We start from the raw sequence: 115,343 nt of genomic DNA, 5'->3' as shown, positions 1-115,343 counted from the left end.
AAGGCTGCGAGGCCGGCCGCGGCAAGAAGCTTGGTGATACGCATGTCATTCCCCCTCTTGGGTATGGTTGAGCGGCCGGACCCCGGTCGGTGTCCGGCCTTGTGAAGCTAGAACCCGCCCGTGCCCGACGGGGTCGGCCCCTGGTCCGGCATGATACGGTTCTGGGAGTCCTGCGCAGCCTGGCGCGCATTCTCCTCGATCAGTTCCCATTCGCGCTCGGTGCGGCACACGCGCTCGGTGAAACGCGAGCCCGTCTCGCGGATGCGCTCGCAGCGCACGCGATCGCCGTCCTCATTAACGCCCGTCACAGTGCCCTCTTCGCGAGCCTGCTGGTAGGACGCGTTTTCGTTCTCCGTCGTCGCGCAGGCGGCAACGAGCAGACCCGCCACCAAAACCACAATACGCATAAGCATTTCCCCTCGAGCAAATGGCCGATCGGCACGATTGTGCAGTGCCGAAAAAAGCAACTCTAATCGCACGCAGAGGGTGCCGTCACCCGCAAAGGCAGACATGACGGGAATTTCACACTTCACGAAACCGTGAAGACTGATTCCGGCTTGCACGCGGCGGCCTGACGCGCCGCTAGCAATTGGGGTTGGGGTTTTCGGGGGTGGGGCCGCAATCACGCGGATAGCGGGCCTGCGAATCCTGCGCGGCGCGCCGGGCGTTCTCCTCGATCAGCTCCCATTCGTGCTCGGTGTGGCAGACGCGTTGGGTAAAGCGTGACCCGGTTTCGCGGATCCGCTCGCAGCGGACGCGTTCGCCATCCTCGTTGATCCCGGTGACGCGGCCCTCGTCCTGTGCCGCCTGGTAGGTGTTGTCCCCAGCGGTCGTTGCGCACGCCGATAGCGCAAACACCGCAATGATACCGAAACGTTTCATTTCCAGCCCTTTTTGTTCAGCCCCTGACAGACCGGTCCCGAGAGCAAGGCTATTGGCCGGGGCGCGATCGCGCCATAAGGGCTGGGTTCACATCCATGTGATGACCACGGAGAAAGCGCAGTCAGACAGGCTTGATCGGCGCAATTCGCTTCTATAGGTTCCGCCGACCCCCCGCGGAGAGGTGCCGGAGTGGTCGAACGGGGCGGTCTCGAAAACCGTTGAGCGCGCGAGCGTTCCGAGGGTTCGAATCCCTCCCTCTCCGCCATGTATTCCCGTCTCGATCTCGCATTCGCAAACCGGCGGCGAATACCCGCGCAATTCCGCGGGTTAGCGGGCGGCTCATCGATCGTAGACGGTCACTGGACCTCGATTTTCCGCCCCATTCCCGCTTCGTCTCTGTTCGGTGCATCGGCCGGTTCGCTTGGCCTGAAATTCCCTGCTGTCAGGGAAGTTTACAGGGAATTTCGAGGGTTTCTTGCACGAAGGTTGGTATATTACCACATAATTTCAATGGGTTAAATAAAAATTGTGAAAATCGGAGCAGGGAAATCTGGATCGAAAGCAGGGAATTTGGCTTGGGCGAGCAGGGAATTGCGATGTTTCTAATCGAAGCCGAACTTTTGTTCCTGTTCATCCCAGTCGAGCGGGATCCCGGCTTGGCGAATGCGCTCAAGGCTGAGTTCGGCTGGCTGGGTTCCAGCCAGCATCGCTTCCTGGATCCGGGGTGACAGGAAGGCGAGGTTGGAGCGGGTTCTCACGTAAGCTGCAGACGTGTTCTCGCGTTTCGCGATCGTGGAGGCTGACGTCCCGGTCTTTATCTCGCTGACCCAGGAATGGGCCTTCGCGAGCATGGTGACGAGGGTTCCATCCGGCTCGGGCTTGCGCTCGCCGGCAATGATCCGTGTCTCGACGCCGCGGCGTTTAAGCGCGATAGGTACCGAAAATTTCAGAACTGCTAGTGAGAGGTCGTCCGCATCGACGCCCAATCGGGTAGCGAGCGCGGTGCGATCGAGTTCTATGTCGATCCGAGCCCGTTGGATTTCGGCCCGGTCGACGAGCAGGCAGAGTTCGTCTTTCGACGCAGCCGTCAGCGTAGCTGCTTGCCGTGTGAGGCTATCCGCGGAATCACTCCCGGCATCGAGCAAAAGACGATGGCCTCGTGCGGCCACAAAGACATGGTCTGCTGCGGATTTTGCGATGATGCCTTCGATCCGGTTCGCCGGCAGACGCCACAATGAGCCACTTCTGTTTTTGGGGTCGGTAGCAGTGACGTAGTAGCGATGCGTTTTCGAGGACTTCGAGCGGGTTTGGGTCGGCGTCAGGCGGTTTCCGCTTTCGTCGAACAGGCGTCCCGCGAGTGGTGATCGAGCCCGTCCATTTGCCGTGGTCGGTGAGCGCGGTTTCCGTCCATTGGACATGAGCTTCTTCTGCACCCGGTCAAAGAGCACCCGGTCGATGATGGCGTGGTGCTGTCCGGGATATACTTGATCGCGGTGACGGATATCGCCAGCGTAGATCGGATTGGTCAGGATGAAGTGGACCTGGCCCCTGCGCAGCGGTGCCCCGCCATAGCGAACGCCGCTTTCGAATGTCCGGATCTTCGAGACGATGCCGGCTTTGTGTGCCGCAGCCTCGACTGTCGAAAGGCAGGGTGTCTTGTCATATCGTTCAAATAGGAAGCGCACTGACTGGGCTTCCTCCGCGTTGATGATCAGACGGCGCGATCCGGGTTGGCGGTCGAGGTCGTAGCCGAGCGGCAACATGCCCCCCATCCACATGCCCTTCTTCTTCGAGGCCGCGATCTTGTCGCGGATACGCTCGGCCGTGACCTCGCGTTCGAACTGGGCGAAGGACAGAAGGACGTTCAAAGTCAGCCGCCCCATCGACGAGGACGTGTTGAAGGCCTGCGTCACCGAGACGAAGGAACATCCCGCCGCGTCGAGTTTCTCGATCAGCTTCGAGAAGTCGGCGAGTGACCGGGTAAGACGGTCGATCTTGTAGACGACGACCATGCCCACCTGTCCGGCCTCGATATCGGCCATGAGCGCACTTAGCGCAGGCCGATCGAGATTGCCGCCTGAGAAGCCGCCATCGTCATACTGCTTGGATATGGGTCGCCAACCTTCGTGGTGCTGGCTCCGGATATAGGCTTCACAAGCCTCTCGCTGTGCATCGAGCGAGTTGAAGGCCTGGTTGAGACCTTCCTCGGTCGATTTACGGGTGTAGATCGCGCAGCGAATGCGCCGGGGATCCGTGCTCATGAGCGACCATCCGCGAGCCCGAAGAATCGTGGCCCAGACCAATGCGCTCCCGTGATGGCCTTGGCTATCGCCGATAGGGATCGATGCCGCGATCCCCGCCAGTAAAAGCCATCATCCTTGACCTCGACGACGTGGCGAACCCCGTTCCACTCGCGGACCAGTTTTCCGCCGCCTGCGAGACCCGGCGATGAAGCCCGCCCCTTCGACCGGGCAATCGCGTCGAGCTTCCTGGTCGTCGATGACGACAGCCCACCACTCGCTCGTGCCTGGAGCTCGAACGCGACCACACGACGCAGGAAGGGCGTGCTCGTCCGGCGCGGGAGGGGTCGGTCAAAGAGCTGGTGCCAATGCGCTACCAAGTCTTTGCGTGGGCACGCCGCGATGTCGGCAATCGAAGGGCGTGTCACGAGCTCGACCCGGCCGTCATCGCCATGGATGGCTCGGCCGTGATCCGATAGGTCGCAGCAAGCCCGACCCGGTTTGCGTGAAGGCGTTCGAAGCTAAAGCCGGCCTTTCGCAGGCGGCTCAGCTCAGCGCGGACGGAATGTTCTTTCCACTCGGTCAGACCGCAGATCTTTTCAACGCTGGCTCCGTGTTTGGACCGCAGCGCCTTGACCACGATATCGCGCTTGGAAGGCTTGGCATTTGACTTGGGCATGGATGTCTCCCGGATATCGGGGCCGGCCCAATGCCCGCCCCTACCGGGAGAAGCCCGCTTCGGCGGGCACCACACGACACATGCTCAGTAACGGCGCGAAGTCGAGCTCTTTAATTCGTTGAGCTGGTCGATCTCTTCCTGGGAGAGGCCGAGCTTTTGATAGAATTTCTGCCGGGCTTCCCAGATTTCTCGTTCCCACGCCTCGTTCTCGTCATCGATCTCCGGGCCGACGATCAGCAAGGTCCGCATAACATTGAGAAGTGCCGAGCGATCCCCGCTAAGCGCATCCTTGCAAAGCGCGAGATAGCTGGCCTCCAAGGTCTGGAGCGTCCGCTTGCGACCAGTTCTATCCCGGGTCCTGAGGGGTTCCGACAAAATGGTCGCGCACTGCTCAATCAGCGCTGTCGATTTTGGCTTCCGCCCGCGCGGATTTCCGCTCTGCCCCGGCTTGAACTGGGAGTGCTTTGGCGGCCGGCCATAGCCGACCTGGTCATGCGAAGCCATCTCTCTCGTCGTCCTCTATTAAGTGTTGGGGGTATTCCATGCCGAGCCTTTCCCAAAACGCGCGCCGCTTGGTGCGGTATCCGGAGTAAGCTTCAGCACTTTTCTGCTGGAACAGGGACGGCTGATCCTTCGTCGCGATCTTCAAAATCGCCGCGCATAGCTTGATCGCCTGCTGGTCCCCTTTTAGTGCGAGTTCGCGGAGCTTGTATGTGAGGGCTTCCAGCATCGAGACCTTTCGGTTCGATCCGGAGACCGGGACACGGTGGCTCAAGACCTTCATGATCACGCTCGACGGGTTGTCGATCGTCTTCGGCCCACCCTTCGGGTTGCCGGACTTGCCCTTCTTGAACCGCTTCGATTTCGGCGGCTTCATGTAGCCGGAGGTGTGAGGTTTGAGGTCCTTACTCATCGTCTGCCTCCTCGATCTCTGCTGACCGGTCGGCCGCGACCTCTTCGAACGATTGCCCGGTGGCCGCGAGTTCGGCGGAGAGGCCCAGCCGGTCACCCGCGCGCCGGATGATCACCTCGCAATAGGCAGGGTCGATTTCCACGAGCCGGGCGCGTCGACCAGTTCGCTCGGCCGCGATCAGCGTGCTTCCTGAACCGCCGAAGATGTCGAGCACGATCTCGCCGCGCCGACTGACGTCTTTGATCGCGTCGGCAATAAGCGCGACCGGTTTGACGGTCGGGTGAAGCGCAAGGTTTTTCTGGTTCGACCCGAAGCTGTTTACCCCGGGATAGGTCCAGACGTTCGTCCTATAACGCCCGCGGTCTCCAAGGCCGAAGGTGTTGGTATGGGCCGCCTTACCGACTTTGAAGACGAGGATCAGTTCGTGCTGGGACCGGTAGAAGCTTCCCATGCCGGCATTCGTCTTCACCCAGGCTATGAGATTTTTGAGCTCGGTGTAGACGTCCCGACCGGCGGCAATGATATCTTCAAGGTGTCGCCAGTCCATGCAGACGAAATGGATCGCCCCGTCGCGGCTCACTTTAGCGGCGGCTTGAAGAGCTTGTCTTAAAAAGTCTTGGAATTCGCCCGGCGTCATCTCGCCCGAGGCCATTGCAAACTCGCGGTGCTTGACGGCACCTGAGCCGCAGACATGGCCATCGATCCGGACGTTGTACGGCGGATCGGTAAAGACGAGGTCGGCGCGGTCGTCGCCGACCAGTGCGTTCAGGACGTCTGGGTCCCGCGCGTCGCCGCAAATCAGGCGGTGTGCGCCGATCTGCCATACGTCTCCTAGACGCGTGACATTGGCACCGCGATCCAGCTCCCGTACTTCGTCGTCTGGATCGGCGGCATCGACGGGATCGGTGAGTAGCGCATCAAGCTCGGCGGTCTCGAACCCTGTGATCTCGAGTTCAAAATCGAGATCGAGCTCAGCGAGCCCGCGAAGTTCAAGGCGGAGTAATTCGTCATCCCAGCCCGCGAGCTCCGCGAGCCGGTTGTCGGCGATCACCAGTGTCTTTCGCTCGGCATCACTGAGATGGGAAAGCGCGAGGGTCGGGACCTCGGTGAGCCCAACCTGCTTAGCGGCGGCCAGACGGCCATGACCTGCTATGATCGTGTTCCTGTCACCGACAAGGATCGGGTTCACGAACCCGAACTGTCGGATCGAGGCCGCGATCTGGTTGATCTGCTTGTCGGAATGCGTCCGGGCGTTTCCTACGTAAGGAAGGAGCGCCTCTACGGGCTGGTACTCGATTTTTAGCCGAACTGATCTCGGCAGGTCATGGGCTTTCGCCCGGCGGTTTTGTCGCGGCATCAATGCCTCCCTCGTTCGAGCGCCGACGGCCAAGGCCGAACAGCGCAACACACCCCGCCAAGACGGCGGGCTCGATGAGTGGGAATTGATGACAATTGATAACTGCGACCGGCCCGAATCGTGGACCCGTCACCCCGCTCGAACGCTACACGAAATGCTGGGCGCGTCAAATTCGACGCCGGGAATCGCGCCGTAATTTCAGCCGCTTCGTTTAAACGGTCTCAGCGCTCCTGCGCGACTGGTTTCGAAGACTGGTATTGCCAGATCGCATAGTCGAGCTTGAGCGGTGTCCAAGCCGCGTTCGCGACTGACAATTTACGAGCTGCCAACCGGACGAGCAGGGCGGCTTGGCGCGGGGTTGGTTCTGCTGCGAGACCCAGCGCATTGGCGACAAACCTTAGAACCATCCAGTCGGGCTTGATGAGGTCGTCGTTGCCGGCGAGCATCCTGAAATAATCGAACGCGATCCCGCTGCCCTGGCCGGGAAGCCCGAGGATGATCGCCTCTGCCAGTTCGATGCGCTCGTCGGTGATGTCGTCGAAATGATCGATGCCGCAGCGAACGAGGGCGTCGGCGAAAAGTCTCACCGCTTCGGCTTTCAAAATCCCCGACCTCGTGGACGTGCGCTGCCGATTACCAAAGAGCCTGTCGGCCGCTTCTTCAGGCTGAAGATCCAAATAAAGGTCGAGCAAGTCATTCAGGCCATGCGAGCCAGCCTGGCGGTTGTCCCGTGTCGTTGCGAGCCTCGGCCAGTGGTATCTCTCGCAGAAGCGGGCAACCGTTGCCTTGGTCGAGGTATAAGTCACACCAATCGAAAAAACCGCGTCGATGACGCAAATTGGTAGGGAGGCGTAGCGGTACTCGTCTGGAACGCCGGACGGTGCGAGGCCAACCGCCTCGGTGTGCTCAGCTAGTTTCGCGACGAGTTCGGGTTCGCCATGAGCGTTTACCGTTCCCGTGGAGCCGGCGTGAGGTTTCTTGATCACTATCCGCCCTTATATGTCGACGATAAGTGACGAGACGAACGCGTGAGGGGCGAGACAAGTCAACCGCGAATGTCACTGATCGCATGTAGACGGTTCGGCGACATAATTCGCCTCTGGGCGGCATGGAGATCCGTGACCGCCTGCGCTTCAACATGCGACGACTGCGCCAGCAAAAGGGCTGGTCGCAGGAAGAGTTCGCGCACCAAGCGGGGCTGCACCGGACCTACATCAGCGACCTCGAGCGCGGTGCCCGGAACCCCACGATTACAGTCGTCGACAAGCTCGCGGTGGCGCTCGGTGTGCCCGTCGGTGCCCTCCTGGACGATCAGGACTGAGGCGCGGGCCGAAATCTAATGATGTTGTGCGTTTTTGGATCTCACGCAGACGACGGTGCGCGCCGGTGGCCAGGGTTTTAGGGGTTGCCTCGCCAACGCGCCGGCTCGGGACTATGCGGCTTCGGTTCTGCAGCCGTGGCGCGCACTTCTGTCGCCAACACTTACTTGGACCGGAGTCGCTTAGGGCGCCGAATTTGACCCTGACTCTTTGAGCAAACCGTAACAACGTTCGACTTGTTCGCGTGTCCAGCCGTTCTCGATCGCCCTCTTACGGGTCGCTTCCATCGACCGTTCGGGGACTGCGTCTTGCAGGATCGGTTCATGCAAAGGCGCATCGCCGTTGGGGGTCGTGAATTCGTTCATGCGTTCCGAATGGACACTTGTCTTGTAGAAAGCAAGCGTAGTTCGCTAATTTTCGGTCCAACTTTGGGGAGCAGCGCAGTTTCGGCCTCCACGGTCCTGCTCACAATGAGTGCACCAGTCACCTGTCCCTTTTCGAGCACTTCATTCAGACGCCGGAGCGCACAGTTGACCGTTCCTTTGTGTTGCAGGGCGATCTTTGTGTGAAGCCCCTTAAGAATGGTGAGCACTTCGTGCCGCGGCGGGCGTCGGCGCAGCCGTTCGCCGCCGTCCAAATCAATTCTTTGGGCTTCCTCAACATCAGCCAGTTCGCTGAACCGCGCGTCGCGCAGTTCATCGATCAAGCCGTTTAGTTAGATCTCGACCTCTTCATTGTACATGCGGCCACCCCGTCATGCGCTTAGCGCGAGTATTTGGGGCAGCGGGGACGCGGACATGGCCAGCCGCAGCTTACTCCATCCCGACGGCGCTTTCGATTGCGGCGACCGCGGCGCGGCCGTGCTTCAGCGTCATTTCGATAAGGATCTTGAGATGCTCGGTGCCGGCACCTCTTGAACCGACGTAACCAGAGCGGATCAGCTCAATCAGCCCCGCTTCGCGTAGGTAATGACCGTCGAGATCGCTGTAATTCAGTGAATAACCGCCCTTCGGGCCTTTGAGCACTCCATTCCCCAGCAGATCGCTGAAATGCGCCTTGCTGAGAATAATGCTGCTCGCGGTGAGCGCAGCGTCACGTTTCACGAATTTGAAGAAGAACGCGCCTGGATCGAGGCGGTAGCCGCCTTTAGAATCGGCATCGGCGTCGAAGCGTTCCATCCGGTCGAGTTCGTCTCGAAATTGTTGGTCTATCCTTACCTGCCAGTCTGTTTCACCCCTATCGTCCTTACCGGCGCGCTCCATCATCTTGTACTGGACCATGGTGAGGGAATTGCGCCGTTCGTTCAGGTAGATCAGATCGACCCCGAACAACTTTTCCAGCGGGCGCTTGTTGGCAGTGATCACTTCCAAGCGCGTGCCGCGGCGGCTGAAGATGGCTCGGCCGGTGGCGTCGCTGTGGTCAAGAGTCCAGCCTTCGATAGATCGCGCGTCGTGTTCGATGACAGCGTCTTCATTCAGTCTATGCCCGGCGAGGTTGGTCTCCGTGTCGAAGATTTCGAGCGCGTCGGGCTGATGGTTCGCGTCCAGACCGAAAGCTCTCAGCGCAACCTTGATCGCACTCGATTGCAGGGCGCGGGCGTCCTCATAGGTCTTCGGCGTGCTCAGCGCCTTTGCGAGAGCACGGATCGTTTCCGCATTCGCCGGTTCCTCGGCGATTGCTGAAAAAACAGCCTGCGCGAGCTCCGGAGTGATGCGTGTAATTTTGCTGAGATCGGACCGTAATCTTTCCATCGGCGCTTTGAGTTGCGCCTTCGTGATGCGATCGAGGTAATGGCCCGTAGTCGAGCCGGCGAGCGGCGATAGGAGGTCGACGACGATACGGCTGTCGAATGTCGAAACAGCCTGTATGGACGAGATTCGACCGATTTTCAGCTCATCGTCGGCGAACTCGACGAGCGCCAATCCGTCACGCTTTGCATTGCCGAGGTGGCGATGCCTGTAGGCGCCGGAAAACCGACGGCCTTCGTCCTTGCCGGTTTTAAGCGCGAGATAGTCGACATCATCGAGCTTCATGAGCAGGAGACCCCGTCGTTTGACAAAGTCTGCGAGCAGGCGCCTTTGATCGTTGAAGCTGCTCAAGCGACCACCTTCGTTCCCCTGACCTCCGACATTGTCGGCCCGCGATTATGCCGTGTCTGAGTCAAATCTTCAGTTCGTTGATGTCGAGTCTTCAAACTCATCTTCAACGGCGGGTCTCAGTCGCGGAGCTGGAGGCTGCCAAGGGCTAAGAACCTGCGCAACTTCAGCGTAGAAATCGTCGACCACCAGCTGCTCGAGTGACTCGATAAACGTCTTTCGTCCGGAAAACCTGCGCCCGTCCGCCATCATCTTCATGACTGAAAAACTCACGGGCAATAGTGAGCGGTCTGAATGCGCATGTCTCAGCTCATCCTCTCGGGCTTCGGCAAGAGTTGAGGATGTCTGAGGCGCTCGCCCTGGCCAGTTTGCGAGGATCATCACGTCGTCGCCGTTTGCCTCTTTAAGTTGACGAAGCAGCCAATTTAGGCGCGATCGCTGCTGAGCCTTATCTTTCGGGGCTTCTAGCCTCATCGTAACCCTAATCGTTCGCGTACTCAGGTCGGCTTCAATCTCAATTGGAGCTGCAGCATCGGGTACCGAGATATGCGCCCTTAGACAGTTCTTCTCTGACAGTTCCTTCGCATCATCCTGGATCCGTTGACGGGGATCATTTCGATGTCGCGCTGATAGTTTCAAGTCAGCTTGGGCGCCGGTTTTTCGCGAAAGCAGAAGGCAAAGATCTCTGAGTTCGCTGTGCCAACCAGCGACCACCTCGAACGCCTCCGGCGAAGCTTTCGCAATTGATGTTCCCGCACGCAGCCGATCCAGTACGGCCGTCCATTCCGGTCCCATAGTGTCAAAGCGACGAAGCCCTGCGCTGGGATGGAGCAGGAATCGCTCCAATTCGCGGAGTAGGAACAGATGATCGTCGTCATCGACCTCCTCATTGATCGAGAGGAGATTGATTGTCGTGAGAAGCGAAAACCAAGAGAAATGAAGGAGTTCAACGTTTCTCGTTAGCCGGCGATCAACGGTGACGGGATGATGCTCGGGCAGCGAAGCAAAGTCATTCGACATCGTGATCAGGGCATCGACCCCGGTTTCCTTCGCGAGGCGGAGGTAGGCTTCCACCTGTTCCTGTTTTAGTGGTGCGTTGCCGATCTTTGCTTCAACGAACGCTGACCACTTGGAGCGGCCAGTGCTGACCACCAAAAGTCCATCGGGCCGAAGGGCCTCTCCTTTGCGCTTTGGGAACGTCACCTCGGTGTAAGCTTCGATCGTCGTCCGAGTGCCGTGGCGTCTTCCAATCGCGTTCAGAAGGCTCGCACCAAACTCAGGGACTCGCGCGAGAGTCGCCAGAACCATAGAGAGGGTGCGACCCTCTTTCGAACTCTCAGCGAGCACCGGAAACAATCGCGCTCGTTCGCCTCGCGCCTCGGTGCCAGGAATATCTTCCATTCGCCTTCCCCGTCTGACCCGAGAGAAATCTAACGGCCTTCAAGGCGTTCGGTCTACCAGAAGTCGAATCTCGGTGCGGACATTCGGCTCATTCACCCAACTATTAACGATGTATGGACAGCCTTATTCTTCAGTCTTGCACATGGTGTCTGGCTTAGGGGCAATTAGATTAATACACCCCGCCCAAACGAGATTTGCCCAGTCCGGTGAAGTTCTCCTAATACCAACTAGGTTCGGGAGTCAGGCTCTAAAAGAGCCCGGCGTCTGACCTCCGCGATGGCAGTTTCCAATTGCTCGCGCGTGCCCGCGGCGATCCGTTTCAGTCCAAGATCAGCGGCCATGGTCTCCACCGGGTCTCCAACTTTCGTTACCGCCTTCGCGGCGAGGCCCAGCATTTCGACATTCGGTATGTCACGCCAGCTTCGCTCGTGGCCGCCCGGCGCCAAGCCCCGGAATGCGATGATGTCTGCGGGCTCGGCGCCTTCCGGCCAGAAGAGGGTTTGGCCGTCGGTCTCCTTGGTATGCACTCTAGCGTTCTTTACCGAGTCCCAGAGTTGAGATTTGATCTGGCTACCCGTGCGCTGGAAGCCGTGCCGGCGAGCGACAATCTCACTCAGATGCTTGAAGGTGATCGGCCCCGCCTCATCGATGAGGGCCGCCGCGAAGCGACGCAAGGTCATTCGATAGCCTGGCTCGTAGAAGCGCGCCGGATCGGTGGGTATGTCTGCCGATGCTGTCTCGGCAGGCGGCAGTGTCATCAAGTCAGGCTGGCTCGACGCATCGCCAGCGGCAACGCGCGCAGTTTGCGGTTCCGTGATAGAATCGTCGCCGGATCCGGCAAAGTCTTCGTTAGCCTCCAAGTTGGTTTCAGGGGCGCTTTCTGGCTTGTGTGTTGTGAAGCTGTCTGAGTCGCTGACCGATGGTTCTTTCGCTCCAGCGGTCACTTCGCCCGTAGTAGGGCGGGCGTTCGCCTCGGCGTTCTCAGACATTGTTGCGGAATCTGCCGTCCGTTCGCTTTGAGCTTCGCGGTCGGCGTCCAGGATCGCATCAAGACGTTCGCAGACGGTCTCAAGCGTGCCCTCGGGATCGATGAAGAAATCCGTCGACCAGATTCGCACAAGCGACCAACCGAGGCTTTCTAGAATGGCCTGACGTACCCGGTCTCGGTCCCGCGCGGTCGGTGAGCTGTGATAGGTCGCACCGTCGCATTCGATCCCGGCGAGGAAAACGCCCGGACGGTCGGGGTGAACGACACCAAGATCGACGCGGAACTTCGACACTCCGATCTGGGTGCGGACATCCCAACCGCGCGAGCGCAAACGCTCGGCAACACGGCGCTCGAAATCGGAATCGTAATCGTCGAGCCCACCGATCGAGGCGACCACCTCTCCAAGCGCGGCCGGTCCCCGCTCAGCGAACTCGAGATAGTGACGGAGATCGCGCAATGCCCTGGCGGAGGTCCGGGTCAGATCGATCATCTCGGGGCTGAAGCTGGCGAAGATGACGACTTCGGTCGTGGCGCGCGTAATCGCGACATTGAGCCTTCGCTCACCGCCTTCCTTGTTCAGCGGACCGAAATTCATCGACATTGTTTTTGCGCCGGGCGTATCAGGTCCGTAGCCGATCGTGATGAGTATGACGTCACGGGCGTCCCCCTGTACCGTCTCAAGGTTCTTCACAAACACCGGTTCGCGCGCCATGTCGCCGAAGTGGGCTTCAAGTGAAGGATCCTTGCGGCGCTCGTCGTCGAGAAGATTTTCAATGAGGCGCTGCTGTTCGGCGTTCATGGCGACGACGCCGAGGGAGAGTTCCGAGAGCACTGGGTCACGCAGACGACGCACGATCTCGGCAACGACCGCCTTTGCTTCGGGCGGGTTCGTACGGGTCTTGCCCTTCATGTAAAGCCCGTCGACCTGCCTGAAACTGACAGCGGACTGCCGTGTCTCGCAGGAAGGATAGGTGACGAGATCGCCCTCGTAATACCGGTGGTTCGAGAAGGCGATCAGGCTTTCGTGCCGGCTGCGATAATGTCCCGTGAGGCGATGATGCTTGACGCTGGCAGCCAGCGCTTCGTCCAGAATGCTTTCCAGGTCCTCGGAGTCTCCGTCGGCGCCGTCCCCGTCGGCATCACCGCCATTGGCCGATTTGTTGAAGAAATTGGTCGGAGGCATCTGTTTGGGATCACCGACGACGATGGCATTGCGGCCCCGGGCAATGGCACCGATCGCGTCCGGAACGGTGATTTGGGAGGCTTCATCAAAGACCACCAGATCGAACATCTGGTCGCCTGCCGATAGAAACTGGGAGACCGAGAGCGGGCTCATCATGAGGCAAGGAGTAAGCTGGCTTACCGCATCTCCCATTTTCGAAATCAGTTCGCGTACGGCAATTCTCGGGCGCTGAAGCTGCATCTGATGGCGCAGAACGCCGTAGCCGGAGTCGCGTTTCACATCGTCCGGAGATGGGATCTCTCCGCTCAGGCGTGCACGGATATAGCCCGCGGCCATATCGGAAAGTTCCTGATCAAGCTTTCTGAACCGTGCGATCTTTCGTTCGTGGTCGGGAGCCGAAAAGCGTTTCAGAGGGTCACGCGCGTCAATGAAGCGCTCGGCAAGCCATAGATAGTAGGCCGTCCGCAACGCTTCCCGCGCTTCGGAATGCGCGATCACTCCGGTTTCGATCGCCTCGACAAGAACGCCGATCCGGTGCTCGCGTGCTTCGCGTTTCGCTCTGTTGAGCAGTGCCCAGCGCTGCAATTTAGGTTGAAGAGCTACAATGGCGCGGCACTGCTCGGCGAGTCCGGCCAGTGTGCGTTCTTCGTTGAAGTCACCGGACTCAGCTTTGGATACGAAAGCTCCGCTGGTCTCTGTAAACCTGTTCAGAGCCGCAAGCAGAGCTTCACCGCATCGACGCAACGGCGCGCCTTCGGCGAGTAACTCCCGGCCGTCTACCAGTCGCAGCCTCAGCGCTTGCCGGACCTCCGCAAGGCCCTCGGCGCTGGATGACAAGGCAAGTAGTGCTGCGTTCAACATTCGTCCTGCGGCGAGCTTGGCATGCGCGGCCTCGACGTCTTGATCCAGCCCCTTCCAATCAAAGCTGGAGGGCAGATCCGCGCCGACCTTACTGAGCTGAGCAAGATGCGCCTGCATTGCTTCGAGCGCGGGAAGGTCTATTGCGAGATCAGGTCGCTTTGAGAGCCCCGACTGTTTGGCCACGGCGCCTTTGAGCAACCAGGCTTGCAGTGGCCCGATCAACGGAGGGCTTGCTTTCGCCTTGGTCCATGCCGCCGCCCACTCAGCGACCGGCGCACCGCGCACAACATCGTCGGTATACGGGGTGCTGAGCTCGCTCTTTTTCAGCCGATAGGCTTTCAAAGCCTCGATCCCGCGCTCGGCAGCATCGAAATGCGTGCGAGCCTCCGGAGTCAGGGCGAACCCCAAGTCATAATCGCTAGCGGCGGCCAGAACACGCGCCAGCTCTGCCAACGCGCCCGCGCGCGCCAAGGTGGCATCAGCTGGGGCAAGGCCGAGCTCGTCTTCGAAATCGTGGAGAGCTGTTTCAAGCGCATCTGCACATTCGGCCAAGCGTCCCGCGCTAGAGCCGATCTCCCCTTGCCAGGCGAGCGACCAGTCGTCAGCGCCGATCAGCGACAGGACGTCCTGGTCTGCGGCTGAAACTGCCTCGAACGCACTTGATAGCCGGTCAGCGAGGTCGAGGAGTCCGGTCCATTGTTCCTTTGACCGAACCGGATCGTCGTCCAGATCGCCTTGCCAGTCGAGGCGCATGCGGTGGGAATCGCTCCAGGCGACCGCACGAGCGATCGCGGCACGAGGAGTGATGCCCGAGGGGCCCGGAGTGTGTAGCGCTCTCACAAGCCCGTTGAGATCGTCGCGCAGAGCTTTCACCTGCCGGGCATGTTCGGCCCATTCGCCAGCGGTGCGCGTCGTGCGGTTGGTCCATGCCTTTCCAAGCTGATCGATAACTTCACGCTTGTTGGCTTTGTTCGAGTGAAGCTCGAGGCAAAAATCCCCAAGGTCGGCATTTTTTAGGCGCTCATAGACGACTTCGAGAGCTGCCATCTTTTCCGAGACAAACAGTACCCGGCGCCCGAGCGCCAGATTATGGGCAATGATGTTGGCGATCGTCTGCGACTTACCCGTGCCCGGTGGGCCTTCCAGCACGAAATCGCCGCCTTGCGCCGAAGCGTAAACCGCGGCTATCTGCGAACTATCGGCGGGCAACGGCATGAACAGCTCGACCGGATCGATTTGGTCGTCCAGCTCATCGGTGCGCAGCACGCTCGCAGAGGCGTCATAGGGCTCTCTGGGATGTTCGATAAGGTGGTTGACCAGAGAGCTCTGCTTGAGCTGGTCGGTACGCTCGTCGAGATCCTTCCACATCAGGTACTTCGCGAAAGAGAAGGTGGAGAGCACCACTTCTTCAGTGACCTCAAAACCCGCCATGTCACGCACAGCCCGGCGCATCGCATTCCAGATGCGCGGTACGTCGACGCCGCTCTCGTCGGTCGGTAACTCGCCTTCGAGTTCGGGAATCCGTAGATCAAACTCCTGACGCAAGAGTTCCAGGAGCGTCATGTTGAAGACGGGTTCGTCCTCATGCGTTCGCAGCTTCACCCCCGACGCAACGCTGCGGCGTTCGAGTTTCACCGGTTTCAGAAGCAACGGTGCGCGATAGCTGCGCGTCTCGTCGGGAGACTGCTTCCAGCGGAGGAAGCCGAGCGCAAGATAGAGCGTGTTCGCACCGCCCTCCTGAATGTCGCTCTTGGCTTTTCGGTAGAGCTGAACGAGGCCGGCTTCGAGATCCTTCGCTTCGAGATCGGCGACGATCTCGTTCCGCTCCAGAGCATCTTCCGCGAATTTTCTGCGCAGATCATCGCCGGTGCGCGCGACATGCATCGCTTCGTCCCGACCTTCGCCGAGCGACATCCGTGGAATGACCTTGATTGTTTCATCGTCCGCGAGCTTGTCTTCAAGGCGGCCAGGATCCGGGCACTCGATCCGGATCGCGGTCCGGGACGGCGTCAGGTTCAAGAGCCGATTGCGTTTGGTCAGATCAAGTAGGCTGCGCTTCCACTGTTCAAGACGCGTTTGAGGCGTATCAGGTGGCGGCGCATCGTCGACTCCGAGATCGAAGACGGGAAGGTCGGGGGCAGTATCGAGGCCCACACTGATCTCGACCGGATCACTCGCACTGGCGTTTGTTGCGGCTGCCAGAGAAGCAAGCGGCGTGATCTGCTGAGCGCGGGCGCGTTTGATGTCGAGGGCATAGACGAACTCGTCCTCCACCGCTTCGGCGACCCTGCGCTTTCCTGCATCGATCGCCTGCTTGAACCGCGCAGGAGGTGCACCGGTCACCAGCGTGGTTTCGAAAAGAACAAGCTCGTCGAGATCCATTCGGCGGCGCAGATCTGCCGCCTCGTCCGAGGTCACGGCGAGCAGTGTCTGCGGCTGCAGAAAGACGCCGCACAGTGCATGGCCTTCGGTGAACGCAATGAGCGCATTGAGGCCTGCCTGCTCCAAAGCCGCCGCGAAGAGCACGGTGGTGTCGAGACAGGTGGCCAGTCCGCTGTCCCAAACATGGCTGGGCGTGCGGACCTTCTGGCCCTGGCGTTCGAAGCTTGCAGGCGGCTCGCAATAAGTCAGCTGTTTGGCCGCCACGGCCGACCAGATTGCCGAGGCGATCTCGTAAACCCTCGTACGCTTGCGCGACTGGTAACCATCGATTGCTGGGTTCTTGCCGGCCCTGCTCAGGACGTCACTAGCCCCCTTGATCACAGCTTCGATCGCGGGGTCGTTGGGCGCCACGAATGCGGCCAGCAACTCGGGCATCGTATTGGCACCGCCCCATTCGTTTCGGGCCAGCGCTTCCAAGGGAAACCGTTTCTCGTCGATCAGCGTGTCGCCATTCGTCAGCCGCAGAACGGCCTCGCCACGCAATCGCTCGGTCAACTCGGCGAGCTTGGCACCGGGCAGGGGGACCTGCCTGTCCTTGATGCGCAGGTCGCTGCCCGCACTCAGCCGGTCGATGGTCCAGCGTCGCGGCAAGACGATCTCCGGCTCAGTCATCAACTCCAGGATCAGGTCTTCAAGAGTTTCGTCCGTCGGATTCGCGATCACCAGATCGGCGATCAACGGTACGTCGTTTTGGTGCGTTGCAAATGTGATCTTTGGCGTGACGGAGGCCTGAATCTCAATCTTTTTCCGGACTTCCTGGTCGGTGTGAAGTTGATCTTCAGAATCCATGATCGAGCGCCAGCTTTGGTGATAATTTCCAAAACGCTATCTATAGATGCGGATTTTTACAATTGGCGCTGACGTGAACGCTCGGAGAACTTTCTCAGGTCCGTCACGGAACTGTTTTCTCGAGGGAGGGCGCTCGCCGTCAATCAACCCATGCGAAAGGCGCATAATTTCCACTATGTGATCCGTCGGATCGAGAACCGCGTCCTCCGCTTCCGCTCCTCTCCCAGCCCAGGGAAACATAGCGGAAAACTCCAGCTTCAAACGATCCCGTTTGCAGGGGTAGAGCAAGGGTGTGCGGCGGCGTGACGCGTTGGCGTCCAGATGTTGCTATGGTAGCGTTTGATGATGCTTGAGGAAACGTGAAGCCTTTGTCGATTTGCTGTTCCGCCAGAAGTCTGGTCATCTCGATGATCACGATGCTTGTCCTAGCCGTGGCCCCGGCGGGTATGTTCGCGGATACAGCTGCGGCGGCGCCTCGCGCGGCATCGATTGCGCGTGCCGTTGAACCCGATCCCTGTCACGATGAAATGCGCGGCGAGATGGAGTCCGCGAATACTGACCCGACTGCTTTGTGCGACGAGGCTGACGCGTGTTGCGACACTTGTCAGATGGCAGACTGCATCACCGCACCGGTGGCACCGGGTTTTTCCCTTCCTGCCGTGACATTCCTCACTTGGAACCGGAGCGACAGCGCGGCGCCTGACCGACCAGTTCACACGCGGCCATTTTCAATCTCTCTGACAATTCCAAAACGTCCTCCCCGGATCTGAAAGGTCTTCCGGTCCCGCGCCGGCATTCCTGATTCAGACTCCGAGGAGAGACCCAAATGCCATTTTCATTCCTGCTGGCGGCCGTTCTCGGCGCCAGCCTGACGCCTCCGGCCACCGATCCACTCGGTCTGGCCGAGGCGGTCCATATCGCTCAAAGCCAGGACGATCCGTCGTCTGCGCAGTTCGGCGCGATGGCCGAATCGCAGCGCCACCGCGGCGCAGCGGCCACCGTGTTTCCCGATCCGACCCTGGGCGCCGCGATCACCGGTCTGCCGCTCGCCACGCTCGACCCTGACGGCGAGCCGATGACGCAGCTGCGGCTGTCTGTCCGGCAAATGTTCCCGCGCGGGGATACGCTGCGACTCTCGAGTCAGGAAGCGCTCGCCCAGGCCGCGGCGGACGAGGCCCGGCAGGACCTTGCCGAACGCGAGATTGTCAGGGACGTGCGGCTGGCCTGGCTTGAGAGTCACTATTGGGACCGGGCCGAACACCTGACGAGACTGAGGATCGATACCGTTGCCGAACTGACCGGAGTGGCCCTGTCCGCCTATTCGGCTGGGCAGCAGAACGGCCATGACGTTATCCGTTCCGAACTCGAATCGCTGGTGCTGGAGAACCGGTTGCACGAAATTGCGCGTCATCGCGAAACCGCACTCGCCGAACTCGAACGCTATGTCGGACCGGGCGCAGCACGGCGCCCGATCGCGCCGCAGTCGCCACGCCTGCCTCACATCGCCGAGGTCGACCGGCTGGAATCCGGGCTAACTCGCCATCCCGCTGTGGCGATCGCCGATGCGGCGATCCGCCAGCGCGAAGTTCGTGTCGACCTGGCGCTGCAGGAATACCGGCCGGCGTGGGCAGTCGAAGCCGGGTATGGTCTGAGGGGAGGACGATCTGATGTCGCCTCGATCGGCGTCAGCGTCGAAATGCCCCTTTTCGAAAGGCGGCGGCAGGACGAGGGCGTTGCGGCGGCCCACGACGAGGTCGCCGCCGGTGAATTGGCGCGCCAGGCCTTGCTTCTGGACATGCGCCGCTCGCTCGTGATCGAGGTCTCGCGGCTGGATCGCCTCACCGAACAGGAAACGCACCAGCGCGATGCTGTTCTTCCTGCGGCCCGCGACACCCGCGAGGCGGTGCTGGTGGCCTACCAGAACGATGTGGCGGACTTCCCGGAGCTCGTTCGGGCCGAACTGGCCCTCCTTGATGCCGAGCTCGCGTTGCAGCGGCTTGAGACCGACCGGAACGCAGCCACAGCGCGGATCCTGTTTCTCGCGGGAGATGTGCAATGAAACTGTCTTACAGCCATTGGGCAATGATCGCCGTCGGTATCGTGCTGACCGGAGCGATAATCGCGTTCGGCATGCTGCGGACACCAAGCAGCGAGTCCTCCGGAGGCACTGCGTCCTCCGATCCGGAAATCCTCTACTGGGTCGCTCCCATGGACCCGACTTACCGGCGCGACGAACCTGGACTGTCGCCGATGGGGATGGAACTCGTCCCGGTCTATGCCGAGGACGAGGCGGCGACCGAAGCCGGGTTACGCATCGATCCGGCGGCGGCCAACAATATCGGCGTCCGGACCGCAAGGGTGCAGCGAACCGATTTCCGCGAAACCGTCCGTGCGGTGGGATATGTCACCGCCGTGGACGATCTTGCGTCCTCGGTCAGCGTGCGGGCCGAAGGCTGGATCGAGTCGCTGCCCGTCGCCGCGGCAGGCGACCGGGTCGAAGCGGGCGATGTGCTCTTTCATTTCTACTCGCCGCAGATCGCGACGGCGCAGGGCGAGTACCTCCAGGCGGTCCGCACGGGTCGTTCGGCATTGGCTTCCGCATCCCGGTCGCGCCTTGATGCGCTCGGCATGTCGCCCGGTCAGATCGATGCCCTCGCGGCTCGCGGACAGGCCGGAAACCGCCTTGCGATCCTGTCGCCGCGCTCTGGTGTTGTGACGGACATTAGCGTCCGTGAGGGCCAGTTCGTGCGTCCTGGCGATCCGGTCATGACCATCGCCGACCTGTCCGAGGTCTGGGTGCAGCTCAACGTCTTCGAACGACAAGCGGACATCGTGGAATCAGGACAGCGTGTGACCATCCGTGCGACCGGCCAGGGCAAGCGCGCAAGGGAAGGTGAGGTCGAGTACGTCTATCCCACCGTCGATCCGCAGACTCGCACCGTCCGGGTCCGGACCCGACTCGCCAATCCGCGAGGCGACTTGCGGCCGGGTGGGTTCGTCGAAGCGGAGATCGCGGTCCAGCCGCGCGCGGGCGTCCTGACCGTACCGCGCGAAGCCGTAATCGTGACCCCGGAGTCCGAGCGCGTCATTGTGGTGACCGATGACGACCGCTTCTTTCCCGCCGCCGTCGAAACGGGACGCGAGGCCCAGGGCCGGGTGGAAATCCTGTCCGGACTCGAGGAAGGCGAAATGATCGTTGTCTCTGGGCAATTCCTGCTGGATTCCGAAGCGAATCTCCGCGGCGCGATGCTGCGCATGATGCCGCCCGGACCGATCGACATGGAGCCGGCATCGAACGAGGACCGAACCGATGCGCCATCAGCGTCCCCCGCGATGGTGATGGGTGTCGGACGCGTCGAGAACGTCATGCCCGGACACGGCATGATCACCGTCAATCATGAGCCTATCGCGGCGCTGGCCTGGCCGGCGATGCGCATGTCATTCACGACGACCGGAGAGGTGCCGCTCGATGGAATCGCCGAAGGGGACCGCGTCGAATTCATGCTGACCCGCTCAGGCGAGGACTGGCTCATATCGGCAATCGAGCCCGCCGGCGAAACGACCGGGACCGAGGAGGGCGAGCAATGATTGCCGCCACCATTCGCTGGTCGATTCGCAATCGGCTCGTCATCCTCCTGATGTCCGCGCTGCTTGCTGCGGCGGGTCTTTGGTCGCTCCAGCGCACGCCGCTCGATGCGATCCCAGACCTGTCAGACGTGCAGGTCATCATCAAGACGACCTATCCCGGTCAGACCCCCCAGGTGGTCGAGGACCAGGTCACCTATCCGCTCTCGACAGCGATGCTGTCCGTCCCCGGAGCGGTAACCGTGCGGGGCTATTCTTTCTTCAACGACAGCTATGTCTACGTGATCTTCGAGGACGGTACCGATCTCTATTGGGCGCGGTCCCGGGTTCTCGAGTATCTCAGCCAGGTCGCACCCACCCTCCCGGAGGAGGCCGTGGCGGCGATCGGGCCCGACGCCACCGGGGTCGGCTGGATCTACCAATACGCCCTGGTCGACCGCACTGGCCAGCATGACCTCGCCCAGCTGCGTACGATCCAGGATTGGTTTCTCCGGTTCGAGCTCCAGACGATCGAGGGCGTATCCGAGGTGGCCACGATCGGCGGCATGGTGCGTCAATACCAGGTGGTTGCGGACCCGGACCGGTTGCGGGCGTTCGGTATTCCGCTCGCCGACGTGCGCCGCGCCATCGAGCACGGCAACCGCGAGAGCGGTGGACGCGTGCTGGAAATGGCCGAGGCGGAATACATGGTCCGCGCGTCCGGCTATCTCGCCGGTGAGGACGACCTGCGGAACATCCCGCTCCGCGTGACGGATGAAGGCGTGCCTATATTGTTGTCCGACGTGGCCGAAATCCGTACCGGACCGGAATTGCGGCGCGGCATTGGCGAACTCAACGGTGAAGGCGAAGCCGTCGGCGGCGTCGTGATCATGCGCTATGGCGAAAACGCGCTGGCCACGATCGAGCGTGTCGAGACGCGGCTGAACGAACTCGAGGCTTCACTTCCCGAGGGCGTCGAGATCGTCGTGACCTACAATCGAGCTGGGCTGATCGAGCGCGCCGTCGAGACTCTGCGCGAGAAACTGGTCGAGGAATTCCTGATCGTCGCGCTGGTCTGCGCCGTTTTCCTCTTCCACCTGCGATCGTCGCTCGTGGTGGTGTTCAGCCTGCCGCTCGGCATTCTCGTGGCCTTCATCGTGATGCACATTCAGGGGATCAACGCGAACATCATGTCGCTCGGCGGCATCGCGATCGCCATCGGCGCTATGGTCGATGCGGCGATCGTCATGATCGAGAACTTCCACAAGCATGTGGAAAGAACCCCGCTGACCCGGGAGAACCGGTGGCGGATCGTGGCCGAGGCCACGTCCGAAGTCGGGCCGGCGCTGTTCTTCTCGCTTCTGATCATCACCTTCAGCTTCGTGCCGATCTTCGCGCTAGAGGCCCAGGAAGGCAGGCTGTTCCATCCGCTGGCCTTCACCAAGACCTACGCGATGGCCGCCGCGGCGGGACTGTCCGTGACGCTGGTCCCGGTCCTGATGGGCTTCCTGATCCGGGGACGGATCACGCCCGAGCACGCCAATCCCGTGAACCGGATACTGATTGCCGCATACCGCCCCTTCATTGGCGTCGCGCTTCGTCACCCCGCGGCGGTCCTGCTGGTGTCGCTCGTGCTGATCGCCAGCATGGCCATTCCCCTGTTGCGGATTGGCAGCGAGTTCATGCCGGACCTCGACGAGGGTGACCTGCTCTATATGCCGAGCGCCTATCCCGGCATCTCGGCCAGCGAAGCGGCGGAAGTCCTGCAGCAGACCAATCGGCTGATCATGACGGTGCCCGAAGTGCTGACCGTCTATGGCAAGGCTGGCCGCGCCGACACGGCCACGGACCCCGCCCCGCTGACCATGATTGAGACCACGATCCAGTTGCGGCCGCGTGACGAGTGGCGTCCCGGCGTCACCATGGAGGACATCCGCAATGAACTGGACGCGCTGGTCGACGTTCCGAGCCTGACCAATGTCTGGATTATGCCGATCCGGAACCGGATCGACATGCTTGCCACCGGAATCAAGACTCCTGTGGGCATCAAGATCGCGGGCCCGGATCTCGACGTGATTGCCGAGATCGGCACCCGGATCGAGGACATCATCGAGGGCGTGCCCGGTACCGCTTCGGTCTATGCCGAGCGCGTCATGGGCGGCCGGTTCGTGGACATCGATGTGAATCGCGCGGAGGCCGCCCGTTTCGGCATGAATATCGACGATGTCCACGAGATCGTGAGGAGCGCGATCGGCGGCATGACCGTCACCCACACGCTGGAAGGGCGGGAGCGCTATCCGGTGAACCTGCGCTATCCGGCGGACTATCGGGGTTCATTGCAGGAATTGCGGGACCTGCCGGTGATCACGCCGACCGGGGCGGAAATACCGCTCGACCGGCTCGCCGACATCGCCGTATCCGACGGACCCGGCGTGATCCGCAGCGAGAACGCGCGCCTCAATGGCTGGGTCTACATCGACATCGCGGGCGTCGACATCGGCAGCTATGTCGACGACGCCCGCGCGGCGATCGAACGGGATCTGGACCTTCCACCGGGCTACTCGTTGCGCTGGTCCGGCCAATACGAATTCATGGAAAGAGCCCAGGCCCGGTTGACAATGATCGTGCCGCTGACGCTGGTTTTAATCGTCCTGCTGCTATTCCTCAATTTCCGACGGCTCATGCCGGTCATGCTTATCCTGGGTACGCTACCGCTCGCACTCACCGGCGGACTGTGGTTCCTCGACCTCCTCGGCTATCGCCTCTCGGTGGCGGTCGGCGTTGGATTCATCGCTCTTGCGGGCGTCGCGGTCGAAATCGGCGTCATCATGCTCGTCTATCTCGAGCAGGCGCTTACCCGCCGGAAGCGGCTTTGCGCGGAGGAGGGACGTGAGTTCACGCGCGAAGACTTGCGTGCGGCGGTTATTGAGGGTGCTTTGTTGCGCGTCCGTCCGGTTATTATGACGGTTTCCGTGGTGATCGCCGGCCTGTTGCCGATCATGTTCGGTGACGGCACGGGCTCAGAAGTCATGCGGCGGATCGCGGCGCCGATGATCGGCGGCATGACGAGCGCGACGCTTTTAACCTTGCTCGTCCTTCCGGCTGCCTATCTGCTCTGGCGGAATTGGGATCTTGCAAGGTCAGAACCCAGTGACAGGACCGCGCCGTGAATGTGAACAAGGTCGCCTCGCTCACCGGCCTGCCGGCCAAGACGATCCGCTACTACGAGGACATCGGCCTGGTGTCGCCGCAGCGGTCGGACAATGGCTATAGGGTGTTCGCGGAGCGCGATGTCCGGCGCCTGCAATTCGTCGGCCGGGCGCGCTCGCTCGGCTTCTCACTCGACGACTGCCGGCTGCTGCTCGGCCTGTGGGACGACCGCGAGCGCGCCAGCAGCGAGGTACGCGCGCTGGCGCGCCAGCATATCGTCGAGATCGACCGCAAGCTGGCCGAACTGCGCGACATGCGCCGGACGTTGAGTGAACTGGTGCAGTCCTGTCATGGCGATGATCGCCCGGACTGCCCGATTATCGAAACCCTGTCGGGTGCCGGGACGGGGGCTGAAGAATAGCGCTTGACCTTCCAGTAACTGGAAGCCTCAGACATGGACTCGAGCGGGGGTTTCCGCGCCGAACGAGGCCAGATAAATGAGCGATCACAATCACCATCACGATCATTCTGCTTGTCAAACGGGCGCAAAATCCCATCCCGTTACCGATCCGGTCTGCGGCATGACCGTCACGACTGGACCGGACACGCCGTCGGTCGAGCACGGCGGATCGGCGTATCATTTCTGTTCGGCCTCGTGCCGCGCCAAATTCGCGGCCGATCCGCAGCGCTATCTGAGCAAGCCCGCCGGAGACAAGGCGCCGGGCGCATGCTGTGGCGGTCACGGCGCGGCCAAGCCCGCCCCGGCGGGCGGAAAGTACGACGTCGTGCCGGGCGGCCATGCCGGTCCCGTCTACACCTGCCCGATGCACCCCGAGGTCCGCCAGCCCGGCCCTGGCGCCTGTCCGATCTGCGGCATGGCGCTCGAGCTCGAATCCGGTGTGCCGGGCGATGAAGGACCGAACCCCGAGCTCGCCGACTTCACACGGCGCTTCTGGGTCGGCGCGGCGCTCAGCCTGCCTGTCCTTGTTCTCGCCATGGGGCCGATGTTCGGCCTCGGCGTACGCGAGGCGATCGAGTACCGGAGCGCGGCCTGGCTCGAACTGCTGCTTGCGACCCCTGTCGTTCTGTGGAGCGGATGGCCCTTCCTGGAACGCGGCTGGCACTCCTTCCGAACCCTCAACCTCAACATGTTCAGCCTCATCGCCATGGGCGTGATGGCGGCCTGGTCGTTCAGCGTCGTGGCGGTTCTCTTCCCCGGCATCTTCCCCGAGGGCTTCCGTGGGCATGGCGGCGAGGTCGGCGTCTATTTCGAGGCCGCCGCCGTCATCGTGACGCTGGTTCTTCTGGGTCAGGTGATGGAGCTTCGGGCCCGCGAAGGCACCGGCAAGGCGATCCGTGCGCTGCTCGACCTCGCCCCCAAGCGGGCACGCCTCATCCACCCGGACGGGCGGGAGGAGGAAGTGCCGTTGGAAGACGTCGAGGTCGGCGACCGCCTCCGTGTGCGGCCGGGCGATAAGGTGCCGGTCGATGGCGTGGTCGTGGAAGGCCGGTCCTCGATCGACGAAAGCATGGTCACGGGCGAACCCGTGCCGGTCGAGAAGACGCAAGGCGAGCGCGTCACCGGCGCCACGATCAACGGCACGGGCAGCCTCGTCATCGAGGCGCAGCGCGTCGGGGCTGACACCGTCCTCTCGCGGATCGTCGAGATGGTCGCGCAGGCCCAGCGCAGCCGCGCCCCGATCCAGAAATACGCCGACCGCGTCTCCGGCCTTTTCGTGCCGGCGGTCATCGCCGTCGCGGTCATCGCCTTCGTCGTCTGGGCGATATGGGGCCCGGACCCCGCCCTGTCCTACGCGCTCATCTCCGCGGTCAGCGTGCTGATCATTGCCTGTCCGTGCGCGCTCGGTTTGGCGACGCCGATGTCGATCATGACCGCGACCGGACGCGGCGCACAGGCCGGCGTGCTGATCAAGAATGCCGAAGCGCTTGAGCGTTTCGAGAAGATCGACACTCTGATCGTCGACAAGACCGGTACGCTGACCGAAGGCAAGCCCCGCCTTGTAGCGGTCGAACCCGCGAACGGTTTTGAAGAAGAGACAGTGTTGGCTCTCGCTGCCGCTCTTGAGCGCGGATCGGAGCACCCCTTGGCCGAGGCGATCGTACGCGGCGCCGAAGACAGGGGTGTGGCACTCGCCCCGGCCACCGAATTCGAGGCCGTGACCGGCAAGGGCGTGACCGGTCAGGTGAAGGGACGGTTCGTGGCGCTGGGCAACCGGGCGATGATGGAGGCTCTGGGTGTCGCAATATCGGCGCTCGGCGAAAGGGCGAATGTCCGTCGCGACAATGGCGAGACGGTGATGTTCGTGGCCATCGACGGAAAACCCGCCGGCCTCGTTAGCGTCGCCGATCCGGTGAAGGAAACCACGCCCGCCGCGCTCAAGGCGCTGCACGCGCTCGGCTTCCGCATCATCATGGCAACGGGCGACAATGAACGCACCGCAAAAGCGGTCGCCGCGCAGCTCGGCATCGACGAGATCCGCGCCGACGTGCTGCCGGCCGACAAGGCTCGCATTGTCCGCGAACTGCAGGCCGAAGGCCACAAGGTGGCCATGGCGGGCGATGGCGTGAATGACGCGCCGGCTCTGGCGCAGGCCGATGTCGGCATTGCCATGGGCACCGGCGCCGATGTCGCCATCGAAAGTGCGGGAATCACGCTGGTGCAAGGCAATCTCGACGGCATCGTCCGCGCCCGCAGGCTGGCGCGCGCAACCATGCGGAACATCCGCCAGAACCTGTTCTTTGCGCTGATCTACAACGCGGCGGGTGTGCCGGTCGCGGCCGGCATCCTCTTCCCGGTTTTCGGCATTCTCATCAGCCCGATGTTCGCCGCCCTCGCGATGAGCGCGTCCTCGGTGTCTGTGGTGCTCAACGCGCTGCGGCTGCGTGGGGTGAAACTCGGCTCTGCCAAGCGCAGGGAGGTCTAGAAGCCATTCCATGAGTTATGGAACGGAAGAGTTCTCGCCAAGAGTCGACAAGCCCAGTGTCCGGGTGAGGTTGCCTTGGGTGACGGCACTATTCATTCGAGCCGGATTGCGACCGGGCCAGAAAGTTGCGCTGGCATGAGAGCGAAGCGCGAAGGATTGCCCGCCAGATTTCGACTGCATCAACGCTGTCGATCCCGGTTCGCGCAGCCAAGGCTGCAATTCTGTCGAAAATTTCGCGATTTCTGTCCACATCCTCGATGGCTTGCGGGTCAGTTTTCAGCGGTGCGATCCGTGTCGCCAAGTCAAACCGGTGCTCCAGTAATTCGAATAACTTGGTGTCCACGATATCGATCGCATGTCGCAGATCCGCTATCGTGTCGGAATTCAGATCGCGACCCATTCACGCCCCGCGCGACCTGAAAGATAGCCATTGCTGATCGGCCACCCCGGCAGGTATCCCACCAACCGTGATACAAAGGCCTCGCTGTCCAGCTTGCCATCGAGATGGTCGCGGAACGCCTCGGCGACAGCAACCATATCAATATCGTGAGGCGAAAGGCGGAGTGCACAGACCCCCGCTTCGGAAAGCGCTTTTGCATTCATTGAGCAGACCTGAAGGGAGTGAGAAAGCGTCTGCACTCCATTGTAGGCAAGCAGCGGCTCCCCATCGAGAGTTTCTATGGACGCGCCATCAGGATCCCGATCGCAGACATATTGGCATGAGTCTTTGGTCAAACCGTGCTGGCGTGCATGGTAACAACGCCCCGAGTGGGCGAGCGGAAGTCTGCCGAAGCCAAACAGTTCAGTTCCCAGCGTAGGTAACGCGCGCGCCATTGTCCGAATGGAATTCAGGGGTAGTTCGACGCGCGCGCACCAACGCGTGCACCCAAGACGGGCCATCAGCGCGAGTGCATTCTCATTATACAGATTCAAGAACGGCCCGGCTGTGAAGGGCTGACCTTTCAGATGGATCATCCCGCCCATCTCATTGACTTCGATTTCGTCCCCCGTTGCGATGAGATCCCGGATCATTCCGCGCTCGCGCTTGTTCACCGGAGCGATCAGGCCGGACCAGACTACCGTCTTTCCGGCTTGCCTCAGCCGCTCTGCCGATCGGGCCAGCGCGCCGGCGTTGAGGGGTGAACGCTTTCCGCATACGATCTCGCCGATATGGACCCGCGCGATTGGCGCCTCATTCGCGATGCGGTCATAGAAATCTTCCAACTTCTGTGGTGACCAGTTGAAGTAAACCGGTCCGAGCGAGAGTTCGATTTTCGAGGCCTCTATCGCCATGATTTGCGGAATGCTCCCGTTGTGCTCCGGTGACCCTCTGCGAGGCTCTTCAGTCCAGCATGATCACAAGTGCCGGTTCCCGACGTCACTGCATCGATTGCGGTCCGAAACTCTCGAGTGACTTGTTCGACGTATGCCTTGCCGCGTTGTCGCCCTTCGATCTTGAGCGCCGTCACACCGGCATCGATCAGGTCGGGAAGCAATTCGACCGTGTTGAGGCTGACCGGGTCCTCGAAGACGTGACCGACACTGTTGCCGTCGCGGAATTTGCCCTTGCAAATGGTTGGGTAGCCGACCGGCTTTCCTGTCTGCTCACGTTGGATCGTCAACCCTGAAAGGCGGGCCGAACGTTCATTACCGTCTTTAGAATAGGTCACGCATTCGGCTGGTGAACAGACACCTGACAAGTTTGGAGAGCGACCTGTTACGAATGACGAAAGGTCGCACTTTCCTTCGATCATCACGCATAGGCCGCCGAAGGCAAAGACTTCGATCTCGACGGCGACTTCGTTCTTCAGTGTGCGGATTTCGGGAATCGACAGCGTTCGGGGCAACACAACGCGCCTGACGCCAAATCTGGACGCGTAGAATTCTATCGCTTCGGGTGTTCCCGCGGCTGCCTGCACTGACAGGTGTAGCCTCATTTCCGGATATGTCTGGGCTGCATAGTCAAGAACCGCAATGTCTGCCACGACAATCGCGTCCGCTCCGTATTGTGCGGCAATATCGACGGCGCTCCGCCATGCGATTCCAGCTCCTGCCCGTGCGAAGGTGTTGATTGCCAGTAGCACTCTGGAACCGTGTCGGTGCGCGAAATCAACTCCCTCAGCGAGTTCGGTCGCAGAGAAATTCAGACCCGGAAAATTGCGTGCATTCGTTTCGTCCCGAAGGCCGCAATAGACGGTGTCTGCACCTGCCTGGACAGCTGCCTTGAGACTGGCTGGCGTACCAGCCGGACTGACCAGTTCAAGCATGGCGCGCTTGCCGTGGTTCGGCTCGAAGTCGGTCGATGAGCCTTGCGAACGTCCGCGGCACCGGTACGGGGACCAGGGCTGTCCAGTTCAGACCGGCGGCGTCGATCGCATTTCGCAGCGCTAGCAACGACGCGACCTCCCCCTCAATCGTCAGGTCGGACGAAAAAAACGCCGTGTCGCCGTCTTCGAGTCCTTCGAAGATTGTCCAGAGAACCGAAATCGGAGCCTCAACCCGCACGTCTGCCGAAGCCGCAGTTTCAGCGGAAAGCACTTCTATGCTTCCGCATCTGATGCGGAGGGTGATCAGAAAGACCAACGGCCACGACCTTGGGGCGATCATGATCCGAGCGCCTTCAAAATCTTTCAAACGCTCAACCAGATCGGGATTGCTGCGCATCACTCGGCGCAGGCTCCGGGTTAGAGCGAAACTGGCAGGCGCGAGCAAGGCGGGTCTGACCAAAGCGTCGGGGAATAGTGGCAACACTGGCCTCATGCCGACTGAAATGCGGGGAAGAGAACATCGTTCTCCAACCAGATATGCGTCTTGAGGTCGTCGACGAAGGTATTTAGCTCCCGGTACAGGGTGCGCCATGTCCGACACGCGTCAATCGGGGGCTGGAAGCCGCACGTCTTTGACTCTATTATTGAAATATCACCTGAATGGTCGTCATGATCTGAACGCATCACCGCGATGGGGTGACCGAAGTCGCCGCCATTTCCGAATCTTATCATCGGAAAGAGCATCAGCTCTTCCTTCTTCATGTGCATCTCGAGCTCGCCTCGCATGCGCTGCAGCACATCCGCCAGATCGACAGGCATGTCCGGGTGACCGGCGTGAACCTGTTCTACCTTGCGGCAAAGCTCGATAATGCCGGGTAATTGTTCGCGGTGCCGAATGTGGAAGCGCGTTTCAATGAACTCTGTCAGTCTTGCCAGAGACTGGTGCGGGGTTTGAAGCATTCTCCGCCTCGTTGTTCGATATTGTTCCCGCGTCAAGTCTGGCAGAATCTTTCAGCCCTCATTTGTTCCAGCGCAATTGAACGCAATTTTGAAGCGAACGGATTCGCCAGGCACGGCTTCGTCGTGCGAACCGCGGTTCTTATTCTTCCGAATCAGGTCCCGACGGCTTCGATGCCCCGCCGCAGGGCGTTCACGAATTCCGGGACGAGGCGCTCGCTCACCGAAGCGCTCGACCAGTAGGGGTTCATGAAGACGCCGCGCATCAGCACCAGCCGGTCGTCGTCGTCTTCAAGGCCGTGGCGGGCTGCATGCGCCGCGATCTGGGCCGACTGGCCCGGGCGGCGCAGCGTCGTCATCGACAGCTCGAACTCCCCGGCTTCACGCACCGCGTCATACAGCGACGCGGTATGCCGGTTGGCCGAGGACAGGGCTTCCCCGTCAGCGGCGAGCGAGAAGCAGGCGATATTGCTGTCGGCGGGCTCGAGGAAGCGAATTTCGGGGAGGGCGGTGCGCACCGCCTCCTGGAAAGTCTGCCGCGCCCGCACCGTGCCGGCGAGGATCGCGCCAAAGCGATCGGGGCGAAAACCGATCGTGCGCCCGGTCAGCCACATCGCCGCTGCGCCCGAGGCCGGGCGCGAGCCCTCCAGCGTCGCTGACCAGAGGTCCCGGGCCAGATGCGGGCGTTCGAGATAGGGCGCATCGAATACGGAGACGGCATAGCGGTCTGCATCGCGCGCGAGAAAGGCACCGCAGGCATAGGGCGTGTAGCCCAGCTTGTGCGGATCGATCGTCACCGAATCCGCCCGGCCGACCGCCCTCAATGCCTCGCGGACCCGGGTCGATAGAACGGATTCGTACGGGCCGCCGGGGATGGTGCAGAGAAAGCCGCCATAGGCGGCATCGACATGGTGCCAGATGCGCCAGCCGCGTTCGGCCTGCAGGCGTTCGAGGAGATCGCAGACCGTGTCCACGGGATCGACTTCCCCGGTCTCCGTCGTACCGGCCACCGAGACGACGGCAAGGACCGGACGGCCCGCCGCCGCGGCCTCGACCAGCCGGCGCTCCAGGTCCGGGACATCGAGGCGGCCCTCCGCATCGAGGCCGACACTCCAGAAGGCTTCCTCGCCGAGTCCGAAGACATTGGCCGCCTTCTGCCAGGAGAAATGCTTGTTGCCCGGCACCAGCACGACCGGGCCGGAATACTCCTGGCCGCTGGCGGCGCCGATGCGGCGAAAGATGTCGGCGGGATTGCCCGCCACCGCGCTGGCGCGGCGCAGTTCGGCAGCCGGAGGATTGTGAGTGGAGACCAACTCCGAAAAGCGCGCCCAGCCCATGTGCGCCGCCGCGAACAGATCGAGCGTTTCGCCGGTCTTCTCGGCGATCCACAACGCCAGTGCCAGCCAGTGATCGAGCCGGTAGCGGGCGCGCCAGACCCCCTCGAAATTGGCGATCGTCCCGCCGGATGTGAAATGCCCGCGCGCGGCGGCCGGATCGAAGCCGATCATCTCCGCCAGCATCGCGATCGCCTCGGCCTCGATCACCGTGCCGACCTTCGAGACTTCCCGGGACGTGTTGTTCGGATTGTGCAGCAGCGCGGTGAAATGCCCGAACAGCGCCGGCAGCGACAGTTCGGACACCATGTGGCCGGCATAGCGCGGCGAATAGGTCGGGGTTTCCCGGCGCAACAGAGCCATCAGTTCGGCCAGGGCCTGTGCGGTCCGTTCGCGCTCGACCAGAAAACCCGGGGTCAGCCGCTCCTCCGCGCCGATCGCGGCGGGGTCGCCAGGACGGGTGCCGCGCCGCCAATCGAACCAGTCATCGACGATCGCCTGGAACTCGGAGCGTACCCAGGACTCGTTCTCGGATCGCGGGCCCGGGAAATAGGCCTTGGGTCCGGTGTCTTCCTTGCGCGGCATTTCGCTCTTTCCTTTTTTGGTCGACAGTGGGCGATTCAGAAGCTTTCGAGCCATCGCAGAAGAAGGCGAATGGCGACGTACAGGATTAACGCAGCCGTCAGACGACGAATGATGGACGGACTGAGGCGGCGGCTGGCAAACCATGAACCGATCTGACCGCCAAACAGCACGGCAAGGGGTAGGGGCCAGTAGGGAACTGCCATCGCAAGGATCTCCAGATCCTGCAGCTTGGAAATCTGACCTGCGAGCCCAGCAATCGAATTTGCCAGAATGAAGAGACTGCTCGCCCCGGCGATCTGGCGCGGAGTGCCCCAACCTAGGGCATAGAGGATCGGGGCCAGAAAGATGCCGCCTCCAATTCCGACAAGTCCCGACAGCAAGCCGATCGCACCGCCAATGGCCATACCCACCGGAGCGGGAATCGCGATGCGTGACATTGACCGCGACCCGGATTGCTCTTTCTGGAGAGCAAGATGGATACCGCTGACCAACAGAGCTCCGCCAAGCAATCCGACGAACAGCGTTTCGCTGATGGGCAGTCTTCCGCCGATCCAGGCGGCCGGGACCGAAGTCACGAGATACGGAAGAAGCTGACGGATCGGCAATTCACCGGCAGCCCGGAACCGAACAACGCCTCCGGTTACGACGATGACATTACATACAAGAGCAATGGCCGGCAGAATGCGGTAATCGACCCCGCTGATGATCAGCAGGGCGCTATATGTTGATCCGCCACCAAAACCGACGCTGGCGTACAACAGGGCTGTGGCGAAAAATGCGGCGACCAGTAAGAGCGTCACGCTTCAGTTCCCGTGCCGGGAGTAGGGATTTTCGTTCGTGATAGGGAAACAACGACCGGTCGCCTAAGACTTTCGTCTGGCACGCTCGCCAAAAACACTTGGACTTTAGATGACGAATGTCATGCCGTGTTCCGTGCTCTTGGGCTACCCAGATCGGAACATTCGGGCGGGCGAAGGCATGGGAGTTTTCGATGAGGTTGGGCTTCTACGGGCGGATATCCACGACCTACGGGAACGACATCGACGTGCCTGCGGTCAGCGCCGGGCTCTCCATTGCCGAATTGCGTCGCGAATTGGCGAGGAGATCCGGATACGAGGACATACTCGATCCCATTTACCGCGCCGCTGTGAACAACGTGATTGTGACTGAAGACCATCACGTCCGCGAAGGCGATAGAGTTGACTTCCTCAGCCCGCTCTCCGGCGGGTGACGTTGATGAAGCCGAACACGACAGTCTGGATTGATGCAGAACTTTCCCTGGGACTCATCGATAGGGTCAGGCGGGTCAATGCGTTGCGGCACGCCGTTCCGGATTGCGGTGCCATGGTAACTTTCGACGGGATGGTCCGGCCGTCCAGCAAGGAAGGCGAGAGTATCGAGGCTCTGATTCTCGACCATCATCCGGAGATGACGGCGCCGTCCATCGAGCGTATCGCCCATGACGGTGCCGCACGGTTCGACGTGCAGGGCATCTCGGTCGCGCATCGCTCCGGACGACTTCTGCCAGGCGACATGATCGTGTTCGTTGCGGTTGCCAGCGCCCACCGCAGAGCGGCCTTCGAATGCGCGGACTATCTCATGGACCGGCTCAAGACCGATGCCGTGTTCTGGAAACGCGAACAGGGAGGATTCGGCGAGCGCTGGATCGAGCCCACTTCTGCAGACAAAAAAGATCGGGAGCGCTGGTATGAAGAAACCGCCGGGCATTGACGAGGCTTTGCGGTTCTATCCGCTGAACATCGCAGTCCTTACCGTTTCCGACACCCGCACCGTGGAGACGGACACTTCCGGCGCACTGCTTGCGGAGCGCGCGGCGACGGCGGGGCATGAACTTGTCGAACGCGCCATCGTCAAGGACGAGGTCGCCGCCATCCGCGAAACCGTTTCGCGCTGGATAGCCGACCCCGGAATTGATGTCGTGCTGACGACGGGCGGAACGGGGTTTTCTCCGCGGGATGTAACTCCGGAAGCGATCAAGCCGCTATTTGCACGCGAGATGGACGGCTTCTCGATCGTCTTCCACCAGGTGAGTCTCGGCACTGTGGGCGTTTCTACCTTGCAATCCCGCGCCTTTGCCGGACAAGCAGGAGAAACCTTCGTATTTTGTGTCCCAGGATCGACCGGCGCCTGCCGGGATGCCTGGGAACACGTGTTCGCATTCGAGCTCGACAGCCGGTTCCGGCCCTGTTCGCTGGTGGGTCAGATCGAGCGCTATCGAGGTCTGTGCCCATGACTCGACTGACCCATCTTGATGGTCAGGGTCGTGCCCATATGGTGGACGTGACTGAAAAGCCCGCAAGCAGCCGCCGTGCTGTCGCGAGCGGACACGTACGTTGCAAGCCGTCGACCCTCGCGATGGTCCGAGATGGGCGGGCCCCCAAGGGCGCTGTCGTCACAGTGGCCGAAATCGCTGGTATCATGGCGGCCAAGCGCACGCATGAACTTGTCCCGCTTTGTCATCCGCTTGCCCTGAGCAAGGTGGCGGTTACCGTGGAAATCGATGACGCCCTGCCGGGGTTCCGGATCGAAGCCGATGTTCGGGTGACGGGCCAGACGGGCGTCGAGATGGAAGCGCTGACGGCGGTGAGCGTCGCGGCGCTAACGCTCTATGACATGCTGAAAGCCGTCGACAGGGAAATGGTGGTCGAAGCCATTCGGCTCGAGAAAAAGAATGGCGGAAAATCGGGTGACTGGGCGGCAGGGACGACGGCGTCATGATCTCTTTCGACGAGGCGCTCGCCAGCGTCGTCGCAATTGGCCAGCCGCTGGGTGTTGAAACCATCCCTTTCCCCGAGGCATCGGGCCGGGTGCTTGCCAAAGCCGTGTCGGCGCGGTTTGCCATGCCGCGAACCGACGTATCGGCCATGGATGGTTATGCCGTCCGCGATGCTGATCTCTGCGCCCTGCCGTTCAGCCTGCCAATTGCAGGCGAGTCGGTTGCGGGTTCTCCTCCCGGACAGGTTCTGCCTGCCAGGGCTGCCATGAGAATTTTCACGGGCGCCCCTTTGCCGGAGGGAGCGGACCGGGTCATCGTCCAGGAGAGCGCCCAGCGTGACGGCAATGTGGTCACCTTCCATCGTTCGTATGGTCCGGGCCGCCATATTCGCAAGGCGGGTTCCGATTTTCGCGCCGGTGAACTTCTGATGCCGGCTGGCCGGTTGCTGGACTGGAAATCGCTGACAACGGCAGCGGCAGGCGATCGCGGGGAGGTCAGTGTGTTTCTCCGGCCACGGGTCGCGATCATCGCCACGGGCGACGAACTCGCCGACCCGGGAGTGGCCGGAACGCGTCCGGGCGCGATCCCGGAGAGTGTTTCCTATGGAATTGCCGCGCTGACTACGCAGCAGGGTGGGATCGTGGTCCGCTGCGAGCGTTTGCCCGATCAGCCGGCCCGGCTCCGGATCGCTGCGGCCCAAGCGCTTGCAGATGCGGACCTTCTGATCATGATCGGCGGAGCGTCGGTGGGAGACCGCGACCATTCGCGCTCGGTCTTCGAGCAAGACCTGGACTATGTCTTTCCCAAGGTTGCGATAAAGCCCGGCAAGCCGGTCTGGCTCGCCCGCGTCGGTCGGCGACTTGTTCTTGGTCTGCCCGGAAATCCGACGTCCGCACTGGTGACGGCGCGACTTTTCCTTGTTCCTTTGCTGCAGGGATTGAGTGGGCGAGATCCGGGGGAAGCGGTCGTCTTCGAGACGATGATCTGCAGCGACCCTCTACCGGACTGCGGTGACCGGGAAACATTCCTGCGTGCGCGCAGGATTGACGGCAGTCTCCGTTTGGCGGTCTCACAGGATTCCAGTGGACAGTTGGAACTTGCGACGTGTGACGCGCTGATCCGCCTCTTGCCCGGAACTCCCGCATTGCCAGCGGGAACAGCGGTGTCATTCCTGCCATTCTGACCCTGGTCGATTGATCTCAGTCAAACGCGGAGACCGCAGGATTCAGCGCAGTCGCAGTCGGCGCGCATCCTTCAAGACGCCGCACCGAATCACAAATCCTGACCGTTCCTTTGCATTGAGAAACAGGAACGAAACCGATGCCCCTCGATACGACACTCGCGGAAGAAATCTGGGACAAGAAATACCGCTTCCGATCCGACACGGGCGAGGATGCCGACCTTGCGGCCACGCTCGACCGCGTTGCGGACGCGGTTGCCAAGGCTGAAAAGCCCGCGAACCGCAAGTTTTGGCGGGCTCGGTTCCGCGAGGCGCTGACGGATTTCCGCTTCATTCCTGCGGGTCGGATTCTCGCCGGTGCCGGGACGCAGCGGAATGTGACCTTGTTCAACTGCTTTGTCATGGGTGCCATACCCGACAGCCTTCCCGAAATCTTCGAGCATTTGCGCGAAGCCGCCATAACGATGCAGCAGGGAGGCGGGGTCGGAATGGATTTTTCGACGATCCGGCCTTCGGGTGCGCCAGTGAAGGGCGTGGGCGCGCAGGCGTCAGGACCGTTGTCATTCATGGATACATGGGATGCCATGTGCAGGACCATCATGTCCGCCGGTCAGCGGCGGGGAGCCATGATGGGGTGCTTGCGTATCGATCATCCTGATATCGAGGCCTTCATTGACGCCAAGCGCGATGGGCAACGGTTCAGGAACTTCAATCTTTCGGTGCTGGTCACCGACGCGTTCATGGCGGCGCTGGAACGCAATGACGATTGGGCGCTCTCTTTCAATGGCCAGACCTATCGCACGCTACCTGCCTCGGACCTGTGGAACCGCCTCATGCAGGCGACCTATGACGCGGCCGAGCCGGGCGTAATCTTCGTCGACCGGGTGAACGCGCTCAACAATCTGGCCGATATCGAGAGGATCTCTGCGTCGAATCCCTGCGGCGAGCAGATGCTTCCACCTTACGGTGCTTGCCTTTTGGGCTCGGTCAATCTCGCGCGGCTTGTCGGCTCGCCCTTCGAACCGGGTGCCAGCATAGACGAGGGAGAACTCGAAGCACTGACGGAAACCGCCATTCGGTTCCTCGACAATGTGATCGACATTTCCCGATTTCCGCTCAACGCTCAGGAGAAGGAGGCCCGTTCCAAACGCCGGATCGGTCTTGGAATCACGGGGCTTGCCGACGCGTTGATCTTTTGCGGCGCCGCCTATGGCTCGGACGAGGCGGTTGCACTGACCGAGCGGTGGATGGGCTCGATCAAGCGAGCGGCCTATCGCACATCGGCAAGACTTGCTGCGGAAAAGGGAACGTATCCGCTCTACGATCAGGCCGTTCTGGATCGGCCGAATCTTGTGACCCTCGATGATGAGACCCGGGCGCTGATTGCGGAACATGGCTTGCGCAATGGGTGCCTGACATCGATCGCGCCGACCGGAACGACGTCGCTCCTTGCCGACAACGTGTCCTCCGGAGTCGAACCCGTTTTTGCCTTCTCATACGCCCGGAAGGTGCGCCAGGCCGATGGCTCAAGCGTCGAGGAACCCGTTACCGACTACGCGCTCCGGGTCTGGCACAATCTCTACGGCGAAACGCCTCCGCCCGACCACGTGTTTGTCAGCGCGCAAACCCTGGCGCCGGAGGATCATCTGCGGATGCAAGCGTGCGCCCAGAGATTTATCGACAGCTCCATCTCGAAGACGGTGAATTGTCCGGCCGATATCAATTTCGAAACATTCAAGGATGTCTACCTCCAAGGCTACCTGCTCGGCTGCAAGGGGCTGACGACTTATCGACCGAATGCGATCACGGGATCGGTGCTTTCGGTTAAAGACGCGCCTGTGACGTCGGACGCACAGCACGCGCCTCTGACACCGCGCGCGCGCCGGCTCGAAGGGGTGACCTACAAGCTGAAATGGCCTCCCAGCGCCCATGCCGTCTACGTGACCATCAACGATGCAGATGACGGACAGGGGCCTCGACCTTTCGAAATGTTCGTCAATTCCAAGAACATGGATCACTATCCTTGGACCCTTGCGTTGACACGTATGGTTTCGGCCGTGTTCCGGCGCGGCGGCGATGTGCGCTTTGTTGCCGAGGAACTGCAAGCAGTGTTCGACCCCCAGGGCGGGGCGTTTATGGATGGACGGTATGTCCCGTCTCTTCCGGCGGCGATTGGCCGGATTGTGGCTGAGCACCTTGACGAAGCGGGCGGTATCGAACCGGCAAATGCGAGCGCGTCCGATGCGTCCTGCTGCCCGAAGTGCGGTCAGAAATCGCTGATCCGCAAGGAAGGCTGTGACACCTGCCTCGACTGTGGTCACTCGAAGTGCGGCTGAGACCGTGAAAGGAAAAAAGAATGGCGACCAGCGCTGAACGGATACGCGCCTATAAGGGACCGGCCCTGTTCAGCCTGGGCCTGCGGCCCTTCTTCCTCTTGGGGGCGATCTGGTCGGCGATCGCCGTGCCGCTCTGGATCGTCACTTATGCGCTAGGGCCGGACGCTCTGCCGGTGGAGGCGGGGCTCGACTTCCATGTGCATGAGATGACGTTCGGATATGGCGGGGCAATTGTCGCAGGCTTTCTGCTGACCGCTGTGCCAAACTGGACCGGGCGGCTTCCGGTCTGCGGCGGACCGCTCGTTGCGCTGGTCGCGCTTTGGATCGCGGGCCGCGCGGTCATGCTGTTCCAGCCAGGACCAGTGTGGCTGCCGGGCGCGATCGAGAGCGCATTCCTCGTTTCTTTTGCGGGTCTGATCTGGCGCGAAGTCATCGCCGGAAAGAACACCCGCAACGTGAAAGTCGCGGCCGCAGTCAGCGCGCTCGCGATCGCCAACATGGCCTTTCACTGGACGAGCGTCATGTCGGGCGGAATGCCGCAAATTGCGATCCGGACTGGGCTTGCGGCGCTTCTGTTCCTGATCCTGCTGATCGGCGGGCGCATCACGCCAAGCTTCACCCGCAACTGGCTCGGCAAGCGAGGCGGAGCGATGCCCGCGCCCGCAGGACGCTATGACAGCGCGGTGTTGATTGTTTCACTGGCCGCACTGGCGGGTTGGGCAGTGACCGACGGAACGCCTGTCGCCTCTGTGCTGCTCGTCGCAGCGGGACTTTTGAATCTGGCGCGTCTGGCGCGGTGGCAGGTACAGCGCACACTTGCCGAACCGCTTGTAACCATCCTGCATGCAGGATACGCATGGGCGGCGGTGGCGCTCCTGCTACTGGGTTTCAGCGGGCTGTTTCCTGAAGTCATCCCGCGCGTTGCAGGAGTTCACGCGGTCGGCGCAGGCGCGATCGGGGTGATGACTCTGGCTGTCATGACGCGGGCGACTTTGGGACACACCGGTCTGGGACTGCACGCCGGTTGGGCGACCGTCCTCATCTATGTGCTCGTAAATCTGGGCGCATTGATGCGTGTGGCGGCAGCGTTCCAGGAGGCGGCGATCCAGACGCAAACCAACATCGTTGCGGGCGCGGCCTGGTCGGCTGCCTTTGTAACGTTTGCAGTGGTCTATGGCCCAAGGCTGATTTTGCCGCGCTCCAGCCGGTCCCTTTGACTCTTCCCTGGATTTAGCTTGACCACCATCAATCCCGAGTGGAGCGCGCGTCAAAGACATAAGGGACCGCGTTCCCTACCGTGAATTCAATTCGCTCCGAGCCAACGGATCTAAAGCGCGCGGTCTGACTTCGCGCCATGGTTTTTTGGCCGTGGGTGACAGCGGGAAACCCTGTCGCCTCCCGTGCTTGGAAAGGAGCCACGCGATGACGTATCCCGGCGCTGTGGCGGCGGACACTTTCGGGCGCAGGTTCCGCTACCTGCGGCTCTCTGTCACCGAAGTCTGCAATTTCCGTTGCACGTATTGCTTGCCCAACGGCTTTCGCAAATCCGCGGACATGGATTTTCTGACGGTGGATGAAGTGGGGCGGCTGGCGAGAGCGTTCGCAGATCTGGGCATCAGCAAGATCAGGCTGACGGGAGGCGAGCCGACCGTCCGCAAGGACATGACCGATCTGATTGCCGTTGTCGCGGCTCAGCCCGGGATCGAGAAGGTCGCGCTGACGACGAATGGATGGAATCTGTTCCGCCATGTCGAGGATTGGGTGGAAGCCGGGCTGACCCATTTGAACGTCAGCATCGATGCACTGGATCGGGACACCTTCCAGCGCATCACGGGACACGACAGACTCGGTGACGTGCTCGCGGGACTAGAGCGCGCGCAGACACTGTCGTTGCGGTCCGTCAAGGTGAACGCCGTTCTGCTGCGTGACAGCCTTGAAGACGGCTTCTCGGCCTGGACGGAGTTCGTGCGCGAACGCCCCGTCTCGGTGCGGTTCATTGAACTTATGCGCACAGGCGACAACAAAACGTTCTTCGAGAACCAGCATGTCAGCGGCAAGGAGTTGCGCCACTGGCTGGAAAGCCGTGGCTGGACCGCGACAGTGCGCGGCGTCGATGACGGTCCGGCGACCGAATTCGAGCACCCAGATCACGCAGGCCGCATTGGCCTGATAGCCCCGTATGAGTCCGGTTTCTGCGACGGATGCAATCGGTTGCGGGTGACCGCACGAGGGCGGCTGAGACTGTGCCTGTTCGGACAGGGAGAGCGGAATCTGCGAGACCTGCTTGAGCACGACGCGGATGCCGAAACCCTGAAGGCGCGTGTCCTCGAGGCACTCGTAATCAAACCCGCCGGGCACACCCTTCATGCCGGCGATCCGGGCGACATGATGAATCTCGCACAGGCAGGCGGCTAAGCACTAACTTCGGTCAAGCGTGCCGCGCTGTCTTTCGGTAAACGCCTTGCCAAACTCGTTCCTGCTCTGAGCATAGTGATTGTCGATCAGGGGGCTCGGACGGGCGAGACGCTCGAGGGCGGCCGGCTTTTCAATGTGCACACGGGCCCCTTCGACAGAAACGCCCTGTGCGTGGAGCTTGGCGAACGCGCGCGAGAGATTCTCCGGCGTCATTCCGAGAAGCGAAGCCAGTATCCGCTTTTCGTGCGGCAGGACGATCGTGTCCGTCTCGCCCTGTCTGACCCTTTGGGTGAGCAGATAATTGGCCAGGCGTTCGGTTGAATCCCGGAGCTTCTGGTTCTTGATCGCACGCACCAGTCCCCGGTAGCAGCCAGATAGCTCTTCGGAAATCGCGAAGCCAAACGCTGAATCTTGTTTCATCGCGCTGCGCAAGGATTCGCCGGGAATCATCAGGATTTCCGATTTTTCAAGCGTGACAGCGCTCATCAGTGCGTCAGCGTCGAGTACGACGGCGGCAAGGATGAATGTGGAAACGGGGCGAAGAACCGCGAGTGTCGTATCGCGCGACTTCCATCCGGCACCGAGTTCGACCGATCCTTCAAGAAGCACGTAGAGAAAATCGACCGGATCGCCCTCGAGGAGGAGCGTCGTGTTCGCGGGAAACCGTTGAAGGAACGCGCCGGAAAGCACTCTTTCTCGGGTTGGTGCAGCCGCGTTTGAAAAGAACGAGATGTTGTCAATCCGTTCTGCGTCGCTCGCTCGGATCGGCATGGACAATCATTCCTTTCGCTATCTGAGTTTTGCTATGGGACACCGTTCTCCGCCGATAGCTTGATCAAAGTCAAGTGTCGGATTGCCGCAGTTCAAGGCGCAGGGCCGTCTCGGTCAACGCGAAGACGGCGCACAATCACCTGTTCGACGATCGATCTCAACTCGGCTCCCAGAACCGCATTTGAGCAAGGGTCCGAGCAAAAAAAGTCAAGGCTTCGTCGTGGCCTGAATGGCAATCGTTTTCCCACTTCTCGCGTTTCCGCGCAGATCGGGGGGTCACATGGCGATTGCTACCACCGCGAATATTCCAGGATCCGGTCGCGCCTTGGGGCTGACCACTTTTGCATTTACGGCCTGTTTTGCAGTCTGGACGATTTTCGCAATTCTCGGGTTGCAGATCCAGGCCGAGCTCGGGCTATCAGAGACCGAATTCGGACTGCTCGTCGGCACGCCGATCCTGACCGGATCGCTTTCCCGACTCGTTCTCGGGATCTGGGCCGACCAATATGGTGGCCGCATCGTCAATCTCGCCGTCATGCTGCTTTCGGCACTTGCCACCTGGCTGCTGACTTTCGCGACGACCTATCCAGAATTTCTGCTTGCCGCGCTCGGAATCGGCCTGGCTGGCGGATCTTTCTCCGTTTCGATCACGTATGTCTCGAAGTTCTTTCCACCAGAGAAGCAGGGCGCTGCTCTCGGCATTGTCGGGGCAGGCAATGTTGGCGCCGCTGTTACCAAGTTTGCCGCTCCGATCGTCATGGCATCACTGGGTTGGGCTGGGGTCGCAAATGTCTGGGCGATCGGACTGGTCATCGTCGCAATCATATTCTTTGTCTTCACTTCGGACGATCCCGAGCTCGCCGAGCGACGCAGGACGGGTGTCAAGCCTCGCAGCTTCGCGTCGCAATTCGAACCACTTCGCAATATCCAGGTCTGGCGGTTCTCACTCTATTATTTCTTCGTCTTCGGAGCCTTCGTTGCGTTGGCCTTGTGGCTGCCGCGCTACCTGATCGGAGTCTACGGTTTTGATGTGAAGACGGCGGGCATGCTGGCCGCTGCGTACTCGGTTCCTGCCTCGATCTTCCGAATTTATGGCGGTCATCTGTCGGATCGCGTCGGCGCACGCACGGTCATGTACTGGACCTTCCTCGTGTCGGTTGCCGTGACCTTCTTCCTGTCCTACCCGCCCACGTCATACGTGGTTGATGGCGTAGACGGCCCGATCAGTTTCCGGCTCGCCACGGGGCCGATCACATTCGTGATCGCAATCTTCGTGCTGGGCTTTTTCATGAGCCTCGGGAAGGCGGCCGTCTACAAGCACATTCCCGTCTACTACCCCAAGGACGTCGGCGCGGTCGGTGGTCTGGTCGGCCTGATGGGCGGACTCGGCGGCTTCTTTCTGCCGATCCTGTTCGGACTGCTGAACGACCTGACCGGCATCTGGACCAGCTGTTTCATGCTTCTGTTCGTGATCGTGGCCGCGTCGCTGATCTGGATGCATCTCGCCATCCGGCACATGGAACGCGAAGCGGTCGGCGACACGCTCGACGCGCTGCCTCAGCTTCCTGAAATGAAGCCGATCCATGGCGAGCGCGAAGCCCGCGCGCTCGCACCGAAACTGATTGAGGACTGGCGGCCTGAGGATCAGGGGTTCTGGGAAACGACCGGGAAGAAGATTGCCGGCCGTAACCTGTGGATTTCGATCCCGGCGCTATTCCTGTCATTTGCGGTCTGGATGGTTTGGTCGGTCGTGGTCGCCAAACTGCCGCAGATCGGTTTTGCCTACTCGACCGATCAGCTGTTCTGGCTTGCGGCCTTGCCGGGCCTGTCGGGCGCCACTCTCCGCATCTTCTACAGCTTCATGGTGCCCATTTTCGGCGGCCGACTCTGGACGACGCTCACCACCTGGTCGCTGTTGCTGCCCGCGATCGGAATTGGTTTTGCTGTTCAGAGTCCCGAGACGCCCTACTGGATCATGCTTGCGCTCGCTCTGCTCTGCGGGTTGGGAGGCGGCAACTTCGCATCCTCGATGTCGAATATCGGCTTCTTCTACCCGAAGCGCGAGAAGGGCAATGCGCTTGCCATGAATGCCGGTCTCGGAAATCTCGGCGTCAGCGCCATGCAGTTTGTCGTGCCGCTCGTCATCACCGTTGGCGTCTTCGGCTTTCTCGGAGGCGAGCCGCAGACAACCGGCGATGGCGGTTCCTTGTTCCTTCAGAATGCCGGCTTCATCTGGGTCCCATTCATCATCGTCAGTGCATTTGCCGCGTGGTTTGGCATGAACGACCTGACGACAGCCAAGGCGTCGTTCGCTGATCAGGCAGTCATTTTCAAGCGCACACACAACTGGATCATGTGCTGGCTCTACACTGGCACATTCGGTTCCTTCATAGGCTTTTCTGCCGCGTTTCCGCTTCTGACCAGAACCCAGTTTCCGGAGATCAACGTCCTGCAAGTGGCCTTTCTCGGGCCACTGGTGGGCGCGCTGTCTCGATCGTTTACCGGCTGGATATCAGACCGCTTTGGCGGCGCGCGCGTAACACTGGTCGTCTTCGTACTGATGATGGTCGGGACGGCAGGCGTTCTCTACTTCCTGTCGATCAGGGACACGTCCGGCGCCTTCGTCGGCTTCTTCGCGTCCTTCATTTTGCTCTTCTTCGCCACGGGTGTGGGCAATGCGTCCACCTTCCAGATGATCCCGGCCATCATGCGAAAAGAGATCGACCGGCTGGAACCCGGCATGAGTGCCCCCGAGCGCCTGCGCCAATCCGAAAAGGAAAGTGCGGCGATAACCGGCTTCACCAGCGCCATCGCTGCCTATGGTGCCTTTTTCATCCCGAAGAGCTTCGGCATGTCGCTATCGGCATCCGGAAGCGCTGCCCCCGCCCTCTACGGCTTCCTCGCTTTCTACGTCTCCTGTCTGCTGATCACCTGGTTCGTCTATGCGCGGCCCGGCGGCCTGCTTTTCGATGTGGAGTCCCGGAAGCGTTCCCGAATCGAAGCCGTCAAAGGCTAGGTAAAGGTCTATCCCAATGAGCCATACACTTGATCGACTGACGTTCTTCAAAAGAAAGACTGAGCTGTTCTCGGATGGCCACGGCGTTCTCAATGACGAGGACCGTACGTGGGAGGAGGCCTATCGGAACCGTTGGCGTCACGACAAGATCGTCCGGTCGACACATGGTGTGAATTGCACCGGATCCTGCTCCTGGAAGATCTACGTCAAAGGCGGCATCGTTACCTGGGAAACCCAGCAGACCGACTATCCGCGGACCCGGGATGACCTGCCCAACCATGAGCCGCGCGGATGTTCCCGGGGTGCCAGCTACAGCTGGTATCTGTACTCGGCCAATCGCGTCAAATACCCGCTGATCCGCGCGCGCCTGCTAAGGGCGTGGCGCGAGGCACGAAAGTCCATGCTGCCTGTTGCAGCATGGAAGTCTATCCAGGACGCCCCTGCGAAGCGCAATGACTATGTGACCCGCAGAGGCATGGGCGGTTTCGTCCGGGCCAAGTGGGACGAAGTCAACGAGATCATCGCGGCGGCGAACGCCCACACGATCCGGCAATGGGGACCTGACCGGGTCTTCGGATTTTCGCCAATTCCGGCCATGTCGATGGTCTCCTATGCAGCCGGTGCTCGCTACCTCCAGCTCATTGGTGGGGTCACCGGTTCCTTCTACGACTGGTATTGCGACCTGCCCCCCGCGAGTCCGCAAACCTGGGGCGAACAGACCGACGTTGCCGAGAGCGCCGACTGGTACAACTCGAACTTCCTGATCCTCTGGGGTTCGAACGTTCCTCAGACCCGGACGCCGGACGCTCACTTCTACACCGAGGCGCGCTACAAGGGCGTCAAGTCCGTCGTGATCTGCCCGGACTATTCGGAGGCCTCGAAATTCTCCGACCTCTGGCTCGCCGCGAAGCAAGGCACGGATGCCGCACTCGGCATGGCCTTCGGGCACGTGATCCTGACGGAGTATCATCGCGACCGGCAGGTGCCGTATTTCCGGGATTATGTGCGCCAGTACACCGATCTGCCGCTTCTCGTACGACTTGTCCCTCAGGAGGACGGCTACGTGCCAGAGCGCCTGCTACGCGCTTCCGACTTCGATGGCGCGCTCGGCGAAAGCAACAATCCCGACTGGAAGACCGTCGCACTGGATGAAAGGTCTGGACAGATTGTGGTCCCCAATGGCTCGATCGGCTTCCGATGGGGCGAGGACGGCAAGTGGAATCTCGAGGAGCGTGAAGCAGGCGGCGCCGAAACCGAGTTGCGCCTTGGCCTGAAGGGCGCAGAGGATGAGATCGCGAAGGTACGTTTCCCCTATTTTGCCAATACCGCCTCGAACGGCTTTGCATCGACCGATCACCCGAGCGTCCTTACGCGGAACATTCCCGTCAGGAAACTGAAACTGGCCGACGGCTCGGAGACGCTTGTTGCCTGTGTCTATGACTTGCTGATGGCCAATTACGGGGTCGATCAGGGTTATGGCGGCGAGCACCTGGCGAGCTCCTACGATGACATGGAGCCCTACACGCCCGCCTGGGCTGAAGCCATCACGTCCGTCGCCCGGGCCAATATCATCGCGACCGCCCGTGGTTTCGCCACGAACGCGGAGAAGACCAACGGCAAGTCCATGGTGATCATCGGTGCCGGGATGAACCACTGGTACCACATGGACATGAACTATCGCGCAGTGATGAATATGCTCATCCTGTGCGGTTGCGTAGGTCAGTCGGGTGGCGGTTGGTCGCACTACGTCGGACAGGAAAAGCTTCGTCCGCAGACGGGCTGGGCACCGCTTGCCTTCGCCACCGACTGGGTTCGTCCGCCACGTCAACAGAACTCGACCTCGTTCTTCTACGCACATTCGGACCAGTGGCGGTATGAGACGGTCCCGGTGGGCGAGATTCTTTCGCCTACTGCCGAGACGGGCGACTGGCAGGGCAGCTTCATCGACTACAATGCCAAGGCCGAACGCATGGGGTGGCTGCCGTCCGCTCCGGCTCTCAAGTCCAATCCGCTCGACGTGGCCGCCCGCGCACACGCGGCGGGTCAGGAACCCCGGGATTATGTCGCCCAGGCGCTGAAATCCGGCGATCTGGAAATGTCGTGCATGGACCCGGATGATCCGCACAACTGGCCGCGCAACATGTTTGTCTGGCGGTCCAACCTGCTTGGCTCTTCAGGCAAGGGGCACGAGTACTTTCTAAAGCATCTGCTTGGCACCGATCACGGCGTCCAGGGCAAGGACCTGGGCGAGATGGGGCATGAAAAGCCGCGCGATGTGGCGTGGCATGCCGAGGCACCTCGCGGAAAACTAGACCTCCTCGTGTGCATCGATTTCCGGATGTCGACCACGGCTGTCTATTCCGACATCGTACTGCCGACAGCGACCTGGTACGAGAAGAACGATCTCAACACGTCCGACATGCACCCCTTCATTCATCCGCTGGGGGCGGCCGTGGACCCGGCCTGGGAAAGTCGGACCGACTGGGACATCTTCAAGGGCCTCGCCCGGACATTCTCGGATGTCGCGCCGGAGGTGCTCGGTGTCGAAACGGATGTGGTCCTCACTCCGATCCAGCACGACAGCCCCGGTGAACTCGCCCAAACCCATGGCGTGAAGGACTGGTTCAAGGGCGAAATCGACCCGATACCGGGCAAGACGATGCCGGCGATCACGGCGGTCGAGCGGGATTACAGCCAGATCTATGCGAAGTTCACGTCTCTAGGTCCGCTCATGGACCGGTTGGGGAATGGCGGCAAAGGTATCGGCTGGAACACCGGGCATGAAGTCGAGAAGCTTGCCTCGCTCAATGGCACGGTCCTTGACGAAACAGTAGCGAAGGGTCGCCCCAGGATCGTGTCCGATATCGATGCCTGCGAGACGATCCTGATGCTCGCCCCAGAGACCAATGGCGAAGTGGCCATCAAGTCCTGGGAAGCGCTGGAAAAGCAGACCGGGCGCGAGCACACTCACCTCGCCCGGCCCAAGGAAGACGAGAAAATCCGCTTCCGCGACATCGTGGCCCAACCGCGCAAGATCATCACTTCTCCGACCTGGTCCGGGATCGAGAGCGAGCACGTAAGCTACAATGCCGGTTACACCAACGTTCACGAACTCATCCCGTGGCGAACGCTGACCGGCCGCCAGCAGCTCTATCAGGATCACGACTGGATGCGGGCTTTCGGCGAGACGTTGGTCGTCTACAAGCCGCCGATCGATCTCAAGACCCTACACGTCAAGGGCGCGAAGCCGAACGGAAATACAGAGATCACCCTCAATTTCATCACTCCTCACCAGAAGTGGGGTATCCATTCTACCTACACTGACAACCTGCTGATGCTCACCTTGAACCGGGGCGGGCCCGTGGTCTGGGTTTCGGAAACCGACGCCCGTCGCGCGGGCATCGTCGACAATGACTGGGTTGAGGTCTTCAACGCCAACGGCGCACTCACCGCCCGGGCGGTCGTCTCTCAGCGAATCCGCGAGGGCACGATGTTCATGTACCACGCGCAGGAGAAGATCGTGAACACGCCTGGCTCCGAGATTACCGGCAAGCGCGGCGGCATCCATAACTCGGTGACCCGCGCAATCCTCAAGCCGACGCACATGATCGGCGGATATGCACAGCTCGCCTACGGCTTCAACTATTACGGCACGGTCGGTTCGAACCGGGACGAATTCATTGTTCTCCGCAAGATGAACAAGGTCGACTGGCTTGACACTCCCGCCGCTCAACTGGAGGGCGCAAAATGAAAATCCGTGCACAAATCGGAATGGTTCTAAATCTCGACAAGTGTATCGGCTGTCACACTTGCTCGGTCACTTGCAAGAACGTCTGGACTAGCCGCGAGGGCGTTGAATACGCTTGGTTCAACAATGTTGAAACCAAGCCTGGTGTCGGATTCCCCAAGGACTGGGAAAATCAGAAGCGCTGGAATGGCGGTTGGCGTCGTAAAAAGAATGGAAGAATCGAACCCAGGATGGGCGCCAAATGGCGCATTCTTTCGAAGATTTTCGCGAACCCGGATCTGCCTGAAATAGACGACTATTATGAGCCGTTCGACTTCGACTACGCGCATCTTCAGACCGCCCCCGAGATGACGGCTTTCCCGACGGCGCGGCCCCGTTCGAAGATCACCGGCGAACGCATGGAAAAGATCGAATGGGGTCCCAACTGGGAGGAAATCCTCGGCGGAGAATTCGAAAAGCGCAGCGCTGACTACAATTTCGAAGGTGTCGAAAAGGCGATCTATGGCGCATTCGAACAGACCTTCATGATGTATCTGCCGCGCCTGTGCGAGCACTGCCTCAACCCGACCTGCGTGGCTGCCTGCCCGTCTGGCGCGATCTACAAGCGCGAAGAGGATGGCATCGTCCTGATTGACCAGGACAAGTGCCGCGGCTGGCGGATGTGCGTGTCGGCCTGCCCCTACAAGAAGGTCTATTACAATTGGGAGAGCGGAAAGTCCGAGAAGTGCACGTTCTGCTATCCCCGAATGGAAGTCGGTCAGCCGACAGTCTGTTCTGAAACCTGTGTCGGACGGATCCGGTATCTCGGCGTGCTGCTCTATGATGCCGACCGGATCGAAGCTGCTGCTTCGACCCCCGACGAGCAGGATCTCTACCAGGCGCAACTCGACGTCTTTCTTGATCCCAACGACCCGGAAGTTATCGCCCAGGCGCGCGCCGACGGAGTGCCGGAGGCCTGGATTACGGCTGCGCAGCAAAGCCCGGTCTACAAGATGGCTATGGAGTGGAAAGTCGCCTTTCCGCTTCACCCGGAATACCGAACCCTTCCGATGGTTTGGTACGTCCCGCCGCTCTCCCCCATTCAGTCGGCCGCAGCCGCCGGCGCACTGGAATCCGATGGGGACATGCCTGATGTGGCATCGATGCGGATTCCGGTTCGGTACCTCGCCAATCTCCTGACTGCTGGAAAGGAAGAGCCTGTTGTAGCCGCACTGGAACGCATGATGGCGATGCGCAAATACATGCGCGCGAAAAGCGTTGAGGGGGTAATCGATCATCCCACCGCAGCGCGCGTTGGAATGACCGCACAGCAGATCGACGAAATGTATCGCTACATGGCGATCGCCAATTACGAGGACCGTTTCGTCATTCCCACGACCCACCGCGAGACGAGCGAGGACGCCTACGATCTTCGTGGCGATTGCGGCTTCACCTTTGGCAACGACTGCTCCGGCGGCCGTACCGAGCTTGGCCTCTTTGGCAAGGACAAGCGCCCGCGGGCCAAAACAAAGACGCCGATGGAGATGTGACCGATGGCCATGACCTATCGAGCGCTCTCGCGCCTCCTGTCATATCCCGAAGCCCCGCTTCAGTCCGAAGCAGGTCTTTGTGTCGACGTGATCCGGGACGAGGGGTTGGTGCCGGAACGGATCGTTACTTCGCTCCGGAAGCTCGCGGTACATATCGCGGGCAGTGATCTCTATTCGGCGCAGGCCGCATACGTCGATCTGTTCGACCGCACGCGAAGTGTCTCCCTGCATCTGTATGAGCACGTGCATGGCGAAAGCCGGGAAAGAGGACCGGCTCTGGTTAGTCTCGTCGAGCTCTACCGGTCGCGCGGACTTGAGCTCGATATCAGCGACCTGCCAGATTACCTTCCCGTATTTCTCGAATTCCTTTCGATCATTCCGGACGCTGAAGCAGCCGGGCTGATCGGAGAGGCGGCTCATGTCCTTGAAGCGATCGCCGAGCGTCTGAAGAAAAGGCAAAGCCCGTATCGGGCAATCTTCGGTGCCTTGCTGGCGATATCCGACCGGCCGGCTGATCGTGCGGCCGTCGCCGATCTCCTCGCCATTAACGACGATGACCCCAACGATCTCGCCGCCCTCGACGCGGCCTGGGAAGAGGAGGCGGTAACCTTCGGTCCCGGAACGGCCAGTGACGGCTGCCCAAAGGCACAATCCATGCTGAACACGATGCAGGGGACACGGCAATGACCAGCAACCTGGTGTCCTGTTGGTCTGGCGCGGCATGTCTCGCGCTGGCCTGTTCCGCCACGGCGTACGGCGACGACACCCGCATGGAGCCCATTCTCGACCTGCGTCTGCGGGCAGAGCAGGTCGACCAGGCGGGGCTGGAGAACACGACAGCGGTAACGCTCCGTGGCCGTTTTGGCTTCCAGCTTCAATTCTTGAGCGGGTGGAGCTTCCTTGCGGAAGCTGAGGCGGTTGAACACCTTGGCGGTGACTTCTCTGACACGGTCAACACCATTGGCGGACGGGCGGTCGTAGCCGATCCCGAAGCATTCGAGCTCAACCGGTTCCAGGTCTCTTGGGCAGGAGAGACCGCCAACCTGACGCTCGGCCGTCAACGCATCGTGTTCGATGACGCGCGCCTGGTTGGGAATGTGGGCTTTCGCCAGAACGAGCAGACGTTCGATGCGGTGCGTGTCGGATACACGGGCATGGCCGATATCGCGATGGATTATGTCTATGTCGGACGGGTTCACCGGATATTTGGTGACGACTCGCCCATGGGTGAATTCGAAAGCGACTCCCACATATTCCGGATTGGCGCCGAAACCCCGGCGGGTGAAATAAGCGCATCGATCCTGCTGCTTGATTTTGAAAACGCACCGGCTGCGTCATCGCAGACCTATTCGTTGCGATGGTCAGAGAGCTGGACATTTGAAGCCGGCACATTGGGTGCAACCGCGCAACTCGCCTTGCAAGACGCTTATCGAGGCGGTGGCCCGGCTTCGGAACTCGGCTTCCAGTCGGTTGGAGCAACTTTTACGCGCGGTGACATCACGGCTTTTGCGGGCGCCGACGTTCTCGAAGGCTCTGGCGGACAAGCCTTTTCGACGCCGTTGGCGACTCTGCATGCGTTCCAGGGTTGGGCAGACGTGTTCCTGACAACACCCGGCCAGGGTCTACGCGACTTGAGTTTCGGGATGCGCGGCCGGGGAGTGAATATCGTGTCCGGAGCGCCAGCCGCAAACTGGGCGGTCGTTTACCATGACTTTGAATCGGACAACGGGTCAGTGTCGTTCGGACGGGAATTCGACGCCGTCTTCCGTGTTCCGGTCAATGACTGGCTGGCGGTCGAGCTCAAGGGAGCGCGGTTTGAAGGAGAACAGCCTGCCTTTCCCGACAGGACAAAAATCTGGCTGTCGATCGAAGCGAATTTCTAGCCCGTTCATTCATGGAGACCACTTATGGCCCAGGAACATGTAACAACAATCGCGAGTGCCGGCTGGTTCGACCAGGCCATGTTCGGGTACTACCCCTACATCGCTTTGGCCGTACTGGTGATCGGGTCGGTTCTGAGATTTGACCGCGAACCCTATACGTGGCGCTCGGGATCATCTCAGCTTCTGCGCCGTCAGCAGTTGATGATCGGCTCTGTTCTTTTCCACGTCGGTGTACTGGCGATTTTCGCGGGTCATTTTGTCGGGCTTCTGACGCCAATCCAGATCTTTGACGCGCTCGGCATCAGTCACGGTGCCAAACAGATGCTCGCAATCGTCGCCGGCGGGATCGCAGGCCTGATGGCGATCTCTGGAGCGCTGATCCTCCTTCATCGCAGGCTTTTTGACCCCCGTATCCGCGCGACATCCAGCTTTGGGGATACGGCGATCCTGGCCATCCTGACGACCCAGCTTGTTCTCGGACTTTCGACCATTCCCCTGTCGTCTCAACATCTCGACGGTTCGGAGATGGTGAAATTCATGACGTGGGCACAAGGCATCTTCACCTTCCAGCCGGGTGCCGCTGATCATGTCGCCGGAGTGCACTGGATCTTCAAGGCGCACCTGATCCTTGGCCTGACCATCTTCCTGATCTTCCCCTTCACCCGGCTTGTGCACATGCTCTCGGCCCCGGTCTGGTTTCTCGGCCGTCGTGGATGGCAGATCGTCCGAACGCGCCGCGGTCTGCCAGGCTCAGGCAAGCCTCACCACGGTACGAAACAGGAGACCGTTCGATGACTGCCCCCGCCTCCGTCTTTCATGGCGTTGAAGTTCCGGAATCGCTTCTCGCGGCCGAGATGCAACACCATCAGGCTGGGTCGTTCGCCGAGTCCCGAAAGCAGGCCGGCCGTGCGCTGGCCGTTCGAGCCGTCCTGCTGGACCTTGCGCGGCGGAACGGAGTGAAAGCTGTTCCCCAGAAAAATGCAGATGGTCAGGAGGAAACGCAGGAAGAGGCCCTGATCCGGGAGGCGCTCTCAAGCGCTCTTGATCCGGAACCGGCAACGGCCGATGAAATCCGGGCGGTTTACGATGCGCATCCCGAGGGTTTCCATTCGCCCGATCTGGTCGAGGCTTCGCACATCTTGCTGTCTCCATCGGGGGACGCTCCCGGCGACTGGGACGACGCGCTCGGACTGGCTGCAGGGCTCGTGACGCAGCTTGCCGGTGATCCCGGCGCATTCGCGCGGCTGGCTGCCGCACACTCCGCGTGCGCATCGGCGAGCGAGGGCGGCGCGCTCGGTCAACTTGGGCCCGGTGATGTCGTCGCGCCCGTGTGGGACGCGCTCATGTCCCTGGATGTGGGAGGGGTCACGGCGCAGCCTGTTCGAAGCCGGTACGGCTGGCACATTCTGCGCCTCGATCAGCGCGAGTCCGGACAACGCCTGCCTTTCGAATACGTGAAGTCGCACATCGCCATGCGGCTCGATTCCAAGGCCTGGTCGATCGCCGCATTGGAACTGATCGATCAACTCCTCGCACAGTCGGCCGAGTCATTGAAGCTGAAACTGGATAGTGACGGGAAGCTTGATTTGAACGGGGGAACGGTAGCCCGGGCCGGCGCCATGCTCGGCAGCGTCATATCGAACGCAAGTGCGGCATATGCCTCGCTTGACGAGGCAACCCGCGCGATCGTCCACGCCGCCGCCGAAAGAGAGTCGGCAGCACCGGAGGAAGTGTTGCGCACGGCGATCAATCGCTTTCTTGCCCAGGCGGACGATGAATTGTGGACCCGCGTACTCTCGAAATTCCGCGACGGGGAGGAGCCGCTTGCTGCGCTCCTGACGATCATCGTCAACCAGCAATTGCCGCCGGTCAGGACGAGCCACACTCTTATCTCGTTGCGAGATCGCATGAACGCCTAGACCGAAGCAGAAGGACGGCTCCAATGGCAGAAAAAGCGAAACGCGCAGGACTTGAACCGATGCCGCTCGATCTGCTGAACGAGCCGCTGGTCTGGTTATTCGCCGAACACTATCGACACAGGGACATCTGTGCGCGTCTGACGCGTCTTTCGACAGAAGTCGTCTGCGACGAACCGGCCCTCAGGGAAGTGATCGACTTCTTCGAGATCGACCTCCCGCTTCACATCATCGATGAGGAAGACGATCTCTTTCCGCTTCTGCGGCGACGATGCGAGCCGGAGGACCAGATCGAGCGGGTCTTGGGTATGCTTTCGCTGGATCATTCGCGCGACCAGACGGCGGCTGCGAAGGTCAAGGACTTGATGGAGCGGGCGCTCGAAAAGCAGACCGGACTCGCGTGTCTGGCTGATGCGGGTACGATTATCGCCAACTTCTGTGCGCTTCAGAAGAATCATATCGCACTGGAAAACGCCGTCGTTCTGCCGATCGCGAGATTGCGGCTGTCGGATTCTGACCTGGGTGCGCTATCGAAACGGCTGTCGGCCCGCAGGGGGCGGTTCGTCACGACCGGGTCCGAAGAATGATCGATCGCCTGCTCGACAACAATCTCTCCTGGGCGGCCACGCGTGTCCGGATCGATCCGGGCTATTTTCAGAGACTTTCGCTTCAGCAATCCCCCGAATATCTTTGGATCGGATGCAGCGACAGCCGGGTACCTGCGAACGAAATCGTTGGGCTGGATCCGGGGGAACTATTCGTTCACAGGAATATTGCCAATCTCGCGCCGCCGCGCGACATCAACTTCCTTTCCGTCTTGCAGTACTCGATCGACATCCTGAAGGTTCGGCACATCATTGTGTGCGGGCATTATGGGTGCGGAGGTGTTCGCGCCGCGTTGACGGAACAGCGATACGGATTGATCGATCACTGGCTCCAGCCGGTCGCCGACCTCGCCCACGAACACGAATCGCATTTGCAGGCGATTTCGGACTTCGATACGCGGGTCAATGTCGCCTGCGAACACAATGTACGAACTCAGGTCGAATCTCTGGGCAAGAATCCGTTCGTCAAGGATGCATGGCGCCGCGGTCAGAAGCTTTCCATCCACGGATGGATCTACTCGATACGGGATGGACTCCTGCGCAATCTCGAAATTTCGGTCGATCGCCCGAAGGCCGTTGACGCGCTCAGCAAGCGACCCTGGTTTCCGGATGACTGATTGCGGAATCGCCATTCTCGCAGGCGGAGAGGGACAACGCATCGGCGGGCACAAGCCTGAAAGACTGCTCAAAGGCAAACGTCTGATCGAACATGTGCTCGACAGGATCGATGCCACGTCGCGCCGCTGCGTGATATGCGTCCGGGAAACAGGACAGGTTGCCAATCCGAACGTTCCGGAAATTCTGGATCAAGCCGACATTCCTGGACCATTGGCCGCAGTCATCCCGGCCCTCGCTTGGGCGAACCGGGAACTTCTGTCCGGCATCGTCACAGTGCCGTGCGACATGCCCTATCTCCCGGTCGATCTGCCAAATCGTCTCGTGAACGGCTCCGCAGGACGATCGCGTCCGGCCTTTGCTGTCTGTGGCGGTCAACTCCACCCGGTTTGCGCGTTCTGGCCGACCACGGCGATTGACCGGGTCACGGCATTCGCGACTGGAGGTCGGGCAAGCCTTCGCGATGCGCTTGCCTTCTGCGGCGCAGTCGAAGTGACATGGCCAGATGCCGAACGGAGCCTCTTCCTCAACATCAATTCGGTCGAAGATCTCCACCGGGCTGAGTGGGAATAAGGCGGTCGACACTGTCAGAGGAAACCCGGCGTTAGCCGGATGGCCGCAATCCTGAGCGGATGAGCACGAATCCGTTTCGCTATTTCAAGACGTCGCCCGAGGTCATTCGGCTTGCGGTGATGATGTATGTCCGGTTCCCGCTGTCGCTGCGGAATGAGGAGGACCTTCTCCACGAGTGCGGGATCGCGATGAGCTACGAGACGGTCCGCGACTGGTGGAACCGGTTTGAGCCCATGCTCGCCGCAGAGATCCGAAGGAAGCGAGCCAGCCGGCTTCGCGCCTGGCCTCAATGGCAGTGGCATTTTAGACGAGGCCACGGCCGTGGCCTTCTCCGCCCGAGATCGATCCACCGGATCGATCTCCGCGCCTTTGGCGCACCGACTGCGAAGTCGTGAAGATCAACGGCGTGACCCACTACCTCTGGCGCGCCGTCGATCATGAGGGTGAAGTGCCCGCGACCTACGTCACCAAGCGTCGGGATCGATAGGCCGCTTTGAAGTTTCTGCGTAAGGCGGTGAAGCGGTATGGCCAGCCGAAGTCGATCATGACGGACCGTCTTCGGTCCTGCCGCGCGACGTTCAAAGAACTCGGGATTGAAGACGACCCGGAGGTCGACCGCTGGCTCAACAACAGGCCGAGAATAGCCATCTGCCAATGCGACGACGGGAGCGGGCGTTGCTCCGCTTCCGGCAGATGCGAAGTCTTCAGAAGTTCGCCGCCGTCCACTCTTCCGTCCACAATCACTTCAATCTCGACCGCCACCTCAACTCCCGCGACCGGTTCAAGGAAAACCGGCAGGCCGCCTTGGCCGAGTGGCGGCAGCTCGCCGCCGGATCAGGGCCGCTCTACCTCTAACAGAGACCGGTTCGCTTTTGTCTGACAGCACCGCCATGTATGTCCGGAAAATCAGAGACATTCCCGTAACCGGGAAATTCCGCCGTGTTTCCGGCGGTTAGCGCTGCGGCAAGGGTTGCCAGAGGAAACCCGGCGTTAGCGGGATGACCGCCATCCTGAGTCGATGAGCACGAACCCGTTTCGCGACTTCAGGACATCGCCTGAAGTCATCCGGCTTGCGGTGACGATGTCTGTCCGGTTTCCGCTCTCGTTGCGGAGCGTAGAGGACCTGCTTCACGGGTGCGGCATCGAGGTGAGGCACGAAACGGCCCGGTCACCGTTAACTGACAGACAAATTCTGGTCGTTGCAAGGTTGAGGGCGAACGCGGCAACGGTTGCAAATCAGCAGAAATACATCAAAGATCGCAAGAAAACATCTTATATACTGAATATATCTATTGATATAAGTCGTCGATTATGCGGTTCGGAATTTCCGATCGATGTATCTGAATTGTTATTACATTTAAATCATTGATTTATATCATATGCTTTTTCAGCAGCCTCCGTTGCCTTCCCGCTCGACGGCCCATATTTCTGATTTCGTCATGAAATCATCGGGAGGAAAGCGATGGTTCCGTGCTGCTTGCCGCACCTGCCAGGGTGCATGTCGGGCCGGCTATCTTGCCAGCCTGCGCTTCCGGGGATTCGCGTTTGATGTGGAGAGTACCGCTCGAAGAGGCCGTCAAGGACGACTGCGCGCAATGCGAGTTTCGTGCAGGCCGCGTCTGCAGCCTCTGGCTGGGCGAAAGCGATTGCCTCGGCAAGCCGATCGACCGGCTGGTCCTGAAGGTCAAGGCGCGCCAGACCTTTGCCCGGTCCAGGACACCCGGACGGCCGGTCGTCGTTGTGCGTTCGGGCTGGGCCGCAACCGTCCACATGCTGCCCGACGGCCGGCGGCAAATTCTCTCGGTCGTGCTGCCGGGCGAGACGCTGACCTGTGCCGGTCTGCTCGACGAGGAAATGACGATCTCCGCGGTCGCCCTCTCCGATCTCGAATGCTGTGTCATCGAGGCCGATCTGAGCGTGGCGGCAGATGGGCGGTGTAGAAACCTGCAGGACATTTTTGCCCAGCTCTGCCGCGATGAATTCCAGCAGATGCGCCGACGGCTCGTCGATCTCGGCCGCCGCACCTCGGAGGAGCGAATTGCAAGCTTCATCCTCGACATCATGCGTCGTCAGGAGGCACTCGGTGCGGCCAAGGATGGCCGTTTCCCCTTCCTCATCCGCCAGCAGGATCTCGCCGATGCTCTGGGTCTCACCCAGGTTCATGCAAGCCGGGTCATGTCGAACATGCGGCGTGCGGGCCTGATCGAGTTCAGCCGGAACGAGATGGCGGTCCTCGACGCCGACGCGCTCAATCTGATCCTGTCCTGAACTCGGGCTTCAGGCCGAAACCGCTTTCGGCCAACCTTCGGCCAGAACAATGCCGTTGGCGAGAACGCGGTCGACGAGATTCGCGCAAGCTTGTGGCGGCAGATCGGTCCAGGGCGCTTGCGGGCCGCAATCCGCTCGGCACCGCCCCTCCGTCCACCCTGCCACTGTCCAGCGTGTGAAGCTTCGGTTGGCGGCCGGAGCGAACTCGATGAGGGCGACTTCCTCGTGAATCGGGTTCTCGAGGATTCGGCAAAAGGTGCGGAAAATCGTGTTTCGCTCGCCTTCCATCAACTGAATGAAGCGGCAGCGCGTATGGACCAGCGCGCCCGTGATGCCGTCGCGCAGATTGTTGCGCATCCCATCTCGGATTACCCGGCCGAAATCACCCGATAGCGCACCCGGGCGCAGTTCGATCATCGGTTTGCTCGTGTAGATCAGCCGGTAGAGCATGCCCCGATCCTTATTAGCATAAACTAAATCGTATCAGGCCACACGCCCTCCCGGCGGTCCACCCCCCAGACAACAACATGCATCAACAATCTTGAGCACATTCCGGCACTTGGCGCTGAGAACATAGATTATAAATATACCTTTTCAATATATATTCTAAATATATACTCAGAACATAAGTTTCTATATTTCAATTTTTCTAAATATTAACCGCTCATTTACCAAATACACTTGAGCCTATCGCCAGTTGTTTGACCCGAGTCAATCCTGGAGGGGCGATGTGCGCGCAAATGTCACGGCGCGGAAGGAACAGATCTGGCAGGCCCGGTTCGGCCTGCAGGTCGGAAGGCGCGTCTCCGGCTCTGGCGAACCACGCGCATGCGTCTGAAGCTTTATCTCGCTTTCGCGGCTGTGTGCGCGCCGTTGGCGATATGCATTGCCGTTGCGGTCGTGGAACTCAATGCGATCGGTGCGGCAGTGAGCGCGGGTGTGCTGGTCCGCATCGGCAGTTCCGCCGCCGCCGCCTCCGCCCTGCTCGCAATCCTGAGCGCCTTGCTGCTCACCGGGCCCGCCTCGCGCGCCAAGCGTACGCTTCGTTCCGATCCATCCAACCCGAAGACTGCCGCGCCGAGCCTGGCGCCGCTTTCCGACTTCAACGCCAGTGGAGAGACGTCCATGTCTGACGCGAATATCGGCCAGAGGCTCGATTTCCTGAAAATCGGCCCGGAGGAGAAGGCGGCGCTCGCCAGCATCCGGCCTGTCATCGAGAGATCGGTGCCTCAAAGCCTCAAGACCTTCTATGAGCAGGTCCGCAAATATCCCGAGGTGCGGAACTTTTTCCGCGACGAGCGGCATATCGATGCCGCGTCGGGCGCGCAGGACAATCACTGGAAGCGTATCGCGGCGGCCAGTTTCGACTCAGGCTACATCCAGAGTGTCGAGACGATCGGCAAGACGCATGCCCGGATCGGTCTCGAGCCGCGCTGGTATATCGGTGGCTACACGCTGATCATCGAGGCGATCGTTCGCGACATCGTCGCCGATCACGAGAGCCGGAAGAAGAAGGGATTCCGCCGCGACGACGGCGGCGATCTCGGGGCAAAGCTGTCGGCCCTGGTCAAGGTCGCGATGCTCGACATCGATCTCGGCGTCTCAACCTATCTTACCGCCTGCACCGAGGCCGAGCTGAAGAAGCAGGCCGAGGCGCGCCAGAAGGCCGACGAGATCCACGAACGGGCCGTGCAGTCGATCGCGGCCGGTCTTTCGGACCTGTCCGCCGGCGACCTGACGCGCCGCATCGACGACGAGTTGCCGACCGAATACGCCAAGTTGAAGCACGACTTCAACGCGGCGGTCGAAAAGCTGCAGGAAGCGATGAAGCGGATCGCCGCGGCGACCGAGGGCATCTCGTCGGGCGCGGGCGAAATCAGCCAGGCCGCTGACGATTTGTCCCGCCGCACCGAGCAGCAGGCCGCTTCGCTTGAAGAAACCGCCGCCGCGCTCGATGAGATCACCGCCACGGTGAAGACTTCGGCAGAGGGCGCCCGCGAGGCCAACAGTGTTGTTTCGAACGCTCGCAGCGATGCGGAAAAGGGCGGTCAGGTGGTCCGCAACGCGGTCGAGGCCATGGGCCAGATTGAAAACTCTGCCAAGCAGATCAGCCGCATCATCGGGGTGATCGACGAGATCGCCTTCCAGACCAATCTCCTCGCGCTCAATGCGGGCGTTGAGGCCGCTCGCGCGGGCGATGCCGGCCGAGGCTTCGCGGTCGTGGCGTCCGAAGTGCGGGCACTCGCCCAGCGCTCGGCCGAGGCGGCGAAGGAGATCAAGTCGCTGATTTCCGAGAGCTCCGCACAAGTGGAGACTGGCGTCGATCTCGTCGGGCAGACCGGCGAGGCCCTCGAACGTATTGTTTCCCAGGTCAGCCAGATCAATGAGCTCGTCAGCGAGATTTCGTCCTCGGCGGTGGAACAGTCGACCGGACTCTCGCAGGTCAACTCGGCCGTCAACCAGATGGACCAGGTGACCCAGCAGAATGCCGCCATGGTCGAGGAATCGACCGCGGCGAGCCATTCGCTTGCCCGCGAGGCGGCAGACCTGGCTTCGCTCGTGGCCGCCTTCCGCATCGGCGAGCGGGTCTCGGCCCCGACGGTCAAGACGCGGCCTGCTGCGCAGCAGCGTACCGTCGCCGCGCTCAAAACCACGGGCGGACGAGGACAGTCGGCAGCTCTGAAGCCGGCCGCCGAGGCTGAAGACTGGGAAGAGTTCTGAGGTGGAGATGGGCGAGATGGCCGACATCTATCTCCCGGCGCGCCTGGACCTCCAGTCGGCAGCCAGCCTCAAGACCGCGCTATCCGCGGCCGGCCGTCAGCCTGTCCGGCTCGACGCCTCCGGCGTCGAGTGGGTCGGAGGGCTGGGCTTCCAGCTGCTCGCAGCCGCGGCGGAGAAATGGCGGGCCGAGGGACAACTGATGCGTGTCGACACTCCAAGCGAGGCTTTCTTGCGGGGCGTCGCTCGCCTTGGCGGACTCGATCTTCCCACCGCAATGGCAGGGGACGAAGCATGAGCCAGACCGTACTCACCGTCGATGACTCACGGACCATGCGCGAGATGCTCCGCGCTGCGCTCGATACCGCCGGTTTCCGCGTGATCCAGGCCGAGGACGGTGTCGATGGACTCGACCGGCTCGAGGAGGAAATGCCTGACGTCATCATAACCGACATCAACATGCCCCGGCTCGACGGCTTCGGATTTATCGAGAGCGTGCGCGGTGACGAACGCTACCGGGGCGTTCCCATCCTCGTCCTGACCACGGAAAGCGAGCCGGCCAAGAAGATGCGGGCCCGCGACGCCGGGGCGACGGGCTGGATTGTCAAACCATTCGACCCGGAGCGTCTGGTCGACGCCGTACGCCGGGTCAGCGCCGCAGGATAGGGATTCCAAATGGATCCGATGGAATCCATCAAGGCCACCTTCTTCCTCGAATGTGAGGAATTGCTCGGCGATCTCGAGGCCGGCCTGATGGCGCTCGAGAACGGGGAAGGGGACGACGAAACCGTCAATGCAATCTTCCGCGCCGTCCACTCTGTGAAAGGCGGAGCAGGGGCTTTCGGGCTCGATGATCTCGTTCGCTTTGCCCACGTTTTCGAAACCGCACTCGACCGCATGCGGTCCGGTCAGATCGCTGCCGCCGGCGATGCGGTGAAGCTGATGCTTCGCGCTGCGGACGTCCTGGCCGACCTTGTCCAGACGGCGCGCGACGGCGGACCTGGCGTCGAGCAGCAGAGAAGCATGGCCATCGCCGCAGAGCTTGAGGCGCTGAGTGAGGGTCGTGATCCGGCGCCTGCGAACGCCGACGGAGAGCTGGCCATCGATACAGTCCCCGACGATGCCGGGATCGACGGTCTGGATTTCACCCCCCAGACCGTCAGCCTCGATCTTCCCGCCGATCTTGAAGCCGCCGCGCCTGCGCCTGTTGGATGGCGCATACGGTTCCGTCCGAACACGGACCTTTACGCCAAGGCCAACGACGCCGCCTTCCTGCTCCGCGAACTCGAAGGCCTGGGGGAGTGCCAGGTCACGCCTGATCTTTCCGGCCTGCCGGCCTTCGATGATCTCGATCCGGAGGTTTCTCACCTCGCCTGGGAGATCGAGTTGAGCGGCGAGTGCAGCGAAGCCGCCATCCGTGAAGTTTTCGAGTTTGCCGAGGGCGATTGCGAACTCGAGATTGCACAACTGGATCACCACGCCGGGTCTGCGGCCCTCCCGCCCGGGCCCGATCCAGCGGGACCTGAAATTTCCCTGTCTGACGCTAATGCCGAGCTCATGGCTGAACTCCCCGGTCCCGTTGCCGCCCCGGTTGCGTCTGACAAGCCAGCGAAGCCGCAAGCACAGCCGGCCTCCGCCACAGCCCCCGCACAGGCCACGATCCGTGTTGAACTCGACCGGGTCGATCGGCTGATCGACCTCGTCGGCGAACTGGTCATCAATCAGGCGATGCTGGCGCAGCGTGCGAGCGAGAGCGATCTCGGCCGGTCGAACGGCGTATCGATGGCATTGGATGATCTCGAACAGCTGACCCGCGAGATCCAGGACAGTTGCATGGCGATCCGCGCCCAGCCGGTAAAATCCGTGTTCCAGCGCATGCCCCGCCTGCTGCGTGAGATTGCGGCCATGACCGGAAAACAGGTCCGCCTCGTGACCGAAGGTGAGGGTACGGAAGTCGACAAGACGGTGATCGAGCGACTGACCGAGCCGCTCACGCACATGGTGCGCAATGCCGTCGATCATGGTCTCGAAACCCCGGGGGAACGGAAAGGCGCCGGGAAACCGGAAGAAGGCACAGTGCGTCTGTCGGCCGTTCACCGGTCCGGCCGCATCGTGATCGAAGTCGCCGACGACGGTCGCGGCATCAACCGCGAACGCGTGCGGCAAAAGGCCGTCGATCGAGGGCTGATCGACGCGTCGGCGGCACTTTCGGACGAAGAGGTGGACAACCTCATCTTTCATCCGGGGTTTTCGACCGCAGATCAGGTTTCAGATATTTCCGGACGAGGCGTCGGCATGGACGTGGTCAAGCGTTCCATCCAGGCGCTTGGCGGCCGCATATCGATCTCCTCCCGACCCGGCGAGGGATCGGTCTTCACGCTCAGCTTGCCGCTGACCCTCGCCGTGCTCGACGGCATGGTGGTGACCTGCGCCGGTGAGACACTGGTGGCGCCCCTCACCGCCATTGTCGAGACCCTGAAACCCCGGCCGGAAGACCTTGAGAAGTTCGGTCCGCAAGGCCGGCTTCTGAAGGTCCGTGATACCTATGTTCCCCTGATCGACGTCGGCGTGCGTCTCGGCTGGCGCACTTCCGGCACCGATCCCGCGCAATGCGTTGTGCTCCTGGTAGAAACCGAGTCCGGCGGGCGGGCGGCGCTACTCGTCGACGCCATCCAGGGCCAGCGCCAAGTGGTTATCAAGAGCCTCGAGGCCAATTACCAGCGCGTAGACGGGGTGGCAGCCGCGACGATCCTCGGCGATGGCCGGGTGGCGCTCATCCTCGATATCGACGCGGTGATCTCCAGCCGCCGCGCTCCGCCTCCAACCGGCCAGGCCAGCCTGGCGAAAGCGAGCTGACATGAACGAAGCGAACCAGACCGTGACTGGCGGGAAAGAACTCATCTCCTTCCGCATCGGCGAACAGGAATTCTGCGTGGACATCATGGCGGTGCGGGAAATCCGCGGCTGGACACCGGCGACGCCGCTGCCGCAATCGCCCTCCTATGTTCGCGGCATCATCAATCTGCGCGGTGCGGTTCTGCCCGTAGTGGATCTCGCCGCGCGGCTCGGACTCGGCGCCGCGGATCCCTCGGACAGGCATGTCATCATCGTCGCCCGGATCGGTGAGCGCTGGGTCGGGCTTCTGGTCGATGCCGTGTCCGACATCCTTGCCGCGTCGGAGGAGGCGATCCAGCCTGCCCCGGACGTGGCTTGTGACACAGTCAGGAAATTCGTCCGCGGCGTGCTGCCCGTCGAGGGCCGGATGATCAGCCTGATCTCGCTCGATCACCTCCTGCCGGAAAAGGAGGCGGAAGCCGCATGACGCCGACAGTAACCCGAACGTCCGGGCGCGCCGCTCTGGTCGCGGGCGAGTTTCACTTCTCGGCCGAGGACTTCCGACGTATCGCCGCCGTGCTCCATGGCGATTCCGGTATCCATCTGCAGGAAGCCAAGGCACCGCTGGTCTATTCGCGCCTCGCCAAGCGGCTGAGAGCGCTCGGGCTGGAGAGCTTCCGCGACTATTGCGAACTCGTCGAGAGCGGGGCGGGCGCGGCGGAACGACGGTCCATGCTCACCGCGCTGACGACGAATGTGACGCGCTTCTTCCGGGAGCCGCACCATTTCGACGCCCTGTCGCGCGACCAGTTGCCAGCGCTGGCCGCGGCGGCACGCAGCGGCGCCCGGGTCCGGCTCTGGTCGGCAGGATGCTCCACCGGTCAGGAGCCATATTCCATGGCGATGAGCGTGCTCGACGCCATTCCCGACGCGCCGGACCGGAACGTGAAGATCCTCGCCACCGACATCGACCCGGCGGTCGTGGAGACGGGGCGCGAGGGAGTCTATTCCGAAGAAGCGCTGCAGGGGATTCCCGAGCGGTACCGCAAATGGCTGGAGCGGGCCGGACCGGGGCAGTGGCGGATGGCCGGGCCGCTGCGTTCGATCATCGCCTTCCGTGAGCTGAACCTGTTTTCCGGCTGGCCGTTTACCGGCAAGTTCGACGCGATTTTCTGCCGCAACGTCGCGATCTATTTCGAAACTTCGGCGCAGGCGCGTCTCTGGACCCGTTTCGCGGAACGCCTGCAGCCGGACGGCCGGCTCTATGTGGGCCACTCCGAACGGGTTTCGGGCCATGCTTTCGAAAGCTGCGGTCTGACGGCCTACCGCCTCGCACGCGGGGTGCCGGCATGAAACGCGTCCGTGTCCTCGTCGTCGACGACTCGCCGACAATGCGCAGCATCATCAGCGCCATGCTCGGCCGCGATCCGGACATCGAAATCGCCGGGCATGCCGGTGATCCGCTGGAAGCGCGCGCGGCCATCAAAGCGCTCGATCCCGACGTGATCACGCTCGATATCGAGATGCCGAACATGAATGGGGTCGAGTTTCTCGAACGCCTCATGCGGCTCCGGCCGATGCCGGTCATCATGGTCTCGACCCTAACGCAGGAGGGGGCCGAGCTGACGCTGGCGGCGCTGGAACTCGGCGCGTTCGACTGTGTCGGCAAACCGGTAGGCGGCGATTCAGGATACGGATTTTCCGACCTTGCCGAGAAAGTAAAGGCGGCAGCCGCATCGCGCCCCCGGGTATCGGATGCGGTGCGCGCTCCGGAGCGCATCGCAGACTTCCGCAGTAATGGCCGCCTCGTTGCGATCGGCGCGTCCACGGGCGGGGTGGAGGCCCTGCAGACCGTGCTCGCAGAATTCCCGGAGAATTGTCCTCCAACCGTGGTGACGCAGCATATGCCAGCCAGCTTCACCCGGAGCTTCGCGGAACGGCTGAACAAGATGTGCGCACCGGAAATCACCGAAGCTGAAGACGGCGCGCCGGTGGAACCGGGCCGCGTCTATATCGCACCCGGCGGTGACTACCACCTCTCCGTTACCGGCAGCGGACGTCGCGTCTGCCGCCTCCTGGCATCAGGCCCGGTCAGCGGTCACCGGCCATCGGTCGATGTCCTGTTCCGCTCGGTGGCAGAGGCGGCCGGTGCTGCTGCGGTCGGCGCGCTCCTTACCGGCATGGGCCGCGATGGTGCCCAGGGCTTGCTCGCCATGCGGCAGGCCGGCGCAAGGACACTCGGTCAGGACGAGGACAGCTGCGTTGTCTACGGCATGCCGCGCGCGGCCTGGGAAGTCGGTGCGGTCGAGCGGCAGGTGCCGCTCCCGCGAATGGCACTTGCCATACTGGGCCTCTGCGCCGCGGGTGAAAGGGAGGTGGTTTGATGCCCGCCGCGAAAGACATTCGGGTTCTTGTCGTCGACGACCAGATGTCAATCCGGCTGCTGGTCAGGGCCGGCTTGCAGCAGATCGGTTTCACGGACATCGTCGATGCGCCTGACGGAGAAGCCGGTCTGAAAGCCTTGCTCGATCGTCCGGCCCACCTGGTGATCTCCGACTACAATATGCCCAAGCTCGATGGGCTCGGCCTGTTGCGCGCGATACGCTCGCACGAACCCATCCGGAAGACCGGCTTCATCATGCTGACCGGCCGGGCGGACACCGATCTCGTGCAGAGGGCGGTCCAGTTCGGTGTCAACAACTACCTCGTCAAACCCTTCACCGTGGCAACGCTAAAGGCCAAGATCGAAGGCGTGTTCGGGCCTCTGACATGATGGCGGATCCCGAATACGAGGTTCGCCGCCACGTCGTTCAGGGTGAACACAGCATCAGCGATCAACCCGGCGTTATGCTGACGACGATCCTCGGCAGCTGCGTTGCGGCCTGTATCCGCGATCCGAAGGCGGGCGTCGGAGGGATGAACCACTTCCTTCTGCCGGGCGAAGGCCGGGAAGGTGGCGGCGACATCCGCTTCGGCGTCTACGCCATGGAAGTCCTGATCAACGCGCTTCTGCGCGCCGGCGCGCGCCGCGAGCGGCTCGAGGCCAAGCTGTTCGGCGGAGGCCGCCTCGTGCGCGGGCTTAGCGACATCGGCGAAGCCAATGCCAGTTTCGCCCGTGACTTCCTCGAAAAGGAAGGCATCGCCTTTCTTGGCGGCAGCCTCGGCGGCGATTGCGCCCGCCGTGTCCAGTTCTGGCCGGTCTCTGGTGTGGCGCGACAGTCGCTGCTGCAGCGCGAACAGGAACATGTCTTCATCAAGGAAGCGGGCAGTCCGGCGCCGAAGCAGCACGCCGGCGAACTCGAACTCTTCTAGGAGCGGTGATGCGCGGAGACGACGGCAGATACAAGACGTCTGCACCGGCCCAGTCAGTGCTGTCGGCGCTGGCAAGCGAGATGCGCCGTACCGCCCGTTTCGCTGCTGAAATGGAACAGCGGATCGCGCCGGGCCTGATCGCGTCGCGCAACCTGTCTGATGGCGAAGCCCCGCAAATGATCGATGTGCTGGTTCAACGTCTCGACAGTCTCGCGGGTTATGCCGAACGGCTCGCCGAGACCGCGCCTGCAGTACCACTGGACTGGTGCGATGCGGCCGCGCCCGTCCCTTTGGCTGAGGTCAGGCGCCGACTCGATCCCGAACACGCGGACGATCCGGGCCAGGGACCAGTGCAAAGCGGCGATCTCGAACTGTTTTGACGGGGAAGGAAATGAGTACGGAAACGGGCCGGAATTTCAACCTCGCTGAAGCGTCGCTGCTGCTCGCGGCGCAAAGCCCGGCCAGTCTCGAAATCCTGAGCGAGATCACCGGCGGTTTCGGCGCGCGGCATATCCACACAGCTTCATCGATTGAAGATGCGCGCCGGACGATCGGAATCGAGGAGCAGCACTTGATCATCGTTGATGGCCGCCTTGAGGACGGGGCGGGGCTCGACTTCGTCGCCTGGCTACGGCGCGAAGCCCCCGAACCCAACCGGTACGCCCCGGTGATCTTCGCCTCTTCCAACTACACGAAGGAGAGCTTCGAGATGGCCCGCGACGCGGGGGTGAATTTCATGGTGGCCAAGCCGGTCAAGCCCGACGCGCTCCTGAAGCGTATCCTTTGGCTCGCGGATAATCCCCGGCGCTTCGTGGAAGCGGGGACCTATTGCGGGCCTGACCGGCGCGTTCGTTTTGAAGGCCCCCCCGCCGGATTGCCCGGCCGGCGGAAGGAGGATCTGCCGGTCAAGCTCGGCGCGCCCGCCGGAGACAATCTCAGCCAGGACGCCATCGACGCGTTCCTCAAACCTCAGAAGATGACGCTATGACCGACGTGAAGTTCACCAAGCCCGAAAACCGGCTCGCCGCCACGCTTCGCCGTCCCGGCGGTCTCTCGCCCGCCGAGGCTGTCCGCCAGGCCTCGTCCCGGCTGAAGGCCGGAAAAGCCCAATACGAGATGCGCATGGACGGTGCGATCTGCGAACTCTGCAAGGCTGAATGCACGGCCGGCGTCAGTCCGGACAGCCGACGCGAGCGCCTGTCGCGGTTGGCGAACGACATTTCCGAACTGGCCGGGGCGAGCGGGCTCGACGGCCTTTCGGAGGCGGCGCGAAGCCTCCATCTTCTCGCCGAGGCAGCCGGAAGTGACGACCTGCTCGACGATGCGGCCGTCAAGGTCCATATCGCCAGTATCCGTCTCTTGCGCGAGCAATGCGGCGCGATTGCCCGCGAGGACATGCACACGCTTCTTTCCGGCCTCAACCGGTTGATCGACGCACGAATGCCGGACGTCGATCTGCCGGAGGCCGGTCACTGCTCCAAGCGCGGGAACTAGCGCATCATCGGCACTGTCACAGGCCATACCCGCTTAGACGGCCGCCGCCCTTTCCCCGGATGTGGGGTTGAAGTGAGCCGCGAAAAGGAGCGGCGCTCTCCTGCTGCGTCAGTTATTTTCCGCGCCTGCCAAGTAGCGCCGTAGCGCGATCGCTCCCGCAGCGGCAAGATCGGTGATGCGATCCCGGTCGGTCTCGTCTCCGAACTCCACGGTCAGACCCGGCGCGTTGTAGGTCAGCGCGAACCAGCTCTTGGCGGTCGGCAGGCCGGGATTGTGGCTCGGATCGCGATCGAAGGCCTCACCCTCGCCGGTCCAGGCTTCGTCCATAAGCGCGATCCAGTCGGCGGAGAAATTTGCCGGCGTCAGGCCGGCATTGTCGTGCGGCGTGTAGAGGACATCGCGGCGGGTGCTGTGGAAGTCCAGCAGCAGGAAGGGTGTGTGCCCTTCACCAGCCCGGGCGACAATCGCGTCGCGGATGGCTGCGGTTTCCGGCTGCTCGAACGGGCCCCAGTCGCGGTTGAGATCGGTATCGCCGAGATTCTCCCGCCAATGGCCTTCCGCCACGCCGTCGGGATTGAGGTCCGGCACGACCAGCCATTCGAATTGATCGAATGTCTCGCGCGCGGAAGGGTCGGCGAAGAGCGTTTCGAGAAAGGCGCGCAGTCCCAGAACGCCGGTGACTTCGGGCGGATGCTGGCCGCCGACGATGACGATCAACGGCGCATCCGGCGAGGCCGAGCGGCGCGACAGCGCCTCGATCGCCCGGCCGTCAATGCTGTGCCCGATGGTCTCGATCTCGAGTTCATGCTGAGCCGCAAAATCGCCGCGCCACGCCGCGCGCGCGTCGATGCCGATGACTTCCTGTGCACCGATGCGGTAGCGGCCGGCATCAAGGGTGACCCGCAGTGTGGCCAGGTGTCCCTCGTCGGCAAGCGTTACGGCGGAATCGGGGAAGGCGACCCAGAGGCCGTTGCTGTTCTCGATCTTCGGGCGATAGCGGTGCCGGTAGTCGCCGTAGTCGAGCGCAATCGATACCTCGGCATCGCGCTCCGTCTCGAGATCGAACGCATACCAGGGGCTCGGATTGATGTCGGGGCTTTCCGGAACAACCGTCAGTTCGAATGATGCGGGGCCGGTCCTGCGGCAGACATAGTCCGGCGCGCCCGAGAAATCCTGGGTGAGGCGAACATCGCCGCTCGCGCAATCGACAGGCTGAACCGTCGCGCATGCCGACAGGGTGAAGAGCACGGCCGGCAAGGCCAGGGCGAAACGCTGCAAGAAGGACCTCATTCGTTGGAGGGGCGGACCGGATCCGAGGCCCGGACGGAAAGGGCTTCGGCGATGACGGCATCGACCAGTGCGCCATCGAGGCCGAGATAGGTCGCCGGATCGAGCAATGCGTCGAGTTCGCCGGGTTCGAATAGCGCGAGCAATTCGGCATCGGCTTCGATCGCCTCGCGCAGCGACGCGCCGGTCTCGCTGGCCTCGGCTGCCAGGTCACGCAGACGGTGTTCAGCGCCCTCGCGGCCGAGGTCGTCCTGGATCGCGAAGACGATGCGCTGGGTCAGGATCCAGCCCTCGCTGCGGCCCAGATTCTCAGCCATCCGGGTCTCATTCACACGGAGCCGCGAGATCAGCCGGCTGGCGTCGCCGAGCATGGCCTCGGTCGCCAGCGCCACATCCTCGATCGCCTGGTTCGGCCGGGAGGTGTTGTCGCGTTCAAAGAAGTTGATCATGTCGTCCTGCACGATCTCGGCGAGACGCGGAATGACCCGTCCGTGCTGGATCAGGGCTTCCGAGAGGGACGGATTGACCTTGTGCGGCATGGTGCTGGACCCGACCGAGCCGCCAGGAAGCTGTTCGTAGACCGAGCCGATATCCGTCATCTGCAGCAGGAAGATTTCCTGTCCGAACCGCGCCCAGGTGTGGGCGATCATCGACTGGACGAGGGCGTATTCGGCGAAGACGTCGCGGCCGGCATGCCAGTCATCCGGATAAGGCTCGGGAAGGCCGAGTTCGGCAGCCATAAGGCGCTCGACCTCCTGCCCTTCCTCGCCGAGGCCAAGATAGCTTCCAACCGCGCCTTTCATGATGATCGAGCGCTCGATGCGTTCCAGCAGGTCGGTCAGCCGGTCGATATGGCGGCGATTCTCGCCGATATATCCGCTCAGCTTCTTGCCGAAGGTGATGGGCAGGGCGTGCTGGCCGAGCGTCCGGCCGATCATCGGCGTGTCGCGGTAGTGCCTCGCCTGCTCGATCAGTTGCAGCTCGATCGTGCGCAGGTCGTCGATCAGCGCGAAGACGCTGTTGCGCATCTGCAGCATGGCGGCACTGTCATAGAGGTCCACGGTCGTCGCGCCGTAGTGGAGGTAGTCCGCGCTCTCCTCGTCGAGCGAGCGGCGGAGCACGTTCAGCAGCGCGACCATACGATGCCGGACGACGGCGTATTCCGCATCGAGGTCGGCCTGCGGCAGGTTTTCCGGAATCGCGGCCACGGTGATCGCGTCGGCGGCTGATTGCGGGATCACGCCCCGTGCTGCCTGTGCCCGGGCGAGGGCAGCCTCGAGGCGCAACACCTGGGCATTCAGCGAGCCGACCGAGAATATCTCCGCGATCTCGCCATTCGGAGACAGCGTGTCGGCCTGGGGCGCGAAGCGCTCAGCCTGCGCTTGCAGAGCCGGGCTGTCCTGTGCGCCGGAGAGCGCCGGAAGCGAAGCCGCCATGGCGAGGGCGGCGGCGATTGCCGCGGCGCTTCTCACTCCGCCACCGTCATGAGGCCGAAGAGCAGCACGTTGAGATAGTCGTTGGTCGCCGATTGCGGGCTTTCCGACATGCGCCAGTCATCGAGACTGTTCGCGGCGGCGAGCGTGTAGCCGCCATTGAGGAACATCACGCTCGCCAGAATGGCCTCGACCACCTGGGTGTCGTGTTCGCGCGCGCTGCCGTCGGCCATCGCGGTATCATGAGCGTCGCCCAGGCGGCGCCAGATATTGCGCAGGCGCGCCTGGTAACGATTGCGCCGCTTTGCAGGCAGGGCGGCCATGAGCTTCAGGCGGATGATCGGCGTCATGCCGCTGGCCTGCATGTAGATCAGGTCGAACAGGACGCGCTGGATCCAGTCGAGCCCCGAATGGTGTTCGTCCGCGGCATCCAGTGTGGCTTCCACGGCCTCGAGCGAGTGGTCGACGCACTGGTCGAGAAAGCTCTCCTTGTCCGGGATGTGATAATAGAAGGCGCCGCGGGTGACACCGAGCGATCCGGCGACATCAGCGAGCGAGACGCCTTCAAAGCCGTACAGGTTGAAGAAGCGGATGCCGGCCTTCAGGAAGGCCTCGCGCTTCATCTCGTTGCGCGCATCACGATCGAAGATCTGCGGCACTTCCTTCTGCGTGCTGAACTGCACCGAGATACGCGATGAGACCTCACCGGGAAGGGTCAGGCCCTCGCGCAGGACATCAATCAGGACGCTTGCGGCATTGCGGAAATCGGGGGCCGACATTTCGTTCGCGCTGACTTTAAGCCAGTCGAGCAGGGCGAACATGCAGAAGGTGACCGGCTCGCTGCGGCCGAGCGAACGGTCCGCCCGGTCAAGCCAGTCCTGAACCATTCCGTTCACCTGCGCGATCGGAGCGCTCAATCCGGCGACAATGCGTTCCTGCGCGTCGTCGGGCAGGGCATCGAGTTCCTGGAGTTGAGGCGGGTGCGCGCGCCGGCCTTCCAGCGCATCGAGCAGCTGATCGGCATAGGTCCGGAACAGCAGCAGGAGCTTCTGGTCCGGTGTGGTCGTCGCCTTCGCCGCCGTGGAAACGGCGTCTTCGAGGAATTTCACGGCGGTCATGAAGACCGCCTCGGCCAGCTCGTCCTTGGAGGCGTAATAGTAGGCGATGCTGGTCTTGGTCAGACCGAGATCGGAGGCGATGTCCTCGAGCCGTGTGCCGCGCACGCCCTGGGCGTCGAATCGTTTCGAGGCTGCCGAGCGGATGGCCGCGGTTTTCCGCACCCGCTCCTGCTTCCGGGAGAAAGGCGAGGTGTTGTCGGGAAAGGTCGGTCTCAGAACGGCCATTTCTGATGTCACCCGAATCTGATCGGCGGTCGATTTTTTTCGCAAGGTCGAACGCGCACTTGGGTATCGCCCATTCCGGGATCTTGTCCACCAACTGTACGAAATTTGAACCGAGTGTATAATTTTTGTTGACACTGTCCAGCGTCGTTGTTTTCGTCACTCGCAAAACACCGAGGGGAGGACACAATGTCGTTTCGGGGATTCTTGAAGTCTGGAATTGCGCTCGGCGTGCTCGCTCTGGGCAGCGCCGCCTATGCGCAGGAAGCGCCGACTGAAGCCGCACCGCAGGCTCAGACGGAAGAAGGCGATGTCATCATCGTCACCGGCACCAACATCCAGGGCGCGCGCATCAATGAAGCGCTCCCGGTCACCATCGTCGGACAGAATGACCTCGACGCCATCGGCGGCGTGGATGGTGAAGACCTGATCCGTTCGCTACCGTCGCAGGGCGGGGTCCAGTTCCGGACCGACAACAACACCACCAACAACAATGCGCGCGGCGACGTGGCCTCGATCAATTTGCGCTCGATCGGTTCGAGCGGCACGCTGGTCCTGCTGAACGGCCGCCGGATCGTGAACCACCCCTCGACCCAGGCCGAACTCTCGACCCCGGTCACCACGATCAACGTCAACGCCCTGCCGGTCGCCGGTATCGAGCGCGTTGAAGTGCTGAATGACGGCGCTTCGGCCATCTACGGTTCGGACGCGGTCGCCGGCGTGTTCAACACAATCCTGATGGACGATGTGGACGGCCTCTATCTGCGCGGCCGCCATCTCTATGCGACCAATTCTGGACTCGATGAATCGACCGTCACGCTGCGGGCCGGGCGTGACTTCAACGATGGCCGCACGAATCTCTCGGTGTCGGCGGAGTATTCGCACCGGAACGGCATGTTCGCGAACGAACATCCGCTTTCCAGAAGCGAAGACACGCGTCCTTTCCTGGTCGGCACGTCGTTCGAGGGTGACGCGTCCTTCAACAACCGCGCCACGCAAACGCCCTGGGGGCAGTGGACGCTGCGTACGTCGACGGCCAACCGGGTCCGCCAGAACGGAACGACGCTGACCTCGACCTCCGGCGTCTTCCACCTGCAGCCGACCAGCTTCGCGGGCTGCCGAGCCGCTACGGCCGGCGCGCTTTCCGTTGCCGATCTGTGCATTGACGACGGCTCGCTTGACGCCGATCTGCGCTATGACGGGGCGACAGAGCGTTCGATCATTTCCGATCGCGACCGTTTCAACCTCTTCGCCTTCCTGAACCATGACCTCGCCAACGGCGTCCGTCTCTACGGCGAATTCGGCGTCTATTATGCCGAGACACAGTCGACGAATGAGCCGCGTAATGGCATCGGTGCAACCGAAATCTCGATTCCGCGGAATTACTACTGGAACCCGTTCGGCCCGGTGACCTTCTCGAACGGTTCACCCAATCCGAACCGCCTGCCGGGACTTTCCAACGTCCCCATCGAGGGTCTTCCGGTCTTTACTGATGGCGGCCGCTACCGCTTCGTCGATGTCGGTTTCCGCGATATCGAAGTCGTCAATTCGCAATGGCGCCTGCTTGGCGGCGCACGCGGCGAATTCGGCCAGTCGGGCTGGGACTGGGATGGCGCAATCCTTTACAATCGCTCCTTTGCCGAGGATTCAGTCAACAACTCGGTGTCGAGAACGCTGCTGCAGCAAGCCCTCTCCCGCGAGACGGCGGACACCTACAACATCTTCAATGGCGGCGACCCGAACAATCCCACGATTGGTGATGCGACACCGAACCGGCGTGAGCTGATCGAACCCTTCCTCGTCGATGTCGTCCGTACGAGCACGGCTGAGCTGGCGCTGGCCGATTTCCGGGTCTCCAATGGCAATATCTTCACGCTCCCGGGCGGTGACATCGGCGTCGCGACGGGCCTTGAAGTGCGTTACGAAGCCTATGATGAGGATCGGGATTCCCGGCTCGACGGCACCATTACCTTCACCGACGCCGTGACCGGCGAGTTCAGCGAAACCGACATTTACGGCACCAGCCCGACTCCGGACTCGTCCGGTTCGCGCACTGTGTCGGCCGGCTTCGTGGAATTCTCGGTACCGGTGGTCAGCCCGGACATGAATATCCCGCTGATCGAGACGCTCGATCTGCAGATCGCGACCCGCTACGAGCATTATTCCGACTTCGGCGGCAGCGGTCTCAATCCGCGTATCGCCACGGCGTGGGCCCCGGTCGAGGGCATCATGTTCCGCGGTGCGTATTCGGAAGGCTTCCGGGCCCCGAACCTGCTTGTCGTCAACGAGGGCGTCGATCGTTCGAACGGCCGCGAAGACAGCTATTTCTGCGAAGCCGGCGTGCGCAATGGCACGTTTGCCAACTTCGCGGCCTGTACCGGCTTCTCGGTCGGCCGGACGGAGCGCCGGTCCGTGGCCGACGATATCGGTCCGGAAGACGATGTCTCGATCACCTACGGTATCGTGCTGGAGCCGAACTGGTTCACCGGTCCGGCCAGCTTCCTGAACAATCTGACCATCACCGTCGACCGCTGGGAAATCCAGCGCCGCGGCGTGGTCGGCGTGTTCGGCGCGGAAAACCACATCAGCCTCGACTACCTGCTGCGCATGCAGGGCTCGTCGAACCCGAACGTGGTCCGTGCCAATCCGACCCAGGACCAGATCAACTACTTCACCGCGGCGGGTCTCGATCCGGCCGGTGATATCCTGTTCATCCGCGATACCTACGACAACAACGAGAATATCGACGTCGAGGGCATCGATTACGGCGTCTACTTCAACTTCGAATCCGACCGTTTCGGCGAATTCGACATCAGCGCCAATGCCTCCTATCTCGACACCTACTTCATCGCCCTGTCGCCGGGTGCTCAGCAGATCCGGGACGGTGTCAACAACGGCATCATCGCCAGCGAGATCACGGTTTCGCAGGAGGGCGACATCATCCGCCAGGACGGTCAGCCGGAATGGAATGTCCAGACCACGCTGACCTGGCGTCATGACAGCGGTTGGGGTGCTGGCGGCCTGATCAGCCACATCAGTGACTTCATCGACACCGGTGCCGGCCTTGATCCGAACGGTGATCCGTTCATCGTCGAGGAATTCACCACGATGAATGCCTATGTCGAGTACGAGTTCGACCGTGCCGGTGCACTGAACGACCTGCGTGTCCGTGTCGGGTCGAACAACATCTTCGATCAGGATCCGCCGCTTGCCGACGAGACCAATGGCTACGATGCCGCCTATCACAGCATCCGCGGCCGCCAGATCTACATCGACATCCGCAAGATCTTCTGATCAGTGGTTGGAGGGACGCCGGTGAGAACCGGCGTCCCGATACCCTCATGCTCCGCTTCATCACCGTCATTCTGGCTGCCGCCCTCCTGAATTGGAGTCCGGCATTCGCCGACGACTCGCGCACCGGCCGCTTCGTCTTCTCGGACTGGTCCGGTCCGCCGCTCACCATCCATTTCATCGAGCCGTCCGCCGAAGCGATGGCCGATGCCCCCGTCGTGATCGTCATGCACGGTGTCGATCGCAATGCCGACGACTATGCCGCCAACTGGCGCGGCCTCGTTCGGGAGCACGGCTTCCGGGTCTATGCGCCGGAATTCTCCGACGCCGACTTTCCGGGTGCTGCAATGTACAATCTCGGCGGTATCGGAACCGATGGCCCCTATGCGTATTCGGCGATCGAGCCGCTTTTCTCCGCGATTTCCGAGCGCGGCGGATCGGCCGAAGGCTATTACCTGTTCAGCCATTCCGCCGGCGCGCAATTCGTGCACCGCGCCGTGCTGTTCGAAGACCTGCCCCGCCTGATCACGGCCTTCTCCGCCAATGCCGGCTGGTACACCCTGCCGGACGCGGATACGGCCTGGCCCTACGGTCTGGACGGCGTGCCGGTCGATGACGTGGCGGTTGGCCAATGGCTCGGGCGGCCGCTTGTCGTGCTCCTGGGCGACCAGGACACCGATCCGCGCGACCGCAATCTACGGCGTACGGCAGAGGCGATGGCGCAGGGCGAACACCGCTATGCGCGGGGGGCCTATTTCATGCGCGCGGCGCGGGACCGGGCGGCCGAGCTGGGCGTGCCCTTCTCCTGGACCGCCTATAACGTACCCGGCGTGGCCCACGACAATGCGGGCATGGCCCAGGCCGCGGCTTTGCTGATCGCGCTCGACGCGGAAGAGACCGACGGCGAGGACGAGTAGCCCTCCGGCCCGTTCTGGCGGGCCATCATGAACCGACAGACACAGAATTGGCGAACACCATGACCGCACGAGAGGAAACCGGACCGGCGCTCTATCAACGCATCGGTCTTGTGCTGGGCCCCGTGGCCGCCCTGATCATCGGGTTCGGGTTCGCACCGGAAGGCTTGCCGCGCGAGGCAATCATTGTGGCCGCCATCGGCGTGTGGATGGCGGTCTGGTGGGCGACGGAGGCGATCCCCGTCGCGGTCACCGCCTTCCTGCCACTCGTTGCCCTTCCGCTGCTCGACGTCGTGCCGACTCGTGACATCGCGGCGCCCTACGCCCACCCGATCGTCTGGCTCTTCTTCGGGGGATTCGTCGTGGCGCTGGCGATCGAGCGTTGCGGCCTGCACCGCCGCATCGCCCTGGCTGTCTTCGCGATGGCCGGCGCCGACGCCCGGGCGCTGGTCGCCGGCTTCATGCTGGCGGCGGCCTTCGTCAGCATGTGGATTTCGAACACGTCAACGACGCTGATGCTGCTGCCGATCGCGATGTCGGTCGTGACCGTGATCCGCGAAACCATGCCGACGCTCGCGCCGCGACAGCACGCCAATTTCGGGGTGTCGCTGCTTCTCGGCCTGGCCTACGGCGCGACGCTGGGCGGGCTGGCGACTCTCGTCGGCACGCCACCCAACGCTTTCATGGCGGGCTTCATGGCCGACAATTACGATGTGCAGATCGACTTCGCCCGCTGGATGCTGGTTGGCTTGCCGGTCTCTCTGGTTCTCCTGCCGATCGCGTGGCTCGTGCTGACGCGCTTCGTGTTTCCGATCGACTTCAAGGCCTCGGACGAGGCGATGCAGCATATCCACTCGATGCGGTCGGGCCTTGGCCGGATGAGCAAGGCGGAATTCCGCACGATGCTTCTTTTCGCCTTTCTCGTGATCGGATGGCTGTCGCGCGGCTGGCTGGAATCGCAATTGCCGTTCGGCGAGATCACCGATACGGGCGTGGCCATGGCCGCGGCCATCGCGGCCTTCCTGATCCCGTCCGGCAAGAAGGGGCAGGCTCTGATGACCTGGGACGCTGTCACCAAACTGCCCTGGGGCGTACTGGTCCTGTTCGGGGGCGGTCTGGCGCTCGCGGCGGCCGTCTCCTCGTCCGGCCTGGCGCTCTGGCTCGGGCAGCAGCTTGTCGCGGTCGGTGCGGTCAATGCCATCCTGCTGATTGTCGCCGCAACGGCCCTGGTCATTTTCACCACCGAACTGACCAGCAATCTGGCGACGACGGCCACTTTCCTTCCCGTCATCGCGGCGATCGGTGTCGAAACCGGACAGGACCCGCTGGTCTACGTGATCCCCGTGACGCTGGCGGCCAGCTGTGCCTTCATGCTGCCGGTCGCGACGCCGCCGAATGCCGTGGTGTTCAGCTCCGGCCTGGTCGCGATACCCGACATGGTCAAGGCCGGCCTGGTGCTCAATGTCATCGCGGTGGTGGTGCTCAGCCTGATCGCCCTGTTCGTGGCGCCGCTCGTCTTCTGACGAACCCGCGAAGCGAGGATTTTCGCGAGCATGCTGCGCATCCCCCAGCGCAGCATTTTCGGTCGCGTACGCGGTCGGCGTTGCAAGGAATCCTCAGTCTTCAATCCCTGAACTGAATGTCACTTGCATTGAAGAACCCACTTGCATAAGAATACTCGTTAAGGCGCCGCCCAAACCAGATCGGGCCCATCGGGACCCGGCTTCGCGCCGTAACGGGGAGAGACACTGTGAAAAAGCTTATGCAAGGGACCGCGCTTGCGCTGGTGATGTGCGCGGCGGGCAATTCAGGCGCGTTCGCGCAAGAGGACGATCCGGCCGCTCAGAGCCAGGGTGGCCTCGACGTCATCACCATCACGTCGCAACGCCGCGAGACCACGGTTCAGGACGCCGGTCTCGCCGTGACGGCGATCAGTGGCGAAAACCTCGAAAACGACCGCATCATGACGTTCGAGGATCTCGCTGACAGTGTCACCTCCCTGTCGTTCACGGCGCTGTCGCCGCTGGACCAGGAATTCAATATCCGCGGCATCACGAATACTCGTCTGGACTCGCCGTCGGCTGACCAGTCGGTCGGCATCTTCGTCGACGACGTCTATGTCGGCCGGTCCGGCCTGTTCAACTTCGACATGTACGACATCGAACGCGTCGAAGTGGTGCGCGGTCCGCAAGGCGTGCTGCTCGGCCGGAACGTGGTCGGCGGGGCGATCAGCATCTACACCGCGGCCCCGTCCTTCGATCAGGGCGGGTCGATGGCAATCTCGATCGGCAATTACGACGAGGTCGTCGCCCGGGGGCATATTACCGGCCAGCTCGGCAATTCGGACTTCGCCGGCCGCCTGTCCTTCCAGACGCACCATCGCGGCGGGTACAATCACGATATCCTGCACGACCGCGAACTCGACGATCTGCGGTCGATCCAGGCCCGTGCCCAGCTGCTCTATCAGCCGGAAGACAGCAATCTATCGGCGCGCTTCGTGCTCGATTACACGGACGACGAGTCGAACGGTTTCCATTCGGTCGCAATCGACGGGCCGAACCCGGCCACGCAAGGGCCGTGGAGTGCGGCGCGCGACGCCATCGGTGTCATTCGCGGCCGTCCGCTCGATATCCGCGAGAGCCTGCCCGAACACCCGCTCTATGCCGGCGACGCGAACGAGACCCCGCAGGGCCTCCAGCGCGAAGCCTGGGGTGCGATGCTGCGGGTCGACTATGACTATGATTTCGCGACTCTGACAGCGATCACCGGCTACCGTCAGGGCCAGGCCTTCAATCTCTACGACCAGACCGGAATGGGTCCGAACAATGGCTATGGCGTGATCTCGCCGACCCTGTTCCGCTTCCCGGTCAACGAGATGGAAGACATCACGCAATTCAGCCAGGAAATCCGCCTGGTGTCGACGGGTGATGGTCCGCTCGACTGGATCGTCGGCGGTTACTATCAGAGCGACGATGTTTCCAAGTACGATCGCTTCTGGGCAGAAGTGCCCTTGCCGGTGCTACGCACGCTGTCGGGTGAATCGCACTGGGACAACAATGCGGAAACGACGTCCTACGCGCTGTTCGCCCAGGCCGGTTACCAGTTCAATGAGATCTTCCGGCTGGTCGGCGGTATCCGCTACACCAGCGACGACAAGAGCGGCGTGGTGACGGGTATCGCGGTCGAAGGCGGTGACCAGTTCAACCCGACCGACCTCGTTGCGCTCACGCCGCTGGCGGCGACCTATCTCGAAGGTGACAGCTTCACCACGGCCTATGGCCGCGACTGGAGCGAGGTCACCCCGCAGGTCACGCTGGAAATCACGCCTCGCGACAACCTCCTGTTCTATGCGACCTGGTCGCGCGGCTACAAAGGTGGCGGCTTCGAGGATGATCCGGCCAACCCGGTCGCGGCCCGCGCGGGTTATGATCCGGAAACCGTCACCAATATCGAGATCGGTGCGAAGATCGACTTCTTCGACAACCGGGCACGCCTGAACGTGGCGGCCTTCTCGATGGATTATCAGGATCTGCAGGTGACGCAGACCGATGACGGCTGTCTCTGCAACATCACCGACAACGCCGCTGATGCCGAGATCCGCGGTATCGAGGCCGAGTTCCAGTTCGCACCGACCGACCGGGTCTTCGTGTGGGCCGGGGCGACCTTCCTCGACACGGAGTATATCGACTTCATCGACTCCACCGGTCTCGATGCCTCGGGCAACCAGCTGCAGCGTACGCCGGAGATGCAGTACAATGTCGGCGGCGAGCTGACGCTTGATGCCTTCGGCTGGGCCAATGCGCTGGCGATCCGTGCGAACTACACGTATCAGGGCGACATGTTCTGGGCGCCGGACAACGCCCAGACCGAGGACGGCTATGGCCTCCTCTCCGGCCGTGTGTCGCTGACGCCGCCGAACACGCCCTGGAGCATCTCGGTGTGGGGCCGCAACCTGACCGACGAGGTCTACCGGACGAACATCATCGCCTTCTTCGGCGACGAAGTGTCCCGTCTCGGTGCGCCGCGGACTTTCGGTGTCGAACTCGCGACCGACTTCTGATCATGCGAAAGGGCCGCGGTGCGAACCGCGGCCCTTTCGACCCTCCTGGTACTGGCCGGCCGCCCATGGCGCGCCGGCCGATTTTTTCTTATCTGCCGAGACGTGCGGCCATCGATGCCCTGAGCCCGCCCGGATCGCGCGCCAGCGCAGCGCGCACGGCGATCGCGTGCGGATCGGTGTCGTGCTCGTCGACCTTGTTGGCCATCGCCCACAGACCCGTCTTGCCGATGTCGCGCGGCTGCGACTTGCGGATATGCGTCACGTGCGCGGCCATGCGGGTGTCGACCGAGCCGACGATCAGCGCCGTGACGTGAATGCCGAGCGGGGCCAGTTCTGCGCGCAGGCAATCGGAGGCGGCGCGCGCCGCGAATTTCGACGGGCTGTAACCGCCCATGTCCGGCACGCCGACGATCCCGCCGGCCGACAGAACGTTGATCACGCCGCCGCCGCCATTTTTCTCGATGATCGGCCCGAAGGCACGGACCATGTTGAGCACGCCGAAGAAATTGACTTCCATCTCCCGGCGGCAGGCGTCGGGGTCGTCTGTCTTGTAGAGGCGCTGCATCTCGAACGCGCCGGCATTGTTGACGACGAGCGTGACATCGGTCGCCATTGCGGCGGCGGCCTTGACCGTCTCCAGCTTCGTTACATCCAGTTCCACGCCGACCAGCCGTTCCGGATCACGCGCGGCGATCTCGTCGGCGTCGGCTCTCCTGCGCGCGCCGACATAGACGCAGCGTGCCCCCTGATCGAGCAATTCCTCGACGAAGCCGAGGCCGATGCCCCGGTTGCCGCCCGTGACGATGGCGGTACATCCTTCGACTTTCATGACCGTTCCCAGCCTCCCGTGTAGATGATGTCGTGTGGCTTCTTGGCGCCGCGTGTGAGCCTGGACGGATCGGGCGCAATGCCGCCCCGTCCCCAGGTCTCGCGCATCCGCATTTCGTGGTTCCACTCCCACGCCAGCCGGCGCTGCGCGATGCCCCAACGACCTTCGCGCCGCTCGAAGCGATCCACCACGCGGGCCATGGTCAGGCTGTCGAAGGCGTCGCCATCCTCCGGCTCGCGGCGCGAGAAGGTGAGGATGTAGCTCTCCACCCGGGCCACATCGCCATCGAGTTCGATCAGGATGTTGGACGTCGCGTGGGTCATGCGCGGCGCGCTCGGCAGAATCTTGCGCAGCATGGCGACATAGTCCGAGGCCGGCCCCAGGAAGGTGCCGCCATGATCCTCGATCGCGTCGTCATGATAAGCCGCGGCGATAAGGTCGGCATCGCCCCTGTCAGCTCCGCGGCAATAGCGCACGAGGATTTCCGTGATCGCCTGCTTGTCGATGACGGCCTGGAGGGCTGCGGTATCGAACGTATCGGCCATGACGGCCTCCTTGTTGTGGTTCAGGATGCGCTGAGTACGGGTTCGCGATCGAGCAGAGGCAGGGCGTAGTCGGGCAGGGGCTCTCCCGCCGCGCCGCGATCGGCAACGCCGCGATCGAAATAGTCCCGCCAGGCCGAGATCTTCTCACCCTCGAATTCGAGGATTCCCATATACGGCACCGAGACATGGTGACCGCCAGCCGTGTCGAAGGAGTCGACGCCCTCGACAAAGAGCGCATTGCCGGCCTCTGCCATGCGGAAGATGCGCCATTGCGGATTGCGGACCTTCGCCTTGTAGTCCGTCAGGAATTCGCGTGCCCCGGCATGGCCGATCTTCGGGGGCTGGGTGATGGCGGAATAGTGCCAGACCACGTCTTCGGTCAGATGCTCCAGCACGGCGTCGATATCCTGATCCTTGCACCAGACATCGATCACGGATTGCAGGATTTCGGCTTTGCTCTTCATCACGGTCTCCGGGGGTCAGGCGCTGGCGCGCCAATGGGTGAAAGGTGGTGTCGAGGCGACACCGGGTTCGGCGGCCACGACATGCGGAATGGTGTTGATCACGGCGCCGGCGACACCCTGCATTTCCGGGGAGGCGCGCTCGCCGGAGTGTTCGGTGTCGACGAGGCCGAAAGTCATTTCCACGCCGGGGCGGCCTGCGATCTTCAGCGACCAGAGCCCGGCTTCGGCGTCTCCGGGGGCGGGAGGCTCCATCGTCCAGGACACACCGAGATCGATACGTATTTCCCCGCCGGTCTCGCCGATCCAGCGCCAATCGACACGTGCCGTGCCGCCGGCCTCGATCCGGCCGGCGCGGATATCGAGCGCGTGCTTTGCGGGACGGAGTGAATGAGCCGTACGAATCGTATCGAATTTCCAGCCGAGCCGGTCGCCGATATTCGCGGCGACTTCCTCGAAGAGGGCATTCATCGTCCGCGCGGGCAGGAAGCCGGGTGCGTTCGGATCGATTGTCCCTGCCGGCGTGCCGAAGCCGATCACGTCGAAGACGTATTCGGGGCTCCTCACCGCGCGGCAGTCAACCAGTTCGTGGATGGTGATCCGGTCGACCCGGCTGCAGACGCTGGTCGCCAGAACGGCCAGCCGTTCGGCGCAGAAACCTGGATTGAGCCCCGCGCCCATGAAGGTCGTTCCACCCTCGCGGCCGGCAGCCTCGAAGGCAGCGCGCCGCGCGTCGGGCCAGTGCGGCGGGTGGGTGCCGCCATTGATCGAGATGACATTCTTGCCCGATCGAAGCAGCCGGCAGATGTCCGCGTCATGGCGTTCGAAGGGCGGGTCGAGACGCGCTGCGTGGATCACCACGTCGGCATCGAGCGCCAGGATCTCGTCGATATCGCGCGTCGCGATCACGCCCACCGGGTCGCGCCGCGCAATCTCGCCCGCATCAAGCCCGGCCTTGCGGTCGCCATAGACGTAGAGCCCCGCCAACTGCATGCCGGGATGGTCGATGACGGCCTGAAGGCAGGTTCGGCCCATGGCGCCGGTGGCCCACTGAATCACGCGATAGGTCATTGCGACCGGCCCTTCAGATGGGCGCGGAGATCGCCGAACAGATCGGCGAAGGCGGCCTCCGCACCGGAGAATCCCTGCGCGGTTTCAAGGCCGGACTGCCCCACCGCGAAGGTTTCGAAGTCCACGATTTGCTGCGGCATTGCTGCCCCCCCGGTCTCGACAGTCTCTACGCGGCGCAGCCAGCCGCCACCGCCGATCCACACCTCACCCGTGCGGTCATGGTGCGGACTGACCAGCCAGGACGCAGCCGGGGCGATGCGGTCCGGCGCCAGGAGCGCATCGGGATTGTCCGGATCGTCCGCGCCGGTCATGCGCGTCGCGGCATAGGGGCAAAGCACGTTGAAGGTGATGCCCTTGCCGCGCCATTCGTCCGCAAGCGTGAAGGCGAAAGCGTTGAGCGCACCTTTCGACGCTGCGTAATGGGCGCGGCCCTTCACGCCGTAGAGCCCCGCCGAGGACGAGATGAAGAGCACGCGTCCCGAGCCGGTCGCCGCCAGCGCTTCGAGGCTCGCCGCGACGATGGCCGTGTTGGCGAAGAAGTTGGTCTCCATCACCTGCCGGATCTCATCCAGCGTGGCTCCGGAAAAGCGAACGGCCTGGCCCGCCGTGCCGGCATTCAGGACCAGCGTGTCGAGATGCCCAAAGGCATCGATCGCGGCTTTCACCATGCGCGCGCCCGCTTCGGGATCGGTGACGTCCGAGTGTTCCGCGATGGCGCGGCCGCCGGACGCGCGGATGCTCTCCGCGACGGCTGCAGCCTCGTCAGCGGCGCCGGGCCGGATGCGATTGTTGACGACGACGGCGGCACCGTGTTGCGCGAGCGATCTCGCGAAGGCGGCCCCCAGACCCTTGCCGGCACCGGTCACGACCGCGACGCGGCCTTCAAGCGGTTTGTTGCCGTTGATGGAAGTGTTCATGGCCCGAAATTACGGGCCTTGGTTTTCTAATGCAAGCGACAACTCAAGCGGTTGCCCGCACTTCGATCAGGCATCCGCCGCCTGGCGTTTGCCCGCCGTGAGGGGCGCGTCGATCCCATGCACTTCGAACTGCACGTCTTCCGGCGACAGCGGTTCGTGACAATGCGAACACACGACCTCGGCCTTGAGGCTGTTACCGCATGGCTTGTGTTCGAGGATGAGGGGCGGGCCTTCCGGCGCGACATAGTATTTGTCGCCCCACTGCAGCAGCATCAGAAGGATCGGATAGTAGTCGATCGCCTTTTCGGTCAGCCGGTAATCATACCGTGGCGGCCGGTCGGAATACTGGTGCAGTTCCAGCATGTCGATTTCGCACAGCCAGGTCAGGCGTTCGGAAAGGACATTCGTGGCGATCGCCGTGTCTTCGCAGATTTCGTCGAAACGTCTCAGGCCGGTGAAGATGGAGCGCAGCACCAGGCTGGCCCACCGGTCCCCGGTGATCTGGGCGACATGGTCGTGCAGGATCGACGTGCCTTCGCGATTGGTCGCGTTCTCGCGCTGACGGCGGCGGCGTGAATAGGTCGGCGCCATCCAGCCGATGCCGGGGCCTTCGCTCCAGTTCATGTCGCGGGCGCGAATTTCCTCGCCGCAATCGGAACAGGCGGGCATCGGCTCGAAGGTGTGACCGCAGGTCGTGTGACGCAGCGTGACCGTCAGCTTGTCCTTGTCGGGTGCCCAGCGTTGTTCCCAGCGCAGCATCATCAGGGCGGACGAGTAGAGATCGCGCCCCTTCTCGGTGAGCTGATATTCGAAGCGGCGCGGGGCTTCGCTATAGGGGCGAAGCTCAAGCACGCCAGAGGCGACGAGCTTCTTCAGCCGGTTGCTGAGCAGGGGTTTCAGCAGGCCGGTGCGCGAACGGATTTCCTCGAAGCGGCGTGCGCCCAGCCAGCAGGCTTCGAGAATAAGCAGGGTCGAGGTGTCTCCGACGACCTCGAGGGCGCGCCAGATCGAACATGTTCGAATGAATTTCTGTTCCGACATCGTCTGCCCGCGCCCGCCTGAGCCAAGGGAAAGACCCTTGCGGCACGTTCGCTTTCAAATACGTACCGACTCCTAAGTACGAGTCATGTGCCACGGATTCAAGCGCAAGCGCGGGCATGCGACCTTGCGCCGCCGGTCTAGTGGACCTGTTCCCGTGCTGCGTAACGGGCAGACAGGAAGAAGAGCAGGGCGGCGATCGCGAAGGCGAAGGGCGATACCCAGGCAATCGCGTATCGGATGCCGTCTCCGCCCGCGAAGAAGGTATCCCCGACGAGTGCCGTTGCGGTCGGTCCCGCACCGAGACCGATCAGGTTCACGATGAAGAGGTATATGGCCGATACGGTCGCGCGCATCCGGTTCGGTGTGAGTTGCTGCAGCGCGCTCGCCGCTGCGCCGATTGGCACGGCGGCCGCAGCGAAGAACACCACGAAGGCGGCCGCTGCCATCCAGGGCGAACCGACCAGCGGGAAGATGACCGCGAAGATCGTGCCGACGATCGCCGCGAACCCGCAGAAGGCCAGCCGTCCCTGGGGCACGCCGCCACCGATGCGATCGGTGAGGGCACCGCCGCCGACAAGGCCGATGAGGCCGCCGAGGATCAGTGCGCCGCCTGCCAGATTGCCGGCGCCCGACAGATCGAAACCGTGAACGCGGATCAGCAGGACAGGAAGCCAGGAGACCGCAGCAAAAACCGCGAAATTCACCATCGCCACGGCGAAGCAGAGGCCGAGTACGGAGCCGGCCTTCTTCAAGGTGAAATCGATGACGGCGGATATCGGCGCGATATCGCGGCCCCCTGGGGCGGACGCGCCGCGACGAACCGGCTCCGGCAGCAGCATGATCAGCCCGGCGACGAGAAGTCCCGGCAAGCCGACGATGAAAAAGGTGGCCTGCCAGGCGCGCAACTCGCCCAATATTGGCAGGGTGACGGATCCGGATTCGGAGATCAGGCGAATGACGGCCGCGCCGATCAGGAAGGCGAGGCCAGCTCCCGCCGCCGAGCCCAGGCCGTAGATGCCCATGGCCAGGCCGAGGCGGCGTTTGGGAAACAGATCGGGAATGATCGAGTAGGCGGCGGGCGACAGTGTCGCCTCACCGACGCCGACGCCCATCCGGGCCAGGAAGAGATGCCAGTATTGTGTGGCCATGCCGCACACCGCGGTCATGAAGCTCCACAGCGCGACCCCGCCCGCGATGATCGGCAGGCGCGCCGAGCGGTCGATCATGCGTCCGATCGGCAGGCCGATGATCGTGTAGAAGAGCGCAAAGGCGAAACCCTGGAGCAGGCTGACCTGTGTGTCGGACAGTCCCAGATCGGCCTTCAGGGGTTCGACCAGGAGGCCGATAATCATCCTGTCGATGAAGGACAGGATGTAGGCGACGAACAGGACGGCCACCATCGCCCACGCCAGTACGGGCGGCGGATAGGCTTCTTCCTCTGCCGGGTCTGCCGGGGCGCTGGCGGCCGTCGTCTCGCTCATCGGGCTTCGCTGTCGAAGTCCGAGCTGAGGCCCATCGCCTCAAGCAGTTCGGCGCGGTCATAGTATTCGCGCCATTCGGCGATCAGGCCGTCGTCATTGACTTCGATCACGCCGACGACCGGAACCGATCCGGCATGGCCGTTATAGACGAATTCGTCAGTCCGCTCGATGAAGACGACATCGTCGACGACGCCGATGTGGCGGACATTCAGCGTGATCTCGGAAATACCTTCGGCAATGTGGCCGATACGGTTTCCGATGGATTCCCGGCCGACGATCGGCTCGACCATCATGGAATGGAGCGAGCCGTCCTCGGCGAACAGATTCGTGACACGGTCCCAGTCCTGAGTGTTCCAGGCATCGACCATGTCCAACACGACGGCAACGCGGGGATCTTCCGCGGCCTCGTGATCGTCGGCCAGAGCGGCGGGCGCAAGCGTCACCGCGCAGGCGGCGGCAGCCAGTATCAGTCGCATGGTACTCTCCCCTTAGTTTTGTTTTGCAAGTCATAAAAACCGGTCGCAATCGTGCCGTCAAGCGAAAGCGGACCGGCGGCGCTCAGAGCAGTGGAAGCACCCAGTCCGGGGGCGGCTTTCCCTGTTGCGCGTCGGCAATTGCTGCGCGGTCGACATGATCGCGCCAGCGCCAGATCAATCCCTCGCGGAACTCGAAGACACCGGCATAGGGCGTCCGGATTCGCACGCCATCGGCGTTCACGTAATCGTCGACACCCTCGACAAACAGCAGGTCACCGGCCTCGGCATGGCGGTGGATTCTCCAGGCGATATCGGTCTGTCCGGACCCAAATTTATCAAGGAATTTCCGTACCATGTCCCGCCCTTCGAGCGGCCGTGAGCCGACATGGTAATGGTATACGACATCGGGATGAAGTTTGCCGAGAATGGTCTCGACATCGCCGCGCTTCCACGCCTCGATGATGGCCTGAACGGTATCGATATGCGCCATGGTCCGAGATCCTGAATTGTTGTCGCGGCGAGTCTAGGCCGGCTGGGTTCGTTTCAGCAAGTTACCCTTGGCGATTGCGGCACGGGACGGTGAACGCCATTGACTTTGACAGAGTCGCAGCAATAGCTTTCTGACAGAATTGCATAAAATTACCGAGGTAGGATTTTCATGGCCGCCCCGTACAGAGAGGTCGCCTTTCCCCCCGTCGATCTGGAGGTGGGACGCCGCGCGGACGGGACTCTGGTCCTGACGCCGCGCGATCCCTTGCGGATCATCCACCGCACGGTGCCGGAAGGCCTGGCTCACCAGGCGGACCGGCAGGGCGGAAAGATACATCTCGCGGAACGGCCTACGCTTGGTGCCCCGTGGCGCAGCGTGACCTTTGCCGAGACCAAGGCGATGGCCGACGCGGTCTCGCAATTCCTGATCGGTCTCGATGTCGCGCCGGGCCGGCCGGTGATGATCGTTTCGGGCAATTCCATCGCGCATGCCGTCATGCGCTATGGCGCGATGGGGGCCGGTGTTCCGGTCTGCCCGGTCAGCGCGAACTATGCGCTTCTGGGCGCAGCGGGCGGGTTCGAGCGGCTCCGCTATGTCACCGAAATGGTCAATCCGGCGGTGATCTTCGCCGAGGACGCGGGCTATGCCGCGGCCGTAAAGGCCGTTGCACCTTCGGACGCCATCGTGATCACACGGGCACCGGACGCGTTCGGTCCGAACGCGCACGACTTCGAGACCGTCGCCAGCGCCTCTGCCGGCCCCGAGGTCGCGGAGCGGATCGCGGCGATCGATATCGATGCGCCGACCGCCTACATGCTGACCTCCGGTTCGACGGGTAAGCCGAAGGCCGTCATCCACACGCAGCGGATGATTTCCGCCAATCTGCATCAGGGCTGGCAGGTTCTGGGCAGGGCCGCCGGCTGGGATGACGTGCTGCTGGAATGGCTGCCATGGAGCCATGTCTCGGGCGCGTTCTCGTCAATGGCGGCGGCGATCTTCGGCGGCACCTTCTACATCGATGGCGGCAAGCCGTTGCCCGGCCTGTTCGACCAGACGATCCAGAATCTCCGCGAGATTCCGTTGAAGTATTTCACGAATGTCCCGGCCGGCTACGCCATGCTGGCGGACGCGCTGGAGTCCGATGCCGTCCTTCGAAAGACCTTCTTCGAAAAGCTGCAGCTGATGCTTTATGGCGGGGCAGGCCTGCCGCAACCGGTGTTCGACAGGATCCAGTCGCTCGCCGAGGCTGAGACCGGACGCCGCATCTTCATGACGACCGGCTATGGCGCGACCGAGACGACGTCGGGCTGCATGTCGATCTATTTCCATTCCGAAAAGGTCGGAATCGGCCTGCCCATGCCGGGCCTGTCGGTAAAGCTGATCCCGCTCGACGGCGACCGTTACGAAGTCCGGATGAAGGGCGAGATGGTCACGCCGGGCTATCTCGGCCGCCCCGATCTCGAGAACAGGATCCGCGACGAGGACGGCTTCTACCGCATCGGCGACACGGCGAGTTTCCACGACCCGGATGACATCGCTCAGGGGCTCGCCTTCGCGGGGCGGCTGGCCGAGGAATTCAAGCTCGACACCGGTACCTTCGTGCGCGGCGGAAACGTGCGCAACGAGCTGGTCCGCGTGTGTGCGCCCTGGCTGGCCGATGCCGTGATCTGCGGCGAGAACCTGCCCTATGTCGCCATCCTCGCCTGGCCGTCGCCGAAGGCTCTGGCCGCGGGACAGGATCCCGCCGCGCTGCTGGCGGAGAAGATCGCCGAATACAATGCCGGCTGCACGGGTTCGAGCGAGCGTGTGCGGCGGTTCGCCATCCTGACCGATCCGCCGAATGCCGAACGGCACGAAGTGTCGGACAAGGGAAGTATCAACCAGGAAGCCGCGAGACGAAATCGCCGCGCCGATGTGGAGAGGCTCTATGCCGAACCGCCGGGCGATGGCGTGGTCGTCTGCGCGCCGAACTGACCGGCGCGCCGGGCAGGGGGGAGACAAGATGCCTGAATTCGCGAGCGTTCTCGCCATCAATTTCGCGGTCCTCATGGGCTGTATGCTGACGCTGTGGCTGATCTCGATCGTCCTCAAGGATGTCAGCTTCATCGACAGCTTCTGGGCGGCGGGCTTCGTCATCGTCGCGGCGGTGACCTACGCGATCACGCCGGGCGGCGATGCGGGGCGGCGCCTGCTGTTGCTGGCGATCACGGCCATATGGGGCGTCCGTCTGGCCGGCTATCTCTTGTGGCGCTGGCGGAAAGAGGGGGCCGACAAGCGTTATGTCGCCCTTCTGTCCAAGGCGAAGGGCAATGTGCATGTGCACAGCCTGACCAAGGTCTTCCTGTTGCAGGGCGTGCTGCTCTGGGTCGTGTCCCTGCCGGTGCAGCTGGGCCAGATCCCGGCCACACCCGCAGGGGTTGGCGTGATCGGCTGGGCGGGAGCCGCCCTTTGCGCCATCGGCATCTTCTTCGAATCCGTCGGTGACTGGCAGATGGCACGCTTCAAGGGCGATCCGGCCAATGCCGGCAAGGTCATGGACAAGGGGCTGTGGCGCTATACCCGGCATCCGAACTATTTCGGCGATGCCTGCGTCTGGTGGGGGCTCTACCTGATTGCGGCCGAGACCATGCTCGGCCTGTTTGCCCTGCCGGGGCCGGTGGTGATCACCTTCCTCCTTCTGACGTGGAGCGGGGCCGGCCTGCTGGAGCGCCGCCTGAAGCGGTCGCGGCCCGAATATGAAGACTATATCCGCCGCACCAGCGGCTTCATCCCGATGCCGCCGCGCCAGCCGCGGCCGGCCAACGAAGCCTGAACGGGAAGGGACACGCCATGCCCATCGAGAAGGTGAATACGGTTCCGCACCTCCCGCCCCTGAGAGACCATCCGTATACGACGGGTGCCTGGACGCCGGTGTTCGACGAATACAATGCCGATGATGGTCTCGAGGTGATCGGCGAGATCCCGACCGACATCGACGGCGTCTATGTCCGCAACAGCGAGAACCCCGCCTTCGGGTCGATCGGGCTCTACCACCCGTTCGACGGGGACGGGATGATCCACATCATGGCCTTTCGCGATGGCAAGGCGAGCTATCGCAACCGCTTTGTGCGCACCAAGGGGCTGATGGCCGAGATCGAGGCCGGACGTCCGCTCTGGGCCGGGATTGCCGGCAATCCCGCGGATTCCACGCGTCCGGGCTGGGGCGCGCACGAGCGGATCAAGGATGCGTCCTCGACCGATGTCGTCGTGCATGCCGGACAGATCCTGTCGACTTTCTACCAGTGCGGTGAAGGCTACCGGCTCGACCCCTATACGCTCGACCAGTTCGGGACCGAGGGCTGGGTGCCGATCGACGGCATTTCCGCGCATCCGAAGGTCGACGAAGCGACGGGCGAGCTTCTCTTCTTCAACTACTCCACCCATGCGCCCTACATGCATTACGGCGTCGTCGGGCCGGACAACCGACTGAAGCACTACATCCCGGTCGAGCTGCCGGGGCCGCGCCTGCCACACGACATGGCGTTCACCAAGAACTATTCGATCATCGCGGACCTGCCGCTGTTCTGGGATCCGAAAGTGCTGGCGATGGGGCGCCACGCGGCGCGCTTCTATCCCGATATTCCGACCCGGTTCGCGATCATCCCGCGCTATGGCTCGCCGAACGAGATCCGCTGGTTCGAGGCCGATCCGACCTATGTGCTGCACTGGATGAATGCCTGGGAGGAGGGCGACGAGATCGTGCTCGACGGTTACTTCCAGGAAGACCCGGCACCGCGTCCGCTCCAGAACAAGTACAACGACCCACAACTGGGTCAGTTGATGGCCTATCTCGACGAGGCGTCGTTCAAGCCGAAGCTGCACCGCTGGCGGTTCAACCTGAAGACCGGCGAGACGAAGGAGAGCCATCTCGACGACCGGTTGCTCGAATTCGGCAGCTTCAACCAGCAATATGCCGGTCAGAAGACGCGTTACCTCTATTCCACCTACACCGAGCCGGGCTGGTTCCTGTTCAACGGGCTGGTGAAGCACGATTTCGAGACCGGCAAATCGCAAAAGCTGGATCTCGGCGAAGGCCGCTATGGCAGCGAAACGCCGTTCGCCCCGCGCATCGGCGCGAAGGACGAAGACGACGGCTATCTCGTCAGCTTCGTGATCGACATGAAGGAGAACCGGTCCGAATGCGTCCTCATCGACGCCAAGGATATCGAGGCCGGACCGGTGTGCCGGATCATCCTGCCGCACCGGATTTCCAGCGGCACGCATGCGACCTGGGCCGATGGTCCGACCATCCGTGCGGCTCAGGCCGCCTGAGGGAGAGGACGATGACCGGAAACACGCTCGAAACCGTGATCGCCAAGCAGGACATTCGCGACGTCCTATCCTGCTATGCGCGCGGGGTGGACCGCGCTGACGGACCGCTGCTGGCTTCCTGCTATCATGCTGACGCCATCGAAGAGCATGGTAACACGTATAACGGACCCGCCATTCCGTATGCGCACGGTGCGGCCGAGCGGATGATGAAGATGAAGCATCCGATGGCGCACTATGTCTGCAACAGCCACTTCGAGTTCGAGGGCGAAACGACCTGTTTCGTCGAGAGCTATGTGCTGACCTTCGCCCGGTTCGAGAATGACCAGGGCGAGCCGTACGATACGCTGACCGGCGGGCGCCTGTTCGACAAGTTCGAGAAGCGCGACGGGGTCTGGAAGATCGCCCACCGCAAGATGACGCTCGACTGGAACCGCGACATGCCGGCCAGCGAAACCTGGTGTCTCGGCCTGTTCAAACCGGACGATCCGAAGCTGCATATCGGCACGCGCGGAGCGGCCGACCTGACCTATTCGCGGTTCTGAGATGAATGCGGCGGCGCTCCTGAAGGTCGTGAATTTCTACGGCCGGTTCACGCCGTCCTTTACCGTCATCGGCTATCGCGCGCGGGGCCTGCCGGGGCGGCCACGCTATCCCGGTCTGGCAGGCAAGCGGATCGTGATTTCCGGGGCGAGTGCCGGGATCGGGGCTTCCATGGCACTGGCCGCAGCGGAAAACGGGGCCGAGGTCATCGCGATCGGCCGCAACCGGGAAGCGCTCGACGACCTGATCGCGCAATGCGCGGGGCCGGGGCGGATCGAGGCGGATATCTGCGACCTTTCACTGGCGGCGGAGACGCGGGCGCTGGCCGAGCGGCTCTGCGCGCGCGGCAATGTCGACGCGCTGGTGAACAATGTCGGCATTCTCGATCACCGCTATTCGGAGACCGAGGAAGGCATTGCCCGCATGTATGCGGTCAACATCCTCAACCCCTTCATCCTGACCGAGACGCTGATTGCGTGCGGCGCTCTGAAGCCCTGGTCAGCCATCATCAACATGGCGTCGGGCGGGCTCTATAACGCGCCGCAAAACCTCGTCTACATGAAGCAGAAGCCGGAGGGCTTCAGCGGTGTGGCCGGCTATGCCACCCATAAGCGGGCGCAGATCGTGCTGACGAATGACTGGGCGGCGCGCGGCTTTGCCGCCTACACGATGCATCCCGGCTGGGTCGATACGCCGGGGGTGCAGCGCAGCCTGCCGAAATTCCGCAAGATACTGCACCCGATCCTGCGCAATGGCGCTCAAGGCGCGGATACGGCGCTGTGGCTGATCGAGAACCAGCCAGACCCTGTGGACGGGGCGTTGTGGTTCGACCGCAAGCCGCGCCCGGCGCACGCCTATGCGCGTACACGCCAGCCGCTGGCCAGCGATGCGGACGTCATCGCAATGCTGAAGGCGGACGCCGGGCTCTAGACCCGTTCGATCACGATCGCCGAGCCGACCCCCGAGCCGCCATGCGCGACGGCCAGGCCGGTCGTGCCGCCCTGACGTTCAAGGCCGGCCAGCAGGGTCGAAATCAGGATGGCGCCGGACGCGCCCATCGGGTGGCCCATGGCCAGATGACCGCCCTCGGGGTTCACCTTGTCGATGTCCGGCGCATAGTCGCGTTCAAACTTCACCGGCGTGGCGGCAAAGGCTTCCATGAACTCGATGCGGTCGAAGTCGCCGAGCGCCATTCCGGCGCGGTCCAGCACCGTGTCGAGCGCCGCAAAGCCGGCGGTCAGCTGCAGCACCGGATCGGCGGTCGCTTCCGCCAGCGCCCTGATACGCGCACGGGGTTTCAGTCCGGCGGCCTCGCCCGCGGCTTTCGAGCCAAGCAGGACGAGGCTCGCCCCGTCGCAGGTGGGCGGGCAGTTCGCGACCGAGTGCAGGTGCCGGATCCCGTCCAGTTCCGGCCGGGCGTTCAGCATCACCTTGTCGAAACCCTTGGCGCCCAGTTCGCCGAAGGCGGGCTCCATCGCCGCGAGACCTTCGGCGGTCGTGCCGGGGCGGACGCATTCGTCGAGATCGAGCGCAATGCTGCCGTCGGCACGTGTCACCGCGACGATCTCGCTGCGCTCGTATTCCATGGCCGCCGTCGCGCGCTGGTGCGAGCGGGCGGTCACGGCGTCGAGGTCGGCCTTGGTGAAGCCTTCCATCGTGGCCATCAGATCGGCGGAAAGGACGACCGGCACATAGCGCAGATTCCGCGCGGTTTCCGGGTCGTCATAGTAGAAGGCGTGGTCGCCCATGAAGGCGACGCGGGACATCATCTCGACCCCGCCGGCGAGGCGCAACCGATCGTCGCCGAAACCCGTTGCCTCGTGTGCGGACAGGCCGACGGCGGTCATTCCGGATACGCAGTAATTGTTGATCGTCAGGGCACGGACGGCTTCCGGCAATCCCGCGTGAAGGCGGCTGACGAGGGCGAGATGGCCTCCTTGGGCGCCGATCTGTCCGACACAGCCGAGGGTCATTGCGGCAGCCCGGTCGATCGCTTCGGGCGAGGTCCGGGATTTCAGGGCGGCGACAAGCTGGCGCACCAGCTCATGCGGCGTGAATTCGGCAAGCCCGCCCGTTTCTTTCGACTTGCCGCGCGGCGTGCGCACCGCGTCGTAGAGATAGATGTCCATGCGCAATCAGGTCCCGATCACGAGGCAGGCGCTGGCCGTAGTCGAGCCGCCGACATTGTAGGTCGCGGCGGTCTTTGCGCCGCCGACCTGATAGTCGCCGGCCTTGCCTGTGGTCTGCCGTGCGGCATCGAGCGCCATGCGTACGCCCGTCGCGCCGACCGGATGGCCGAGACCGATCAGGCCCCCCGACGGATTGAACGGCAATGTTCCATCCATCGCGATGACGCCTTCCTCGACCGGCTTCCAGGCTTCGCCCGGCGCCGCGAGGCCGAAATGTTCGATGGCCATGTATTCGGTGATCGAGAAGCAATCATGGGTTTCGACGAGATCGAGGTCCTGCGGTCCGGCAATCCCGGCGCGGGCATAGGCGTCGGTGATGGCCTTTCGCACCCAGGGGAACATGTAGCCATCCTTGCCGCGGCTCTCGGCCAGCTTGGCTTCGAACAGGAGGGGCGCCGTGGTGTGACCCCAGCCCTTGATGCGCGGAATGTCCGCGAGATCGAGGCCGCGCGCCGCCGCGTAGTCGCGTGCGACGGTCTCGGATGCGAGGAAGATGACCGCCGCGCCGTCCGTAACCTGGCCGCAATCGCTCTTGCGCATCCGGCCTTCGATCACCGGGTTGGCTTCGTCGTCCTGCGCGAAGCTGTTCTCGCCGAACTGCCAGCTGCGGGTCTGGGCGTTCGGATTGCGCTTGGCATTGGCGAAATTGGTGCGCGAGATCGCCGCGAGATGTTCCGGATCGAGGCCGTAGCGGCGGTCGTATTCCTCGGCAGTGTCGGAAAACATGCGCGGCCAGAGATAGCGCGCGCCGAGCGCCTCCCGGCCGGCCCAGGCGGCACTGCCGAGATGTTCGGCAGCGGTCTGGCCCGGGACGTTGCGCATCATCTCCACGCCGATCACGGCGGCGAGGCCGTAGCGGCCGGACTCGATGTCCGCCATGGCCGAGAAGATCGCCATCGATCCGGAGGCGCAGGCCGCTTCATGGCGGCTGGTCGGCAGGCCGGCGAAGTCCGGATGGGCGTGTACCGCCATGCCGCCGAGCAGGCCCTGTCCGCAGAAAAGCTCCGCAGCAAAATTGCCGACATGGATGACGTCGACATCGGAGGCCTCGATCCGCGCGTCGTCGAGGGCCGCGGCCGTCGTCTCCGAGATCAATTCGAAAAGGCCCTTGTCGTCGCGGGCCCAGTTGCGGGCGAAATCGCTCTGCGCGCCGCCGAGAATGAAGACGGGCTCTGCCGACGGCCGGGCGGTCCCGGAGCGCGAATTTCCTGACATTTTGACCCCTTCCCGAGCGGCGGCTTCGCCGCGGTGCGCGGCAGCCCAGCGCACTCACTTTCATTTCGAAACCTAAGCTAACCCCTTGATGCAGACAGAACAAGAGGGGGAATCCTGCTGCGTACCGGGCATGCGCAATCGCGCGTGGAAGGTCTTGCCGCGCTCCGACGGCGAAGGTAGCGTTATGAAAGTTTCTGTCGGAGTCTGGACACTTGACCGCGAGAGCCCAATTCGATGCCCTGAAATCGCGCATGCGGCTGCCGGTCGCCGTGGCTCCGATGTTCCTCGTTTCCGGGCCGGACATGGTCCAGAGCGCGCGGCGCGCCGGACTGATGGCGTCCTTCCCGTTTCCCAATGCGCGCACGATCGAGACGCTGGCGGAGTGGATGCGACTGGTGTGCGCGCCGCAGCCGGATATCGCGCCCTTCGCGGCCAACATGGTTACGCATTCCAGCTACGCCCGCTTCGAGGCTGAGCTCGATCTTGTTGCACAGCACAGGCCCGATGTCGTGATCACGGCACTGGGCGGACCGCGGCGCGTGGTCGACACGGTTCATGGCTATGGCGGTCTGGTCTTCGCCGATGTGAACAGCGTGCCGTTCGCCCGAAAGGCGGTCGATCAGGGCGCGGACGGTCTGGTGCTCGTCGCGTCGGGGGCGGGCGGCCATACCGGACCGATGTCGCCCTTCGCCTTCGTGTCCGCCGTGCGCCGCTTCTTCGACGGGCCGGTCATTCTGGGCGGCGGTATCAGTGACGGCCGCGGCATCCGCGCGGCGGAAGTGCTGGGCGCGGATCTCGCTTATATGGGCACGCGCTTCATCGCCGCCGACGACAGTCTCGCCAGCGCCGACTATCGGCAGATGGTGGTCGCGGCCGAGTTCGAAGACCTCGTCATGTCGAACAAGCTGACGGGTGCGAATGCCTACTATCTCAAGGCCAGTCTCGAACGCATGGGCGTCGGCGGCGAAGGCCGCTCCGACGGTCCGGATTTCTCCGACAGCGAGAACCAGGTGAAGGCCTGGCGCGATGTCTGGTCGGCCGGGCATGGCGTCGGTTCCGTGACCGGCATCGTGCCGGTCGAAGCGATCGTTGCCGCGCTGGAAACCGAGTATCGTGACGCCTGCGCCACGCCGGTTCATTCCGCAGCCGTTCACCGGTCAGCCGCACAATAGTCCGCATCAGAAAAGGGTTCTCCGATGACGATCTTCCAGAGCGATTTCGAGAAAGGGCTGACCGAACTCAACCAGTTCAACCCCTATCTGAAGGGCGTCTATGCCCCGGTGAAGGAGGAGGTCACCGCGCTGGAACTCGAGGTCGAGGGTGATATTCCGGCCGATCTCTGGGGCATCTATGTGCGCAACGGACCCAATCCGATGACGCCGCCGGAGGGAATGCATCACTGGTTCGACGGCGACGGCATGCTGCACGCCATCCATTTCGAGAACGGCAAGGCGGAGTATCGCAACCGCTATATCCGCACGGCGGATCACGAGGCGGAGAAGGCCGGGCGGCTTGATGCCGGCGGCATCCTTCTGCCCGCGCATCGCGACCGGACGCCGACGACCTACAAGGACACGGCCAATACCGACGTGGTCTTCCACAACGGATCGCTGCTGGCGCTCTGGTATGTCAGCGGACAGCCGGTCCGGGTCGATGCGCGCACGCTGGAGACGGTACGCACGGAAACCTTCTCCGGCGCGCTGCCGAAGAATGTCTCGGCGCATTCCAAGACGGATGCCAAGACCGGGGAATTCCTGTTCTTCGACTACGACCTCTACAAACCGGTGATGTCGGCGGGTGTGGTGTCGAAGGACAATGAACTGAAATGGTTCCGCGAAATCGACCTGCCAGGCCCGCGCCTGCCGCACGACATGGCGATCACCGAGAATTACATGATCCTGATGGATCTGCCGGTCGTGTTCACCGAGGCCGGGCTGCGCAACGGCATGTGGCAGATCCACCAGCCGAAGGATCTGCCGGCCCGGTTCGCGGTGATCCGACGCGACGGCACGGGACCGGTGCGCTGGTTCGAGACCGACCCCTGCTACATCTACCACGGCATCAATGCGTGGGAGGAAGGCGACGAGATCGTCTTCTGTGCCTGCAAGATGGTGCCGAACGGCCTGCCGCCGAACCGTGAATTCGGCCCCTATGCGCCGATGGCGGCGGTGCTGGCGCTGCAGGCGGAGCTGCATCGCTGGCGGTTCAACCTCTCGACCGGCGAAACGAAGGTTGAGCATCTCGACGACCGGCGAACGGAGTTCCCCGTCGTCAATCTCGACGAGATGGGTTACCGCACCCGATATTCCTACAATGTCACCATTCCGAACACGGATACGCAGGTGTTCGACGGCATGGTGAAATACGATCTCGAGACCGGGCAGGGCGTCGATCACCGCTTTCCCGAAGGCGTCTATGGATCGGAGCCTGCCTTCGCCCCGCGTGTCGGGGCCATGGGCGAGGACGATGGCTATGTCATCACCTTCGTGACCGATGCGCGGGAGGGCCGGTCCGAGGCCCTGATCCTCGACGCGAAGGATTTTGGCGAGAAGCCGCTCGCACGGATCAAGCTGCCGCAACGTGTGCCCGCCGGATTCCACGGCACATGGGTGCCGGGCGGAGAGATCGCGGCCTGACGGCGCGACAATCCAGAACAAGCAACGAATAATCAGGCCGGAGAACCGGCGCAGGGGAGACAGGCATGGGCAAGGACAGCCGCGCGGACCGGCACAAGCGCTATCGCAAACTCGGCTGGTGGGACGACCGGACGTTTCACGCCGTCGTCGATGCCGCGGCGAAGGGCGCGCCGGACCGGGAAGCGGTGATCGATCCACCCGATTGCGAGGCCCTGGTCGGGCGGACGCAATCGCGGCTCAGCTATGCCGGTCTGGTCAATGCCTCGAACAATCTGGCGGCGCAGCTTTCGAAGGCCGGGATCGGCCATGGCGACAGTGTTCTGGTCCAGCTGCCGAACACCGCCGAACTGCCGGTCGTTTATCTCGCGCTGTCGCGTCTGGGCGCCATCATCAGCCCCGTGCCGATGCAGTATGGCCGCCATGAAATCCGCCACACCTCTCACGAATTGCCGGCGAGGGCTTTCATCGGCGTGAGCGAATTCAAGGGCGCGGAGGCCGCACCGGCGGTCGCCGGGTCGCTGCCCGACAATTGTCTGCGCTTTGCCTATGGGCGGACGAAGCCGGGCTTTACCGCGCTGGGCATCAATCCCGGCCGGCCGGAGCGCACCGTCAAGGCGAAGGGCAAGGCGGAAGACCTGTTCACGGTCTGCTGGACGTCGGGAACGACGGGAACGCCCAAAGGTGTGCCGCGAACGCATCAGCACTGGTTCGCCCAGGTTCTTGCCGTGCAGGATGCCGTGCCGCTGCCCGAAGGGGCAGTGATGCTGAACCCCTTCCCGATGACAAACATGGCGTCACTGTCGGGCTTCATGTTCTACTGGCCCCAGATCGCATCGACCCTGGTGCTGCACCACCCGTTCGATCTGCCGGTCTTCCTCAAGCAGATGAGCGCGGAGAAGGTCGCCTACACGATCGCGCCGCCTGCGGTCCTTAACATCTTCCTGAAGACCGAGGCGCTGCACGCGGCGACCGATCTGTCGGCGGCGAAATACATCGCCTCGGGCAGTGCGCCGCTCGACCCGTGGATGGTGAAAGGGTTCAAGGACAAGTTCGGCATCGAGATCATCAATTTCTTCGGTTCGAACGAGGGGATCGGCCTGTGCGGCGGACCCAATGAAGTTCCGGATTCCGAACAGCGCGCGACCCTGTTCCCGCGCTTCGGACGGCCGGAGTTCAAGTGGAACAACCGGTTCGCCGAGCGCTTCGAGACCAAGCTCGTCGACTGGGAGAAGGATGACGAGGAAATCCTCGAACCGGGCCGGACGGGCGAGGTGCTGATCCGCGGGCCGAATGTGTTCGAAGGGTATCTCAACGATGCCGGGACCGACGTGTTCGACGCCGAGGGTTATTTCCGGACCGGTGACCTGTTCGAGATTGCTGGCGAGGGCGAACTGCAGGCTTTCTATCGCTTCAAGGGGCGCCGCAAGGAGCTGATCATCCGGGGCGGGATGAATATTTCCCCGGAGGAACTCGACGGCATACTGAGCGCGCATCCGGCCATCGCGGAAGCGGCGGTGTGCGGCTATCCCGACGAGACGATGGGCGAGAAGGTCTGCCTGTTCGCCGTATTGAAGCCCGGCGCGTTGCTGACGCTCGATGACGTGAAAGCCTTCCTCGAGGCGGAAGGCGTGGCGAAGTTCAAATGGCCGGAACGGCTGGAGATCGTCGACGCCCTACCGCGCAATCCGCTGAACAAGGTGGTACGCGACGATCTGAAGAAGCGCCTGGAGGCCTGATGACCCGCCTCGCGATCGCCGGCATCTCGATGACGGCGATGGGCAAGCAGCCCGCACGCAGCGTTGCCGAGATGACCGCCGAGGCGGTGACCGGCGCGCTGCGCGATGCGGGGATCGGCGCGGACCGGATCGAGGCGGCGTGGTTTGCCAATACGCGTCAGCCCATCCTTGAAGGCCAGAACACGATCAGGGGTCAGATCGCGCTGAAGGCCGCGGGCATCCACTCCATCCCGATCGCCAATGTCGAGAATGCCTGTGCCAGCGGCTCGACCGCTCTGTGGCAGGCGGCAGCGCATATCCGGGCCGGGCTGGCGAGCTGCGTCCTGGTCGCCGGGGCGGAGAAGATGTTCTTCCCCGATCGGCCGGAGGCGGCTGCAAAAGCCTTTCTCGGCGGCACGGATATCTCGCGGATCGACGAAATCGAGGCGGCGGTCGGCGGTCTGGCCGCCGACATCATCCCCGCGGGCTGCGAGACGCCGGCCGACACGCGCAGCTTCTTCATGGACAGCTATGCCGCGCTCGCCCGTCTTCACATGAAGACATTCGGCACGACGCAGCGCCAGATCGCGATGGCGGCGGCGAAAAACCACGATCACTCGGTCCATAATCCGCTGGCGCAATACCGCACGCCGATGAGTGTCGAGGCGGTGCTGGCCGACAAGCCGATCGTGTGGCCGTTTACCCGGTCCATGTGTGCGCCGATCAGCGACGGGGCGGCGGCATTGGTGCTGATGGCGGAGGACGCGCTGCCTGCAGAAGCAAGGGCGCGGGCTGTGGGCTTGCGCGGCATTGCGCTGGTCAGCACCGGGCCGCGCGCACCGGGCGACTACGCCAACCATATCGGCGCAAGAGCGGCCCGGGCGGCGTACGACATGGCCGGGATATCCCCGGGCGATATCGATCTGGCCGAAGTGCATGATGCGACCGCCTGGGCGGAGATCCAGCAGATCGAAAATCTCGGCCTTTGCGGTGTCGGTGAAGGCGGGGCGTGGACCGAAAGGGGAGAGACCCGGATCGGTGGGCTCACGCCAGTCAATCCGTCCGGCGGTCTGGTGTCGAAAGGCCATCCGGTCGGGGCCACCGGGATCGCTCAACTTTACGAGCTTTGCCTGCATCTTCGCGGCGAGGCCGGGACACGTCAGGTCGAGGGTGCGCGAATTGCGGTCGCGGAGAATGGCGGCGGTTTCCTCGATGTCGAGGAGGCCGCAACTACGGTGACCGTGCTGGAGCGGCCGTCCTGATGCTGCCGATCAACCGGTTTCTGCGCCGCGCCGATGCCGAACCGGACCGGCCCGCCCTTCGCGATGATCTCGGGGTCGAACTGACCCACGGTGAACTGGCCGCGCGCGCCCGCGGGTTTGCAGCGGCTCTGAACGAGGCGCTGGGCGAGGAGAAGTGCCTTGTCGCGCTCGCCGCGCGCAATCACGCCGCTCATGTCGTCGCGATGTTCGGCATCTTCATCGCGGGGCATGCCTGGCTGCCGGTCAATCCGCGCGCCGCCCGGTCCCTGAATGACGGCGTCAACGCGCGGCTGCGGCCCGATCTCCTGATCCTCGACGAGGCGGTCGAGGCGTGCGTCACGCCACTGGACTGGACCTGGCGTTTCGAAGGGAGCGATCCGGACACCCTACCGGCGCGTGCCTTGCCGCAGCATGGATTTCCCGAACGGACGCCGGACGACACGATGTCGGTCAAGCTGACCGGGGGGACGACGGGCGAGCCCAAGGCGGTGGCCCAGACCCATCGGGTAATTTCGACCGTGATGGACGATCTGACATCGGTTTTCGGGATCGGGCGGACGGATGTGAACCTCGCCGTGGCGCCGCTTTCGCACGGTGCGTTTCACCTGCTTCTTCCCGTGCTGGCGGCGGGCGGGCGGCACGAAATCGTGTCGACGTCCGAACCGGACGGCCTGCTCGACCTGATGGCGGAGCGGGGTATCAGCCTCGCCTTCATGCCGCCGACGCTGATCGTGAAGCTGATGGAGCGCGACGGTGCCCGGCCCGAACGCTTTCGACGTCTCCGGCAACTCATCTACAGCGCTGCTCCGATGCCGCCGGCGCAGATCGCACGGGCGCAGGCCGCCTTCGGTCCGAAGCTCGGCGTGATGTACGGACAGGTCGAAGCGCCGATGGCGATTGCCGCGATGTCGGCGGAGGGTCTTGCCGAGAGCGGCCATATCGAAAGCTGTGGCCGTCCCTGTCCCTCGACGGAAGTGCGTATCGAGAAGCCCGATGCCGACGGGGTCGGGGAAATCCTCGCCCGGGGGCCGTTGACGATCAAATCCTATCTGACCGGCGAACCCTCACCGCTTGATGAGGCGGGATGGCTGCATACAGGTGATCTCGGTCGGCTCGGCGAAGACGGTTATCTCTTCATCCGGGGACGTGCGCGCGATGTCCTGATCACGGGCGGGTTCAACGTCTATCCGGCGCAGGTCGAACAGGCATTGCTGCAGGTCGCCGGGGTCAGCGAAGCCTGCGTCTACGGGGTGGCCGACCCCTATTGGGGGGACCGGGTCGAAGCGGTGATTGTCGCGTCGAGAGACGTCCCGGACGAGGCGCTGGCCGCTGCCGTGCGTGACGCGATTGGCGTGGCCGCCGTGCCGAAGCGGTTTCATCGCGCCGACGCCCTGCCGCGCAATGCGGTCGGGAAAGTTGTCCGGCGGGACGTCGCTGCCTTGTTCAGCGGGCCGGACGGGGCGTGAGCATCATCGAAGCGGTGCCCCGGGCGTGGATCGTGCCGTCGGGCGAGCGGATCACGCACTCCGCGACGCCCATCTTGCGGCCGCGATGGACGATCTGCGCCTCAGCGATCAGGCGATCGAGTCCCGCAGGGGCGGCGCGGACATAGCGCACCTGAATGTCGGTCGTGGCGAATTGCTCGTCGGCGCCGATCATCGTCATCATCGCGCAGCCGGTGACCGCATCGACGAGCCCGGCCATCGCCCCGCCATGCACCCCGCCCATCAGATTGGCGTGCTCCGGTGTGATGGCGCATTCCAGCTCGGCGCGGCCTTCGGAGAAGAATAGGATGCGGAAGCCGAGCAGTGTGGCGAAACCGGGCGCATGCCCCTGATCGCGCCAGCGGGTGAGGATGTCGGTGCCGCTACCGTCCAGTTCGCCGCTCATGCCGCGTCTCCCGCCGGCACAGGCTCGCGGAACTGGACGATGCGGAAGCGATTGGCGACGAAGGCCAGGTCGGCCAGGCAGGCATTGCCCGCCGGGTTCAGCCCGGTGACGTGATAGTCGCTATAGGCTGCCGCGAAATTGATCGGCATTCGGCCATCCATGTTGATCCAGAGCGAGGCCCCGGCATCGGTGAAGGCGTCCTGCGCCCGGTCGATGAAGTCCGGATCCGCGGAATAGAGGTAGGACGAGATTGCCCCGCGCGTGGCCGCCAGGTGCGCGGCGCGTTCCAGCGCGGTGTCGCGGTCCGGTTCGCGGATCAGGAAGCAGACCGGCGCGAAGACTTCCTCGCCATAGAGATCGATTGCCTCGGCCGGCACTTCGACGACCAGCGGTGTCGCCGTCCGCGCATCGGGAAAGTCGGGGTAGTCGTAGGGGTGGCTGTCGAGCCAGATCCGCCCGCCAGCCCTGGTCACCGCCTCCCGCACGCGCTCGATATGCCTGAGAGACTCCTCGGCCTGGATGGCGGCGCACAGCCCTGCCGCGACCTTCGGATTGCTGCCGCGCGACCGGATGGCTTCGACCAGTTGAGTGGCGACCTCGTCGAAACTGAGGTCTCCATCGGGACCGCTGATGCCGGCTTCGGGGATGTGGAGATTCTGCGGGCTGGTGCACATCTGGGCCGAGAAACCGCACAGCCCGTTGGCGAGACCGGCAATGGCGCCGCCGGTATCCCGGAATCCGTCGATCACGACGCCGTTGCACCCGGCGGTCTCGGTGTAGACGAGGCGATCGGCGCAATTCTCCTCGATCCAGCGGCCGAAGCGCTGGCTGCCGGTGTAGTCGATGATCGCGCAGTCGGGATGTTTCAGCAGGTCGATCGTGACCGGCGCCTCGCGCGTATCGGCGGCCATCAGGACCATATTCGGGTCGAGCCCTGTTTCAGTCAGCACGTCGCGCATGCGCTTCACCGCCATCGCCACGGGCAGGATGCCATTGGGATGGGGTTTCACGATGGCCGGATTGCCGGTCATCAGATTGGCGAAGATGGCGGGATAGGCATTCCACATCGGGAAGGTGGCGCAGCACACGACCACAGCCACGCCGCGGCCGCGCGTGCGGTAGGTCTTGTTCAGACGCACATCGCCGCCGCGGCCGAAATTCTTCTCCCATTGCGCCTGGCCGGGCACATCCTTCAACGCCTTGTAGGCATAGGCGAGCGCCTCGATGCCGCGGTCGAGCGCGTTGGGGCCGCTGCCCGAAAAGGCCATGAGATAGGCCTGTCCGGCGGTGTGCATGGTGGCATGGGCGTTGGCAAAGGCCTGCTCTTCCATCGCGAAGGCGATCTCGAAACAGATCCCGGCGCGCTCTTCCGGTGTCAGACGCGACCAGGACCTCGTCGCCGTCTTCGCGGCGGCGAACAAGGCGCCGGGATCGCTCTTCGGGTAGTCGATGCCCAGCGGCTTCTGGGTGTAGGGCGAGATTTCGTGACCGGTCCGGCCGATCGTGCCCGGCTGATCGAGTTCGAAGGGTTTGCCGAGGAGGGCGTCGAAGCGGGCCTTGCCCTCGGCGGGCTTCTCCTCGCCATGAATCTTGCTGCTGGGCGATTCCCGGAACGGACTCCACTGGCGGCGCGTCGCACAGGCGTCCAGAGCTGCGCCCAGATGGTCGCGGTGGCGTTCGTAAAGTGATGCGGGCGTTGCCATAAAAGCGATAATCCCTGTCGGTTTTCTATTGCAAGCAAGCTAGCGAAACCGTCCCTCCAAACGCAAGCCGCCGCAAGTGTTCAAACCGGATTCGCCCAATGTCGGGGTGACTTCGTCCCGGCGCACTTGGCATGGTGCGTCATCCGGCACTGACATTCGGGCCGGCAATGACAAATGGGGAGGCCAACATGGCGGAGGCACCGGAAGACGGGGAGGGGGGCGCCGAAGGCGTTCACGACATCTCAGAAGCATCGTTCAAGGCATACTGGCGGGAGAATCTGACCCTGATGGGGGTTCTGCTCGCCATCTGGTTCCTGGTGTCGTTCGGCGCCGGAATCCTGTTCCGCGATTTTCTCGACCAGTTCTCGATCGGCAGCGCGCCGCTGGGATTCTGGTTCGCCCAGCAGGGCAGCATCTACGTCTTCGTCATTCTGATCTTTGTCTACTCCGCGCTGATGCACCGCATCGAGCGCAAGTATGACGTCGATGACGACCAGGGCTGAGGGAGGGTTCAATGGACATCATGGGTATGTCGCCGACCCTGTTCTGGACGGCGCTTTTCGTCATCACGACCTTCGGGGTCTATATCGGCATCGCGGTCTGGGCGCGGGCCGCCTCGACTGACGATTTCTACGTCGCTGGGCACGACGTGCATCCGGTCTTCAACGGCATGGCGACCGCCGCCGACTGGATGAGTGCGGCGTCCTTCATGTCCATGGCCGGCATCATTGCCTTCTCCGGCTATGACGGATCGGTCTATCTGATGGGCTGGACCGGCGGCTATGTGCTGCTGGCGCTGCTGCTCGCGCCCTACTTGAGGAAATTCGGCAAGTTCACCGTGCCGGATTTCGTGGGCGACCGCTATTACAGCCAGGCCGCGCGCATCGTCGCGGTGATCTGCGCGCTCTTCATCTCCTTCACCTACATTGCCGGGCAGATGCGGGGCGTCGGAATCGCCTTCTCGAACTTCCTGCACGTGCCGATCGAGGCCGGCGTCATCGTCGGGGCGATCATCGTCCTGTTCTACGCCGCGCTCGGCGGGATGAAGGGGATCACCTACACGCAGGTCGCGCAGTATTGCGTCCTGATCTTCGCCTTCATGGTTCCGGCCATCTTCCTGTCGCTGCAGATCACCGGTTCGCCCATCCCGCAGCTCGGCTTCATCGGCAACGCGCAGGACGGAACGCCCCTGCTGCAATCGCTCGACACGACGCTCACGGAGCTCGGATTCAGCGCCTATACCGACGGATCCAAGGCGATGATCGACGTGTTCGCCATCACGCTCGCGCTGATGGTCGGCACGGCGGGTCTGCCGCACGTTATCATCCGCTTCTTCACCGTTCCGAAGGCGTCGGATGCGCGCAAGTCCGCAGGCTGGGCGCTGATCTTCATCGCCATTCTCTACACCACCGCCCCGGCGGTCGCGATCTTTGCCCGGTCGAACTTCATCGACACGGTCAATGAAAGCCGCTGGTCGGTGGAAGCTGCCAACGATCCGGCGGCGCGCGGGGATCTGGGCGAGGGAGACACCCCGGCCTGGTTCTACAACTGGCGGGATACCGGCCTTCTGAACGCCGAGGACCGTAATGGCGACGGCCTGATCCAATACCGGGCTGATCCGGCTGTGAACGAGGTGACGCAGCTCGATCGCGACATCTTCGTGCTGGCCAATCCGGAAATCGGCGGCCTTCCGGCCTGGGTGATCGGTCTCGTCGTGGCGGGCGGTCTTGCCGCCGCGCTCTCGACCGCGGCCGGCCTCCTGATGGTGATCTCGTCCGCGGTTTCCCACGATCTGTGCCGCAAGGTTCTGTTCAAGGGGATGAGCGATACGCAGGAATTGCTGGTGGCCCGGATCGCGGCGGTCGCCGCGGTGCTGGTCGCCATCTATGCGGGGATCAATCCGCCGGGTTTCGTGGCGGCGGTCGTGGCTTTCGCCTTCGGTCTGGCTGCGGCGAGCTTCTTCCCGGCCATCTTCCTGGGCATCTTCTGGAAGCGGATGAACAAGCAGGGTGCGATCGCGGGCATGGCCACCGGCCTCATCGTGACGGCGCTCTACATTGTCCACTTCAAGATCGGTTTCTCGGCCGCGGTGATCGGGGTGTGTGCCCTTCTGGCCGCCATTGCCTTCGTCGTCCTGATCTTCGGGACGAAGGGCGAGGTCGGCGGGACCGGTCGCCTGCTGCTGACGATCTTGGCAGCCGGTCTGGGCGTGACCGCTCTGCTCGGACCGTTCGGTGTTCTGCCCGGCTTCGCCATGGGGACGGCCGACCAGTGGTTCCTCGGCATCTCGCCGGAAGGCTTCGGATCGGTCGGCATGGCTCTGTCCTTCGCGGTCTCGATCGCCGTGTCGGTGATGACGCCGGCCCCGCCACGCGAGGTCCAGGACATGGTCGAGGAAATCCGCATCCCCTCCGCCAGGGCCCATGTCGGTCACGCACCGGCGAATCCGGCACCGGCGGAATAACCGGAACCCCTTCTGCAACTTGCACGGCGGAGCTCCCCTGAGCTCCGCCGTCCTTCTTTCAGGCTTGCCATGCACGGCGGACCTGCCTCCCGCGGCGGCGCGAACGGGGACGGGCCAGCCTGCGAATGGTCCTGCCGCGAACTTGCCGCTCCTGCCGACATGGCCTAATCGGAGTGGCAGGGACGCCGGTCGCCTCCTGTGACCGGCCTGCAGGGGTCTTTCATGCGTATTGCAATCGTGTCGTTTCTTGTCGCGGTGTCGGCGGGCTGTGCGCTCGCGCAGGAGCCGCAGAGTGAAGTGCTTTCGGGTGAGGTAACGGTCGACCGGCCGCAGGTTGATTTTCCGTTCGAGCTCGAGGCCGGGGAAGTCGTCACGCTGACGACGATGTCGGACGAGAATTTCGACACTATTTTGACCCTGACCGGTCCGGACGGTGTGCGCCTGGCACAAAATGACGACATGCCGTCGGGCGAAAGCCTGCAGTCACAAATCGTCTATGTCGCCACGGCCGGCGGCCGCTACACGGCCGCGGTCACCGGCTATGGCAATGCGATCGGATCGTTCGAGCTGGAAATCCTCTACGGGATCGATTTCGGCCTGTCCGACGATGCGCGCGTCATCATGGAGGACGTCGTCACGATCGACACGTCGCGACCGACCCGCAACTTCACGGTCGACCTGGCCGAAGACGACATCTTCGTCGCTTCGACCTTCGCGCTGAACGAGGACCTCGACACGACGCTGGCGCTGCTGGATGCCGACGGCAACACGATTGCCGAGAATGACGACCGCGGCGACGGCTCGCTCAACTCTCACCTGATCTTCCAAGCCTCCGAGGCCGGCCGCTATCAGGTCGCGCTGAGCACGTGGTCGGGTGACGGCCAGGGCGATGCCATCCTGTCGCTGGCGATCGACCCGAATGCCGAAGTGCCGTTCGATTTCGGCTCCATCGAGGGCGAGCAGATCGCGGTCTATTCCGACTATCTGAGCGGTGATCCGGAATCGCTGGAATACCCGGTGACGCTCGCTGCAGGCCAGACGCTCTACGTCATGGCCGATACGATCGAAGGCGATCTCGACCCGGTCATCCGCCTTGAGGGTCCGGACGGTTTCCCGGTCGCACTCAACGACGATCGCGGCGACGGCTCGCTGAACTCCGCCTTCGCCTATACGGCGACCGAGGCCGGCACTTACATGCTCGAGATCACCCGCTATCAGGGCGGCGAGTCGAGCGGCATGTTCGAACTGGTCCTGATGTCGGTCGACGCTTCCGTCGTCGACACGCTGCAGGCCCTGCTCGACAATTCGATCCAGCTGAGCGGCGATGTGCAGTCGATCCGCACAGAAGACTTCATCGTCTACTACACGCTTGAAGGTGAGGACGCCTCGTCGCTGGAATATGCGGAATCGGTCGGTGTCGCCCTGCAGGAAATGCTCGACATCCAGGTGAACCGGATGGGCTGGGCCGAACCGATCCGCGACGATGAAGGTATCTATCGCGCCTATATCGGCGATGCCGGCGGTTCGCTCGGCTTCACGCGCCCGGCGCAGATGGTGTTCGACAATCCGAACACGCCGGACGTTCGCGAAATGGCGGCGGCTCGCGCGATCTTCCTGATCGAGAACGACTTCGCGGGTCTCGGCAAGGCGGCCTCTCCGCACAGCCTGATGCGGGCGACTGCAACGCACGAATTCGCGCACGTCATCCAGTATGCCTATGACGCCGAGGAAGCCCTCGACTGGCTCTACGAATCCACCGCGTCGTGGATCGAAGTGGCCACGGTCGGGGATGACCAGGACGCGACCGACTATGTCTCCAGCGACTACGACTCGCCGGAGCGTTGCTGGACGACGAGCGAGAGCGGTCACAACTACTCGCAATGGACGCTGCTGCAGTCGATGGCCGACGTCTATGGCGAAGACCTGATCGTGCGGATCTGGGAAAACACGGTCGAGATGGACGGGTTCGAAACCGTGGCGGCCGCGCTGCGCGAGGAAGGCACGACCATTCCGGAAGTGATCGGCCGCTGGCGTGCCCAGAATTTGGCGCTCGACTACGAGCTGGCACCGCTGTTCAACTCCACCGTGGCGCTGCAGCGCACGCTGTCGGAGACCGGTCCGTGGCGTTCGAAGGGCGGGCTGGAACAGCTCGGCGCGAATTATTTCACGGTTGATCTCGACGGCCGATTCACCGTTTCGCTTGAAGCAGAGGCGGGTGTCGAAGTCGTCGCGCTCGGTGTGCGCGATGACGAGATGCACGTCGTGCCGCTCGGCCAGTCCGGCGTGATCGACACGGCGGGTTGGGAGTATCTCGGCCTGATGGTGTTCAACGCCAACATGCCGGAAGAGCCGGGTGCGTGTTCGGGTGTCGGCTACTCGCTCGACATCCAGCCGTCGAATGCGGCGATGGCCCAGGCGGCCTACCGCTTCGACGCCCGGCATTTCACCGCGCCGGGACAAGAGTAAGCGTTTTGCAGGCGTTCGGGGCCGGAACAAGCGTCCGGCCCCGTATCCTCCCCCGGCCTGCGACATGCGCGGCGTATTGCCCCACTGTGTGTGGGGTCTCTTGAAAGCCGCACTTGAACTGTGGGATTGAACCCGCAGGACATTCGTCGGGGGACTCAATGACGAACATCGCATTTCCCGCACCGCGGAAGGGGGGCGCCGAAGGCTTCCTGATCGCGCTCATTCTGATCGGGGTCTTCTTCTGGTCGCTCTATGCGGTTGCCCGTGGCGGCGATCCGCTCATGGAGCAGCAGGGCTGGCTGATCATGGCCGGTTCGCTGATCGGCCTCATCATGCTGGTCGGGGCCTTTTCCAATGGCGGCCCGGTCAATGACGAGTCGCAATACGCCGAGGGCGTGATCAAGGCCGGTACGATCGCCACCATGTTCTGGGGTATCGCCGGCTTCCTCGTCGGCGTGATCATTGCGCTCCAGCTGGCATTTCCGAACCTGTTCTATTTCGCCGATTTCGGCTTTCTGAACTTCGGACGGCTGCGGCCGCTGCACACCTCGGCCGTGATCTTCGCCTTTGGCGGCAATGCACTGATCGCGACCTCTTTCTACGTCGTACAGCGGACCTGCCGCACGCGGATCGCCGGGGGCTTGTGGCCCTGGTTCGTGTTCTGGGGCTACCAGTTCTTCATCGTCATCGCGGCGACCGGTTATCTGCTCGGCATCACGCAGGGCAAGGAATACGCCGAGCCGGAATGGTATGCCGACATCTGGCTGACCCTGGTCTGGGTGGTCTACCTCCTCGTCTTCCTCGGCACGCTGTGGAAGCGGAAAGAACCGCACATCTACGTGGCCAACTGGTTCTACCTCGCCTTCATCGTGACGATCGCGCTGCTGCACGTGGTGAACAATCTGGCGGTGCCGGTGAACTGGTTCGGCGCCTGGTCCTACCCGGTGATGTCGGGCGTGCAGGGTGCGCTGACCCAGTGGTGGTACGGCCACAACGCGGTCGGATTCTTCCTGACCGCCGGCTTCCTGGCGATCATGTACTACTTCATCCCGAAGCGCGCCGAGCGGCCGGTCTATTCCTACCGCCTGTCGATCGTGCACTTCTGGTCGCTGATCTTCATCTACATCTGGGCCGGTCCCCACCACCTGCACTACACGGCGCTGCCGGAATGGGCACAGACGCTGGGCATGACCTTCTCGGTGATGCTGTGGATGCCCAGCTGGGGCGGCATGATCAACGGCCTGATGACGTTGTCGGGCGCGTGGGACAAGCTGCGCACCGACCCGGTCATCCGCATGATGGTGCTGTCGGTCGCTTTCTACGGCATGTCGACCTTTGAAGGTCCGGTGATGAGCATCCGCGCCGTCAACGCGCTGTCGCACTACACCGACTGGACGATCGGCCACGTGCACTCCGGTGCGCTGGGCTGGGTCGGCTTCATCACCTTCGGGGCCATCTACTGCCTGGTTCCGTGGCTGTGGAAGCGCAAGGGCATGTGGTCGAAGGCGCTGATCGAGTGGCACTTCTGGCTCGCGACGATCGGCATTCTTTTCTACATCGCGGCGATGTGGCCGTCGGGTATCACGCAGGGCCTGATGTGGCGCGCCTACAATGATCTCGGCTTCCTCGAATACTCCTTCGTGGAAACGGTGGAGGCCATGCACCCCTACTACATCATCCGGGCGTTTGGCGGCCTCCTCTTCCTGATCGGTGCCCTGATGATGGCCTACAATGTCTACCGCACCATTCGGGGCGGGGTCGAAGAGACGGAGGACCGGGTCAATCCGCAATCCTCCCTCGTGGCAGCTGAATAGGAGGCCTGAGCCATGTCGCAGAAAAAAGGCTTCTTCCAGGGCATTCACGCCAAGTTCCTCGAGCGGAACAGCCTGATCCTCACCGTGTCCATCCTGGTCGTGGTGTCGATCGGGGGCGTGGTCGAAATCGCCCCGCTCTTCTACCTCAACTCGACGATCGAAGAGGTCGAGGGCGTGCGGCCCTACACACCGCTCGAGCTTGCCGGACGGCAGATCTATGTCCGCGAGGGCTGCTACAACTGCCACTCGCAGATGGTCCGGCCGCTGCGCGACGAGGTGGAGCGCTACGGGCACTACTCGCTGGCGGCCGAGAGCATGTATGATCGGCCCTTCCAGTGGGGGTCCAAACGGACCGGTCCGGATCTGGCCCGTGTCGGCGGCAAGTATTCCGACGAGTGGCACCGCGACCACCTGATCAACCCGCAGTCGGTCGTGCCGGAATCGGTGATGCCGCCCTATGCCTTCCTGGCGGATGCGGCGCTCGACTATGGCCAGATCGAAGGGCATCTGCGCACGAACCGCCTGTTCGGCGTGCCCTATACCGACGAGATGATCGCCAATGCCGAGACCGATCTCGAGGCTCAGGTCGATCCCTTCTCGTCCGGTTATGACGATCTGATCGCGCGCTATCCGGGTGTGCAGATCCGTGATTTCGACGGCAATCCCGACGAACTCACGGAGCTCGATGCCCTGATCGCCTACCTGCAGGTGCTCGGAACCATGGTCGACTTCTCGACCTATGAGGCCGAGGCGCCGGAAAACCAGCGATAGGAGAACGGCATGTACGAAGCGCTTTCGCAATTCGCACAAACCTGGGGGCTTCTCCTCTTCGTTCTCCTGTTCGCCGGCGTGCTGGTCTACGCGTTGTGGCCCGGCAACCGCGAACGCTTCAACAAGGCGGCCCAGATGCCGCTCGACGATGCCGAAGGACCCGAAGGCACCGATACCGGGAAGGGCCGGAACCATGGCTGAGCACAATCACAAGGACGAAGTGACCGGCGTCGACACGACGGGTCACGAATGGGACGGGATCCGAGAACTCGACAATCCGCTTCCGCGCTGGTGGCTGTGGATTTTCTACGCCTGCGTGGCCTGGTCGGTGGTCTACATGATCTTCATGCCGGCCTTGCCGGCCCCGCCGGGCTTCGAGGGTTTCACCCGCGGCCTCACGGGCAATTCGGAACGCGTGAACGTGGCGCAGCAGATGGCCGACCTCCAGGCTTCCCGCAGCGCCAATTTCGAACGGCTGCAGAATGCCGATTTCCAGGCGATCGAGAGCGATCCGGAACTCTTCCGCTTCGCGATCGCGGCGGGCCGGTCGGCCTTCGGCGACAATTGCGCCACCTGCCACGGCAGCGGCGGCGGCGGTGCGGTCGGCTATCCGAACCTCAATGACGATATCTGGCTGTGGGGCGGCACGTTCGAGGATATCCGCTACACGCTGCATGTCGGCATCCGTTCGGACCACCCCGACACCCGGTTCTCGCAGATGCCGGCCTATGGCCGCGACCAGCTTCTGAGCCAGTCGGAAATCCGCGATGTCACGCAGTACGTGCTACAGCTGTCGGATCAGAGCTTTGATGCGGCTGCGGCCGGACGGGGTGCGGAAATCTTCGCGATGCAGTGCGCGTCCTGTCACATGGAAGACGGCACCGGCGACCAGGCGCAGGGCGCGCCCAACCTGACCGACCGGGACTGGCTCTATGGCGGCAGTGCGGCGCAGATCGAAGCGACGATCCACCGCGGCCCATATGGCGTCATGCCGAGCTGGGAAGGACGTCTGAGCGAGCCGATGATCACTGCCCTGGCGACCTATGTGTACTCGCTGGGCGGCGGTCAGGAAGACGGCGGAGACGAGATGGGAGCTGGCGGGCAATAGCCCGCCAGCGGCCCATTTGCCGCATCGACATTCGGGCTGAAAAAGCGTCCCTGGAGACCATGGTCCAGATCCTCCCCAAGGCGGCCGCGCCGGGCATCGAGCAACACGATGCCGAGGCGGTGAACGATGCCGCCAACCGCAAGCTCTACAAGAAGCGCGAGCCGATCTATCCCAAGCTCGTGCACGGCAAGTTCCGCCTCGCGAAATGGGTCTTCATGATCCTCGCGCTGGGGGCCTACTACTTCATTCCCTTCCTCAGATGGGATCGGGGTGGCGGCGCGCCGGACCAGGCGGTGCTGGTCGATTTCGAGGGGCGGCGCTTCTACTTCTTCTGGATCGAGATCTGGCCGCAGGAGATCTATTTCGTCACCGGCCTGTTGATCCTCGGGGCGCTGGCGATGTTCCTCGTCACCGCACTGTTTGGCCGGGTGTGGTGCGGCTATGCCTGCCCGCAGACGGTCTGGACCGATCTCTTCATCGCGGTGGAGCGCCTGTTCGAGGGCGACCGCAATGCGCGGATCAAGCTCGACCGGGCGAAGTGGAGTTTCGACAAGGCGTGGCGCAAGGCCGGAAAGCACGCCGTCTGGCTGCTGATCGCCGGGGCGACGGGCGGGGCGTGGATCCTCTACTTTCACGACGCGTTCGACGTGCTCAGCCATTTCTTCACAGGCGGGTCGCCGATCTCGGCCTATCTGTTCTTCGGTATCCTGACCTTCACGACCTATACGCTCGCCGGCACGATGCGCGAGCAGGTCTGCACCTACATGTGCCCGTGGCCGCGCATCCAGGCGGCGATGATCGACAATGACGCGCTCTCCGTCACCTATCGCTGGGACCGGGGCGAGCCGCGCGGACCGCACAAGAAGAATGACAGCTGGGAAGGCCGGGGCGATTGCATCGACTGCAAGGCTTGTGTCGTGGCGTGTCCGATGGGGATCGACATCCGCAACGGCTCGCAGCTGGAATGCATCAATTGCGCGCTGTGCATCGATGCCTGCGACGACATCATGAAGAAGGTCGGGCGGCCGACCGGGCTCATTGCCTACGATACCGACATCAATGTCGAGAAGCGCCAGGCGGGCGAAAAGCCGGGCTTCCGCTTCGTGCGGCCGCGGACGATCGTCTATGCCGTGACACTGGCTCTGGTCGCCGCCGTCATGCTGGTCGCGCTCGGGTCGCGCTCGACGATGGACCTCAACGTGCTGCGCGACCGGAACCCGAATTACGTCACGCTTTCAGACGGTTCGGTGCGCAACAGCTATACGGTCAAGATCATCAACAAGACCCATGAGCCGCACCAGTACCGCATCACCGTCGAAGGCGATCCGGCGCTCCACGCCTGGCTTCTGGGCCAGGAAGACGGCGATCTCGTCGTCACCGTCGAGCCGGATCGGACAACGGATTTCCGCCTGTTTGCTGCACTTCCGCAGGACGCGATCGACCGGGCCAGCGAGCCGCTGCTATTCCGCGTCGAAGACCTTGTCTCGGGCGAGGTCCAGGTGACACGATCGGTGCTCCAGACGGGGTATGACCGATGATCAAGCGCGTCACAGGCTGGCATGTTCTCGCGGTGATCCTCGTCTTCTTCGGGGTCATTATCACGGTGAATGTCATCTTCGTCATCCAGGCGACGCGAACCTTCCGCGGCGAGGACGAGCCGCGCTCCTACGTCCAGGGTCTCGACTACAATTCGACCCTCGCCGCGCGCGCCGAACAGGCC

The 115,343-nt window shown here is 62.7% G+C and carries 100 protein-coding genes, 1 tRNA gene, 2 pseudogenes and 1 riboswitch (2 of these 104 cut by a window edge); of the genes and pseudogenes, 63 read left to right on the top strand and 40 right to left on the bottom strand.

The features are described 5' to 3' along the window. The 3 genes from L5876_RS10015 to L5876_RS10005 form a co-directional block, all read right to left on the bottom strand. Nucleotides 1-44, bottom strand: partial view of a hypothetical protein gene (locus L5876_RS10015; RefSeq protein WP_236956202.1) — the beginning only. 250 nt of this gene lie to the left of the window's left edge; only the first 44 of its 294 coding nucleotides appear in the window; it begins with the start codon at nucleotides 42-44; its stop codon lies beyond the left edge, outside the window. Nucleotides 45-107: 63 nt separating this feature from the next. Next, complete coding sequence (locus L5876_RS10010; protein WP_236956201.1) at nucleotides 108-407, bottom strand: hypothetical protein; 300 nt, start codon at nucleotides 405-407, stop codon at nucleotides 108-110. Nucleotides 408-582: 175 nt separating this feature from the next. Further along, nucleotides 583-882 carry a hypothetical protein gene (locus L5876_RS10005; protein WP_236956200.1) on the bottom strand — a complete coding sequence of 100 codons (300 nt, stop codon included), beginning with the start codon at nucleotides 880-882 and terminating at the stop codon, nucleotides 583-585. Between the two features lie 175 nt (nucleotides 883-1,057). Here L5876_RS10005 and L5876_RS10000 point away from each other — a divergent pair. After that, nucleotides 1,058-1,147 (top strand) — tRNA-Ser (locus L5876_RS10000). Nucleotides 1,148-1,484: 337 nt separating this feature from the next. Here the strand turns inward: L5876_RS10000 and L5876_RS09995 are convergent. The 7 genes from L5876_RS09995 to L5876_RS09970 form a co-directional block, all read right to left on the bottom strand. After that, a complete protein-coding gene (locus L5876_RS09995) occupies nucleotides 1,485-3,143 on the bottom strand; it encodes a recombinase family protein (RefSeq protein ID WP_236956198.1) in 1,659 nt (552 codons plus the stop codon). After that, on the bottom strand, nucleotides 3,140-3,550 hold the full coding sequence (locus tag L5876_RS14870; RefSeq protein WP_369281028.1) for a DUF2924 domain-containing protein: 411 nt from the start codon (nucleotides 3,548-3,550) through the stop codon (nucleotides 3,140-3,142). Before L5876_RS14870 ends, L5876_RS09995 begins: the two co-directional genes overlap by 4 nt. Then, complete coding sequence (locus L5876_RS09990) at nucleotides 3,547-3,801, bottom strand: DUF3489 domain-containing protein (protein WP_236956196.1); 255 nt, start codon at nucleotides 3,799-3,801, stop codon at nucleotides 3,547-3,549. Before L5876_RS09990 ends, L5876_RS14870 begins: the two co-directional genes overlap by 4 nt. A gap of 84 nt (nucleotides 3,802-3,885) precedes the next feature. Next, entirely contained in the window at nucleotides 3,886-4,305 is a 420-nt protein-coding gene (locus tag L5876_RS09985) for a DUF5681 domain-containing protein (RefSeq protein WP_236956194.1), read from the bottom strand. After that, nucleotides 4,292-4,714, bottom strand: a complete 423-nt coding sequence (locus L5876_RS09980; protein WP_236956193.1) for a DUF5681 domain-containing protein — start codon at nucleotides 4,712-4,714, stop codon at nucleotides 4,292-4,294. The genes L5876_RS09985 and L5876_RS09980 overlap by 14 nt, the downstream gene beginning before the upstream one ends. Next, complete coding sequence (locus L5876_RS09975) at nucleotides 4,707-6,071, bottom strand: DNA methyltransferase (protein WP_236956192.1); 1,365 nt, start codon at nucleotides 6,069-6,071, stop codon at nucleotides 4,707-4,709. Before L5876_RS09975 ends, L5876_RS09980 begins: the two co-directional genes overlap by 8 nt. Before the next feature lie 221 nt (nucleotides 6,072-6,292). Next, the gene (locus L5876_RS09970; RefSeq protein ID WP_236956191.1) at nucleotides 6,293-7,057 is read right to left on the bottom strand and encodes a hypothetical protein; all 765 of its coding nucleotides are present in this window, start codon (nucleotides 7,055-7,057) and stop codon (nucleotides 6,293-6,295) included. A gap of 122 nt (nucleotides 7,058-7,179) precedes the next feature. Here L5876_RS09970 and L5876_RS09965 point away from each other — a divergent pair, with 122 nt between their 5' ends. Further along, nucleotides 7,180-7,392 carry a helix-turn-helix domain-containing protein gene (locus L5876_RS09965; RefSeq protein WP_236956190.1) on the top strand — a complete coding sequence of 71 codons (213 nt, stop codon included), beginning with the start codon at nucleotides 7,180-7,182 and terminating at the stop codon, nucleotides 7,390-7,392. Nucleotides 7,393-7,751: 359 nt separating this feature from the next. Here the strand turns inward: L5876_RS09965 and L5876_RS09960 are convergent, their stop codons facing one another. The 5 genes from L5876_RS09960 to L5876_RS09940 form a co-directional block, all read right to left on the bottom strand. Then, nucleotides 7,752-8,096 (bottom strand): hypothetical protein, encoded by a 345-nt coding sequence (locus tag L5876_RS09960; protein ID WP_236956189.1) that lies wholly within the window; start codon nucleotides 8,094-8,096, stop codon nucleotides 7,752-7,754. A 106-nt stretch (nucleotides 8,097-8,202) separates the two neighbouring features. Beyond that, nucleotides 8,203-9,423, bottom strand: coding sequence for a hypothetical protein (locus L5876_RS09955; protein WP_236956188.1), 1,221 nt, complete (start codon nucleotides 9,421-9,423; stop codon nucleotides 8,203-8,205). Between the two features lie 135 nt (nucleotides 9,424-9,558). Then, nucleotides 9,559-10,887, bottom strand: a complete 1,329-nt coding sequence (locus L5876_RS09950) for a hypothetical protein (RefSeq protein ID WP_236956187.1) — start codon at nucleotides 10,885-10,887, stop codon at nucleotides 9,559-9,561. A gap of 227 nt (nucleotides 10,888-11,114) precedes the next feature. Then, on the bottom strand, nucleotides 11,115-17,150 hold the full coding sequence (locus L5876_RS09945) for a DUF3320 domain-containing protein (protein ID WP_236956186.1): 6,036 nt from the start codon (nucleotides 17,148-17,150) through the stop codon (nucleotides 11,115-11,117). A 139-nt stretch (nucleotides 17,151-17,289) separates the two neighbouring features. Further along, entirely contained in the window at nucleotides 17,290-17,565 is a 276-nt protein-coding gene (locus L5876_RS09940) for a hypothetical protein (protein WP_236956184.1), read from the bottom strand. A gap of 411 nt (nucleotides 17,566-17,976) precedes the next feature. Here L5876_RS09940 and L5876_RS09935 point away from each other — a divergent pair, with 411 nt between their 5' ends. The 5 genes from L5876_RS09935 (at nucleotide 17,977) to L5876_RS09915 (ending at nucleotide 26,809) form a co-directional block, all read left to right on the top strand. Further along, nucleotides 17,977-19,209, top strand: a complete 1,233-nt coding sequence (locus tag L5876_RS09935) for a TolC family protein (RefSeq protein ID WP_236956182.1) — start codon at nucleotides 17,977-17,979, stop codon at nucleotides 19,207-19,209. After that, complete coding sequence (locus tag L5876_RS09930) at nucleotides 19,206-20,738, top strand: efflux RND transporter periplasmic adaptor subunit (protein WP_236956180.1); 1,533 nt, start codon at nucleotides 19,206-19,208, stop codon at nucleotides 20,736-20,738. Before L5876_RS09935 ends, L5876_RS09930 begins: the two co-directional genes overlap by 4 nt. After that, nucleotides 20,735-23,884, top strand: coding sequence for an efflux RND transporter permease subunit (locus L5876_RS09925; protein ID WP_236956179.1), 3,150 nt, complete (start codon nucleotides 20,735-20,737; stop codon nucleotides 23,882-23,884). Before L5876_RS09930 ends, L5876_RS09925 begins: the two co-directional genes overlap by 4 nt. Continuing rightward, nucleotides 23,881-24,285, top strand: a complete 405-nt coding sequence (gene cueR, locus L5876_RS09920; RefSeq protein ID WP_236956178.1) for a Cu(I)-responsive transcriptional regulator — start codon at nucleotides 23,881-23,883, stop codon at nucleotides 24,283-24,285. Before L5876_RS09925 ends, cueR begins: the two co-directional genes overlap by 4 nt. Nucleotides 24,286-24,361: 76 nt before the next feature. Then, nucleotides 24,362-26,809 (top strand): heavy metal translocating P-type ATPase, encoded by a 2,448-nt coding sequence (locus tag L5876_RS09915; protein WP_236956177.1) that lies wholly within the window; start codon nucleotides 24,362-24,364, stop codon nucleotides 26,807-26,809. Nucleotides 26,810-26,897: 88 nt separating this feature from the next. Here L5876_RS09915 and L5876_RS09910 read toward each other — a convergent pair whose 3' ends face one another. The 7 genes from L5876_RS09910 to L5876_RS09880 all read right to left on the bottom strand — a co-directional run bounded on the left by L5876_RS09910 (nucleotide 26,898) and on the right by L5876_RS09880 (nucleotide 32,752). After that, on the bottom strand, nucleotides 26,898-27,209 hold the full coding sequence (locus L5876_RS09910) for a chorismate mutase (protein WP_236956176.1): 312 nt from the start codon (nucleotides 27,207-27,209) through the stop codon (nucleotides 26,898-26,900). Then, nucleotides 27,194-28,102 (bottom strand): U32 family peptidase, encoded by a 909-nt coding sequence (locus L5876_RS09905; RefSeq protein ID WP_236956175.1) that lies wholly within the window; start codon nucleotides 28,100-28,102, stop codon nucleotides 27,194-27,196. The genes L5876_RS09910 and L5876_RS09905 overlap by 16 nt, the downstream gene beginning before the upstream one ends. Beyond that, nucleotides 28,093-29,076, bottom strand: a complete 984-nt coding sequence (locus L5876_RS09900) for a peptidase U32 family protein (RefSeq protein ID WP_236956174.1) — start codon at nucleotides 29,074-29,076, stop codon at nucleotides 28,093-28,095. Before L5876_RS09900 ends, L5876_RS09905 begins: the two co-directional genes overlap by 10 nt. Continuing rightward, on the bottom strand, nucleotides 29,069-29,473 hold the full coding sequence (locus tag L5876_RS09895; RefSeq protein WP_236956294.1) for an SCP2 domain-containing protein: 405 nt from the start codon (nucleotides 29,471-29,473) through the stop codon (nucleotides 29,069-29,071). The genes L5876_RS09900 and L5876_RS09895 overlap by 8 nt, the downstream gene beginning before the upstream one ends. Nucleotides 29,474-29,565: 92 nt before the next feature. After that, a complete protein-coding gene (locus L5876_RS09890; protein ID WP_236956173.1) occupies nucleotides 29,566-30,036 on the bottom strand; it encodes a hemerythrin domain-containing protein in 471 nt (156 codons plus the stop codon). 152 nt (nucleotides 30,037-30,188) lie between these two features. After that, nucleotides 30,189-31,952, bottom strand: a complete 1,764-nt coding sequence (locus tag L5876_RS09885) for a pyridoxal-dependent decarboxylase (RefSeq protein ID WP_236956171.1) — start codon at nucleotides 31,950-31,952, stop codon at nucleotides 30,189-30,191. Between the two features lie 35 nt (nucleotides 31,953-31,987). Continuing rightward, nucleotides 31,988-32,752, bottom strand: coding sequence for a sulfite exporter TauE/SafE family protein (locus L5876_RS09880; protein ID WP_236956169.1), 765 nt, complete (start codon nucleotides 32,750-32,752; stop codon nucleotides 31,988-31,990). A gap of 197 nt (nucleotides 32,753-32,949) precedes the next feature. Here L5876_RS09880 and L5876_RS09875 point away from each other — a divergent pair, with 197 nt between their 5' ends. From L5876_RS09875 to moaA, 8 genes are all read left to right on the top strand, one after another. Next, the gene (locus L5876_RS09875) at nucleotides 32,950-33,183 is read left to right on the top strand and encodes a MoaD/ThiS family protein (protein WP_236956168.1); all 234 of its coding nucleotides are present in this window, start codon (nucleotides 32,950-32,952) and stop codon (nucleotides 33,181-33,183) included. Between the two features lie 5 nt (nucleotides 33,184-33,188). Beyond that, nucleotides 33,189-33,683 carry a molybdenum cofactor biosynthesis protein MoaE gene (locus L5876_RS09870; RefSeq protein WP_236956167.1) on the top strand — a complete coding sequence of 165 codons (495 nt, stop codon included), beginning with the start codon at nucleotides 33,189-33,191 and terminating at the stop codon, nucleotides 33,681-33,683. Continuing rightward, nucleotides 33,661-34,206, top strand: a complete 546-nt coding sequence (gene moaB, locus L5876_RS09865; protein ID WP_236956166.1) for a molybdenum cofactor biosynthesis protein B — start codon at nucleotides 33,661-33,663, stop codon at nucleotides 34,204-34,206. The genes L5876_RS09870 and moaB overlap by 23 nt, the downstream gene beginning before the upstream one ends. Further along, the gene (gene moaC, locus L5876_RS09860) at nucleotides 34,203-34,691 is read left to right on the top strand and encodes a cyclic pyranopterin monophosphate synthase MoaC (RefSeq protein ID WP_236956165.1); all 489 of its coding nucleotides are present in this window, start codon (nucleotides 34,203-34,205) and stop codon (nucleotides 34,689-34,691) included. Before moaB ends, moaC begins: the two co-directional genes overlap by 4 nt. Then, nucleotides 34,688-35,872: a molybdopterin molybdotransferase MoeA gene (locus L5876_RS09855; protein ID WP_236956164.1), complete on the top strand. Its 1,185-nt coding sequence runs from the start codon at nucleotides 34,688-34,690 to the stop codon at nucleotides 35,870-35,872. The genes moaC and L5876_RS09855 overlap by 4 nt, the downstream gene beginning before the upstream one ends. A gap of 137 nt (nucleotides 35,873-36,009) precedes the next feature. After that, nucleotides 36,010-38,205 carry an adenosylcobalamin-dependent ribonucleoside-diphosphate reductase gene (locus tag L5876_RS09850; RefSeq protein ID WP_236956163.1) on the top strand — a complete coding sequence of 732 codons (2,196 nt, stop codon included), beginning with the start codon at nucleotides 36,010-36,012 and terminating at the stop codon, nucleotides 38,203-38,205. A gap of 20 nt (nucleotides 38,206-38,225) precedes the next feature. After that, nucleotides 38,226-39,422, top strand: a complete 1,197-nt coding sequence (locus L5876_RS09845; protein WP_236956161.1) for an NnrS family protein — start codon at nucleotides 38,226-38,228, stop codon at nucleotides 39,420-39,422. A gap of 82 nt (nucleotides 39,423-39,504) precedes the next feature. Next, nucleotides 39,505-39,636: riboswitch (molybdenum cofactor riboswitch) on the top strand. Continuing rightward, nucleotides 39,628-40,620 (top strand): GTP 3',8-cyclase MoaA, encoded by a 993-nt coding sequence (gene moaA, locus L5876_RS09840; protein WP_236956159.1) that lies wholly within the window; start codon nucleotides 39,628-39,630, stop codon nucleotides 40,618-40,620. (Overlaps the previous riboswitch by 9 nt.) Nucleotides 40,621-40,623: 3 nt before the next feature. Here the strand turns inward: moaA and L5876_RS09835 are convergent, their stop codons facing one another. Then, a complete protein-coding gene (locus L5876_RS09835) occupies nucleotides 40,624-41,391 on the bottom strand; it encodes a cyclic nucleotide-binding domain-containing protein (protein WP_236956158.1) in 768 nt (255 codons plus the stop codon). 280 nt (nucleotides 41,392-41,671) lie between these two features. On the opposite strand from L5876_RS09835, the gene L5876_RS09830 reads away from it, so the two are divergent. The 13 genes and pseudogenes from L5876_RS09830 to L5876_RS09770 all read left to right on the top strand — a co-directional run bounded on the left by L5876_RS09830 (nucleotide 41,672) and on the right by L5876_RS09770 (nucleotide 57,544). Then, a complete protein-coding gene (locus tag L5876_RS09830) occupies nucleotides 41,672-44,407 on the top strand; it encodes an MFS transporter (RefSeq protein WP_236956155.1) in 2,736 nt (911 codons plus the stop codon). A 16-nt stretch (nucleotides 44,408-44,423) separates the two neighbouring features. Next, a complete protein-coding gene (locus tag L5876_RS09825) occupies nucleotides 44,424-48,158 on the top strand; it encodes a nitrate reductase subunit alpha (protein WP_236956153.1) in 3,735 nt (1,244 codons plus the stop codon). Beyond that, nucleotides 48,155-49,684, top strand: a complete 1,530-nt coding sequence (gene narH / locus L5876_RS09820; RefSeq protein ID WP_236956151.1) for a nitrate reductase subunit beta — start codon at nucleotides 48,155-48,157, stop codon at nucleotides 49,682-49,684. Before L5876_RS09825 ends, narH begins: the two co-directional genes overlap by 4 nt. 3 nt (nucleotides 49,685-49,687) lie before the next feature. Further along, complete coding sequence (gene narJ / locus L5876_RS09815; RefSeq protein WP_236956149.1) at nucleotides 49,688-50,371, top strand: nitrate reductase molybdenum cofactor assembly chaperone; 684 nt, start codon at nucleotides 49,688-49,690, stop codon at nucleotides 50,369-50,371. Continuing rightward, nucleotides 50,368-51,567, top strand: coding sequence for a hypothetical protein (locus L5876_RS09810; protein ID WP_236956147.1), 1,200 nt, complete (start codon nucleotides 50,368-50,370; stop codon nucleotides 51,565-51,567). Before narJ ends, L5876_RS09810 begins: the two co-directional genes overlap by 4 nt. A gap of 24 nt (nucleotides 51,568-51,591) precedes the next feature. Further along, complete coding sequence (gene narI, locus L5876_RS09805; protein ID WP_236956146.1) at nucleotides 51,592-52,362, top strand: respiratory nitrate reductase subunit gamma; 771 nt, start codon at nucleotides 51,592-51,594, stop codon at nucleotides 52,360-52,362. Continuing rightward, nucleotides 52,359-53,486 carry a peptidylprolyl isomerase gene (locus tag L5876_RS09800; RefSeq protein ID WP_236956145.1) on the top strand — a complete coding sequence of 376 codons (1,128 nt, stop codon included), beginning with the start codon at nucleotides 52,359-52,361 and terminating at the stop codon, nucleotides 53,484-53,486. Before narI ends, L5876_RS09800 begins: the two co-directional genes overlap by 4 nt. Before the next feature lie 23 nt (nucleotides 53,487-53,509). After that, nucleotides 53,510-54,070 carry a hemerythrin domain-containing protein gene (locus L5876_RS09795; RefSeq protein ID WP_236956144.1) on the top strand — a complete coding sequence of 187 codons (561 nt, stop codon included), beginning with the start codon at nucleotides 53,510-53,512 and terminating at the stop codon, nucleotides 54,068-54,070. Continuing rightward, the gene (locus L5876_RS09790; protein WP_236956143.1) at nucleotides 54,067-54,705 is read left to right on the top strand and encodes a carbonic anhydrase; all 639 of its coding nucleotides are present in this window, start codon (nucleotides 54,067-54,069) and stop codon (nucleotides 54,703-54,705) included. The genes L5876_RS09795 and L5876_RS09790 overlap by 4 nt, the downstream gene beginning before the upstream one ends. Then, a complete protein-coding gene (locus L5876_RS09785) occupies nucleotides 54,698-55,276 on the top strand; it encodes a molybdenum cofactor guanylyltransferase (protein ID WP_236956142.1) in 579 nt (192 codons plus the stop codon). The genes L5876_RS09790 and L5876_RS09785 overlap by 8 nt, the downstream gene beginning before the upstream one ends. A 59-nt stretch (nucleotides 55,277-55,335) precedes the next feature. Next, nucleotides 55,336-56,131 (top strand): annotated as a pseudogene (locus L5876_RS14865) (transposase). Nucleotides 56,132-56,294: 163 nt separating this feature from the next. Continuing rightward, a pseudogene (locus L5876_RS14860) lies at nucleotides 56,295-56,444 on the top strand (IS6 family transposase); the annotation flags it as partial. 380 nt (nucleotides 56,445-56,824) lie between these two features. Continuing rightward, nucleotides 56,825-57,544, top strand: a complete 720-nt coding sequence (locus L5876_RS09770) for a Crp/Fnr family transcriptional regulator (protein ID WP_236956137.1) — start codon at nucleotides 56,825-56,827, stop codon at nucleotides 57,542-57,544. Between the two features lie 9 nt (nucleotides 57,545-57,553). On the opposite strand, the gene L5876_RS09765 is transcribed toward L5876_RS09770, so the two are convergent. After that, complete coding sequence (locus L5876_RS09765) at nucleotides 57,554-57,994, bottom strand: BLUF domain-containing protein (protein ID WP_236956136.1); 441 nt, start codon at nucleotides 57,992-57,994, stop codon at nucleotides 57,554-57,556. 378 nt (nucleotides 57,995-58,372) lie between these two features. Between L5876_RS09765 and L5876_RS09760 the strand changes: the two genes are divergently transcribed. From L5876_RS09760 to L5876_RS09705, 12 genes are read left to right on the top strand one after another with little or no spacing between them, the layout of a single operon-like run. Further along, nucleotides 58,373-60,265, top strand: a complete 1,893-nt coding sequence (locus L5876_RS09760; protein ID WP_236956134.1) for a globin-coupled sensor protein — start codon at nucleotides 58,373-58,375, stop codon at nucleotides 60,263-60,265. 16 nt (nucleotides 60,266-60,281) lie between these two features. Beyond that, complete coding sequence (locus tag L5876_RS09755) at nucleotides 60,282-60,560, top strand: STAS domain-containing protein (RefSeq protein ID WP_236956132.1); 279 nt, start codon at nucleotides 60,282-60,284, stop codon at nucleotides 60,558-60,560. Beyond that, entirely contained in the window at nucleotides 60,557-60,928 is a 372-nt protein-coding gene (locus tag L5876_RS09750; RefSeq protein WP_236956130.1) for a response regulator, read from the top strand. Before L5876_RS09755 ends, L5876_RS09750 begins: the two co-directional genes overlap by 4 nt. Nucleotides 60,929-60,937: 9 nt before the next feature. Further along, nucleotides 60,938-63,118 (top strand): chemotaxis protein CheA, encoded by a 2,181-nt coding sequence (locus tag L5876_RS09745; RefSeq protein WP_236956128.1) that lies wholly within the window; start codon nucleotides 60,938-60,940, stop codon nucleotides 63,116-63,118. 1 nt (nucleotide 63,119) lies between these two features. Continuing rightward, on the top strand, nucleotides 63,120-63,584 hold the full coding sequence (locus L5876_RS09740) for a chemotaxis protein CheW (protein ID WP_236956126.1): 465 nt from the start codon (nucleotides 63,120-63,122) through the stop codon (nucleotides 63,582-63,584). Further along, a complete protein-coding gene (locus L5876_RS09735) occupies nucleotides 63,581-64,450 on the top strand; it encodes a protein-glutamate O-methyltransferase CheR (RefSeq protein ID WP_236956124.1) in 870 nt (289 codons plus the stop codon). Before L5876_RS09740 ends, L5876_RS09735 begins: the two co-directional genes overlap by 4 nt. After that, complete coding sequence (locus L5876_RS09730; RefSeq protein ID WP_236956122.1) at nucleotides 64,447-65,481, top strand: chemotaxis response regulator protein-glutamate methylesterase; 1,035 nt, start codon at nucleotides 64,447-64,449, stop codon at nucleotides 65,479-65,481. The genes L5876_RS09735 and L5876_RS09730 overlap by 4 nt, the downstream gene beginning before the upstream one ends. Further along, nucleotides 65,481-65,870, top strand: a complete 390-nt coding sequence (locus L5876_RS09725; protein WP_236956120.1) for a response regulator — start codon at nucleotides 65,481-65,483, stop codon at nucleotides 65,868-65,870. Before L5876_RS09730 ends, L5876_RS09725 begins: the two co-directional genes overlap by 1 nt. Then, nucleotides 65,867-66,409 carry a hypothetical protein gene (locus L5876_RS09720; protein WP_236956119.1) on the top strand — a complete coding sequence of 181 codons (543 nt, stop codon included), beginning with the start codon at nucleotides 65,867-65,869 and terminating at the stop codon, nucleotides 66,407-66,409. Before L5876_RS09725 ends, L5876_RS09720 begins: the two co-directional genes overlap by 4 nt. An 8-nt stretch (nucleotides 66,410-66,417) precedes the next feature. Beyond that, complete coding sequence (locus tag L5876_RS09715; protein WP_236956117.1) at nucleotides 66,418-66,789, top strand: hypothetical protein; 372 nt, start codon at nucleotides 66,418-66,420, stop codon at nucleotides 66,787-66,789. A gap of 11 nt (nucleotides 66,790-66,800) precedes the next feature. Further along, nucleotides 66,801-67,397 (top strand): response regulator, encoded by a 597-nt coding sequence (locus L5876_RS09710; protein ID WP_236956116.1) that lies wholly within the window; start codon nucleotides 66,801-66,803, stop codon nucleotides 67,395-67,397. Next, entirely contained in the window at nucleotides 67,394-67,903 is a 510-nt protein-coding gene (locus L5876_RS09705) for a hypothetical protein (protein WP_236956115.1), read from the top strand. Before L5876_RS09710 ends, L5876_RS09705 begins: the two co-directional genes overlap by 4 nt. 108 nt (nucleotides 67,904-68,011) lie before the next feature. On the opposite strand, the gene L5876_RS09700 is transcribed toward L5876_RS09705, so the two are convergent. Genes L5876_RS09700 through L5876_RS09690 form a run of 3 tightly spaced genes read right to left on the bottom strand, consistent with a single transcriptional unit; the run spans nucleotide 68,012 to nucleotide 71,966 of the window. Then, nucleotides 68,012-69,181 (bottom strand): M14 family metallopeptidase, encoded by a 1,170-nt coding sequence (locus L5876_RS09700; RefSeq protein ID WP_236956114.1) that lies wholly within the window; start codon nucleotides 69,179-69,181, stop codon nucleotides 68,012-68,014. A gap of 8 nt (nucleotides 69,182-69,189) precedes the next feature. After that, nucleotides 69,190-70,662, bottom strand: a complete 1,473-nt coding sequence (locus L5876_RS09695) for a lyase family protein (RefSeq protein ID WP_236956113.1) — start codon at nucleotides 70,660-70,662, stop codon at nucleotides 69,190-69,192. Beyond that, nucleotides 70,659-71,966 (bottom strand): TetR/AcrR family transcriptional regulator, encoded by a 1,308-nt coding sequence (locus L5876_RS09690; protein WP_236956112.1) that lies wholly within the window; start codon nucleotides 71,964-71,966, stop codon nucleotides 70,659-70,661. Before L5876_RS09690 ends, L5876_RS09695 begins: the two co-directional genes overlap by 4 nt. A gap of 204 nt (nucleotides 71,967-72,170) precedes the next feature. Here L5876_RS09690 and L5876_RS09685 point away from each other — a divergent pair, with 204 nt between their 5' ends. The 4 genes from L5876_RS09685 to L5876_RS09670 all read left to right on the top strand — a co-directional run bounded on the left by L5876_RS09685 (nucleotide 72,171) and on the right by L5876_RS09670 (nucleotide 80,228). Then, nucleotides 72,171-75,257, top strand: coding sequence for a TonB-dependent receptor domain-containing protein (locus tag L5876_RS09685; protein ID WP_236956111.1), 3,087 nt, complete (start codon nucleotides 72,171-72,173; stop codon nucleotides 75,255-75,257). A 47-nt stretch (nucleotides 75,258-75,304) separates the two neighbouring features. Further along, nucleotides 75,305-76,171, top strand: coding sequence for a hypothetical protein (locus tag L5876_RS09680; protein WP_236956110.1), 867 nt, complete (start codon nucleotides 75,305-75,307; stop codon nucleotides 76,169-76,171). Nucleotides 76,172-76,230: 59 nt separating this feature from the next. Continuing rightward, on the top strand, nucleotides 76,231-77,691 hold the full coding sequence (locus tag L5876_RS09675; protein WP_236956109.1) for a DASS family sodium-coupled anion symporter: 1,461 nt from the start codon (nucleotides 76,231-76,233) through the stop codon (nucleotides 77,689-77,691). Nucleotides 77,692-77,918: 227 nt separating this feature from the next. After that, the gene (locus L5876_RS09670) at nucleotides 77,919-80,228 is read left to right on the top strand and encodes a TonB-dependent receptor domain-containing protein (protein WP_236956108.1); all 2,310 of its coding nucleotides are present in this window, start codon (nucleotides 77,919-77,921) and stop codon (nucleotides 80,226-80,228) included. A gap of 88 nt (nucleotides 80,229-80,316) precedes the next feature. On the opposite strand, the gene L5876_RS09665 is transcribed toward L5876_RS09670, so the two are convergent. From L5876_RS09665 to L5876_RS09625, 9 genes are all read right to left on the bottom strand, one after another. Next, a complete protein-coding gene (locus L5876_RS09665) occupies nucleotides 80,317-81,057 on the bottom strand; it encodes an SDR family NAD(P)-dependent oxidoreductase (RefSeq protein WP_236956107.1) in 741 nt (246 codons plus the stop codon). Continuing rightward, entirely contained in the window at nucleotides 81,054-81,602 is a 549-nt protein-coding gene (locus L5876_RS09660) for a nuclear transport factor 2 family protein (RefSeq protein ID WP_236956106.1), read from the bottom strand. Before L5876_RS09660 ends, L5876_RS09665 begins: the two co-directional genes overlap by 4 nt. Before the next feature lie 20 nt (nucleotides 81,603-81,622). Beyond that, on the bottom strand, nucleotides 81,623-82,066 hold the full coding sequence (locus tag L5876_RS09655; RefSeq protein WP_236956105.1) for a limonene-1,2-epoxide hydrolase family protein: 444 nt from the start codon (nucleotides 82,064-82,066) through the stop codon (nucleotides 81,623-81,625). Between the two features lie 15 nt (nucleotides 82,067-82,081). After that, nucleotides 82,082-83,134, bottom strand: coding sequence for a hypothetical protein (locus tag L5876_RS09650; protein WP_236956104.1), 1,053 nt, complete (start codon nucleotides 83,132-83,134; stop codon nucleotides 82,082-82,084). Next, nucleotides 83,131-84,051, bottom strand: a complete 921-nt coding sequence (locus L5876_RS09645; RefSeq protein ID WP_236956102.1) for an SDR family NAD(P)-dependent oxidoreductase — start codon at nucleotides 84,049-84,051, stop codon at nucleotides 83,131-83,133. Before L5876_RS09645 ends, L5876_RS09650 begins: the two co-directional genes overlap by 4 nt. 66 nt (nucleotides 84,052-84,117) lie before the next feature. Then, the gene (locus L5876_RS09640; RefSeq protein WP_236956101.1) at nucleotides 84,118-85,092 is read right to left on the bottom strand and encodes a helix-turn-helix domain-containing protein; all 975 of its coding nucleotides are present in this window, start codon (nucleotides 85,090-85,092) and stop codon (nucleotides 84,118-84,120) included. 137 nt (nucleotides 85,093-85,229) lie between these two features. After that, nucleotides 85,230-86,573 (bottom strand): MFS transporter, encoded by a 1,344-nt coding sequence (locus tag L5876_RS09635; RefSeq protein WP_236956100.1) that lies wholly within the window; start codon nucleotides 86,571-86,573, stop codon nucleotides 85,230-85,232. Beyond that, entirely contained in the window at nucleotides 86,570-87,049 is a 480-nt protein-coding gene (locus L5876_RS09630; protein ID WP_236956099.1) for an SgcJ/EcaC family oxidoreductase, read from the bottom strand. Before L5876_RS09630 ends, L5876_RS09635 begins: the two co-directional genes overlap by 4 nt. Nucleotides 87,050-87,131: 82 nt before the next feature. After that, nucleotides 87,132-87,539 carry a nuclear transport factor 2 family protein gene (locus L5876_RS09625; protein WP_236956098.1) on the bottom strand — a complete coding sequence of 136 codons (408 nt, stop codon included), beginning with the start codon at nucleotides 87,537-87,539 and terminating at the stop codon, nucleotides 87,132-87,134. Nucleotides 87,540-87,707: 168 nt separating this feature from the next. Between L5876_RS09625 and L5876_RS09620 the strand changes: the two genes are divergently transcribed. Genes L5876_RS09620 through L5876_RS09600 form a run of 5 tightly spaced genes read left to right on the top strand, consistent with a single transcriptional unit; the run spans nucleotide 87,708 to nucleotide 93,320 of the window. Further along, nucleotides 87,708-89,513: an AMP-binding protein gene (locus L5876_RS09620; RefSeq protein ID WP_236956097.1), complete on the top strand. Its 1,806-nt coding sequence runs from the start codon at nucleotides 87,708-87,710 to the stop codon at nucleotides 89,511-89,513. A gap of 28 nt (nucleotides 89,514-89,541) precedes the next feature. Then, nucleotides 89,542-90,351: a DUF1295 domain-containing protein gene (locus tag L5876_RS09615; RefSeq protein WP_236956096.1), complete on the top strand. Its 810-nt coding sequence runs from the start codon at nucleotides 89,542-89,544 to the stop codon at nucleotides 90,349-90,351. Between the two features lie 17 nt (nucleotides 90,352-90,368). Then, nucleotides 90,369-91,850, top strand: a complete 1,482-nt coding sequence (locus tag L5876_RS09610; protein WP_236956094.1) for a carotenoid oxygenase family protein — start codon at nucleotides 90,369-90,371, stop codon at nucleotides 91,848-91,850. 11 nt (nucleotides 91,851-91,861) lie between these two features. Further along, entirely contained in the window at nucleotides 91,862-92,392 is a 531-nt protein-coding gene (locus L5876_RS09605; RefSeq protein ID WP_236956092.1) for a nuclear transport factor 2 family protein, read from the top strand. Nucleotide 92,393: 1 nt separating this feature from the next. Further along, nucleotides 92,394-93,320: an SDR family NAD(P)-dependent oxidoreductase gene (locus L5876_RS09600; RefSeq protein WP_236956091.1), complete on the top strand. Its 927-nt coding sequence runs from the start codon at nucleotides 92,394-92,396 to the stop codon at nucleotides 93,318-93,320. Here the strand turns inward: L5876_RS09600 and L5876_RS09595 are convergent. Further along, nucleotides 93,317-94,519, bottom strand: coding sequence for an acetyl-CoA C-acyltransferase (locus L5876_RS09595; protein WP_236956090.1), 1,203 nt, complete (start codon nucleotides 94,517-94,519; stop codon nucleotides 93,317-93,319). The genes L5876_RS09600 and L5876_RS09595 overlap by 4 nt on opposite strands. A gap of 6 nt (nucleotides 94,520-94,525) precedes the next feature. Further along, nucleotides 94,526-95,794, bottom strand: a complete 1,269-nt coding sequence (locus L5876_RS09590) for an acetyl-CoA acetyltransferase (protein WP_236956089.1) — start codon at nucleotides 95,792-95,794, stop codon at nucleotides 94,526-94,528. Between the two features lie 212 nt (nucleotides 95,795-96,006). Between L5876_RS09590 and L5876_RS09585 the strand changes: the two genes are divergently transcribed. From L5876_RS09585 to L5876_RS09565, 5 genes are all read left to right on the top strand, one after another. Then, nucleotides 96,007-96,966: a nitronate monooxygenase family protein gene (locus L5876_RS09585; protein ID WP_236956088.1), complete on the top strand. Its 960-nt coding sequence runs from the start codon at nucleotides 96,007-96,009 to the stop codon at nucleotides 96,964-96,966. Nucleotides 96,967-96,990: 24 nt separating this feature from the next. Further along, nucleotides 96,991-98,430: a carotenoid oxygenase family protein gene (locus L5876_RS09580; protein WP_236956087.1), complete on the top strand. Its 1,440-nt coding sequence runs from the start codon at nucleotides 96,991-96,993 to the stop codon at nucleotides 98,428-98,430. Between the two features lie 65 nt (nucleotides 98,431-98,495). Then, entirely contained in the window at nucleotides 98,496-100,166 is a 1,671-nt protein-coding gene (locus L5876_RS09575) for a class I adenylate-forming enzyme family protein (RefSeq protein WP_236956086.1), read from the top strand. Beyond that, complete coding sequence (locus L5876_RS09570; protein ID WP_236956084.1) at nucleotides 100,166-101,407, top strand: thiolase family protein; 1,242 nt, start codon at nucleotides 100,166-100,168, stop codon at nucleotides 101,405-101,407. Before L5876_RS09575 ends, L5876_RS09570 begins: the two co-directional genes overlap by 1 nt. After that, nucleotides 101,407-102,873, top strand: a complete 1,467-nt coding sequence (locus tag L5876_RS09565; RefSeq protein ID WP_236956082.1) for a class I adenylate-forming enzyme family protein — start codon at nucleotides 101,407-101,409, stop codon at nucleotides 102,871-102,873. Before L5876_RS09570 ends, L5876_RS09565 begins: the two co-directional genes overlap by 1 nt. Here L5876_RS09565 and L5876_RS09560 read toward each other — a convergent pair. Together L5876_RS09560 and paaN are read right to left on the bottom strand one after the other, a co-directional pair. Next, entirely contained in the window at nucleotides 102,851-103,297 is a 447-nt protein-coding gene (locus L5876_RS09560; RefSeq protein WP_236956080.1) for a PaaI family thioesterase, read from the bottom strand. The genes L5876_RS09565 and L5876_RS09560 overlap by 23 nt on opposite strands. Beyond that, entirely contained in the window at nucleotides 103,294-105,000 is a 1,707-nt protein-coding gene (paaN, locus tag L5876_RS09555; protein WP_236956078.1) for a phenylacetic acid degradation protein PaaN, read from the bottom strand. Before paaN ends, L5876_RS09560 begins: the two co-directional genes overlap by 4 nt. A 188-nt stretch (nucleotides 105,001-105,188) precedes the next feature. On the opposite strand from paaN, the gene L5876_RS09550 reads away from it, so the two are divergent. From L5876_RS09550 to L5876_RS09510, 9 genes are all read left to right on the top strand, one after another. Then, nucleotides 105,189-105,503, top strand: a complete 315-nt coding sequence (locus L5876_RS09550; RefSeq protein ID WP_236956077.1) for a DUF4212 domain-containing protein — start codon at nucleotides 105,189-105,191, stop codon at nucleotides 105,501-105,503. A gap of 26 nt (nucleotides 105,504-105,529) precedes the next feature. After that, the gene (locus tag L5876_RS09545) at nucleotides 105,530-107,464 is read left to right on the top strand and encodes a sodium:solute symporter family protein (RefSeq protein WP_370469065.1); all 1,935 of its coding nucleotides are present in this window, start codon (nucleotides 105,530-105,532) and stop codon (nucleotides 107,462-107,464) included. 222 nt (nucleotides 107,465-107,686) lie between these two features. Continuing rightward, entirely contained in the window at nucleotides 107,687-109,930 is a 2,244-nt protein-coding gene (locus L5876_RS09540; RefSeq protein WP_236956074.1) for a DVUA0089 family protein, read from the top strand. 332 nt (nucleotides 109,931-110,262) lie between these two features. Further along, on the top strand, nucleotides 110,263-111,744 hold the full coding sequence (gene ccoN, locus L5876_RS09535) for a cytochrome-c oxidase, cbb3-type subunit I (RefSeq protein ID WP_369281029.1): 1,482 nt from the start codon (nucleotides 110,263-110,265) through the stop codon (nucleotides 111,742-111,744). Nucleotides 111,745-111,756: 12 nt separating this feature from the next. Then, nucleotides 111,757-112,515, top strand: a complete 759-nt coding sequence (gene ccoO / locus L5876_RS09530) for a cytochrome-c oxidase, cbb3-type subunit II (protein ID WP_236956072.1) — start codon at nucleotides 111,757-111,759, stop codon at nucleotides 112,513-112,515. Between the two features lie 9 nt (nucleotides 112,516-112,524). Continuing rightward, nucleotides 112,525-112,716, top strand: coding sequence for a cbb3-type cytochrome c oxidase subunit 3 (locus L5876_RS09525; RefSeq protein WP_039710526.1), 192 nt, complete (start codon nucleotides 112,525-112,527; stop codon nucleotides 112,714-112,716). Then, nucleotides 112,709-113,623, top strand: a complete 915-nt coding sequence (ccoP, locus tag L5876_RS09520; protein WP_236956071.1) for a cytochrome-c oxidase, cbb3-type subunit III — start codon at nucleotides 112,709-112,711, stop codon at nucleotides 113,621-113,623. Before L5876_RS09525 ends, ccoP begins: the two co-directional genes overlap by 8 nt. Before the next feature lie 59 nt (nucleotides 113,624-113,682). Next, the gene (gene ccoG, locus L5876_RS09515; protein WP_236956070.1) at nucleotides 113,683-115,161 is read left to right on the top strand and encodes a cytochrome c oxidase accessory protein CcoG; all 1,479 of its coding nucleotides are present in this window, start codon (nucleotides 113,683-113,685) and stop codon (nucleotides 115,159-115,161) included. After that, a protein-coding gene (locus L5876_RS09510) for a FixH family protein (protein WP_236956069.1) crosses the window boundary here: on the top strand, nucleotides 115,158-115,343 show its 5' end (the start). 276 nt of this gene lie beyond the right edge of the window; the window shows 186 of its 462 coding nt (coding positions 1-186); the start codon lies at nucleotides 115,158-115,160; its stop codon lies off the right edge, out of view. The genes ccoG and L5876_RS09510 overlap by 4 nt, the downstream gene beginning before the upstream one ends.

The organism is Hyphobacterium sp. SN044 (genome assembly GCF_021864465.1).
In the GTDB taxonomy this organism is placed as follows: domain Bacteria; phylum Pseudomonadota; class Alphaproteobacteria; order Caulobacterales; family Maricaulaceae; genus Hyphobacterium.
This window is presented reverse-complemented; position numbering and strand designations above follow the sequence as displayed.

Excerpts from the sequence above, each read along its gene's own strand:
- L5876_RS10010 (WP_236956201.1), bottom strand. The coding sequence starts at position 407 with ATGCGTATTGTGGTTTTGGTGGCGGGTCTGCTCGTTGCCGCCTGCGCG.
- L5876_RS10005 (WP_236956200.1), bottom strand. The coding sequence starts at position 882 with ATGAAACGTTTCGGTATCATTGCGGTGTTTGCGCTATCGGCGTGCGCA.
- L5876_RS09995 (WP_236956198.1), bottom strand. The coding sequence starts at position 3,143 with ATGAGCACGGATCCCCGGCGCATTCGCTGCGCGATCTACACCCGTAAA.
- L5876_RS09990 (WP_236956196.1), bottom strand. The coding sequence starts at position 3,801 with ATGCCCAAGTCAAATGCCAAGCCTTCCAAGCGCGATATCGTGGTCAAG.
- L5876_RS09985 (WP_236956194.1), bottom strand. The coding sequence starts at position 4,305 with ATGGCTTCGCATGACCAGGTCGGCTATGGCCGGCCGCCAAAGCACTCC.
- L5876_RS09980 (WP_236956193.1), bottom strand. The coding sequence starts at position 4,714 with ATGAGTAAGGACCTCAAACCTCACACCTCCGGCTACATGAAGCCGCCG.
- L5876_RS09975 (WP_236956192.1), bottom strand. The coding sequence starts at position 6,071 with ATGCCGCGACAAAACCGCCGGGCGAAAGCCCATGACCTGCCGAGATCA.
- L5876_RS09965 (WP_236956190.1), top strand. The coding sequence starts at position 7,180 with ATGGAGATCCGTGACCGCCTGCGCTTCAACATGCGACGACTGCGCCAG.
- L5876_RS09955 (WP_236956188.1), bottom strand. The coding sequence starts at position 9,423 with ATGAAGCTCGATGATGTCGACTATCTCGCGCTTAAAACCGGCAAGGAC.
- L5876_RS09950 (WP_236956187.1), bottom strand. The coding sequence starts at position 10,887 with ATGGAAGATATTCCTGGCACCGAGGCGCGAGGCGAACGAGCGCGATTG.
- L5876_RS09945 (WP_236956186.1), bottom strand. The coding sequence starts at position 17,150 with ATGGATTCTGAAGATCAACTTCACACCGACCAGGAAGTCCGGAAAAAG.
- L5876_RS09935 (WP_236956182.1), top strand. The coding sequence starts at position 17,977 with ATGCCATTTTCATTCCTGCTGGCGGCCGTTCTCGGCGCCAGCCTGACG.
- L5876_RS09930 (WP_236956180.1), top strand. The coding sequence starts at position 19,206 with ATGAAACTGTCTTACAGCCATTGGGCAATGATCGCCGTCGGTATCGTG.
- L5876_RS09925 (WP_236956179.1), top strand. The coding sequence starts at position 20,735 with ATGATTGCCGCCACCATTCGCTGGTCGATTCGCAATCGGCTCGTCATC.
- L5876_RS09915 (WP_236956177.1), top strand. The coding sequence starts at position 24,362 with ATGAGCGATCACAATCACCATCACGATCATTCTGCTTGTCAAACGGGC.
- L5876_RS09910 (WP_236956176.1), bottom strand. The coding sequence starts at position 27,209 with ATGGGTCGCGATCTGAATTCCGACACGATAGCGGATCTGCGACATGCG.
- L5876_RS09905 (WP_236956175.1), bottom strand. The coding sequence starts at position 28,102 with ATGGCGATAGAGGCCTCGAAAATCGAACTCTCGCTCGGACCGGTTTAC.
- L5876_RS09900 (WP_236956174.1), bottom strand. The coding sequence starts at position 29,076 with ATGCTTGAACTGGTCAGTCCGGCTGGTACGCCAGCCAGTCTCAAGGCA.
- L5876_RS09895 (WP_236956294.1), bottom strand. The coding sequence starts at position 29,473 with ATGCGCAGCAATCCCGATCTGGTTGAGCGTTTGAAAGATTTTGAAGGC.
- L5876_RS09890 (WP_236956173.1), bottom strand. The coding sequence starts at position 30,036 with ATGCTTCAAACCCCGCACCAGTCTCTGGCAAGACTGACAGAGTTCATT.
- L5876_RS09885 (WP_236956171.1), bottom strand. The coding sequence starts at position 31,952 with ATGCCGCGCAAGGAAGACACCGGACCCAAGGCCTATTTCCCGGGCCCG.
- L5876_RS09870 (WP_236956167.1), top strand. The coding sequence starts at position 33,189 with ATGAAGCCGAACACGACAGTCTGGATTGATGCAGAACTTTCCCTGGGA.
- moaB (WP_236956166.1), top strand. The coding sequence starts at position 33,661 with ATGAAGAAACCGCCGGGCATTGACGAGGCTTTGCGGTTCTATCCGCTG.
- moaC (WP_236956165.1), top strand. The coding sequence starts at position 34,203 with ATGACTCGACTGACCCATCTTGATGGTCAGGGTCGTGCCCATATGGTG.
- L5876_RS09855 (WP_236956164.1), top strand. The coding sequence starts at position 34,688 with ATGATCTCTTTCGACGAGGCGCTCGCCAGCGTCGTCGCAATTGGCCAG.
- L5876_RS09850 (WP_236956163.1), top strand. The coding sequence starts at position 36,010 with ATGCCCCTCGATACGACACTCGCGGAAGAAATCTGGGACAAGAAATAC.
- L5876_RS09845 (WP_236956161.1), top strand. The coding sequence starts at position 38,226 with ATGGCGACCAGCGCTGAACGGATACGCGCCTATAAGGGACCGGCCCTG.
- moaA (WP_236956159.1), top strand. The coding sequence starts at position 39,628 with ATGACGTATCCCGGCGCTGTGGCGGCGGACACTTTCGGGCGCAGGTTC.
- L5876_RS09835 (WP_236956158.1), bottom strand. The coding sequence starts at position 41,391 with ATGCCGATCCGAGCGAGCGACGCAGAACGGATTGACAACATCTCGTTC.
- L5876_RS09830 (WP_236956155.1), top strand. The coding sequence starts at position 41,672 with ATGGCGATTGCTACCACCGCGAATATTCCAGGATCCGGTCGCGCCTTG.
- L5876_RS09825 (WP_236956153.1), top strand. The coding sequence starts at position 44,424 with ATGAGCCATACACTTGATCGACTGACGTTCTTCAAAAGAAAGACTGAG.
- narH (WP_236956151.1), top strand. The coding sequence starts at position 48,155 with ATGAAAATCCGTGCACAAATCGGAATGGTTCTAAATCTCGACAAGTGT.
- narJ (WP_236956149.1), top strand. The coding sequence starts at position 49,688 with ATGGCCATGACCTATCGAGCGCTCTCGCGCCTCCTGTCATATCCCGAA.
- L5876_RS09810 (WP_236956147.1), top strand. The coding sequence starts at position 50,368 with ATGACCAGCAACCTGGTGTCCTGTTGGTCTGGCGCGGCATGTCTCGCG.
- narI (WP_236956146.1), top strand. The coding sequence starts at position 51,592 with ATGGCCCAGGAACATGTAACAACAATCGCGAGTGCCGGCTGGTTCGAC.
- L5876_RS09800 (WP_236956145.1), top strand. The coding sequence starts at position 52,359 with ATGACTGCCCCCGCCTCCGTCTTTCATGGCGTTGAAGTTCCGGAATCG.
- L5876_RS09795 (WP_236956144.1), top strand. The coding sequence starts at position 53,510 with ATGGCAGAAAAAGCGAAACGCGCAGGACTTGAACCGATGCCGCTCGAT.
- L5876_RS09790 (WP_236956143.1), top strand. The coding sequence starts at position 54,067 with ATGATCGATCGCCTGCTCGACAACAATCTCTCCTGGGCGGCCACGCGT.
- L5876_RS09785 (WP_236956142.1), top strand. The coding sequence starts at position 54,698 with ATGACTGATTGCGGAATCGCCATTCTCGCAGGCGGAGAGGGACAACGC.
- L5876_RS09770 (WP_236956137.1), top strand. The coding sequence starts at position 56,825 with ATGTGGAGAGTACCGCTCGAAGAGGCCGTCAAGGACGACTGCGCGCAA.
- L5876_RS09765 (WP_236956136.1), bottom strand. The coding sequence starts at position 57,994 with ATGCTCTACCGGCTGATCTACACGAGCAAACCGATGATCGAACTGCGC.
- L5876_RS09760 (WP_236956134.1), top strand. The coding sequence starts at position 58,373 with ATGCGTCTGAAGCTTTATCTCGCTTTCGCGGCTGTGTGCGCGCCGTTG.
- L5876_RS09755 (WP_236956132.1), top strand. The coding sequence starts at position 60,282 with ATGGCCGACATCTATCTCCCGGCGCGCCTGGACCTCCAGTCGGCAGCC.
- L5876_RS09750 (WP_236956130.1), top strand. The coding sequence starts at position 60,557 with ATGAGCCAGACCGTACTCACCGTCGATGACTCACGGACCATGCGCGAG.
- L5876_RS09745 (WP_236956128.1), top strand. The coding sequence starts at position 60,938 with ATGGATCCGATGGAATCCATCAAGGCCACCTTCTTCCTCGAATGTGAG.
- L5876_RS09740 (WP_236956126.1), top strand. The coding sequence starts at position 63,120 with ATGAACGAAGCGAACCAGACCGTGACTGGCGGGAAAGAACTCATCTCC.
- L5876_RS09735 (WP_236956124.1), top strand. The coding sequence starts at position 63,581 with ATGACGCCGACAGTAACCCGAACGTCCGGGCGCGCCGCTCTGGTCGCG.
- L5876_RS09730 (WP_236956122.1), top strand. The coding sequence starts at position 64,447 with ATGAAACGCGTCCGTGTCCTCGTCGTCGACGACTCGCCGACAATGCGC.
- L5876_RS09725 (WP_236956120.1), top strand. The coding sequence starts at position 65,481 with ATGCCCGCCGCGAAAGACATTCGGGTTCTTGTCGTCGACGACCAGATG.
- L5876_RS09720 (WP_236956119.1), top strand. The coding sequence starts at position 65,867 with ATGATGGCGGATCCCGAATACGAGGTTCGCCGCCACGTCGTTCAGGGT.
- L5876_RS09715 (WP_236956117.1), top strand. The coding sequence starts at position 66,418 with ATGCGCGGAGACGACGGCAGATACAAGACGTCTGCACCGGCCCAGTCA.
- L5876_RS09710 (WP_236956116.1), top strand. The coding sequence starts at position 66,801 with ATGAGTACGGAAACGGGCCGGAATTTCAACCTCGCTGAAGCGTCGCTG.
- L5876_RS09705 (WP_236956115.1), top strand. The coding sequence starts at position 67,394 with ATGACCGACGTGAAGTTCACCAAGCCCGAAAACCGGCTCGCCGCCACG.
- L5876_RS09690 (WP_236956112.1), bottom strand. The coding sequence starts at position 71,966 with ATGGCCGTTCTGAGACCGACCTTTCCCGACAACACCTCGCCTTTCTCC.
- L5876_RS09680 (WP_236956110.1), top strand. The coding sequence starts at position 75,305 with ATGCTCCGCTTCATCACCGTCATTCTGGCTGCCGCCCTCCTGAATTGG.
- L5876_RS09675 (WP_236956109.1), top strand. The coding sequence starts at position 76,231 with ATGACCGCACGAGAGGAAACCGGACCGGCGCTCTATCAACGCATCGGT.
- L5876_RS09665 (WP_236956107.1), bottom strand. The coding sequence starts at position 81,057 with ATGAAAGTCGAAGGATGTACCGCCATCGTCACGGGCGGCAACCGGGGC.
- L5876_RS09660 (WP_236956106.1), bottom strand. The coding sequence starts at position 81,602 with ATGGCCGATACGTTCGATACCGCAGCCCTCCAGGCCGTCATCGACAAG.
- L5876_RS09655 (WP_236956105.1), bottom strand. The coding sequence starts at position 82,066 with ATGAAGAGCAAAGCCGAAATCCTGCAATCCGTGATCGATGTCTGGTGC.
- L5876_RS09650 (WP_236956104.1), bottom strand. The coding sequence starts at position 83,134 with ATGACCTATCGCGTGATTCAGTGGGCCACCGGCGCCATGGGCCGAACC.
- L5876_RS09645 (WP_236956102.1), bottom strand. The coding sequence starts at position 84,051 with ATGAACACTTCCATCAACGGCAACAAACCGCTTGAAGGCCGCGTCGCG.
- L5876_RS09640 (WP_236956101.1), bottom strand. The coding sequence starts at position 85,092 with ATGTCGGAACAGAAATTCATTCGAACATGTTCGATCTGGCGCGCCCTC.
- L5876_RS09635 (WP_236956100.1), bottom strand. The coding sequence starts at position 86,573 with ATGAGCGAGACGACGGCCGCCAGCGCCCCGGCAGACCCGGCAGAGGAA.
- L5876_RS09630 (WP_236956099.1), bottom strand. The coding sequence starts at position 87,049 with ATGCGACTGATACTGGCTGCCGCCGCCTGCGCGGTGACGCTTGCGCCC.
- L5876_RS09625 (WP_236956098.1), bottom strand. The coding sequence starts at position 87,539 with ATGGCGCATATCGATACCGTTCAGGCCATCATCGAGGCGTGGAAGCGC.
- L5876_RS09620 (WP_236956097.1), top strand. The coding sequence starts at position 87,708 with ATGGCCGCCCCGTACAGAGAGGTCGCCTTTCCCCCCGTCGATCTGGAG.
- L5876_RS09615 (WP_236956096.1), top strand. The coding sequence starts at position 89,542 with ATGCCTGAATTCGCGAGCGTTCTCGCCATCAATTTCGCGGTCCTCATG.
- L5876_RS09610 (WP_236956094.1), top strand. The coding sequence starts at position 90,369 with ATGCCCATCGAGAAGGTGAATACGGTTCCGCACCTCCCGCCCCTGAGA.
- L5876_RS09605 (WP_236956092.1), top strand. The coding sequence starts at position 91,862 with ATGACCGGAAACACGCTCGAAACCGTGATCGCCAAGCAGGACATTCGC.
- L5876_RS09600 (WP_236956091.1), top strand. The coding sequence starts at position 92,394 with ATGAATGCGGCGGCGCTCCTGAAGGTCGTGAATTTCTACGGCCGGTTC.
- L5876_RS09595 (WP_236956090.1), bottom strand. The coding sequence starts at position 94,519 with ATGGACATCTATCTCTACGACGCGGTGCGCACGCCGCGCGGCAAGTCG.
- L5876_RS09590 (WP_236956089.1), bottom strand. The coding sequence starts at position 95,794 with ATGTCAGGAAATTCGCGCTCCGGGACCGCCCGGCCGTCGGCAGAGCCC.
- L5876_RS09580 (WP_236956087.1), top strand. The coding sequence starts at position 96,991 with ATGACGATCTTCCAGAGCGATTTCGAGAAAGGGCTGACCGAACTCAAC.
- L5876_RS09575 (WP_236956086.1), top strand. The coding sequence starts at position 98,496 with ATGGGCAAGGACAGCCGCGCGGACCGGCACAAGCGCTATCGCAAACTC.
- L5876_RS09570 (WP_236956084.1), top strand. The coding sequence starts at position 100,166 with ATGACCCGCCTCGCGATCGCCGGCATCTCGATGACGGCGATGGGCAAG.
- L5876_RS09565 (WP_236956082.1), top strand. The coding sequence starts at position 101,407 with ATGCTGCCGATCAACCGGTTTCTGCGCCGCGCCGATGCCGAACCGGAC.
- L5876_RS09560 (WP_236956080.1), bottom strand. The coding sequence starts at position 103,297 with ATGAGCGGCGAACTGGACGGTAGCGGCACCGACATCCTCACCCGCTGG.
- paaN (WP_236956078.1), bottom strand. The coding sequence starts at position 105,000 with ATGGCAACGCCCGCATCACTTTACGAACGCCACCGCGACCATCTGGGC.
- L5876_RS09550 (WP_236956077.1), top strand. The coding sequence starts at position 105,189 with ATGGCGGAGGCACCGGAAGACGGGGAGGGGGGCGCCGAAGGCGTTCAC.
- L5876_RS09545 (WP_370469065.1), top strand. The coding sequence starts at position 105,530 with ATGTCGCCGACCCTGTTCTGGACGGCGCTTTTCGTCATCACGACCTTC.
- L5876_RS09540 (WP_236956074.1), top strand. The coding sequence starts at position 107,687 with ATGCGTATTGCAATCGTGTCGTTTCTTGTCGCGGTGTCGGCGGGCTGT.
- ccoN (WP_369281029.1), top strand. The coding sequence starts at position 110,263 with ATGCTGGTCGGGGCCTTTTCCAATGGCGGCCCGGTCAATGACGAGTCG.
- ccoO (WP_236956072.1), top strand. The coding sequence starts at position 111,757 with ATGTCGCAGAAAAAAGGCTTCTTCCAGGGCATTCACGCCAAGTTCCTC.
- L5876_RS09525 (WP_039710526.1), top strand. The coding sequence starts at position 112,525 with ATGTACGAAGCGCTTTCGCAATTCGCACAAACCTGGGGGCTTCTCCTC.
- ccoP (WP_236956071.1), top strand. The coding sequence starts at position 112,709 with ATGGCTGAGCACAATCACAAGGACGAAGTGACCGGCGTCGACACGACG.
- ccoG (WP_236956070.1), top strand. The coding sequence starts at position 113,683 with ATGGTCCAGATCCTCCCCAAGGCGGCCGCGCCGGGCATCGAGCAACAC.